Raw genomic sequence first — 115,343 nt, 5'->3', positions numbered from 1 at the left:
ACTGGTTATCCCGCAAGCATAGCTGACGGCGCTATGCTCCAGGTTTCTCCAGCCGCAGCGGCATTGGCTGCAGCCGGAAGGACAACGAGTATATACTTTAGCTATGAGTGCCTGGGATTGTCGCAGGTGAGGAGGATTAATGAAGGTAACCGTACTCGGATGCGGTGCGCTTGGACAGCTATGGCTGACCGCGCTGTGTAAACATGGACATGATGTCCAGGGGTGGTTACGCGTCCCACAACCTTTCTGCAGCGTCAATCTGATCGAGACTGACGGCAGCATTTTTAATGAGTCGTTAACCGCTAACGATCCCGATTTTCTCGCCAGCAGCGATCTGCTGCTGGTCACCCTGAAGGCCTGGCAGGTCTCTACGGCGGTAAAGAACCTCGCCGAACGCCTGCCGGCCTCATCACCGATACTGCTTATCCATAACGGAATGGGTACAGTCGACGAGCTTAAAGGCGTCAGGCAGCCCCTGCTGCTGGCTTCAACCACTCAGGCCGCGCGGCGCGACGGCAACGTGATCGTCCACGTGGCTAACGGCACCACCCATATTGGCCCGGCGAGGGCGTATCCGCAGGACTACAGCACGCTTGCCGATACGCTGCAAAACGTCCTGCCGGACGTGGCCTGGCACAATAATATCCAGCCGGCGCTCTGGAGCAAGCTGGCGGTCAACTGCGTGATTAATCCGCTGACGGCGCTACGCAACTGCAAAAACGGCGATTTACGCGACGCGGCGACGGAAGTGGAGACTATCTGCCGGGAAGTCGCCGCCGTGATGGAACGCGAAGGAATACATACATCGCCGGAAAACCTGCTATTTTATGTCCATCAGATAATTGAAAGTACGGCAGAAAATATCTCTTCGATGCTGCAGGATATCCGCGCTCAGCGTCATACGGAAATCGACTATATCACCGGTTTTCTGCTCAAGCGCGCCCGTGCCCACGGCCTTGCCGTACCGGAAAACGCCCGCATGTTTGAACAGGTAAAGCGTAAGGAGAATGAATATGAGCGCGTCGGCACTGATTTGCCTCGCCCCTGGTAGCGAAGAGACGGAAGCGGTCACCGCTATCGATTTACTAGTACGCGGCGGGGTGCAGGTCACTACCGCCAGCGTCGCCGGCGACGGCAGCCTGACCATTGTCTGCTCGCGCGGCGTTAAGCTGCTGGCCGATGCGCCGCTGGTGGAAGTTGCCGACGGCGATTATGACATTATCGTTCTTCCCGGCGGCATCAAAGGCGCGGAATGCTTCCGCGATAGCCCGCTGCTGGTGGAGACGGTCAGGCAGTTTCATCTCTCCGGGCGGATCGTCGCCGCCATCTGCGCCGCTGCCGCCACGGTGCTGGTCCCGCACAATCTTTTCCCGATCGGCAACATGACCGGCTTTCCGGCGCTGAAGGAGCAGATCCCCGCCGGGCAGTGGCAGGATAAGCGCGTGGTCTGGGACCCGCGGGTTAACCTGCTCACCAGCCAGGGGCCAGGAACGGCGATTGATTTTGCGCTCAAGATGATCGATCTGCTGGTCAGTCGTGAAAAAGCGCATGAGGTCGCTTCACAGCTGGTGATGGCGGCGGGAATATATAACTACTACGAAGCCTGATCCGATACGGGCAGGATCGGTCGCCCGGATAAGGCATGGCTGCCGCTATCCGGGACTTCCCCCGATCGCGCCGGGCGGCGCCTCACGGGGTGACCGTCGCTATCCGCAGGTTACGGGCGATAGACCTTCACGTTCTCAAAGCCCTGCTCGCGCAGATACAGCGCCTGCAGGCGGCTCATTACGCCACGCTCGCACCACAGCAGCCAGGTTTTGCTCTGGTCGAGGTTGCCGAACTGGGTGCTCAGCTTGTAAAACGGTAGCGAAACCACGTCGACGCCTTCCACCTTCAGCGGTCTGTCATCCTGCTCGTCAACCGAGCGAATATCCAGAATCACGTCGTTGGGGCCAAAACCGCTGACGGTTTCAACCTCAACCACTTCCTGCTGAGTTTGCTGGGCGATATCGCGAATATCGACGTTATTGGCTTCCGCCACCACCTTATCCAGGATGCTGAAATCGAAGTTCTGCTCTTCCGCTTCGATCTTCGCCTTCACCGCCTTCACGGTCGGGCTCTTCGAGATCACGCCGCAGTATTCCGGCATGGTGCGGGCAAAGTCTTCGGTGCCGATTTCGCGCGCCAGGTTAATGATGTGCTCTTTATCGTGAGAGATCAGCGGACGCAGGATCAGCGTATCGGAGACGTTATCGATCAGCCGCAGGTTGGTCAGCGTCTGGCTGGATACCTGGCCCAGCGCTTCGCCGGTCACCAGCGCCTGCACGCCGTAGCGTTCAGCCACCTGGGAGGCGGCGCGAACCATCATGCGCTTAAGCACGACGCCCATCTGACCATCGTCAACTTTTTCGAGGATCTCACCGACCACCGGCTCGAAGTTAATCGCCACAAAACGCACGCGGTGGGAGCTGCCAAAGCGGTTCCACAGGTAGTGCGCGACCTGACGGACGCCGATTTCGTGCGCCGCGCCGCCGAGGTTAAAGAAGCAGTAGTGCACGCGGCAGCCGCGACGCATCAGCATGTAGCTGGAAACGCCGGAATCGAAGCCGCCGGAGATCAGCGACAGCACGTCTTCCTGGGTGCCGATGGGGAAACCGCCGATGCCTTCATAGCGCCCTTTCACCAGCAGCAGGCGATCGTTTTCGATCTCCAGATTGACGGTGATATCCGGGTTGGTCAGCTTAACTCGGGCCGTTTCGATATGCTGGTTCAGACCGCCGCCGACGTAGCGTTCCACTTCGATAGAGGTAAACTCATGCTTACCGCGACGCTTTACGCGCACGCAGAAGGTTTTGCCTTCCAGCGTCTCGCGCCACAGCGGCAGCGTTTGCTCGAAAATATCGTGCAGCGAAGTGAAGGGAACGTCTTCGACTTCCAGGATATGGTGAATACCGGGAATTCGGGTCAGCGCATCGCGAATAGCCGGACGCTGATTTTCGTCTTTCGCGCGAACTTCGATATGATCCCAATGACGAACGACGGCGAGCGTCTCATCATAGTTTTTGAGAACGTTACGAATGTTCCCGGTTAAGATTTTAATGAAGCGCAATCGCACAGATTGGCTTTTGATGGTGATTTCCGGGAACAATTTAATGATAAACTTCATGGCGACAATAGTTCGTTGGCAAGCCCGACAGGGCTTTAAGCAAAAGATGTACTGCAGTGCACCGCGGTGCCTGCATCCAGGGCGCGAAGTATACCACTAATGGAAGCTTTTCACCTGGCATTGCGTGTTTTACGCTAAATCATCCGCCGCAGCCGGGACGACAGGTTCGCCGGGAGCGCATCGGGCTTAGGCCAGGGACGCTTGCCGGATAAGGCGCATATTTGCTTAACCACGTGACTTCGTTACCATACTGCTGTCGCGACATAACAAGAGTCTATATTCACTATGCCAAAGAAAAATGAGGCCCCGGCCAGCTTTGAAACCGCCCTGGGCGAGCTGGAGCAGATCGTCAATCGTCTGGAAAGCGGCGCTCTGCCGTTAGAAGAAGCGCTCGGCGAGTTTGAGCGCGGCGTGCAGCTGGCGCGTCAGGGACAGGCCAGGCTGCAGCAGGCCGAGCAGCGCGTACAAATTCTGCTGGCAGAGAGCGAAGATACGCCGCTGACGCCTTTTACGCCGGACGCTGAATAGATGGATTTCCCACAACAGCTACAGGCCTGCGTTGCGCAGGCCAACGACGCGCTGCGCCGTTTTCTTGCGCCGCTGCCGTTTCAGAACACTCCGCTGGTTGAGGCCATGCAGTACGGCGCATTATTAGGCGGCAAACGCCTGCGCCCCTTCCTGGTATACGCCACCGGCGACATGTTTGGCGTCAGCCGCGCGACCCTGGACGCGCCGGCCGCGGCCGTTGAATGCATCCACGCCTATTCGCTGATGCACGACGATCTGCCGGCGATGGACAACGACGATCTGCGTCGCGGCCTGCCTACCTGCCATATTAAATTTGGCGAAGCGAACGCAATTCTTGCCGGAGACGCCCTGCAAACGCTGGCGTTTTCTATACTAAGTGATGCGACGATGCCGGAAGTACCGGATCGCGACCGGCTGGCTATGGTCTCCGAGCTGGCGCAGGCCAGCGGCGTTGCCGGAATGTGCGGCGGCCAGGCGCTGGATCTCGAAGCCGAAGGCCATCAGGTTGACCTCGAAGCGCTCAAGCGCATTCATCGCCATAAGACCGGGGCGCTGATTCGCGCGGCGGTGCGCATGGGCGCCCTGAGCGCCGGCGAACGCGGCCGTGCGGCGCTGCCGGCGCTCGATCGCTATGCGGAAAATATCGGCCTCGCCTTCCAGGTCCAGGATGACATTCTTGACGTGGTAGGGGATACTGCGACCCTTGGCAAACGTCAGGGAGCCGATCAGCAGTTGGGCAAAAGTACCTACCCCGCGCTTCTGGGACTTGAGCAAGCCCGGAACAAAGCGCATGGCCTGATTGAAGACGCCCGTCAGTCGCTAAATGAGCTGGCCGCGCAATCTCTGGATACAACGGCACTGGAAGCGCTCGCGAATTACATAATTCAGCGCGATAAATAAACAATAAATGAGTCTCTGATGAGTTTTGATATTGCCAAATACCCGACCCTGGCGCTGGTAGATTCCACCCAGGAGCTGCGTTTGTTGCCGAAAGATAGCCTGCCGAAGCTGTGCGACGAACTGCGGCGCTACCTGCTGGACAGCGTCAGCCGTTCCAGCGGGCATTTTGCCTCCGGCCTCGGCACGGTCGAACTGACCGTGGCGCTTCACTACGTCTATAACACCCCTTTCGATCGCCTGATTTGGGACGTCGGCCACCAGGCCTACCCGCATAAAATTCTGACCGGCCGTCGTGACAAAATCGGCACGATTCGGCAGAAAGGCGGGCTGCACCCGTTCCCGTGGCGCGGCGAAAGCGAATATGACGTGCTGAGCGTCGGACACTCATCGACCTCCATTTCTGCGGGCATTGGGGTCGCCATTGCCGCAGCGAAAGAAGACAAGCAGCGGCGCGCGGTCTGCGTCATTGGCGACGGGGCGATCACCGCCGGGATGGCGTTTGAGGCCATGAACCACGCGGGCGATATCAAACCCGATCTGCTGGTCGTGCTGAACGACAACGAAATGTCGATTTCTGAGAACGTCGGCGCGCTGAATAATCATCTCGCGCAGCTGCTTTCCGGCAAGCTGTACTCTACCCTGCGCGAAGGCGGCAAGAAGGTCTTCTCAGGCGTACCGCCGATTAAAGAGCTGCTCAAACGCACCGAAGAACATATCAAAGGCATGGTGGTTCCCGGGACCCTGTTTGAAGAGCTGGGCTTTAACTACATCGGCCCGGTGGACGGTCACGATGTGCTCGGGCTGGTCAATACGCTGAAGAACATGCGCGATCTGAAAGGACCGCAGTTCCTGCATATTATGACCAAAAAAGGTCGCGGCTATGAGCCGGCGGAAAAGGACCCGATCACTTTCCACGCGGTGCCTAAGTTTGACCATACCAGCGGAGTGCTGCCCAAAAGCAGCGGCGGCCTGCCCTCTTATTCGAAAATTTTCGGCGACTGGCTGTGCGAAACCGCGGCGAAAGATAGCAAGCTGATGGCCGTGACCCCGGCGATGCGCGAAGGCTCGGGGATGGTCGAGTTCTCGAAAAAATTCCCTGACCAGTATTTCGATGTGGCTATCGCCGAGCAGCACGCGGTGACCTTTGCCGCCGGGCTGGCAATCGGCGACTATAAGCCGGTGGTGGCCATTTACTCCACCTTCCTGCAGCGCGCCTACGATCAGGTGATTCACGACGTCGCTATCCAGAAGCTGCCGGTGCTGTTTGCCATCGACCGGGCCGGCATCGTCGGCGCCGACGGTCAGACGCACCAGGGCGCCTTCGACCTCTCCTTCCTGCGCTGTATTCCGGAGATGGTCATCATGACGCCGAGCGACGAGAACGAATGCCGCCAGATGCTGTATACCGGCTATCACTACGGCGACGGCCCTAGCGCGGTGCGCTATCCGCGCGGAACGGGTACCGGGGCAACGCTGGAGCCGCTGGCTTTGCTGCCGATCGGCAAGGGCGTCGTTAAGCGCGAAGGCGAGAAAATTGCGATCCTTAACTTCGGTACCATGCTGCCGGAAGCCGCTCAGGTGGCGGAAAAGCTCAACGCCACGCTGGTGGACATGCGCTTTGTGAAACCGCTTGATAACGCGCTGATTTTGCAGCTGGCCGCCGGGCACGAGGCGCTGGTCACGCTGGAAGAGAATGCGATCATGGGCGGCGCGGGCAGCGGCGTTAATGAGCTGCTGATGGCGCATCGTCGCGCGGTGCCGGTGCTGAATATCGGTCTGCCGGACTTCTTTATCCCCCAGGGAACCCAGGAAGAAGTTCACGTTGACCTCGGTCTCGATGCCGCAGGTATTGAAGCCAAAATCATCGCCTGGCTGGCCTGATCCCTCCCCCGATAACGCTCCTGCTATGCTTAAAGGAATTCCATTAAGCAAAGAGCAGGAGCGCAGCTATGCAATACATCACCCCAGAAGCGACCGACCTCCGGGTTTCCCGACTTTGCCTCGGCTGCATGACCTTCGGCGAGCCGGATCGGGGCAAACACGCCTGGACGCTACCGGAAGAGAGCAGCCGCCCGCTGATCCAGCGCGCTCTGGAAGGCGGCATCAACTTTTTTGATACCGCCAACAGCTACTCCGAGGGCAGCAGCGAAGAGATCGTAGGCCGCGCCCTGCGCGACTTTGCCCGCCGCGACGAAGTCGTGGTCGCCACCAAGGTTTACCACCAGGTGGGGGACCTGCCGGAAGGTCTCTCCCGCGCGCAAATTCTCCGCTCTATCGACGACAGCCTGCGGCGCCTGGGCATGGAGTATGTTGACCTGCTGCAAATCCACCGCTGGGATTACGCCACGCCCATTGAGGAGACCCTCGAGGCGTTGAACGAGGTGGTGAAGGCGGGTAAAGCGCGCTATATCGGCGCCTCGTCGATGCATGCCCACCAGTTTGCCCAGGCGCTGGAGCTGCAGGAGCGTAACGGCTGGGCGCGCTTCGTCACCATGCAGGATCATTACAACCTGATTTACCGCGAAGAAGAGAACGAGATGCTGCCGCTGTGCAACCGCGCAGGGGTATCGGTTATTCCCTGGAGTCCGCTGGCGCGCGGCCGGCTGACCCGCCCGTGGGGGGAAACCACCGCACGGCTGGTTTCCGACGAGTTTGGCCAGTCGCTGTACAGCGCCACCGATAGCAACGATGAGCTGATCGCGGCGAATCTCGCCGAAGTTGCAGAGGAGCTGGGCGTCGGGCGGGCGCAGGTGGCGCTGGCGTGGCTGCTGAGCAAACCCGGCGTGGCCGCGCCGATTATCGGCGCCTCGCGTCAGGATCAGCTGGATGAGCTGCTGAATGCGGTTGATTTAACCCTGACGCCGGAGCAGGTGGAAAAGCTGGAAGCGCCGTACAGGCCGCATCCGGTTGTCGGATTCAAATAGCCCGCCGGCGGCGTTAACCCAGAGCCCCGGCAAGCAAAGCGCTACCGGGGCTCTGCGTCAGATAAGGCCAATCGGCCAGTGATGGCCTATAACGTACAGCACGCCCGCCGAAATCACGCCGGCGACGATATCATCGACCATGATCCCCATTCCGCCGTGAATATTACGGTCGAACCAGCGAATCGGCCACGGCTTCCACATATCGAAAATGCGGAAAATGACGAATCCGGCGGCAACCCACTGCCAGTCGAGAGTCGGCAGCGCCATCAGGGTTATCCACATTCCGACAAACTCATCCCAGACGATGCTGCCGTGATCGTGGGTGCCCATATCTTTGGCCGTGCGGTGGCAGATATAGACCCCAATACAGATGCTCATCATCACCACCAGCGAATAGAGCTGCCAGGGCAGAAACGTCATCAGGTACCAAAACGGAATCGACGCCAGCGACCCCATAGTCCCGGGGACGATGGGGCTTAACCCGCTGCCGAAGCCGGTCGCCAGCAGATGCCAGGGGTTAAGCAGGTTCAGCCGACTTTTTGCGATATCTTTACTGCGCGCCAAAATGATCGTACCCCTTTAAATCAAGCTTCACCGGCTTGCCCCCCTGCAGAAACTGCAGGCCGTCAGCCTCGGCGCAAACCTGCCCGATGCAGGTAAATCGCGCCCCGAGCTGGCCGATAGCCACGTCGAGCGCGCCGCGATTGAGCTCCGGTACGGTAAAGCACAGCTCATAATCTTCGCCGCCGGCAAGCGCCCAGCGCAGGGCCGTCTCCGGCGCAACCTGACGCCGCATCGCCTCGGATAGCGGCATCGTGTCAAGATCGATGCGCGCCCCGCAGCCGCTGGCTTTAAGGATATGGCCCAGATCGGAGACCAGGCCGTCGGAAAGATCGATAGCCGAGCTCGCCAGATCGCGCAGCGCCTGCCCCTGCAGCACGCGCGGCATCGGGCGCAGATGGCGCGCCAGCAGATAGTCGGCGTCAGCGGCGTCATCTACCGCCAGCCGCTCCTGCAGTATCGCCAGCCCGGCGGCGCTGTCGCCGGGCGTACCGGTAACGTAAATCCAGTCGCCGGGCTTCGCCCCGGAGCGCTTCAGGGCGCGTCCCGGCGGCACAAAACCGTGGATTCCCAGCGTCATCGACAGCGGACCGCGGGTGGTATCACCGCCAATCAGCTGCATATCGTAATAGTTGAGCAGCATAAACAGGCTATCGCTGAAGGACTCCAGCCACGCTTCGTCCACCTCCGGCAGCGTCAGCGCCAGCGTTAGCCACGCCGGTTCCGCGCCCATCGCCGCAAGGTCGCTCAGATTGACGGCCAGCGCTTTATAGGCCAGATCGGCAGGATCGATATCAGGTAAGAAATGGTTGCCCGCCACCAGGGTGTCGGTGCTGATTGCCAGCGTTTTTTTCTCGGGAATATTCAGGAGTGCGCAGTCGTCGCCAATGCCGGTTTCCACATCGAGACGCATGCTTTTTACGCGATCAAAATAACGGGCAATCAGGGAAAATTCGCCGCATGCCATACGTTATGCCTCAGCAAAAGAAAAGAATAAGGCCGGACCTTGCGTGGATGACATCCCGCGAGACCCGGCCTGGAGTTTACTTTTTGTTGGGACGAATTGCCGGGGCTGCCTTGTCCAGCACGCCGTTAACAAACTTATGGCTATCTTCGGCGCCGAAGGTTTTCGCCAGCTCGATAGCTTCGTTGATGGCGACTTTGTACGGCACGTCGTCACGCTTTGACAGCTCGAACAGGGCGATACGCAGTACCGCTTTTTCCACCTGGCCCAGCTCTTCAAGCAGACGGGACAGGTACGGCTTCATCAGGCCGTCGAGGTATGCGCTGTTAGTCGCCACTCCGGACAGCAGTTCGCGAAAATACGGAACGTCGACATCTTTAACGTCCTGTTCCGCCAGGAACTGGTATTCAACATCAGAGATGTCGTTTTTCGATAACTGCCAGGAGTAAAGCGCCTGGACAGCACACTCACGGGCGCGGCGACGAGCAGCAGGTTTCACGGAATTCCCCTTACAAAAAAATTCAGGCCTTGATGGCTCTCAATACGTTAATCATTTCCAGCGCGGTCAGCGCAGCTTCTGCGCCTTTGTTACCGGCTTTGGTGCCAGCGCGTTCGATGGCTTGCTCAATGCTTTCGGTGGTCAGAACACCAAAGGCTACCGGAATTTCGCTTTCCTGAGCGACGTGCGCCAGGCCATTGCTTGCTCCGCCAGCCACATATTCAAAGTGCGCAGTACCCCCACGGATCACCGTACCCAGCGCAATTATCGCGTCATATTTACCGGTTTTTGCCAGTGCGCCAGCCGCCAGCGGCAGCTCATACGCGCCTGGAACCCAAACAACGGTAATATTTTCATCTTTTACCTGACCGATGCGCTTCAGGGCGTCAATCGCACCTTCCAGCAGGCTGTCATTGATAAAGTTGTTGAAACGCGCAATGGTGATGGCGACGCGAGCGTCCGGGGTAGCAACGTTAGCTTCAATAATGTTCATACTCTTCCTTCGGGTTCATTTGGCCCCGCAAGGGGGGCGGATTCTACCATAATATTTTATACACTTCATCCTGCAAACTGCCCTGGCGTTAGCTGCGGCTGACCCGGCCGCTCTTCAGGCTTCGCTTCTCGCTTACCGTCTCGTCGCATTCTGAATAACCAGGCGTATCGGCGCGGCTTCCCCGTCGGGCAGGGAGATTATGCGCTCACTAAGTGCAGGCAAACGTCCGGGCCTACATGACGTATCTCATTGAATTTGAAATAGGGCGCGTCGGCCAGTTTCTCAAGCCCCGGCAGCGCGCAGAGCCCGCGCGCATCGCTTCCTAACAGTTTAGGCGCAATGTAGACGATAAGCTCGTCCACCAGCCCCGCCTGCAGCAGCGCGCCGGCCAGAGCAGGACCGGCCTCCACCCAGATGCTGTTAACCTGCTGCTTGCCCAACTGCATCATCAGCACCACCAGATCGAGATGGCCTTTATGCTCCGGGATCTGCAGAGTACGCACGTTCTCAGGCCACTCGCGAGAGTCCTGACGGGTGCGGGCAAACAGCGTTTCTCCCGCCTGCTGTACGATGCGGTGCTGCGGCGTAACGCGGTTTTGGCTATCGATGACAATGCGCAGCGGCTGGCGCAGATTCTCCTGCGGATAGCGCGCCTGAATATCAGGAGTGAGCTCGTCCCAGCGCACGGTAAGCGCCGGGTCATCCGCGAGGACGGTGGCGCTGCTGGTGAGGATCGCATGGCTTTGCGCGCGCAGGCGCTGTACGTCGCGTCGCGCCTGCGGCGAAGTGATCCACTGACTTTCGCCGCTGGCCATTGCCGTACGGCCGTCGAGCGAGGCGCCCATTTTTAGCTGAATATAGGGGAAGCCGGTGCGCATCCGCTTCAGGAAGCCTTTATTTAACGCTTCGGCCTCGCCCATCATCAGGCCGTGGCTGACGTCGATGCCCTCCTGCTGCAGGCGATACAGACCGCGCCCGGCCACCTGCGGATTGGGGTCCTGCATCGCGGCCACCACCCGCACAACGCCTGCGGCAATCAGCGCATCGCAGCACGGCGGCGTGCGTCCGTGATGGCTGCAGGGCTCCAGCGTGACGTAGGCGGTGGCGCCTTTGGCCCTTTCGCCGGCCATGCGCAGCGCGTGCACTTCGGCATGCGGCTCGCCGGCGCGGTAGTGGAAACCTTCGCCAACAATTTCGCCGTCTTTAACAATGACGCAGCCGACGTTCGGGTTTGGGTGGGTCGTGAAGCGACCGCGCGCGGCGAGCCTGAGCGCGCGTGCCATGTATATTTCGTCATGCATGGCTTAATCCTGTAAGCGGGCGATCTCTTCGCCGAATTCTTTGATGTCTTCAAAACTGCGATAGACGGAAGCAAAGCGGATGTAGGCGACTTTATCGAGCTTCTTCAGCTGTTCCATCACCAGGTTACCGATCATTTTGCTGGGGACTTCGCGTTCACCGGTGCCGCGCAGATGCGTTTTGATGTGGTTGAGCGCCATTTCTACATCGTCGGCGCTGACCGGGCGCTTTTCTAACGCTTTGAGCATCCCGCTGCGCAGCTTATCTTCGTTGAAGGGTTCACGAACGTCATTGCTTTTTACCACTCGCGGCATCACCAGCTCGGCCACTTCGAAGGTGGTAAAGCGTTCATTGCAGACCAGGCACTGCCGACGACGACGCACAGAAGAGCCCTCCCCCACCAGGCGAGAGTCGATCACTTTAGTATCTACGGCGAAACAGAAAGGGCAATGCATAGCGCGTCCTGGCATCAAGTTAAACTGACAGGTAGTTTACCGCGAAGTGACCCGACTACAAAGAAAGAGCTTTTGAGACAAAGGATCTATAGTGCGCTTATGCAAACGATCTACCATTAATCATCCCTCTGTTAACGGAATCCCGACCATGACAAGACGTTATTTGAAGCTGGCGATTGTGGGTAGCCTTTTTACGCTCAGCGCCTGCGCCCAGCAAAGCGAAGTCCGCCAGATGAATCAGAGCGTGAGCGCGTTGAGCAAGGAGATGACCCAGCTCAATCAGCAAACGGTGAAAATTACCCAGCAAAACGCCCTGAATGCGAAGTCCAGCAGCGGCGTTTATCTGCTGCCCGGGGCGAAAACTCCCGCGCGGCTGAACAGCCAGATAGGCACCCTGCGGATGTCGCTGCGTGATATTGCCCCCGACGGCGACGGCACCCGCCTGACGCTGCGTATCCAGGGCGAATCAAACGATCCGCTGCCGGCGTTTAGCGCAACCGTCGCCAACGGGCAGATCAGCGGCACTACCGAGAGCTACCGGGAGATCAACGTTCACGACCAGCTGATTAGCGCACCAGCCAGCATCCTGGCGCCGAGCGACGTCGATATTCCGCTGCGCCTCAGCGGCATCACTCCGGAACAGTTAGGCTTCGTACGCATCCACGATATTCAGCCCGCAGACGCGCAGTAAACTCCCCCGCCGGGTGTTTGTGACACCCGGCTTCCCTCGCGGAAAATCCATTTACAACTTTTCACAACAGTTCAGTAAAAATTGACCTCCGTGATGAATTTCAGTGGCATTCTGTCAAGAAATGCATAGAATCGTGAACGCAATCGATTACGTATGTTTTCGATCTGTGAAACAACACGTATTTTTGTGAGCAATGATTTCTATAATAGACGCCACAGAAATACGAAATATTTAGAAACGCTTCGGCAACTTTCTTCACGCCTTTTGGCTTAATTTAAACAGTGGCATCCATATGAAAAAAACATTACTGGCAGCAAGCGCCGTCGTGGCGCTCTCCGCATCTTTCACTGCCGGCGCGGCAGAAAACGACAAACCGCAGTACCTGTCTGATTGGTGGCACCAGAGTGTAAACGTGGTGGGTAGCTACCACACCCGTTTTGGGCCACAAATCCGCAACGATACCTATCTCGAATACGAAGCGTTTGCCAAGAAAGACTGGTTTGATTTCTACGGTTACATGGATGCACCGGTATTCTTCGGCGGTAACACCACGGCCAAGGGTATCTGGAACCACGGTTCCCCACTGTTTATGGAAATTGAGCCGCGTTTCTCTATCGACAAGCTGACCAATACCGACCTGAGCTTCGGTCCGTTCAAAGAGTGGTATTTCGCCAACAACTACATCTACGATATGGGCCGCAACGCGTCCGGTCGTCAGAGCACCTGGTATATGGGTCTGGGTACCGACATCGATACCGGTCTGCCGATGAGCCTGTCCCTGAACGTCTATGCAAAATATCAGTGGCAGAACTACGGCGCATCCAACGAAAACGAGTGGGATGGCTATCGCTTCAAGGTGAAATACTTTGTTCCGCTGACCGACCTGTGGGGCGGCTCGCTGAGCTACATCGGCTTCACCAACTTTGACTGGGGCTCCGATCTGGGCGATGACAGCTTCTACGACCAGAATGGCAAACACGCGCGCACCAGCAACTCCATCGCTTCCAGCCACATCCTGGCGCTGAACTACGCGCACTGGCACTACTCGGTAGTGGCTCGTTACTTCCATAACGGCGGTCAGTGGGCGAATGACGCGAATCTGAACTTCGGTGACGGCGACTTCAACGTTCGCTCTACCGGCTGGGGTGGTTACTTCGTGGTGGGTTACAACTTCTAATCCTGCCTGATGGTCCCCGGCCTCTGCGCCGGGGATATAGATTGACCCGCATTATGGCTCACGCTCCTCGCACCTCACCTTACGCAGAAAATCACTCAATGAACGGTCGGCCCGCTCGCTGAAAAGGCGCCCGGTGGCAGCCACGTCCAGGCAGCGATCGAGACGAAAGCAGCGGTAATCGTCGCGGAGCTCGCACCAGCTCACCAGCAGCCAGCGTTCGCCCCAGAAAAAGAGCCCCAGCGGCAGCACTTCGCGCTGCGACGCCTTTCCCGCTTCATCGCGGTAGTGCAGCGCCAGCACCCGCTGGCCGGAAACCGCCCGGTGCACCAGATCAAACTGCGCCTTGCTGTGGCCCTGGGCGCCAAAATCCGGCGCAAACAGCCGCGATTGCTCGGCCTTACGCCGACTCTCTTCAGGTAAAATCGCGAGCACCTTTTCCCGAGCCGACTCCAGCGCCTGGGACAGCGATTCGCCTCCCCAGGTTTGCAGCAGCCGAATCGCGGCCACCAGCGCTTCCGACTCCTGGGTCGTCAGCATCAGAGGCGGTAAGCTGTAGCCTGCCAGCAGGCGATATCCGCTTCCGGCCTCGCCCTCCACCGGCACGCCGGAGAGCGACAGGTCGCGGATATCCCGGTAGATGGTGCGCTCCGATACGCCGAGCCGCTCCGCCAGCAGTCCGGCGGTGGTTAATCTTCTTCCCCGCAGGATCTGAACGATTTGGAAAAGGCGGTCGGCGCGTCGGCTCATTTTTAGCTTATCTCATGGTTTAGGGCCTGTCCCGCAGGCGTCAACAGCATTAATGGGACAGATGTTTAGGTTGATGCAGGCCAATCCGGTTACCTTCGCTATCAATAAACAGCGCGATGGTGCCAATATCGTTCGACAGCTCAAGCGGGCCAAAGACGCAGCTCCCGCCAGCGGAATTCACGCGGTCGAGCGTGGCGGCCAGATTGTCAGTATGCAGATAGATAATACATCCCTGATCGGCAGGTTTAACCCCGTCAAACTTTGCCAGCGCGCCGCCGGGAGCCGGCTCCTGATACGGGAAAACGGCCATTTCGGCACAATCCATATTTTCCCGACGCAGCGTCACCTGCAGCACCGGCTCGTAAAACGCCACGGCACGATCCATGTCGGCGACCGGAATTTCAAACCAGTTAATTACGTTGTTCATACATCCTCCTGTCCATTGTTTGGGTTCAGGAGGAGTGTATGGCAGGGCTACTGACAGCGTACTGTCAGTAGCGATCGGCGTCCCTGCCGCCACGCGGTTTGCCGCCGGCGGTTAACCCGCCGTGCAAACCAGGGCCCGCTGCTTATCAAGCAGCCAGGGGCGGAGATAGCCCACGGTGTTCGAAAACGGCAGCACCGCCTCCGGTAGCGCAATCCCCAGCCGTTCCCGAATATAGCGGCGTCGGGTGACGATACGCTGCCAGAGATCCGGATACGCCTGCGCCAGCTCGTGGCGCAGAGACTCGTCCGCCAGCGCCACGGTGTCTTCAATGCTGGCGCCGGCGTAGCCCGCTCGCGAAGGAATAATGTCGATTTGCAGGATCATACCGCTCTGCAAGCAGGCGTCGGAGTTCGGCCCGATGGGCGAACAGAGCCACTCTTCATCGGCCACCAGATGCCCCGGATTAAGATGCCAACGGTACTCCGCCTTCGGCAGGACCCGCTCGATAAGATCGTACATGTCGCCGCCGCGCATGCCGATATGCAGATTCTCCAGCCAGCTGACCACCGCGCAAAAATAGGGTTTCGCCACCACCTGCAGATAATCCGCCACCTCCGGCGCCAGCTCGGCGTCGTCGCGCACCACGTACGCCGCACGGCTGCTCAGCCCCCCTTTAAAGCTGGTGGTTAGCGAGAATTTATCCCCGCGCTGAATGACTTTATCGCCGGGATAAAGATTAGCGTAAGTGAAGCGATCGCCGGTGGCGGCAATCATCACCACGTTGTTGGGCTGGCCTTCCGCCGCCAGCAGCGCGCCGATCTGTTTTTCCGTTTTTCCCGGCTCGATGGCATTCAACGCCGTGAGGATCGCCGTCGACGCCAGGTTAGCGCCATATTCGTAGTGCGCCAGCTCATTGGCGCAGTTGACCGTTCGTGCTCCGCCGTCCGGGGCGATAAATATCCCCGTAGCGTTGCGTAATGTCGTCTGCGGCCCGGCGGCAAGGCGAATCGCATCGACGATAAAGGCCGGGATATCGAACATCTGCGCCGTGTCGTCAGCGCTGCCGGTAAACAGCTTCCAGCCCGCAAGACCGATGCTTTTCCCGGCCCCCACTCCGGCCTCCTGCAGCAGCTGCGGCAGCGTTTTATCGCCGATCATCGGCTGATTCGGCAGCGAGAACCACGGCGCATGGAGCGCCCGATTCGCCAGGCGAGCGCTGGCCGCCAGCTTGAGGTTTTCATTGCCCAGCACCAGCACCGCTTCGCCATCGCCGTGCAGCACCAGCAGCGCCTCTTCAAAACGCGGAATAAACCCGGTGAGATATTCAAAGTTGCCGCCGTGCTCTTTGTCGGCATACACAATCAGCGAATCAAACCCGCACTGGCGCATCTGCGTCAGCACCTTTGCTTTGCGCAGGCGTAAGGTTTCATCGCTGAGCGTCACGCTGGGCACGTCGTGCCAGAGGGTCGGTTGGGGGACTGCGGAGAGGGTTACGACGGCCATTGGCGTTACTCCATGTCATAAAATGCGGATAATGGAGAGTAACCAAAATTGGCGAGGCTGTAATAAAAAAATCCCGGCCTTGCGACCGGGATTGCGTTATCAGAACGGGACTGCCTTACGGCAGAATTGACGGCTGATCCGCCCCTTCCTTCTCGACTTTCTGCTGCAGCATATGCTCGCGCTTCATGCCCAGCTTCAGCGCCAGCGCGGACGCAACGTAGATAGAAGAGGCCGTACCGATGGAGACACCGATCAGCATCGTCAGCGAGAAGCCTTCGAGAACCGGACCACCAAAGAGGTACAGCATCAGGATCACCACCAACGTGGTCCCGGAAGTGATCAACGTACGATGCAGCGTCTGGGTCAACGACACGTTGAAGATCTCGTACGGCGTACCGCGGCGGATCTTACGGAAGTTTTCACGAATACGGTCGGATACCACGATGCTGTCGTTCAGCGAGTAGCCGATAACCGACATCAGCGAGGCGACGATGGTCAGATCAATCTCGATATGGAACAGCGAGAGGATGCCCATCGTAATGACCACATCGTGCGCCAGCGCGATAACCACCCCGGCGGCAAGACGCCACTCGAAACGGAAACCGACGTACACCAGGATACAGATCAGCGCTGCCAGCAGCGCCATTGCGCCGCTTTGTGCAAGGTCAGCCCCGACGCTCGGCCCCACGAACTCGATTCGTTTAACCGTCGCGTCCTGGCTGGTCGATTCGTTAATCACGCTAACGACCTTGCTGCCCAGCTCCTGGCTGACGTTGGTATCATGCACCGGCGGCATACGCACCATGATGTCGCGGCTGCTGCCGAAGTTCTGCAGCTGCGGCTCTTCAAAGCCCGCCTTCTGTAGCGCTTCGCGCATCTGGTCCAGTTCGGCTGGTTTTTCGAGGGTAATTTCAATCACCGTACCGCCGGTGAAATCCAGACCCCAGTTAAACCCGCGCACGCCCATCACCACGATGGCGGCAATCAGCAGAAAACCGGAAATGCCGAAAGCCCAGTAGTCCCAGCGCATAAAGTCATAGACTTTACGGCCGTGGTTCAATTGTTCAACAGTATATTCCTGTGCCACAACGCACTCCTCAGATAGACAGCTTTTTAACGCGCTTGCCGCCGTACAGCAGGTTCACGATGGCACGGGTGCCGACGATAGCGGTAAACATCGAGGTTGCCACACCGATACCGGTGGTAATAGCAAACCCTTTAATTGCACCGGTACCGACCGCGTACAGGATGATAACTTTGATCAACGTCGTAATGTTCGCATCGAAGATCGAGCTGAATGCGCCCCGGTAACCTTCATCAATCGCCTGCTGAACGGAACGCCCGTTGCTCAACTCTTCTTTAATACGTTCGTTGATCAGTACGTTAGCATCGACCGCCACCGCAAGGGTTAACACGATACCCGCAATCCCCGGCATACTCAGCGTCGCCCCAGGCAGCAGGGACATGATACCGACGATCAGCACCAGGTTAGCCACCAGCGCGGAGGTCGCGATCAGACCGAATTTCTTATAGAAGAAAATCATGAACAGGATAGACACCACCAGACCGGCCAGACACGCTTCCAGGCCCTGCTTGATGTTCTGCATACCCAAGGTCGGGCCGATAGTACGTTCTTCAACGATCTGAATCGGCGCGATCAGCGCACCCGCACGCAGCAGCAGAGAGAGCTGACGCGCTTCGTTCGGGTTGCTGATACCGGTAATACGGAAGCTGTTACCCAGGCGAGACTGGATATTGGCGATGTTAATCACCTCTTCCTCTTTCGCCAGAATGGCACGACCGTTGGCATCTTTCTTACCGCTGTCTTTGTACTCCACAAACAGGGTCGCCATCGGTTTACCGATGTTGTCCTTGGTGAAGTTAGACATGATGTTACCACCCGCGCTGTCCAGCGAGATGTTAACCTGCGGCTGGTTGAACTCGTCCATGCTGGAAGTGGAGTCGGTGATATGGTCACCGGTCAGAATCACGCGCTTGTACAGCACAACCGGCCGACCTTCACGCGTATCTTTCACTTCCGAGTCGCCAGGGACGCGGCCGGAAGCGGCTGCGGCGCTGTCAACGTTGCTGTTGACCAGACGGAATTCCAGGGTAGCGGTGGCGCCAAGAATTTCTTTCGCGCGCGCGGTGTCCTGAATACCCGGCAGTTCAACCACGATACGGTCGGCGCCCTGACGCTGTACCAGCGGCTCGGCAACGCCCAGCTGGTTTACACGGTTACGCAGAATGTTGATGTTCTGCTGCACGGCGTATTCGCGGGCTTCTTTCAGGCGCTCATCGGTCATCACCGCCTTCAGGCCGGTGCTGCCCTGAGTAGAGATAACCAGGTCGCGGTGACGCGGGCTAAGATAAGAGATAGCCTGATCGCGCGCGGTACCGTCACGGAAAGCGATGCTCAGACCAAAATTGTCTTCTTTACGCACGGTGGAGTAAGGAATGCCTTTATCACGCAGCTCGCTGCGCAGGCTATCGATATTTTGTTCCTGCAGCTTGCCCAGCGCAGTGTCCATATCCACTTCCATCAGGAAGTGGACGCCGCCGCGCAGGTCAAGACCCAGCTTCATCGGCTCGGCATGGATAGCCGCTAACCAGCGCGGGGTTGCCGGAGCAAGGTTCAGCGCCACGACGTATTTATCACCCAACACGTCCACCAGCACTTCGCGTGCGCGGAGCTGGACATCGGTGGTGTCGAAGCGCGCAAGAATTGCGCCCTCTTCCAGTGCCACAGACTTAGCGGTAATTTTTTCTTCTTGTAACGTTTTCTGGACCTGGATCAGCGTTTGCTCACTGGCGGCGACACCGCGCGCGCCAGTGATTTGAACGGCCGGATCCTCACCATACAGGTTGGGGAGCGCATACATCAGGCCGACGATAATGACGACGACCAGCATGATGTACTTCCACAAAGGATAACGGTTTAACACGGCAGTTCCCTTAGGGAAAAGTGGATTACAGCGCCTTCATGGTGCCTTTCGGCAGAACGGCGGCTACGAAGTCACGTTTGATAACCACTTCAGTGGTGTCGTTCAGTGCGATAGCAATGTATCCGCTTTCGGCAACTTTAGTGACGCGACCAACCAGGCCACCATTCGTCAGCACTTCATCACCTTTGGCGATGGAGCTCATCAGATTTTTATGCTCTTTGGTGCGTTTCTGCTGTGGGCGCAGGATCATGAAGTAAAAAATCAGACCAAACACCACCAGCATCAGGATCAGAGACATCGGGCTGCTCTGCGCTGCGCCACCGGTTGCTGCTGCCGCATCAGAAATGAAAAAGCTCATTGAAATTCCCTCATTATTAAAATTAATCAACGTTCAAAGGAGGAACGGTTCGTCCCTGACGTTGGTAAAAATCGGCCACGAAGCTCTCTAATTTACCCTCTTCAATAGCCTTGCGTAAACCAGCCATTAAGCGCTGATAGTAACGCAGGTTATGAATGGTGTTGAGGCGCGCGCCCAATATTTCGTTGCAACGATCGAGATGATGCAAGTAAGCGCGTGAATAATTGCGACATGTATAGCAATCACACTCGGCATCCAGCGTCGCCGTATCGCTTTTATGTTTCGCATTACGGATTTTTACGACGCCATCGGTGACGAAAAGGTGACCGTTACGCGCGTTACGCGTAGGCATAACGCAGTCGAACATATCGATACCGCGACGTACCCCTTCAACCAGATCTTCCGGCTTGCCAACGCCCATCAGATATCGCGGCTTGTCGGCCGGGATCTGCGGGCAGACGTGCTCGAGGATACGGTGCATGTCTTCCTTCGGCTCGCCGACAGCCAAACCGCCGACAGCGTAGCCATCAAAGCCGATATCTACCAGACCTTTAACGGAGATATCACGTAAATCTTCGTAAACGCTGCCCTGAATGATACCGAAGAGCGCGTTTTTGTTGCCCAGGCCGTCAAAGCGGTCGCGGCTGCGCTGCGCCCAGCGCAGAGACATTTCCATCGAGCGTTTGGCGTAATCCCACTCCGCCGGATACGGCGTACATTCGTCGAAGATCATCACGATATCGGAACCGAGATCGAACTGAATCTCCATCGATTTTTCCGGATCGAGGAAGATAGGATCGCCGTTGATCGGGTTGCGGAAATGCACGCCCTGCTCGGTTATCTTGCGGATATCGCCGAGGCTGAAGACCTGAAAGCCGCCGGAATCGGTGAGAATCGGCCCTTTCCACTGCATAAAGTCGTGCAGGTCGCCGTGCAGCTTCATGATCTCCTGACCAGGACGCAGCCACAGGTGGAACGTGTTGCCCAGAATGATCTGCGCGCCGGTGGCTTCAACTTCTTCCGGCGTCATCCCTTTAACGGTACCGTAGGTCCCGACGGGCATAAATGCAGGCGTTTCAACCACGCCGCGCTCAAACACCAAGCGACCGCGGCGGGCGCGACCGTCGGTGGTATCCAGTTCAAATTTCATTATCACTCCTGCGTCAGAAAAACAGTCTGACGTTAAACAACTCGCTACGGAATGGTTCCATAGCTAAAAATACCTGGAGGCGTTATCGCCGCAGCCAGTTTGCGGTCGGCCAGCGCGCAGCCACCGGAGCGTACACGCAGTACGTGAGGATGGCGAGCACTGCCCGGCGTCAAAATGGCAAGTGAGATAGCCTTTTTACGGACGCTCAAAAATAGCCCGCGGATTGTACGTGATAAACATCGCGTCCCCGTAGCTAAAAAAGCGATATTTTTGTTCTACCGCAGCCTTATAGGCGTTCATGGTGTGCTGATAGCCGGCAAACGCCGAAACCAGCATAATCAGAGTGGATTCAGGCAGATGGAAATTAGTGACCAGCGCATCTACCGCTTTGTACTGATATCCCGGATAGATAAAAATCTTCGTGTCGCCGAAGAAGGGTTCGATCAGATCGTTTTTTGCCGCCTGGGCCGCGCTCTCCAGCGAACGTACCGAGGTCGTTCCCACGGCGATAACGCGGCTGCCGCGCGCTTTGGCGGCCAGCACCGCATCAACCACATCCTGCGGGACTTCGGCGTATTCGGCGTGCATGATGTGATCTTCAATGCTGTCCACGCGCACCGGCTGGAACGTCCCCGCGCCAACGTGCAGCGTCACGAACGCCATTTCAATGCCCTTCTCGCGCAGCTTCTCCAGCAGCGGCTCGTCAAAGTGCAGGCCCGCGGTCGGCGCGGCTACCGCGCCCGGCCTGGCGCTATAAACGGTCTGATACAGCTCGCGGTCGGCGTCTTCATCCGGGCGGTCGATATAGGGCGGTAGCGGCATATGGCCGATACTGTTGAGAATATCCAGCACCGGACGTGGGTCGTTAAACTCCACTTCAAACAGCGCGTCGTGGCGCGCCACCATCGTGGCCTGGATGCTTTCATCATCGCCCAGCAGCAGCTCGGCGCCCGGCTTCGGCGCTTTTGAAGCGCGGATGTGCGCCAGAATACGTTTGTCATCAAGCATGCGCTCGACCAGCACTTCAATCTTGCCGCCGCTGGCTTTACGCCCGAACAGACGCGCCGGGATCACCCGGGTATTGTTAAAGACCAGCAGATCGCCGGGATTGAGCTTATCGAGCAGATCGGTGAAAGTGCCGTGCGTCAGCGCGCCCGTCGGCCCGTCTAACGACAGCAAGCGGCAGCTACTGCGCTCGGGCTGCGGGTAGTGGGCAATCAGGGATTCAGGAAGTTCAAAGGAAAAATCGGTAACGCGCATGACGGTGACTCAGACTAAATAAAGAGGCGGGTAGTCTAGTGCGGGGGCGTTCTCCCTGCAACCTTTACCCCGCAGCACAGTTATAATACTCTAAATAATTCGGGTCGCAGGACAAGGCGCTTGTGCCTTGAACAGCGCTTGCGCTGGCCCCGTAGGGGCGAGGCCGTAGGCCGGGTAACGCGGCAACTGAGAGACAAATTCGTCAGGAACGAATTTGACCTGCCGAAGGCAGGCCTCCGGTGAGGGATATCCCGGTCACTTAGTCAACCAGGTGACCGGGAAGAACGACAAATCTGCCGGGAGCAGATTTGAACGCTGCTTGCAGCGGCCCTGGAAGGGCGAGACCCACGGATGGGCCGAGTAAGGAAGCCAACGCACATGCAACTTGAAGTATAACGAGTATTATGAATTTTCTCGCACACCTGCACTTAGCCCACCTTGCCGACAGCTCGCTGCCGGGCAACCTGCTGGCGGATTTCGTCCGCGGTAATCCGCAGTCGGACTATCCGAGCGAGATCGTGGACGGCATCTTTATGCATCGGCGAATCGACGTCATGACCGATAATCTGGCGGAAGTTAAGGCCGCCCGGGAGTGGTTTCGTCCGCAGACCCGGCGCGTGGCGCCGATTACGCTCGACGTCATGTGGGATCACTTCCTCTCGCACCACTGGGACCGCATCTCACCCGATATGCCGCTCAGCGAGTTCGTCCGCTATGCCCGTGCCCAGGTGGCAACCATTTTGCCGGATTCGCCGCCGCGCTTCGTCAATCTCAATGCATACATGTGGTCCGAGCGCTGGCTCGAGCGCTATGAGGATATGGAGTTTATCCAGCGCGTCCTCAACGGAATGGCCAGCCGTCGCCCGCGCCTCGACGCCCTGCGCGACTCGTGGCAGGACCTTGATACCCACTATGACAAACTGGAGCAGCAGTTCTGGCTTTTTTACCCGCGCATGATGGCGCAGGCTAAAAATCGCGAACTCTAGTGGTTGCGTTTGCTGACAAAAAGACTATTCTGAAGGTCACATCTCGGCATAAATTGATAGGCAAAACCTATCTCATCGATTGTCAGCCTCACGTTGAGTTCGTCAGTCCCTGCCCCTATACTTGCCCGCGTTGCGTTTCAATTAACCTTAGTATTAACAGGAGAATCATATGGTTCTGGTAACTCGTCAGGCTCCGGATTTTACCGCGGCAGCAGTTTTAGGTAACGGCGAAATCGTTGAGAAATTCAACTTCAAACAGCACACCAACGGTAAAGCAACCGTACTGTTCTTCTGGCCGATGGACTTCACCTTCGTTTGCCCGTCTGAGCTGATTGCTTTTGACAAACGTTATGAAGAATTCCAGAAGCGTGGCGTAGAAGTTGTTGGCGTTTCCTTCGACTCCGAATTCGTCCACAACGCATGGCGTAACACCCCGGTAGACCAGGGCGGCATCGGTCCGGTTAAATACGCGATGGTTGCTGACATCAAGCGTGAAATCCAGAAAGCCTACGGTATCGAACATCCGGACGAAGGCGTTGCGCTGCGCGGCTCCTTCCTGATCGACGCTAACGGCGTTGTTCGCCACCAGGTTGTGAACGACCTGCCGCTGGGACGTAACATCGACGAAATGCTGCGTATGGTTGACGCGCTGCAGTTCCACGAAGAGCACGGCGAAGTGTGCCCGGCACAGTGGGAAAAAGGTAAAGAAGGGATGGCCGCTTCTCCGGAAGGCGTGGCTAAATACCTGACCGAGAACGTTTCCAGCCTGTAATCGGCTGCCGTTCATAAAAAGGCTCGCACCCGCGAGCCTTTTTTGTTGCTTCACGCCGCGCCGCCCTTTTTCACCTCGCGCCAGATCCGCCATGCCATCATGAGCAGAACGGCCACGCCGAGGATCAGCGCCCCCCATACCAGCACTATTTTCCAGTAGCCTTGCCGATCGGCAGCCGAAGTTGCGCTCAGTCGCGCCTCTCCGCCCAGGGTGACGCTCTCCTGCGTAATAATGGCCCACGGCAGGTAATTCACCTGCTGAGTTTTACGCAGCGACGCCGGGATCAGCATATCCAGCCCGATATCGGCCCTTGCCGCCGCCCGGTTTCCCCAGGCCAGCAGATAGGGGCCTTTTCCCTGGGTGTTAAACACCAGCTGATAGCTATCGCGCGCGCCGCTCAGGGCTGGCAGCGTCTCAGGCAGCCTGGCGTTAATTGTGGTCATGCGAACCGCTTCAACCATCTGCCCGGCAAGGTGAATATCTTCCGAGCGTTTCCCGTCGAGATGGTAAAGCACGGTTTGCGTCAGCGGCCGCCACGGCTCCTTGTCGCCGCTGCGCCACGCCAGTTCTACCGGCAACACCCCTTCGCCTGGCAGATCGATCCTCAGCGAGCTCAGCGGCTGCGGCTGGCTCCAGCGCCAGACGGCTTGCCGATCCGAGAGCTTGTCCGCACGCGCGTCAAGTACGATGCGTTCAGGCTCCGGCTCAGCGCTCCCGGCGACCGCGCTGACGCTCTCCAGCGCCAGCGCCGGGCTTTGCGAGTCCAGAATCACCAGCAGATAGCGATTACCCTGCGCGGAGAGCGTCAGCCTGGCGCTAATAACGTCCAGCTTCAGCCGATCGTTATCACGCTTCAGGTCCATCAGCGGAGCATTTTCCTGTACCGTGCTCCAGGAGGTTAAATCACGGCTGGCGTAAACGGAGGCTTTCCCCTGCCAGCTCCCCTCAGGAATGTGCCAGTTCAGGCGCAGCTGGGCCAACGAGAAGGCGTCGGTGCTGGTTTCCGGCAAGGTCAGCAAATAGCTCTGCCCGACGGCGTTGATATCGTCGCTTTCCAGCTGGATCTCAACGCCCGCCGTTGAACGTAAGACCCACGATTTTACGCCGCGACGCCCCTCATCCTTTGGCGTAACCGGCGAAACATCCAGAGGGAAAAGTCGAAGCGTCATGGTCTGTGGCATCGCGGGCTGAGCTTTCTGCGCTTCGAGGGCGAACGGTACCGTATCGCCCTGATGATTGAATACCCGCACATCGCGTAAATCTGGCCAGGCCGTACTCTGGTAGACGGCCTGAGGAAGCTTAATGCGATACCAGGGCGATGTGCCCGGAGTTTCCAGCATGATCCCCGTCGCGTAGTCCACAGGCGCTTCCCGCTCGCTCTCGCTGCTCAGTGCCGCTCCTGTCGCACCCAGCAGGACGCTGCATAACACCGCTTTTATCCATTTCATTTTTCTGCTCCAGCTTTCGGCGGTAACGGTGAGAAATAGCCGATGATTAATACCAGAATAGCGACGCCAATAAAGGCGACCGCGCGCGCCAGCCCGCCGCCGCGCGCGCTATCCACCAGCATCAGTTTGACAATGACAATCCCTAACAGCGCCGCCCCGCAGAGCCATTCGCGGCGAGAAAGGCGTCGGGTCGCGTTCAGCATCGCCACCAGCGCTGCCAGCATCCAGAACAGGGCAAAGCAGGTCTGAATCAGTCGTGAATGCCATAGCGACTCCAGGTTCCAGGCCACCTCGCCGTACCAGGCTAGCGCACGTAGCAGCGCGCCGTTCAGCCACCAGAAGCTAAGCGCCGCCAGGGCAATCACCGGCCAGGAGCGGCACCGCGACAGCGTCTCGGGGAAATAGCGCAGCGAAACGCGATAAAAAATCACCAGCCCCAGCAGCGCAAAGGCGGCCCCCTCTTCCAGCGGATTCATCAGCGGCAGATAGGTCTGACGATAGACCACGCCGTCCTGGAAATTGGTCAGCGCCAGCAGATACGCCAGAGTCGCCGCCACCGGGATCGTCGCCAGAGAGCTGTAAAGCGCAGGCCAGACCCGGAACGGCCAGATTTGGCGACGGGTGGCCTCGGCAACGAGGAAGATAAGCAAACCGCCGGCCGCCATCGGCAAACCGCTGGCCCAGGCCGCCATTCCCCAGGGCAGATCCTGCGTAAACCAAAACAGTTCGCACGCCAGCGCCAGCAAAATCATCCAGAACAACGACAGATGAACCAGCATGGATACGCGCGGCGGCAATGAATTTCCGTCACGCCAGAGCAGAGCTACCGCTGCGGGTAGCGCAAGGCACCAGGCCAGATTTGGCCAGCCGGCCGCCGCGATTTGCTGCTGAGATATTTGATAAATCAGCACCACCAGCATCATTGGCCAGAGCAGCCATTTGCTGATATCCAGCTCTCGCCACTGCAGACGCGCGGCGACCATGCGCCAGCCCCACGCCGACGCCGCCAGCAGCGCCAGTACGCCAAAGACAACCAGCGAATCTTTCTTCAGCCCCAGCTGCGATACGGCAACGAGCGCGGCTATCCACAACAGCAGTCCGCCCGCCAGCAGCGCCCAGCTTACCTGCCGTTTAATACCGCGCCACAGCCAGGCCGCGGCCAGCCAGCTGAGGCTGAGCACCGTGAAGATCGGCAGCAAAGAGAGCGCCGTTGTGCCATTGACCAGCGCCCACAGCGCGCTGCACACCGCCAGGACCAGCAGCCCGGTGCCGCTGTAGCTCATCCGCTGCTGCCGCTGCTGCACGCCCAGCCAGAGGATGCCGAGCCCTTCCAGCGACCAGGCCATCGCCGTCCAGCGCGCTGAAAGCGCCAGCGGAATGGCGAGAGTGGTAAACGCCCCCCCCAGCGCCAGGGCGGCCAGCACCAGCGGCCTGCCGAAAGCGGGATAGCGGCGAAGCACAAGCCAGGCGAGCGCCAGATAGGCTCCCCCGTAGCCCAGCGCGCTGAGCGCCGGGCCGTACGCCATATGTTGGGTCATGGCGTACTGCATGCCAAAACCGATTAGCGGCGGCGCAAACAACAGCACGCCGTCAATAATCTGCTGGCCTTTGCCCTGCGCCCGCAGCGACAGCGCCACGCTCAGCACGCCAAAAATGAGGATATTGGCAATCAGGAACAGCTGGCAGCTGAGGTAATACTCCGGGCGATAGCCGTCCATCCCCCAGAATCCCCCGACGCCAAAGGTAAACAGCAGGCCCAGCAGATTCAGCTCGCGCCACTGTTGCCAGATGCTGATGGTGAGAATGCCCACCGACAGCAAAAGGTAGAACGAAAACAGCGCCACGTGGCTGCCGCCGCCGGTTGAGAGCAGCAGCGGCGCCAGATAGCCGCCGAGGCTCGCCAGCATCGCCAGGCTGAGCGCTTTTTGCAGGATAGCCAGCCCAACGCTGGCCGCACAAATCACCACCAGCAGAGCAAACGCCAGGGTCATCGGCAGCATTTGCCACAAGCGGAACGCGCCAAACACGGTGAGATAGAGCGCCCCCGTCGCCCCGCCCTGCAGTATTAACGCATAGACCGGCTGCTTATGCCGTAGCCGCCAGCCCACCGCCAGCAGAACGATCGCAAACAGCGCCGCAGCCACCAGGCGCAGCTCCAGCGGGAAAAGTGAGTGTTCAACGGTATAGCGCAGCAGGAAAGAGAGGCCGAAAAACAGCAGCAGGATCCCGAGTTTCGCCAGCGGGTTACCCTGCATAAACCAGCGTACCAGCGACGAAACCATCCCCCCCAATGCGGAAGGCCGCGCGCTTTTCGGTAACGAGACGCTCTTCTCTGCCGTCTGCGCTTTTGGCGGCGGACGCTGCGGATTGACGGGTTGAGGTACCGTCCCCCTTACCGGCTCCGCTCGAGCATGAGAAACCGCAGGCATCGTGGGACGCGCAACGGCCGGCGCCACCGGCGTTTCTGCGCCACCGCGCAGCTCAAGCTCCGCGACCCGACGACGCAAGGTTTCCAGTTCGGAGCGGACCGCCGAACTGCGATTAAATGCGACAATGGCCAGAACGGGAACCACCACCAGCGCGAAGAACAGAGCAATACAGCCAAGGATCAGCAGCTCATCCATGTTTTCACCTTCACTGATTCAGAAGCGGGTAGATTGACACAAATTATTGCATTTGTGCTGCCCTGTAGCGAAAGTGAGCGACATTTCAGAAAACAGCGAGCCCTTACTCGCGGGTAAGGGCTGCGCTTAAACGTTAAAACGCGAAGCAGGAACAGCCTAGCACGCCCCAGAACGCCTGCTCATCGGCAACCGGAATCGCCGACCTGCGCGCGATATCATGCTGGTGCCCGTGGACGCCGCAGCTGCCGCAGCACTGGTGCATCTGCGCGATGGCCCCGATTTTTGCCGCAGCGGGCGGCGCCGAACGGTAGTGGCCGGGAACCTTAACCACCGGAGACCACTCCGGGAGCACCGGAATGGGCGGCGGCGCCAGCGGCGAGAAGCGCCCGGCGGCATAAACCACTTTGCCATCAACCACCGTCAGTACCGATTCGATGCCTTTAATCTCCTCTTCCGGCACGCTGAAATAGTCCTTCGACAGCACCACCAGATCGGCAAGCTGATCCTGCTCAATACGCCCTTTTTTACCCTGCTCGCTGGAGAACCAGGCGCTGCCCGCCGTCCACAGCTCCAGCGCCACATCGCGCGGCAGGCGGTTGCTCTCGTCGTACATCGCCATACCGCCGACGGTACGCCCGGAAACCAGCCAGTAGAGCGCGGTCCACGGGTTGTAGCTCGCCACGCGGGTGGCGTCGGTGCCGAGACCAACCGGCACCTCCATTTCCAGCATTTTCGCCACCGGCGGCGTGTGTTTCACCGCATCGATACCGTAGCGGTCGACAAAATATTCGCCCTGGAAGGCCATCCGGTGCTGCACCGCAATCCCGCCGCCCAGCGCCTTCACCCGCTCAATATTGCGCTCGGTGATGGTTTCCGCATGGTCAAAGAACCAGTGCAGACCGTTAAACGGGATTTCGCGGTTCACCTTTTCAAAGACGTCCAGCATCCGGCCGATCGATTCGTCATAGGTGGCGTGCAGGCGGAACGGCCAGCGGTGTTCAACCAGGTGGTGGACCACCCGCTCCAGTTCATCCTCCATTCCGGCCGGCAGATCCGGGCGCGGCTGCAGGAAATCCTCAAAATCCGCCGCCGAAAAAACCAGCATCTCGCCGGCGCCGTTGGCGCGGAAAAAGTCGGTCCCCTGCCCCGGCTTCAGCATATCGGTCCAGCGTTCGAAATCATCCAGCTCCTGCTTCGGACGCTGGGTAAACAGGTTATAGGCAATGCGCACGGTCATCTGCCGGTTAGCGTGCAGCTGCTCAATAATTTCATAATCTTCCGGGTAGTTCTGGAAGCCGCCGCCGGCGTCAATCGCGCTGGTCAACCCGAGACGATTCAGTTCGCGCATAAACTGGCGCGTCGAGTTCACCTGCAGCTCCAGCGGCAGCTTCGGCCCCTTCGCCAGCGTCGCGTAGAGGATCATGGCATTAGGTTTCGCTATCAGCATCCCGGTCGGGTTGCCGTTGCCATCCCGAACAATTTCGCCGCCCGCCGGATCCGGCGTCTCTTTGCTATAGCCGACGGCCTTCAGCGCCGCGCGGTTAAGCAGCGCGCGATCGTAGAGATGCAGCACGAATACCGGCGTATCCGGCGCCGCCTGGTTTAGCTCTTCCAGCGTCGGCATGCGCCGCTCGGCAAACTGGAATTCGCTCCAGCCGCCGACCACCCGCACCCACTGCGGCGCAGGCGTGCGATCGGCCTGATCTTTAAGCATCCGCAGCGCGTCCACCAGCGACGGAACGCCTTCCCAGCGCAGCTCAAGGTTGTAGTTCAGCCCCCCGCGGATCAGGTGCAGGTGGGAATCATTCAGGCCGGGGATCGCCGTATGGCCCTGCAGATCGACGATCTGCGTGCCTTCGGCGGCAAAACTCATGATCCGATCGTGGCTACCGGCCGCGAGGATCTTACCGTCGGCGATCGCTACCGCGTCGGCCAGCGGGTTGCTGCGATCGAGGGTGTGGATCCGACCATGAGTCAGGATCAGTGTGGCAGTTTGTGACATAACGCTCTCCTTAAGGAGGCTGACTCAGTTTTTCTTTAACCAGCCAGCAAACAGGCGGGTCACGATGGGCATCCAGAACCAGACCACCAGCGCGACCACGCAGGCATCGTTTATCAAATGCAGCAGCAGGCTTCCCCGCATTGAGGGCAGCAGCATGCCGGTCAGCCAGGGCACCAGGTTGGTGCTGGGGAAGATAACCAGCAAAGTCATCAGGAACTGCTTCCAGCGCAGCGGCTGGCGCACGTTGACCGCCGGAGGGGTAAACCAGAACGCCGGTTCGGTACGGACTTCCGTACGATCGCCTTCATTGAGCAGGGGCGCGATTTCAGCAACCAGCTCGCGGCGCGTTTCTGACTGCGTCCAGGCATAGAGATGCTCAATGGTGTCGAAGCGAATAATCACGCTCCATAGATTCTGCCCGGCGCCCGGGCGGATGACGTTAGCGCCAAGGTGCCCGGGAAACTCCGCCGCCACGGGCATAATTTTTCCGAGCCACTCTTCATAGCGCTTACCGTGTTCAGGATCGAGCATATGACTGATGACCAGCGTTACCGATTTCTGTTGCGCCATTGTGAGTTCCTTGCTGCAGGTGAGTGGCGGGATTTCCCCGCCAGCAGCCATAAATGACAATACACAAAATCATTCATGCTGCATCGAGGCGGGCAAACGAAGCCAACAAAGAGGCAGCTCGAAGGATGATGACAATACACAAAATCATTCATGCTGCATCGAGGCGGGCAAACGAAGCCAACAAAGAGGCAGCTCGAAGGATGATGACAATACACAAAATCATTCAAGCTGCATCGAGGCGGGCAAACGAAGCCAGCAAAGAGGCAGCTTGAAGGATGATGACAATACACAAAATCATTCATGCTGCATCGAGGCGGGCAAACGAAGCCAACAAAGAGGCAGCTTGAAGGACGATGACAATACACAAAATCATTCATCCTGCATCGAGGCGGCAAGGGAAGAAATCCCCAGGAGCATAGGTAACTATGTGACTGGGGTTTCTGAGTGCAGCCAACAAAGAAGCAGCTTGAAGGATGAAGTGTATTTAGGCCTGGCGCTCCGGCGCGCCGTTCACCATGGTGTACGCGTAATCCACCCCCATGCCGTACGCGCCGCTATGTTCGCGAACCAGATCCATCACCGCATCGTAGGTCTCTTTGCGCGACCAGTCGCGCTGGTACTCAAGCAGCACCTGCTGCCAGGTCACCGGCACCGCGCCGGCCTGCACCATCCGGTCAATCGAGCGTTCATGCGCATCGACGGAGGTTCCGCCGGAAGCGTCGGTCACAACGTACACCTCATATCCCTCTTCCAGCGCCATCAGCGCCGGGAAAGTCAGGCAGACTTCGGTCCACAGCGCGGAGATAATCAGTTTCTTACGCCCGGCGGCCTGTACCGCCTTAACAAAACCCGCATCTTCCCATGAGTTCATTGAGGTACGTTCTATCGGTTTAACCTGCGGATGCACGGCCAGCAATTCCGGCCAGATATAGCCGCTAAAGCTTTTTGTTTCCACGGAGGTATAAATCACCGGAACATTAAAAATCTTGCCCGCTTTAGCTAGCGCAACGGTATTATTTTTAAGCGTCTGGCGATCAATATTGGCGACACCAAAAGACATCTGGGGCTGGTGGTCAATAAAGATAAGAGTTGAGTTAGTTGGATCGATCAGTTCCCGAATAGACATAACATACCTTCTTAATCAATGAGTTAAAAAGAGACGATAAACGCTGTTGTGGGTCTGGATCGTGACGGATAAAGCATGGTGAGTATAGTCAGTAATTTCTAACGAGTTATTAAAGAAATTTTTCTGACTTATTTTAAAAATAAAAGGCAATAAATAAAAAACCCGCTATTAGTGAATAGGGTGATAATGATGTTTATCAAAAATTTGCGGGTAAGAGTTCTAAATTATTCACTGGTATTGAGCATCCGGCTTCGGTAAAACAGAGGGATTATTTATGACCGGTAAGCCGCCGATGCGCCTGAATCTTGATGTACTGCTGATCCTCGATGCCCTGGAGACCCACGGCTCTTTCGCCACCGCCGCGGAATCGCTCTATAAAACGCCCGCCGCCCTGAGCTACATGATCCAAAAGCTGGAAAGCGATCTCGGCATCACCCTGCTGGATCGCAGCGGACATCGGGCGAAGTTTACCGATACCGGTACAATGGTGCTGGAAAAGGGCCGGCTGCTGCTCAATGCGGCAAAGGATCTGGAAAAGCAGGCGGTTCAGCTGAATGCCGGCTGGGAGCGGGATCTCGCCATCGCCCTGGATGCCTCCTTCCCTTTCGATCGTTTGCTCCCGCTTATCGACGCGTTTTACGCGCAAAATCCGCAAACCCGCCTCAATTTTACCCACCACACGCTGGCGGGCGCCTGGGAAGAGCTGACCCGCAACGGGGCGGATATCATTCTTGGCGCGATTAACGAACCGCCAACCTCCGCCGAATGGTCGTGGAAAATGCTCGGAACGCTGGATAACGTATTTGTTGTCGCCCCCGGCCACCCGCTGGCGGAAACGGTACAGCCGCTGACCAACAAGCAGCTCAGCCTGCATCGCGCGGTGGTGATTAGCGATAGCGCCCGCTACTGTCACCCGCTCAACAGCAACCTTCTGACCGAGCAGTCACAAATTCGCGTCGATGATTTTGCCAGTAAAGTGGCGCTGCTGCGGGCCGGACTCGGCTGCGGTTTTCTCCCCCGCCACGTCGCCCAGCCGTGGCTGGCGAGCGGCGAGCTGGTGGAGAAAACCGTGATCTCTTTTCGCGAAAAGGATATCGCCTACATGGCCTGGCGCACGGATAACGACGGCCTGGCCCAGCGCTGGTGGCGGGAAGCCATTCTCGAAGAACCGTTTCTACACCAGCTTTATCCCTGACGGCTGAACCACACGCTGGCGGCGATGGCCGGAAGCGTCAGCACGCCGTCGTGCAGCGCGCCGCTGCCCTCTTTGAGCTGCCATTCGCCCACGTCCAGCAGCGGTGAATCCTCAACCACCACCTCACAGGCTTCACCGCGGTTGATAGCTACCAGCACGCGCTGATTTTTATAAACCCGGGCAAACACCACCACGTTTTCTTCGGCATAAATCACCTGACACCCGCCGTAGCGCAGCGCCTGGTTCGCCTTGCGCAGCTTCGCCATGCGTTTATATAGCCCCAGCAGCGTCGCATCCTGCAAAGCCGGGTCCCACGGGAAGGGCTTGCGGCAGAAAGGATCGTTATTTCCATCAACGCCCACTTCGTCACCGTAGTAAATGCACGGCACCCCCGGCCAGCAGAACAGCCAGACCACCGCCAGCGGCAGACGCGCGACGTCCTTACCCAGCAGCGACTTAAAGCGCGCCGTATCGTGGCTATCAAGCTGGTTAAACATCCGCAGCTGCTGCTGGTGCGACAGCCCGGCGCGGTAGTTATCCATCCACGCCACGCAGGTTTGCGCATCTATCTTCTGCGGATCGTAAGAGATATCGGTATTCGCCAGAAAGCCCCACAGCGGGAAGGTAAACCCGCGATAGTTCATCGCCGCATCTTCGGCATCGGCCTGCAGCCACTGGCGCGCGTCGCCAAAATGTTCTCCAAAAACAAAGGATTCCGGCTGCGTCTCCTTCGCCGCCTGGGTTATACCGGCGATATGGCGCAGGTTATTACGCGCCCCGCCGCCTTCCCCCAGCATATGCACCACGTCCAGACGCCAGCCGTCCATGTTCCACGGCTCTTTCAGCCAGTGGCGCACGATGCTGTCTTCACCGGCGTAGATTTCATTGATCAGGCTGGTGGATTGATAATCCAGCTTCGGCAGGCTGGCGTAGCCCAGCCAGCTGTGCGCTTCGCCCTCGGGGGAAAAGGTGAACCAGTCGCGCCACGGTGAATCCGCGCTGTGGCAGGCGCCGCCGCTGCCGCGCTGGTGGCGGTCAAACCAGACGTGTGAATCTCCGGTGTGGTTGAAAACGCCGTCGAGGATCAGGCGCATCCCTTCCCGCTGCGTATTGTGCCGCAGGCGCAGCAGCGCGGCGTCACCGCCGAACTGCGGATCAACGCGACGATAATCTTCAGTGTCGTATTTATGCACGCTCGGCGCGACAAACACCGGATTCAGGTACAGCGCCGTGACACCGAGCTGCTTGAGATACGGCAGCTTCTCGCTGATACCGTCCAGATCGCCGCCGTAGAAGGTTGAGCCGCCCGCCTCGCCGGTTAACGGTTCATCCCACTGTTTCTGAACAATATCCTGTCCGGCAGCGTGGTGATAGTAGGACCGGTCCTGATCGGCTGCGCGCGGTTCGCTGCGCGCAAAGCGGTCAGGAAAGATTTGATAAAAGATCTGATCGGCAACCCACTGCGGGCCGCTGTCCGGCAGATCGACCGCAAACTGCTCCAGCCGCGCCGGCGGGAAGCGGTTAAAGCCCTGCGGGGTAAACCAGCGCTGCCGGTCGGCCCACAGCAGCTTGAAGCTATAGCGCCGACGCGGCTGGCCGCTGGCAAGATTAATCTCTCCGCGCCACGCGACGACGCCCGGCCGCGGCTCCTGGCGCAGACGGTGCATCGGCAGCGAAAGCTCTTCGTTGTCTTCTTCCGCGCGCAGCGTAACGCGCTGCGGCAACTCATCGCCGCTGACCCACAGGGTGATAAAGAGTCGTCCCTGCTGCTCCTTGATAAACGGGGCAACAGGCAGGTGCCATGCCTTCAACATCGTTATTCCTCTCTTTACAGAATGGGCACACCTTGCCACAGCGCGTATGCGTATGACTCATCATCGGCAGAATTATTGGGGGAGGAGAGCGGAGGAGGATATCGCTCAAGCGAAAATATCCCGCCGGCTAGCGCGAACATAGCCGGCGGGAGAGCGGCCCGCTTAGCGCGTCTGCGCCAGCTGACGGTCACGGCGGGTTTTCAGCTTCCAGCCAACCAGCAGCAGCGCTATCCACGCAAAGCCGACGTACAGGGAAATACGCGTATCCGGATGGTAGCCAATCAGCGCAATGATAAAGACGAGGAACGCCAGGCCCACCGCCGTGGTCGCCACGCCGCCCGGCACTTTAAACTTCAGCGTTTTGGCCTCTTCCGGCGGCAGACGACGGCGGAAGGCAATCTGCGACAGCAGGATCATAATCCACACCCACACCGTCGCAAAGGTCGCCAGGGAGGCGATCACCAGGAAGACGTTTTCCGGCATGATGTAGTTCAGGTAGACCGCAAACAGCAGCGCGATGGTCATCACCATCACCGTCACCCACGGCACGCCGCGACGCGACGTTTTGGCGAACATTTTAGGCGCACTGCCCTGCTCCGCCATGCCGTGCAGCATGCGCCCGACGCCGAATACGTCGCTGTTGATGGCCGAAAGCGAGGCGGTCAGCACCACGAAGTTGAGGATGCTGGCGGCAAAAGCGATGCCCATATGCTGGAAGGTTAAGACGAACGGGCTACCGTTAGTCCCGACCTGGTTCCACGGATAAATGGACATAATCACGAACAGCGTGCCCACGTAGAACACCAGAATACGCATCGGGACCGAGTTAATGGCGCGCGGGATGGATTTCTCCGGGTCTTCCGCTTCACCGGCGGTAATACCGATGATTTCAATTCCGCCGTAGGCGAACATCACCATCTGGAGCGACATCACCATCCCCAGCCAGCCGTTGCTGAAGAAGCCGCCGTTGCTCCACAGATTATGGATGCCGGTCGGCTGACCGCCGTTGCCGATCCCCCAGATAATGATGCCGAAACCGGCCAGAATCATGATGATAATGGTGGCGACTTTAAAGAAGGAGAACCAGAACTCCAGCTCGCCAAACACCTTCACGCTCATCAGGTTGACGGCGCAGATAATCAGCACCACGCTAAGCACCCAGATCCAGTGCGGGACCGTCGGGAACCAGACGCCCATATAGATGCCGAAGGCCGTCACGTCGGCGATGGCAACAATCAGGATTTCAAAGCAGTAGGTCCAGCCGGTGATATAGCCCGCCAGCGGGCCGAGGTAGTCCTGCGCATAGCGTGAAAATGAGCTGGCGGCGGGGTTATGCACCGACATCTCGCCCAGCGCGCGCATAATAATGTACGCCGCCACGCCGCCGATAATATAGGCCAGCAGCACGCTCGGGCCGGCCATCTTAATCGCATCCGCCGAACCATAGAACAGACCGGTGCCAATTGCCGAACCCAGCGCCATAAAGCGGATATGCCGGGTACTTAGCCCGCGCTTAAGTTTGTTACTACTTTCCATCGTATTCCATGCCGTTTTTCTCCTTTAGCCTTCGCCGGACGAAGATCAAAAGAGGATTACCTGAAAAACAAAAAACCACGGGACCTGAAGTCCCGTGGTTTAACACTGATTTTAAACGCCGGCTAGTGCGCGCTGGATGTCACCTGACGCCCTACGGCGCGATCCCAGACCACCGCCAGAACCACCATCACGGCGGTCGGCATCAGCCAGGCCAGCCCCTGCTCTGCCAAAGGCAGACGCGCGGTCCACGCTGGCAGCATATCGGCAAACGCCGACGTTTTAATACCGTCAATAATACCAAACATCAGGCTGATAAACATGGCCGGCGCAATAACGCGGGACGAATTATGCCACCAGTTGCGGGTAAAGCTTAATACCACCAGTGCGATACACGGCGGATAGATAGCCGTCAGCACCGGGATCGAAATCTGAATCAGGTGGCTCAGCCCCAGGTTGGAGACCGCCATCGAGAAGATGCCGAGAATAAACACCAGCGAGCGGTAGGAGAGCGGCAGGTACTGGGCGAAAAACTCCGCGCAGGCGCAGGTCAGGCCAACCGCGGTAACCAGGCAGGCAATGAAAATCAGCGCCGCCAGCATAAAGCTCCCCGCGCCTCCAAAGGTGTGCTGGACATACGAGTGCAGAATGGCCGCGCCGTTAGCCGACTGATCGACCAGGGTCGCGCTGTCGGAGCCGAGGCGGAACAACGCCAGATACAGTAACGTCAGGCCGACGCCCGCCATCAGGCCAGCCCACACGGTATAGCGGGTCAGCAGGCGCGCTTCGCTGACGCCGCGAGAGCGCGCGGCGTTAACAATCACGATCCCGAAGACCATCGCGCCGAGGGTATCCATAGTCAGATAGCCGTTGACGAAGCCGTTTGAGAACGGCGCGGTGCGGTAGGCTTCCAGCGCGTTGCTGATCGGGCCGGCGGGCCAAATAATCGCCGCGACGGAGAGAATAATCAGCGCAATGATTTTCAGCGGCGCGAGGAAATTCCCGACGGTATCCAGCAGCTTGCCGGGATATAACGAAACGAGGATCACCAGGGCAAAATAGATGACGCTGTAAATCATCAGCGGCATCGCGCCATCGCCGGTCAGCGGGGCAATACCCACCTCAAAGGAGACCGTCGCGGTACGCGGAGTCGCGAACAGCGGCCCCACCGCCAGATAGCAGACCACGGCCAGCAGGATCCCCGCCACTTTACCAATCGGGGTGCTCAGGCTTTCAACGCCGCCGCCGACTTTCGCCAGCGCCACGACCGTCAGCACCGGTAAACCCACGGCGGTGATCAGAAAGCCTATAGCGGCGGTCCAGACGTGTTCACCAGCCTGTAAACCAACCATTGGGGGGAAGATGATGTTGCCTGCACCGACGAACAGCGCGAAGGTCATAAAGCCCAACGCTATGATGTCGCGAGATTTTAACTGATGGGTCATAAATTCATACTGCCTGTGGATGTGGTGGTGTTAAACGGAAAAATACCGTGCCTTCCCTTAGGGATGATACAGCGGCTATTGCCGGAAACTCAGCGAGATATGCTCCCGAAGCGGCGTGGGAAAGAATTGTTTTTTGAATTACCACGCAAAAACAGTCTGTCTACGACTGCATGGGGCGCAATTTAAACGCTTATAACGTTTTAAAGCAAGGCGGGATCGTAAAAGCAGATGATTATGCTAAGTCCGCATTAATACCTGGCGTTATTAACCATAATGAAGGAAAACATATGGCTAATCATGCGAACAAAAAAGCAGCGGGCGTTCGTTAATTACGCAGCGGAAAATTGACTGCAAACGAAAATGACCAGCCTAAGCTGGTCATTGACAAGTTATGTTGACAGAGCGGCGGTTAGTCGCTTTTTTTGGCAATCAAACGTTCCGGCAGCAGGAAGCTAAACCGCGTTCCCTTGCCGGGCGTGCTCTCAATATCCAGCCGGCTGTCGTGATGATTAACCGCATGTTTTACGATCGCCAGCCCCAGACCGCTGCCTCCGGTTTGCCGCGAGCGCGCTTTATCCACGCGATAGAAGCGCTCGGTGAGCCGCGGAATGTGCTCGGGCGCAATCCCCGGGCCGTTATCCTCAACGCTAAACAGCGCGCCGTGCGGCGCTTTCTGCCAGCTGACGGTAATCTCCGTGCCCTCCGGAGTATGGTTGATCGCGTTATACACCAGATTCGAGATCGCGCTGCGCAGCTGCTCATCATTACCGAGAACCTGCAGCGACTCATCGACCACAAAGTGCAGCGTATGCTTTTTCTGGCTGAGAGTTTGCGCCTCCCGCTCGACAACCCGCAGCATCATCGGTACGTCGATTTTGTCGTTCATCGCCAGAACCGGAGCCGCCTCAATGCGCGATAGCGTCAGCAGCTGTTTAACTAACCCCTCCATACGCTGGGTTTGCTCGCGCATGGTATGCAGGGCTTTTTCCCGCGTCACCCCTTCCAGCACCTGCTCCTGCATCATCTCCAGATACCCCTGCAGCACCGTTAGCGGCGTGCGCAGCTCGTGGCTGACGTTAGCAAAAAAGTTGCGCCGCGCCCCTTCAAGCTGGTGCATCTGCGTCACGTCGCGCGCCACCATCAGCATCTGCTTGTCGCTGTAGGGCATCACGCGAATTTCCAGATGACGGGAGTTATTAAGGATCAGATTGAGCGGTTTACTGAAATCCTTGTTTTTTAGGTAGTTGGCAAATTCAGGGTAGCGCAGGAGGTTAAGGATGTTTTGTCCGCTGTCGTCCGGCCAGCGCAGATTGAGGATCTGCTGTGCAAGGCCGTTACACCAGAAGATCGCCCCCTCCTCCGTGGTCAGCACCACCGCATCGGGCAGCGATTCCGCCCCGCTGCGAAAGCGTTTGATCAGGCTGCCCAGCTCGCGTCGGCGTTTTTTATTACGCATCTGCATCTGGTGGAGGCCGTACAGCAGCGGTTCCCAGCTGCCGCTTCCCGGCGGTGGCGTCATGCTGCGGTCCACCCACAGCCACCATGAGAGGCGTAATAAATTCCAGAAATGCCAGATAAGAAGTCCGGTCACCGCCGCCAGTAAAAACCACGGCAAATGACCAAATACCGCCCCGAGAATCAGGGCCGGGATACAACATAAGAAAAGCTCAAGCGCCAGCCTTTTCCATGACAGCCGTTCCAGCACGGTTCACACTCCTGTCGACATTCAGAAACGGGCGGAGAAACGATATCCCGTGCCGCGAACCGTTTGTACCATCCGGTCATGGCCACTCTGTTCCAGCGCTTTACGCAGACGGCGAATATGCACGTCTACCGTTCGGTCTTCTACATACACGTTGGTCCCCCAGACGTGATTCAGCAGCTGCTCGCGGCTGTATACGCGTTCCGGGTGGGTCATAAAGAAGTGTAATAACTTAAACTCGGTCGGCCCCATATCCAGCGGGTTTTCACCGGTCATCACGCGATGGGAGGAAGGATCGAGACTCAGCCCCTGCATTTCAATCACCTCTTCCACCGCCATCGGTGAGATTCGCCGCATCACGGCTTTGATTCGCGCCACCAGCTCTTTCGGCGAGAAAGGCTTGGTGATGTAATCATCGGCGCCGGTCTCCAGGCCACGAACGCGATCTTCCTCTTCGCCGCGAGCGGTTAGCATGACCACCGGAATATCGCGGGTCATCGCCTCACGCTTGAGCAGTTTGATAAACTGCAGACCCGATCCGCCTGGCAGCATCCAGTCAAGGAGAATCAGATCAGGCCAGGGTTCATTGAGTTGGTTCACCGCGCTGTCATAATCTTCCGCCTCGACGGGCTGAAAGCCGTTTTGCTCCAGAACAAAGCAGACCATTTCGCGGATTGGAGCTTCATCTTCAACGACCAGAATTCTTCTCGCCATTATTTACCCTGTATTTTTTAGCCATCAGTATAGAGTGCGGCGCCATTATGCGTCAGTTTTGTGACAGATTTATGAAAAAAAATGGCCGTATGACGATCGAGGATTTTGAATTGTGACACGCACTTAACTCCCCTTCCGTCGATGGTATAATGGCGGCAACGCTCTTAGGCTACGGAATATTTATGCGCATCATTCACACCTCTGACTGGCATCTCGGGCAAAACTTTTACAGCAAAAGCCGCGCCGCTGAGCATGCGGCCTTTCTCGACTGGCTGCTGGCCAGCGCGCAGGAGCACGAGGTCGATGCCATTATTGTCGCCGGCGATATCTTTGATACCGGCTCGCCGCCGAGCTACGCCCGCGAGCTGTATAACCACTTCGTGGTTCAGCTTCAGCAAACCGGCTGTCGGCTGGTGGTGCTGGCGGGCAACCATGATTCGGTCGCCACGCTGAATGAATCGCGCGACATCCTGGCCTTTTTAAAAACCACGGTCGTGGCTAACGCCGGCCACGCTCCCTTCGTTCTGCCGCTGCGCGACGGCGCGCCGGGCGCAATATTCTGCCCGGTCCCCTTCCTGCGCCCGCGCGAGCTGGTCACCAGCCAGGCCGGGCACTCCAGCGGTGAAAAGCAGCAGCTGCTGCTCACCGCCATCAGCGACTATTATCAGCAGCAGTACCAGCAGGCCTGCGCCCTGCGCGGCGACCGAACGCTGCCGATTATCGCCAGCGGCCACCTGACCACCGTCGGCGCCAGCAAAAGCGATGCGGTGCGCGAGATCTATATCGGCACCCTCGATGCCTTCCCGGCCAGCCATTTCCCTCCTGCAGACTATATCGCGCTGGGTCATATCCACCGGGCGCAGATCGTCGGCGGCTGCGAGCATATACGCTACAGCGGTTCGCCAATCTCCCTGAGCTTTGATGAGACCGGGAAAAATAAAAGCGTCAATCTGGTGACCTTTACCGACGGCCGCCTGACGGACGTTAGCCCGCTGACGGTGCCGATAGTCCAGCCGCTGGCGGTGCTAAAAGGCGATTTTGCCAGCATCAGCGAACAGCTTGACCAGTGGCAGGATAGCGCGGAGCTGCCCGCCACCTGGCTGGATATTGAAATCACCAGCGACGAATACCTGCACGATATTCAGCGCCAGATTCAGACCCGCTGCGAAGAGCTGCCGGTCGAAGTGCTGCTGGTGCGCCGCAGCCGCGCCCAGCGCGAGCGCATCCTGGCCGGAGAGCGGCGGGAAACCCTCAGCGAACTGCGGGTTGAGGACGTTTTTGCCCGTCGCCTGGCGCTGGAGAGTCTCGAAGAGCAGCAGCAGCAGCGCCTCGAACAGCTGTTTAACGAAACGCTGCACAGCCTGAACGGTGAGGAGCACCTGTGAAAATTCTGAGTCTGCGCCTGAAAAACCTTAACTCATTGAAAGGCGAGTGGAAAATCGACTTCACCGCCGAACCGTTCGCCAGCAACGGGCTGTTTGCGATCGTCGGGCCGACGGGCGCCGGGAAAACGACGCTGCTGGACGCTATCTGCCTCGCGCTGTACCACGAAACGCCGCGCCTGAGCAGCGTGTCGCAATCGCAAAACGATCTGATGACCCGCAATACCGCCGAATGCCTGGCAGAAGTTGAATTTGAGGTAAAAGGCACCGCCTACCGCGCCTTCTGGAGCCAGAACCGCGCGCGCAACCAGCCCGACGGCAACCTGCAGGCGCCCCGCGTCGAGCTGGCCCGCTGCGACGATGGGCAAATCCTTGCCGACAAAGTCAAAGACAAGCTGGAGATGACCGCCGCGCTCACCGGCCTCGATTACGGCCGCTTTACCCGCTCGATGCTCCTCTCCCAGGGCCAGTTCGCCGCCTTTCTTAACGCCAAACCCAAAGAGCGCGCGGAGCTGCTGGAAGAGCTCACCGGCACCGAAATTTACGGTCAGATCTCCGCCCAGGTGTTTGAAAAGCACAAGCTCGCCCGCAGCGAGCTGGAAAAACTGCAGGCCCAGGCCTCCGGCGTTGTGCTGTTAAGCGATGAGCAGCAGCAGGCGCTGCAGCAAAGTTTGCAAGTACTTACTGCTGAAGAGCAGCAGCGGCTCGCCGAGCAGGCCCGCGAGCAAAATACGCGGCAATGGCTGCTGCGCCAGCAGGAGTTAAGCCGCGATGAGATACAGACTCAGGCACGGTTACGCGAGGCGCAGCAGGCGCTGGAGCAGGCCCGGCCGCAGCTTGCGGCGCTGGAGCAGGCCCAGCCTGCCGACCAGCTGCGTCCGCTGTGGACCCGACAGCAGGAGCAGGCCGCCGCGCTGGCGCAGACCCGCCGCCAGGTGGAAGAAGTAAATACTCGCTTACACGAACGACTGCGTCTGCGGGCAGGTATTCGTCTCGCGGCGCGACAGCAAACGAGCCAGCTGCAGCAGACGCAGCAATCGTTCGCCGAATGGCTGCAGGCCAACGACCGCTATCGTCAGTGGGGCAATGCCCTGGCAGGCTGGCGGGCGGCGTTCCAGCAGCAGGCGCGCGACGCGCAGCAGCAGGCCGGGCTGGAGCAGCGGCTGGCAGAAACCCGCCGTCGGCTCGGCGAACTGCCGCCGGCGGCGCTGGCGCTGGATGCCGATCGGGTTCGCGACGACCTTGCCCGCCACGCCGCCGCCCGCCCGCAGCGTCAGCAGCTGGCAGCCCTGCACAGCCGTCTGCTGCCCCTGCGCCAGCGCCTCAGCCAGCTGCAGGCGACAGAGCAGGCCGGCCGCGAGGAGCGGGAGAAGCTGGAAACGACGCTGACCCAGCGGCGCCAGGCTTATAAAGATAAAAACCAGCAGTTCAGCGATGTAAAAGCCATTTGCGAGCTGGAAGCGCGGATTGCCGGACTGGAAGAGGAGCGCGCGCGCCTGCAGCCCGGCGCGCCTTGCCCGCTCTGCGGCTCCTGCGAACACCCGGCAGTCGCCGAATATCGGGCGCTGACGCCCGGCGTTAATCAGGCCCGCCGCGAAGCCCTGGAGCGCGAGGTTAAACAGCTGGCGGAAGAAGGCGCCCAGCTGCGCGGCGAGCTGGATGCGCTGTTGAAACAACAACTTAAACAAAAAGAGGAGCGAGAATCGCTGCTCCAGCAGGAGCAAGCGCTTACCTCTCAGTGGCAGGCCGTCACCGGCGAACTGCGCATTGACCTGCAGCCAGAGGATGATATTTCCGGCTGGCTGGAGGCCCAGCAGGAGCTGGAGCAGCAGCTGTATCAGCATCAGCAGCGGCTGGCCTGGCAGACCCAGCAGCAGGAGTGCGAGCTGCAGCTACAGCAGCTGCGACAGGAGCTGGCGCAGCGTCATAGCGCCCTGAACGGCGAGCTCGCGGCGTTTGCCCTCAGCGCACCGGAGGCTGAACAGGCGGCGGTCTGGCTGGCCCAGCGCGAGGAGGAAACCCGCAGCTGGCAGGCCAAACACGACGAATCCGTCACCCTGCAGGAGCGCCTGCAGCAGCTGATCCCCCTGCTGGAGACGCTGCCGGAGACGGAAGAGGCGGTAGCACCCGCGCCGCTTGAGGGCTGGCGCCAGGTGCACGACGACTGCCTGGCGCTGCAGAGCCAGTGGCGCACTCTTGGCCAGCAGGAGAGCCAGCAGCTGCGGCTGCTGACAGAAACGCAGGGCCAGTTCGCCGCCGCCCTCGCCGCCAGCCCGTTTGCCGACCAGCAGGCGTTTCTCGACGCCCTGCTCGATGAGGAGACCCGTCAGCGCCTGGAGCAGTTCAGGCAAACGCTGGAAAATACGCTCCAGCAAAATAGCGCGCTCGCCCTGCGGGCCCGCGAAGCGCTGGCGCAGCATCGGCAGCAGCCGCCGGCGGATGCCGACATCACCCAGCCGGTAGAAGAGATTGAGGCCCGCTTACGGCAGCTGGCCCTGCTGCTGCGGGAAAATAGCGCCCGTCAGGGGGAGATCCGCCAGCAGCTGAAGCAGAATGCCGAGAATCAGCAGCGCCAGCAGGCGCTGCAGCAGGAGATTGCGCTCGCCGCGCGGCAGCTGGAGGACTGGGCGTGGCTCAATTCGCTAATTGGCTCCAAAGAAGGCGATAAATTCCGTAAATTTGCCCAGGGGCTGACGCTGGATAACCTTGTCTGGCTGGCGAACCATCAGCTCAACCGCCTGCACGGCCGCTATCAGCTGCAGCGAAAAGCCAGCGAAGCGCTGGAGCTGGAGGTGGTCGATACCTGGCAGGCGGATGCGGTGCGCGATACCCGCACCCTCTCCGGCGGCGAAAGCTTCCTCGTCAGCCTTGCGCTGGCGCTGGCGCTATCCGATCTGGTGAGTCATAAAACGCGCATTGATTCGCTGTTCCTTGACGAAGGGTTCGGCACGCTCGATAGCGAAACGCTGGATACCGCGCTGGATGCGCTGGATGCCCTCAACGCCAGCGGTAAGGCGATCGGCGTGATTAGCCACGTCGAAGCAATGAAAGAGCGCATCCCTGTGCAGATCAAGGTGAAGAAAATCAACGGGCTGGGATACAGCCGTCTCGATAAGGCCTACGCGGTGGAGTAAAGGTCCGCGCGGCTTCCCGGCAGCGCGGCGCCGCCGGGAGACCGGGACGACGAGCCTCTCCTCAGCCGTCTACAGCGGCCACAGCCAGGCCGCGCCGCGCACGCCGCTGGAATCACCGTGCAGCGCTTTGCGGATCGGCGTTTCGCACTCGCCGCCAAACACCCACGGTTTCACCAGCGCGGGCACCGTCTGGTACAGGCGCTCGACGTTGCTCATTCCGCCGCCGAGCACGATCACGTCCGGGTCGAGGATATTCACCACATGAGCCAACGACTTCGCCAGCCGCATCTCATAGCGGCTCAGCGCCAGTTCCGCCAGCGGGTCCTGCTCGCTAACGCGCTGCACGATCTCACTGCCTTTTAACGGCTGACCGCCCAGTCGCCGATAGTCGGTGGCAAAGCCGGTGCCGGAGATAAAGGTTTCGATACATCCCTGCTTTGCGCAGTAGCACGGAACCTCCGCGCGATAGCGCAGCTCATCCTCGTCCATCCACGGCAGCGGGTTATGTCCCCACTCGCCGGCGGCGCCGTTGCCACCAATGTGCGAACGACCGTTAAACGCTACTCCGGCGCCGCAGCCGGTGCCGATAATGACCGCAAATACGGTCTGAGCGCCCGCCGCGGCGCCGTCCACCGCTTCCGAAACCGCCAGACAGTTGGCATCATTCGCCAGCCGCACTTCGCGATTCAGCCTCTGGCTCAGGTCTTTATCAAACGGCTGGCCGTTGAGCCAGGTGGAATTGGCATTTTTTACCACGCCGGTATACGGCGAAATCGAACCGGGGATCCCCATTCCAACGCTGCCGCGCTCTCCGGTCGCCTGCTCTGCCATATCGACCAGGGTGGCAATATTCTCTATCGTTTGCCGGTAATCATCCCGCGGAGTCGGCAAACGGTGGCGAAATAGCTGCTCTCCCTTATCGCTCAGGGCAATGACTTCCGTTTTCGTGCCGCCTAAATCAATACCAATACGCACTGTAAGCTCCTCTCCCCGATTAACAATGCAAGCATAGCGACAATTCGCTATCATGCCCGCTGGATTTAACGACAAAGCCGTGGAAATTATCATGCTGTGGTTCAAAAATTTAATGGTTTACCGTCTCAGCCGCGACATTTCCCTGCGTGCCGAGGAGATGGAAAAACAGCTGGCCGAGCTGACGTTTACTCCTTGTGGTAGCCAGGATATGGCGAAAACCGGTTGGGTATCGCCGATGGGATCGCACAGCGATGCGCTGACGCACACGACAAACGGCCAGATCGTTATCTGCGCGCGTAAAGAAGAAAAGATCCTGCCGTCGCCGGTGATCAAACAGGCGCTGGAAGCGAAGATCTTCAAGCTGGAAGCCGAACAGGGCCGTAAGCTGAAGAAAACCGAAAAAGATTCGCTGAAAGACGAAGTGCTGCACTCGCTGCTGCCGCGCGCTTTCAGCCGCTTCAGCCAGACCATGATGTGGATCGACACCGTCAACGGCCTGATCATGGTGGACTGCGCCAGCGCCAAAAAAGCGGAAGATACGCTGGCCCTGCTGCGCAAAACCTTAGGATCGCTGCCGGTTGTTCCGCTGGCGCTGGAAAACCCGATCGAGCTGACGCTCACCGAATGGGTGCGCTCCGGCACCGTGGCGCAAGGCTTCCAGCTGCTGGATGAGGCCGAGCTGAAGGCCATGCTGGAAGACGGCGGCGTGATCCGCGCGAAGAAGCAGGATCTGGTCAGCGACGAAATTGCCGTGCACATTGAAGCCGGGAAAGTCGTCACCAAGCTGGCGCTCGACTGGCAGCAGCGTATTCAGTTCCTGATGTGCGACGATGGATCAATCAAGCGCCTGAAGTTCTGTGACGAACTGCGCGATCAGAACGAAGATATCGATCGGGAAGATTTTGCCCAGCGCTTTGATGCCGACTTTATTCTGATGACCGGCGAACTGGCCGCGCTGATTCAGAATCTGGTGGAAGGCCTGGGCGGAGAAGCTCAGCGCTAATCAGCTGAATGACATCCGCAGAATCAATCGATTAAGCGGATCTTCATCCTGCCGCGCTGCGGCAGGATGGCAGAATCTGAATTACAGATAGCGGCACAGATAGGACGTTGGCTCAGCAACCTGCAGATGGAACTCACTGCTGCCCGGAACGTTGAATACTTCACCGGCGGCATACACTTTCCACTCGGTTTCCCCAGGCAGCAGAACGTTCAGCGCACCGCTGACCACCGTCATCTCTTCCGGCTGTGCGGTTCCAAAGGTATATTCACCTTCCGCCATCACGCCCACGCTCGCGCGGCCCGTACTGCTACTGGTGAAACCAATCGATTTCACTTTTCCATCGAAGTATTCATTACTTTGAAGCATAAACAAGCCCTTATGATCTTTTGTTGAAACCTCAATATAGGGGGCGCTCCTCGTTTCTGTCACGTAAAATTAACGCGTAATGCCCATCCTGTGACGCGGGATGGCCGCGCCGACCGCGTTTGCCTACCGGTCAGGGTGCGCCGGAGCGCGGGCAGCCGCAAAACGGCTTAAACCAAAAGTTCTGCCGCCAGCCGCGAAACCAGCACATTGGAGAGCAGAACCGGCACGTCCAGCGCTTTTTGCAGCACGTCCCGATGGTGCTGATGGTAGCCGAGGCAGTCCAGCACCAGCACGTCGGCCCCCTGCTCCAGCAGCGCCCTTCCGGCATCGAGCAAATCGCTATCGCCGCCGCTAACCGGATTCGCCAGCGCGTAGTACGGCGCGCTGTTCAGCGAGAGCCATTTTTGCTGCTGCAATGGCAGAGCGTCCGCGACGGGAACGATGACTCCCACCTGATGACCGTCGACAATCGACGCCACCAGCGGCGGAATAATTCGCTGTGGCTCCAGCAGGATAGCGTTGTGCGCCGTAAAGCCGCTGAGCATGTCGGAGCTCAACAGCAGGATGACGTCATATTCTTGCCGGTCGAGCACCGCGATAAGGTGCTTTAAATCACGTTCAATCTTCCACCGCGAGACCTCGGCCATGCGGTTGTCATTCAGTAAGGTAAGCAGGCGCTCGTCGTCCGGGTCAACGGCATAATCCTCCATAACCTCTTCGCGCGTCATTTTACCTAACAGGCTAATATGCGTGATCTGCTCTTCCCTGATATGTTCGGTTAAAAGCGGCAGGACTTCCGCCACCGGCACCACGCCAACGGTTAAAATGGCCATCGTTGTACTCATATCATCTACCTTTTCACTTCCACACCTTCAGCACAGGCTTACCGCATAATATCCGCCCCCCTGGTGGCTAAAAATCAACCGTCCAGAAGCGTAGCAGCTTAGCGCTCCAGTAGAGTGTAAAGATTCCGGATGAGTCAGGAGCACTCCTGAAAAATCCGCACCTTAGGTATTCATTAGTACGCGTGATGAATTAAAAATGTGACGGACATCCTGTTTTACCCCCTGACTGAGCCAGCAGGTCGCCGCGCAGATCCGCTAATCAGCGGAGAGCGACGTAGTGAGCGGAGTCAAAAAAACCTGCCAGCGGTTTCACTGACAGGCAGCAGCGCAGAAGGAGGGTTACGATTTATCAGGGTCCTCATAGCGCCGTTTGGCGTCCAGCGCTTCGCTCTCGACAGGATGTTCGCTAATCAGTGAATCGGGGGTGGGATAATCGGCGCGCAGCTGGTACCAGGTCTCAGTCTGGCCCTTCTGACCTTTCTCAACGGCAACGACGCGCGCTTCTCGCGGATATGGCGGTCGGTCTGGCATAGCTCTTCCCTCTTTTAGCGTACGAGCTATAAAGTATAGATACCCGCGCTCTGTTTACCGTAGGTAAAGTCCTAACTCGCTCCGTTATCCGCCAGCCTGAAGGATTAATTAGCGACCGTACAGGCGCTCTGCAGCGTCGCCACAATCTGCCCGACCACCTCATCCGGCGCGGCGGTCGCATCAATGATATGGTGCGCGGTAGCCCGGTACAGCGCCTCCCTTTGTGCCAGCACTTCGCCAACTTCATCGCGGATCGGTTTGCCGGTCAGGGTCGGGCGCTGTTCGGTTTTCGGATACGCTTCAAGGCGGTCAATCAGCGCTGATACCGAGGCCTGGAGATAGATCACCACGCCGTTTTCGCGCATAAACTGACGGTTCTCTTCGATCAGCACAATGCCACCACCGGTAGCAATAACCGTTCCCGGCTGGGTGACCGCTTTTAGCGCCTGCGACTCCAGCTCGCGGAAGCGATCCCAGCCCTCCTGCTCGACAATCGTCGCGACCGTACGCTGCTCATGCGCCTGCAGGGCATGATCGGTATCGGTAAACTGGTAATTACGCGCCCGTGCCAGCGCGTGGCCGATCGTCGTTTTACCGCAGCCGCGCGGACCGATGAGATAGATTGGCTGTGTCATTACCGAAGACCCTCTGGTTCCGCATTTTGCGGGAAAATGAATACGAAAAGTAAGCAATGATACCTGCAAAGCGGCGTCACGATAATCGTAAAATAAACGTTACAAATAATCAGATATTCCCTTTCATCATAGAGAGCAAAGGGATTTGGCATGTAAACTTATCATTGCATTAAATGTTGTGCCAGATTTACCGCTACTTAGGGATTATTTTTTAGCCGCTGGCTGGCGTAAACGGTAACACATTTATGCAAAGCTTTACGCTGCAACATATTTACAACATGGTCAGTTCAGACGCACTCTGACCGTAATTTATCAGTGTGACAGAGGAATGTATCATGCAATCTGAAGAACAACGCCTTATTGATGGGCTGTTTTCCCGACTAAAAGAGGCCGGGACGCAGAGCGCATCGCGCGATGCCAGCGCCGAGGAGCGGATTGCGCAGCACATCAAGGAGCAGCCGGCCGCCCCCTACTACATGGCGCAAACGATCCTCATTCAGGAAGCGGCGATTAAGCAGCTCAACGATCGTATCCAGTCGCTGGAAAGCCAGGTGACGCAGCTGCGGGCGGCAAAACCGAGCAGCGGCGGATTTCTCTCCGGCCTGTTCGGCGGCGGCCAGTCGCAGTCGCGTGGTTCCGACCCTATTCCGGGCGCGGAGCAGTACGGTCGGCCGCAGGCCAGCGCGCAGCCGCAGTATGCCCCGCAAATGCAGCCGCAGAACTACGCTCCTCAGGCGGCTCGCGGCGGCGGCTTTATGGCCGGCGCGCTCCAGACCGCCGCAGGCGTAGCGGGAGGCGTGGTGCTCGGCAACATGCTGACCAATATGTTCAGCGGATCGCATCCGCAGGAGATCGTCAATATCATTGAAGAGAAGCCGCAGGCTGACCTCACGCAGGCGGCGGATAGCAGCGCGTCGGACGATCTCTTCCGCCAGGACGACAATCAGTTCCTTGCGGATAACAGCACCTACAGCTCCGACTTCGACGCCGGTTTCGGCGATGACGACATCGGCAGCGATGACGATAGCTGGGTTTAAGCTACCTATCCTTAGTCTCTGAAAGCCACTTCTCCAGCGCGGCGGCAAACTGCTGACGGTCGCGCTGCGATAAGGTATCCGGGCCGCCGGTTTGCACGCCGCTGGCCCGCATCGTCTCCATAAAATCACGCATCGTCAGGCGCTCGCGAATGGTGGCCTCGCTGTAGCGCTCGCCGCGCGGATTGAGCGCCGCGCCGCCTTTGGTCAGCACTTCGGCGGCCAGCGGAATATCGGCGGTAATCACCAGATCGCCCGGCTCACACAGGCGAACGATTTCATTATCGGCCACATCAAAGCCCTGTGGTACGCGTAGGGTACGAATAACGCGCGACGGCGGTACCCGCAGCGCCTGGTTTGCCACCAGCGTCATCGGCGTTTGCGTGCGCTCGGCGGCACGAAACAAAATTTCTTTAATCACGTTTGGACACGCGTCCGCATCAACCCAAATATGCATTCCAGCTCCTGTTGACGGAAAAGGGAGCTATTATTGTCACCTGCTTTTGTCCCCCGGGAAAGCTCCGGAGTGATAAGCTAGATAGCTCACGACAAAATAAGCACAGGAGAAGGGTGATGGAGAAGAAAATTGGCTTTATCGGCTGCGGTAATATGGGTAAGGCCATTCTCGGCGGCCTGATCGCCAGCGGGCAGGTACAGCCGGGACAAATTTGGGTCTACACCCCGTCGCCGGAAAAAGTGGCGGCCCTACGCGACCAGTACGGGATCAATGCGGCGGAGAGCGCCCAGGACGTTGCGCAGGTCGCGGATATCGTGTTCGGCGCGGTGAAGCCGGGGATTATGGTTAAAGTGCTGAGCGACGTCGCCTCCAGCCTGAACAAAGATTCTCTGGTGGTCTCCATCGCTGCGGGCGTCACCCTCGATCAGCTCGCGCGCGCGCTGGGACACGATCGCAAAATCGTCCGCGCCATGCCGAACACGCCGTCTCTGGTCAACGCGGGGATGACCTCGGTCACGCCTAACGCGCTGGTCACCAGCGAAGAAACCGCTGAAATTCTGACTATTTTCCGCTGCTTTGGTCAGGCTGAGATTATCGCGGAGCCGATGATCCATCCGGTGGTCGGCGTCAGCGGCTCCGCGCCGGCCTACGTATTTATGTTTATTGAAGCGATGGCTGATGCCGCCGTCCTCGGCGGAATGCCGCGGGCCCAGGCCTATAAGTTTGCCGCCCAGGCGGTGATGGGCTCGGCTAAAATGGTGCTGGAAAGCGGAGAGCATCCTGGTGCGCTGAAGGATATGGTGTGCTCGCCGGGCGGAACCACTATCGAGGCGGTTAGGGTGCTGGAAGAGAAAGGTTTCCGTTCAGCGGTGATCGAAGCGATGGTGAAATGCATGGAAAAATCAGAGAAGCTCAGCCGCTCCTGAAGCCAGGAATAATCGCGGGTGAGGCCTGGCCTCACCCGTTTCCACTACCCCTGTTTTTTCAGGCAGGCGCTCATAAATTTCTTACGGTCGTCCCCTTTCAGCGACTGCTGGGTCGCCTGGCCGTTACATTCGCCCATTTTTTGCTGCTGAGGCGTTAACCCTTTACTCTCCTGAGCCGGCGCATCTTTCTTCAGACAGCTGCTCATAAACGCTTTGCGCTCATCCCCTTTCAGCGATTTTGCCGACGCATCTTTGTTACAGACCGTCATTTTTTGCTGCTGGGGAGTCGGCGTTTTTTCCGCGGCACTTACCGCTGTGGCAAAGACCAAACCAAACAACAGGGCTACCAGTAATGTTATTTTCATCGCACCATCCTTCTGTGAGTCAATCTCTGTAAGTCTGGTCGCTGACGGGAAAAAAACCAGCCGGCGGCAGAAATTCGCCGCCGGCACGGGCTTAATTCAGACCCAGGGCAGCTTTCATGGTGTAGAACAGATCGGTTTGATCGGTTAAGCCCACTACGTTCGCGGCATGCGGGCCGTAGGCGGCGATACGCAGCTGCGTACCGGTATGCTCCATCGACTCTCCCTCGGAGTTACCGTAGCTCATCACCATCACCGAACCGTCTTTCGTGGTCAGCGCCTGAGTCAGGCCCGGCGCTTTCGAATCAGCGGGGATAATCTGGCTGGAATGCGCGTGATCGGCGGTCACCACCACCAGGGTGTTGCCATCTTTTTTGGCGAACTCCAGCGCTTTTTGCACCGCTTCGTCAAGATCGACGGTTTCGCCAATCTGGCCGCACGGGTTCGCCGCGTGATCCTGTTTGTCGATGGAGGCCCCTTCAACCTGCAGGAAGAAGCCCTTCTCATTGCTGCTCAGCAGGCTGATGGCTTTATCCGTCATCTGCGCCAGCGTCGGCACCGAGGCGTCACGCTTCGCGTTCGGCGTGCAGGTCACCGCCGGCTTGTCGATATTGCCGTGCAGGGAGGCTTTAGGCCCTTCCCAGCGTACCGGCATATTACCGTCAGAAAACAGCCCCAGCAGCGGTTTGCCCTGGTTGGCTTCGCCGACCGCGGCCAGCGAAGTGGCGTCGGTGACAATCTGGTAGCCGCGAGCGACCGCCTGGTCATGCAGCGTTTTGCCCTGCCATTCACCGGCGGTGGCGGTTTCGGCGAACGTTTTAGCCCCGCCGCCTAGCGTTACGTCGGCGCGGGCGTTCAGCAGCTGCTCGGTAATCGAACCCTTGCCGCCTTTTTCCAGCGCGTTGGCCGGACATTTTTCGCTGGTGACGCTGGGGCCGTAGCATTTACGTGAAGTCACGTGCGCCACCAGCGCGGCTGGGGTGGCGTCCTGCAGTTCGGCGGTAGAGACGTTGCCGGTAGCAAAGCCGGCGGCTTTCGCCAGCTCAAGGATGGTCTGGTGATCTTTTTCGTGGATATCGACGCCCAGCGCGCCGTTATAGCTTTTTACGCCGGTGGTCCAGGCCGTCGCGGACGCGGCGGAATCGGTCACATAATCCGGCTTGCCGGTTTTCTTATCCAGAGAATAATGGGTGTACTGGCCGGTCAACGGCAGCGCATCAATACCTTTGAAGAAGCCGCCTGCGCCTTCGGCGTAATTGCGGGCGGCGGTAATTTCTGAATCCCCCATTCCGTCACCAATCAGCAAAATAATATTTTTCGCAGGTTTGTTGATTAATGAGGCCTGCAAAGCGGCAGTTTGGTCGCCGCTTAAACGACGAGCGCCGCCGGGAGTTGTGATATCTCCCTGGGCGGCGCGATTATCCAGAGCCGGGGCGGACGGGGTATCAGCATGAATAACCGGGGAAGCCAGCAGAGGCAGCAGGGCAATAAAGAGGGCGCTTAATTTCACTTTTGTCGTCTCCATGTAAAAATACTTAAAAAACAAAACGTGGGAGACTTTATAAAAGCGATGTGACAGTAAAATGACAGCATCCATACCTTGTCACTGGCGCTAGCTACGAGGATGCCGCAACAGCTTTTTTATATATTGCTGCAACCGCTGGGTATCGCGCTCATCGACCAGCGGGCCCGGGCTGGCCTGCTCTATAGCCTGTTCAATGTCGTGAATTAACGCCTGCTGCGCGTCCTGCGCCATATGCCTTAGCAGCGCCGTCACCACCACTTCCAGCGCCTCAACCTGCACCGTCAGCTCCTTTGTTTCCTCTTCCTTTTGTGCCAGATTTACCAGTAGCTCGGCAATGAGATTCTTCACAACGCTTTATCCTTAGGCGAGGTCAGTTGAGTTGCTATTTATGTCATACATTAGCCGTCGGATACCAGAATTATTTTTTTAAAATGATTACTCACCGCCATCAATATTAAGCGAAACGTTTTGCTCATTACTTATTTGGCATGAGGAATACCGCGAATACCGGCGTAATAATCTTCATAACTAAATTTAATAGATAAGAGTTAAAAAGAATATTGCTATTCCAGCGGGCCCGGCAATAATGCCGAAAGGCGGTAAACCTGGCGGCACCTGGAGCATAGCTATGTAACGGGTCGGGACTCATGGACGAGCCGGGCGCCGCAGGGTCAAGGCATCGGCAATTTTAAGCATGGCGCATATATAACTATAACGTATCGCCATAATATATCTGATAGCCCAAATTCACGCTGTCCGGCGCATCTTTACCGGCAAGTCTGGCGAGCAGTATTTCGCTGGCCGTTTTACCGATGTCATAACGTGGGGTAATGACGCTGGCTATTTTCTGCAAACTCGCGCGGCCAATTTCCAGCCCGTGAAAACCAGCAATAGCCATCTCCTGCGGCACCGCTTTACCCTGCGACTGGCATTCAAGCAATACGCCAACCGCCAGATCGTCATTGGTACAAAAAATCGCGTCGATACCCGGGCACGACTGCTGCATTTTCAGGAACATCTGCCGCCCAAGGGCGACCGAAGAAATAGTACGCGGAGCCATATGATACGCCTTCAGGCCATGAGCCTGCAGCGCCAGTTCGGTACCGCGAAAACGGCTCAGATCGCGGGGATCGTCCATTGAGCCAAAAAAGGCGATTGACCGTTTGCCGCTTTCGAGAAAAGCGTTGGTCATGTCCCATGCGGCCTTTTCGTTATCGAATCCCACCTGAATATCAAGCTGCGGGCCACCGAAGTCCATCAGTTCCGCAACCGGAATACCGCTCGCGCGTACGTATTGGATCATGCGATCGCTATGCTGCTTGCCGGTCAGGATCAGGCCATCGATATTATATGAAAGCAGGTTGAGCACTTCGCGCTCTTCGCGCTGCGGGTCATATTCGTAGTTAGCGATCAGGGTCTGGTACTGATGCGCGGAAGTCACCGACTCAATACCGGCCAGCACGTCGGCGAAAATCTGATTGCGAAAGGAGGGGATCAGCACGCCGATTGTTTTACTGCGCGCGTTGAGCAGGATTTCCGGTGCCCGGTTAGGGATGTAGTTATTCTCTTCCATGACTTTAGAAATAAGCTCGCGGCTGCGCTGCGACACCTGGCCTGGGTCGCGCAAATAGCGGCTCACCGTCATTTTATTAAGCCCCGCCAGGTTGGCGATATCCTGTAATGTCATCCGGCTGTTTTTCATCAGGTTCTCTACGACAAACGACTTATGTGCTCGCAGAGAACCTTACCACAGCAGCTACGGTTTATGTTAACCCGCAACCTTTTTTGCCGTTACCAGTGATGAAGAGGGTTCATTATTGGCACGCACGTTATACATCAGCACCACCGAGGCCAGCAGCGCGATAGCCATAAAGGTGTAAGAAACGCCGGGACCGCCCGTAACGCCATTCAAATAGCCAACCAGCCACGCGCCGAGGAAAGCACCAAGCGCCCCGAAGCTGTTAATCAGCCCCATAGAAACGCCGGAGACGTTACGCGGCAGCAGCTCAGGAATCAGCGCAAAGAAAGGACCGTACGGCGCGTACATGCAGGCGGCGGCAATCACCAGCAGCGCATAAGAGAACCAGAACGCCTGGTTGCCCACCATCCATGAACCGAAGAAGGCAATAGCGGCGATCAGTAACAATGGCCAAATGAACAGCTTACGATTCTGGAACTTGTCCGACAGCCAGGAGACCGTCAGCATTAATATAATGGCAGCCAGATACGGCACGGCCGCCAGCCAGCCTACCGCCACAATATCCATCTGTGCGGCATTTTTCAGAATCGACGGCATCCACATCATAAAACCGTACACGCCGATGCTCCACAGCGCATGCACGGCGCACAGCATTATGACGTTGCGCGACCGCAGCGCTTCGCCATAATTACGTACCGGCTTGATATTACTCTGTTCGCTATCCATCGCCTGCTGCAGAGTCTGTTTTTCCTGCTCATTCAGCCAGGATACCTCTGAGGGTTTATCGCGAACCAGTATCCACCAGCATACCGCCCACAGGACCGCCGGAATGCCTTCGATAATAAACATCTCCCGCCAGCCCCAGGACTGAATCAGGTAGCCGGAAACGATAGACATCCACAGCACGGTCACCGGATTACCGAGGATCAGGAAGGTATTGGCACGTGAACGCTCGGTTTTGGTAAACCAGTTGCTGATATAAATCAGCATCGCTGGCATCACCGCCGCCTCGACCACGCCGAGGGTAAAGCGAATAGCCATCAACATCGGAATATTACTGACAAATCCGGTCGCCGCCGCGCAGACGCCCCATAATATAAGGCTGCAAAAAATCATTTTGCGCACGCTGCGCTTTACGGCATATATCGCGCCGGGAACCTGGAAAAAGAAATAGCCGAGAAAAAAGAGCGCACCAATCAGTGACGCAGTCCCTTTGGTTATACCTAAATCATTTTCAATTCCCGCCGCGGCGGCAAATCCGTAATTCGCGCGGTCAAGATATGCCAGACTATAGGTAATAAAAATGATGGGCATTAAATACCACCAGCGACGCGCTGGTAACTTCGCGAGCATTTGCATAAGCAATCCTCAGATTATGATCGTAATCAACCGGGTTTAATTATTACTTCAGCTTAATTTTATTAACTGCGCCTAAAAACAATAGCGATGCAGCCTGAAATATAGTGAGAATTAGACTGCGGCTAGCATCCCGCCGTCGACAAACAACACATGACCGTTAACGAAGTTTGCTGCCGGAGAGGCCAGATACACCGCAGCGCCAATCAGCTCTTCCGGTTTTCCCCAGCGGGCCGCCGGCGTACGCTGATACAGCCATGCGGAAAACGCCTCGTCGTCCACCAGCGCAGCCGTCATCTCGGTAGCAAAATAGCCGGGTGCAATGCCATTAACCTGAATATTATATTCCGCCAGTTCCACGCACATTCCGCGGGTTAGCATTTTAACCGCCCCTTTCGATGCGGCATAAGGGGTAATGGTTTTTCGACCTAATTCACTTTGCATCGAGCAAATATTTATTATTTTACCCGCACGACGTGTCATCATATATTTAGCAACCTGCTGCGAGACGAGGAATACGCCTTTCTGGTTAACTTCAATAACCCGATCCCACTCCTCTTCGGGGAATTCAGTAAAAGGATATCGACGCTGGATCCCGGCGTTATTAATTAAAATATCTATCGCACCAATTTCCTGCTCAATACGGGTAATCCCACGCTCAATCTCCGCCGCCTTAGTCACATCAAATGCGCATCCCACTGCGCGATAGCCTCGGGCAACCAGCGCCTGCGCGGCCTGGTCCGCACGCTGCTGAGTCCGATCGTTGATAATGATCTCCGCGCCGTACTCTGCAAGGCCGCCGGCCAGCAGATTGCCAATCCCCTGAGCAGAACCGGTGATGAGCGCTCGTTTCCCTGACAAATCGAATAAATTTCTCATAAAACCTCTTTCCAGATAGATGTTACGCGTAACTGTATACGCGTAACAGCTACAAATAGAAGGGGCGAAGAGGTGAAAATGATCATTTTGTGATCGGAGATACATTTATAACCGAGAGATATCGGTAACCGGCATTTACGCTGTGACGTAAATACCGGCAGAAGGGAGGAGTGTGATTAAGCCGTCGTTTGGCGGCTGCGCCGCAGCATAACGGCCAGCTGCCAAAGGTTAATAAGGACGATAATCGCCGTGGCGATAAACACCCAGCGGAAGCCGGCCATTGCCGATACCGAGGCGCCAATCAGCGGCCCGACCACGTTCCCCAGATACATAAACGACTGGTTGTAGCCGAAGATGCGTCCGGTAACGCTATCGCTGCAGTATTTGAGCAGCAGGGTTTGCACCGCGGGCAGCATCGCGCCGTCGGCAAAGCCAAGCATGAAGCGCAGCACGCCCAGCTGCAGCGGCGTGGTCACGAACGACATCGCGAAGAACATCACCACCGCGCAGCACAGCGTCGCCAGCAGGATCCGCGAGGTTCCGATCCGATCGCCAAGCTTGCCCAAACGCGGGGCCGAGATCAGCGCCGAAACGCCCGGCACGGCGGCAATCATTCCGGCGAGGAAGGCAATATTATTACTCTCCGGGGCCATCGATTTGATAAACAGCGCCAGAATCGGGCCGATTGAACCGTTGCACAGCTGGATCACCAGGGTCGTGAAGAACAGGCTAATAACCAGGCCAGGATACGGCAGCGAAGCAAATACCTCTCTGCCGCTTAAGCGATCCGCTTTGTTGACCTGCGGGCGCACGCCCTCTTTAATCAGGAACAGCGTCACCAGGAAGCTCACCGTCAGCAAAATGGCGGTAATGATAAATACCATTCGCAGCCCAACGTGGTCGGCAAGGAAGCCCCCCAGCAGCGGTCCGCCGATTACGCCGCTAATTTGCGCCGTCGACAGGGTACTGAGCGCCCAGCCGCTGCGCTCTCGCGGTACCTGGGAGGCCACCAGCGCCATCGCATTGGGAATATATCCGGAAGTCAGCCCCATCACCGCACGCAGGATAAACAGCTGCCAGACGTTAGTCGCAAAGGCCTGGAGCAGGATGGCAATCGCCATCCCCAGGGAGGCGCGCAGCAGCATCAGCTTGCGCCCTTTGCGATCCGCGAGGCTGCCCCACATCGGCGAAACGATGGCCGATACCAGGAAGGTGACGCTAAAGGTCAGGCCCGACCACATCGACAGCGCCTCGTGAGAGGTGACGCCGAGCTGGGAAACATAGAGCGGCAAAAACGGGAGAATTTGGCTGATTGCCAGGCCGGTGAAAAAGCACCCGAACCAGACGGAGATAAGATTAACCTTCCAGGATTCCATAACTACGCGTATTCATTAGTTTTTTGTGAATTATTATCTAGCTTAGCAATTTCCCTCAGCGGGCGTATTACCAGAGATGCGCTAGCGATCAGTTTAGTATTTTATCGCTCCATATCCCGATTTATAAAATATTATCAGAGCTAATCGCCGGAGCCTCAGCGCGTTGTGCTGAGGCTCCGGCACCGGCGGGCATCGGTTTCCGCCCTCGCCTGCCGATCCGCAGCGGCGGTTGAACAGCTTTTAACCCCCTGCGATCTGCCGCAGAGATTCTGGCAGCCACGCCGTCATTGCGCATGCTATGTTATGTGCTTTGATGTAATCAGGATGGAAGTTGAAATGGCTAAGATGAGGGTTGGGATCGTTTTTGGCGGCAAGTCGGCAGAACATGAAGTGTCGCTGCAGTCGGCGAAGAACATCGTGGAAGCAATTGATAAATCGCGCTTTGACGTCGTTCTGCTGGGGATTGATAAGCAGGGTATCTGGCATATTAACGATGCCGGTAACTATCTGTTGAACCCGCAGGATCCTGCCCGTATTGCGCTGCGTCCCTCTGATGTCACGCTGGCACAGATTCCCGGTCGCGAATCCGGGCAGCTGATTAATGCCGACAGCGGCCAACCGCTGGCCGCCATCGACGTCATTTTCCCGATAGTGCACGGCACTTTGGGAGAAGACGGCTCGCTGCAGGGTATGCTGCGGATGGCTAACCTGCCCTTCGTCGGCTCGGACGTGCTCGGCTCCGCCGCCTGCATGGATAAAGACGTCACCAAACGCCTGCTGCGTGACGCCGGCCTGTCTATCGCGCCGTTTATTACCCTGACCCGCGCCAACCGCCAGCGTTTTAGCTTCGCTGAAGTGCAAAGCACGCTCGGCCTGCCGCTGTTTGTCAAACCGGCCAATCAGGGTTCGTCGGTGGGCGTCAGCAAGGTGAACAACGAAGAACAGTATCAGCAGGCGGTCGCGCTGGCTTTTGAATTTGACCATAAAGTGGTGGTTGAACAAGGGATTAAAGGCCGGGAGATCGAGTGCGCGGTATTGGGTAACGACGCTCCTCAGGCCAGCACCTGCGGCGAAATCGTCCTCAACAGCGAATTCTACGCCTACGACACCAAATACATTGACGACCAGGGAGCGAAAGTCGTCGTTCCGGCGGCCATCGACGGTGAAGTTAACGATAAAATTCGGGATATTGCCGTTCGTGCCTATCAGACGCTCGGCTGTAGCGGCATGGCGCGCGTCGACGTATTTCTGACGGCAGATAATGAAGTTGTTATCAATGAAATCAACACGCTGCCAGGATTTACCAATATCAGCATGTATCCCAAACTGTGGCAAGCCAGCGGGCTGGATTATACCAGCCTGATCACCCGCCTGATTGAGCTGGCGCTGGAGCGTCACGCCGCCGATCGGGCGCTGAAAACTTCGATGAACTGATGAGATTGCCCCGGCGGCGCTGCGCTTGCCGGGGCGACAGGTTTACGGCCCGGTCGGCTGGATAACCCGCAGCGCCCTAAGCTTCCTCTGCCGGACGACGGCGAATAATAAACCCCGCCAGCCAGAAACTAATGACCCAGGTCACCAGCCCGACGGCATAGGATTGCCAGCCCTGAGTTTCAAACCCCAGCAGCCCCACAACGCCATTCAGAATAAAAATTAACCCCAGCGCAATAGCGTAATAGTGCCAGTCACGGCGAATTTTCTCAGTGAGCTTCATGACAACTCCAACGGCAAAAAAATCATCTTCGCACAGGCGCAATCCGCGGTCTGTAGCGACGTTGAGAATTATTTAACAGTGGGAGATGGCTCTCCATTTCACAAATTTTTAGCACGCTCGCAAAGTGGCAAGTTCAGGAGTATTCCTGGCCGAAAATTACCAGCAATCTGATACTGGATAGCGCCCTCCGCTGCCAGAATAATCGCCGTGTAGCCGGTGTAAAAAGCGGCTGAGAAGTGGAGTACGGAGGTTATATGGCAGAGTTTGCCTTTTCAAAAGCGCTCTTTGGCAAAAAAAGAAGGAGCCCGCTGACCAGCAGCAATATCGCCTACGGACTGTTTGTGCTGTTCTGCTTCTGGGCCGGGGCGCAAATGCTGAGCATGCTGGTGCACGCGCCCGGCGTTTTTGAACACTTAATACAGGTCCAGAACACCCACCATCCGCGTATAGAAATAAGCCTGGCGGTAGGGACAGTATTTGGCCTGGTCCCCTTTCTGTCTGGCTGCCTGCTGGTCGCTCTGCTCGGGCTGATCCTGCGCTGGCGCAATAATCGCTAACGACGCGCCATGCAGCTGGCGCGCCTGTCATCAACCCGCTTAGCGAACCAGGCTGTCGTCAGGTTTCGCGTAATTTTAGGGCTTTCGAGCTGAATACCGGGGAGTATTTCTCGCGGCACGGCCTTGCCTGCTTTCCGATCGGCAAGGCGGAAAATCTGCTGATAGAGGTCGGTTTTTTCAAACGCCAGGCTGTCGCCTTTTTTCAGCTGACGGTGAATATCGTCATCGCTCATCGCCAGCTGTCCGGCTACGCGCCGCACCGCCAGTTCCGTGCTTCCCGCCTCATCGCTGTCGTAGCGAATCAAATCCCCGTCCAGCGCCAGCTTCACGCCGCTAACTTTGCTGACCGCATGCTGAAATGCGGCATTGCGGCTGGCGTACCAGCCGGCGTTGAAATCAGCAAAGCGATACAGCGGCACGCTATAGTTCGCCGGATAGTTCAGCAAATGCCGGGTGCCAAACCACAGGCCGCCGCGCAGGCTGAAGACCTCCTTGCGCACGGTGCCCTCCATTTTCCACGGATAGCCATCGGTATGCTGCTGGGCGAAGGCGATGCTTACCTGCATCGGCCCGCCGGTATGCACCGGATTGAGGGAGCCAAACAGGGTCTGGCCCATCGGCACCATGTCGATAAAATCGTCAAATACGGCGCTTAGCTGCTTCTCCGTTTTCACGCTATCCAGGCGTTCGCTGTAGCTTTTACCATCAGGCGAGGGAATTTTTAGCGCGGTATGCACGACGAACAGCGGAATGTGCATTTTCTCCGCCCGGCGGTCTATCTCCTGCCAGGCGATTTTATTCAGCCCCGGCACGACCGGGTCTGACTGATAGTTGGATTCCTGCTGGGCCACCGCCAGCACCGAACAGACGTTTTCTTCCGTCGGCGCCAGCTTCTGGCTTTCGAAGGCTTTAGCGATCGCCTGCGCCCATTGGTCACGGTCCTTCACGCTGGCCGGCATTTTTTGCCGTACCACGGCGGCAACGTCCACGGGCTTTTCGTCTTTTTTTAGCGCCGGCCCCTGATTGCTGGTACAGGCGCTGAGAACCATCCCCGCCAGGAGCGTCAGGGAGAGCGAAACGATACGGGTAGAGGCTGCTGCCGCCATAATCCTTCCTTGAGATAATTAACCGAGCGTTTGCGTCACTTCACTCAGCTCTTTGCCATCGAGTTCACGTTCAAAGCTGCGCAGACGTTTGTAGATGGACATCAGTTCCACCAGCGTAGTCCAGGAGCTGATCAGGTACTGGAACGAACCGCGCACCTGGCCAAATACGTTGGTTATCTGCGTCATCAGGCCCAGCGTAATGGTACCGGCAACGATCGACGGAAACAGCAGGAACAAACCGAAAACGTTATCAACCTGCAGATAGAGAATGCGCGCGATGTTGAAGTACATATAGTGGAAATAAAGGCGGAAATAGTTACGGCGTACGGCGCCAAACAGCTCGCGTACGGTCGGCGGCGTCGCGCGAGCGGCGTCGTCTTCGCCGTACACCAGCTCTTTACGATAGGCCGCCTCAACGCGCTGGTTTTTAAACTCGAGGCCCGGCAGCTTAATCCCCACCACCGCCAGCATACCGGTTCCCATCAGCGACCAGACGATCGCCGCAATCACCAGGCCATACGGCAGGTGGCCGACAATCGGCAGGTCCGGCACGTGCTCGGACAGGGTCACCAGCACCGGCAGGAAGGCAATCAGCGTCATCACCGCGTTGATAAAGCTAACGCCCATATCCTCAAGGGTAGAGGCAAAGCGCATGGTATCTTCCTGCACACGCTGGGCCGCACCTTCGATATGGCGTAAGTGGTGCCAGTGCGCCATGTAGTGTTCGTTCATCGCGGTGCGCCAGCGGAAGACGTAGTGGCTGACGAAAAAGTTGTTCATCACGCCGATAATGACCGCAATGAGCGCGATGCCGAGGAATACGCCGATCTCCTGATAAAACTGGTTGATGCTGACCTTATGCGGCGTGGCCAGCGCGGACTGAATCAGATCGTAGAACGGCGCGTACCAGGCGTTAATCGCCACCCCGACTTCGACCATAAACCAGGTGACGAAGATAATCAGCGCGGTGCCGAGGATCGACCAGTACTGCCAGCGATGCGGACTGTAGATAAACCAAAACAGAGCAAACACGCCGACGCAGAACATATAGTAAACGTAGAACAGCAGATAGTTCAGCGACCAGAAACGCGCGGCGCTGATGGCCACGTTTTGCGGGGCTCCGGTTAAGCGCAGCAGCCAGTCGCCGCCGCCCGCCTGCCAAAAGATCACCGCCAGCAGTGACCAGATAAAGGCAGAGATAAAAAACGGCCCCGGTTTGGGGAAAAAAGATTTAAACATCATGCTCTCCTGCTAACTTCTTATCGTTCTGATTATGCTGTGTACCACGACAATGCTCGCTGCAGATGGGCAGCGGCAAAGAAAGGCAACCGGATGATGAGACCGGATATCAGCAGCTTAGTTCGTCTGCCAATCGCTAAGAATTGTTTCTATGGGTTTCACGCGTACAGGATTGCCGGGGACGGTCAGCGTGCGCCAGACCTCGTTATAGTGGGCAATCAGCGTTTTCGCCTGCGCCGCGGCGCGGTTGGCGGTGGTGTGCGCATCTTCGGCAACGGTAATGGCATAGCCGCGGCTGGCGCCGTTTTTGATGGTGGTATCGACGCAATAATCGGTTGCGCAGCCGCAAATGACGAACTCTTCGATGTTCAGGTCGCTCAATAGCTGTGCAAGGCGGGTTTGATAGAACGCATCGCAGGCGGTTTTGGTGACATGCAGCGATCCCGCCGGCTGCTCCAGTTCCGCCAGCAGGGCGAAACCGTCGCTGCCCTCTTCCAGCCCGCCGTCTTCCGCGTGTTGAATGAAAATAACGCGATCCGCGGCGCGTGTCAGGCGGTTAATGTGCGCGACGCAGCGCGCTCGCTCAACCCGCGGCGTCGCAAAGACGCCATTTTGCATATCGACTACCATTACCACCCGCTGAGTCGCCATCTCTCTCTCATCTCCCGATTAATCAAACGCTAATCATACCCGCCCGCCGGGGAAAGCGGATATGCTGATACGCAAAAAAGTCCTTTTTACGCACCGTTACGTTTTTCCGCACAATATTGACGTTATTCCCGCCTTGCTCTGCCTCGCTTCGTAGTATAAATACGCTCTATATCTCTTTTCATCATATGGATACCCCCGTTGAAACGTAGTCTGCTCATTTTTGCTGCGCTGTGCGCGGCGTCGTGGACATCGGTCCAGGCTGCTCAACCGAGCGTCGATCCGGAATTTGCCTCCGATGTTGTCGACCGTTACGCCAACCATATCTACTACGGCAGCGGCGCTACCGGCATGGCGCTGGTCGTCATCGACGGCAACCAGCGCGTTTTTCGCAGCTTTGGCGAGACGCGCCCGGGCAATAATGAACATCCTCAGCTGGATTCCGTCATCCGCATCGCCTCATTGAGTAAACTGATGACCAGCGAAATGCTGGTGAAAATGCTCGATCAGGGAGTGGTTAAGCTTAACGATCCGCTGAGCAAATACGCTCCGCCGGGCGCTCGGGTGCCGAGCTATCAGGGCACGCCAATCACGCTGGTTAACCTGGCGACGCATACCAGCGCCCTGCCGCGTGAACAGCCCGGCGGCGCGGCGCACCGCGCGGTCTTCGTCTGGCCGACCCGCCAGCAGCGCTGGGAATGGCTGTCGACGACGTCGTTGAAAGCCGCGCCCGGCTCCCAGGCCGCCTACTCCAACCTCGCTTTCGATCTGCTGGCGGACGCCCTTTCGAACGCCGCTGGCAAGCCTTATCCGCAGCTGTTTGAAGAGCAAATTACCCGCCCGCTGGGCATGAAAGACACCACCTTTACGCCATCGCCGGATCAATGCGGCCGCCTGATGGTCGCCGAGAAAGGGGCCAGCCCGTGCAACAACACCCTGGCGGCGATCGGCAGCGGCGGCGTTTACTCCACGCCGGGAGATATGATGCGCTGGATGCAGCAGTTCCTCTCTTCTGATTTTTACACCCGCGGCCAGCAGGCTGACCGCATGCAGACGCTGATCTATCAGCGCAGCCAGCTGACCCGCGTTATCGGTATGGACGTGCCGGGGAAAGCCGATGCGCTGGGCCTTGGCTGGGTTTATATGAAGCCGAAGGACGGCCATCCGGGCATTATTCAGAAGACCGGCGGCGGCGGCGGATTTATTACCTATATGGCGATGAACCCGCAGGCTAACGTGGGCGCCTTTGTGGTGGTCACCCGCTCTTCGCTGACGCGCTTTAGCAATATGAGTAATGGCATCAATGACCTGGTCAGCGAATTGAGCGGGGAAAAGCCGCTGGCTGTTCCCGAATCCTGATTAATATTCTGAAGGCAAATGGTTGATGCTAACCAGTTTGCCTTTATCCATTTCGATATAGCCGCCCTTACGGAGAGCAGCAAGCACTTCGGCCACCACGGAGCGCGAAATACGCGTTTTTTGATGGATATAATTCATAACGCCAATACGAAAACGTAATTGCTCGTCCCAGTCAATCATCGACAGCAGCGTTGCGCGAATTTGCTCATAGGAATTATTACCAATTAGCTGCAGGTCGCGTAGCTCCATAATACGATTATGCCATACCAGCCAGCAGAATGCGTCGCGCCACAAATTATTCTGGTCGATTATTTTAATCGCCTGCGAGGAAGGCAGATGATATCCAGTACACTCCCCCTCAGTCATGATTTTATATTTAACCTCATTTTTCATGACCCCATCGGCCAGCCCGATAATAAAGGGGGCCTGAGCGATACCAACCAGAATATTTTCACCTCTGCGCAGAGAGATCACCCCGGCTAAAATAACTACCGTTTTGTCACAATGTATATCATTCGAAAATACCATCTGCTTTTTACTACAAAATTCGAAGTGAGTGCCGTATTTTGACAAGCATTGATCCAGCTGATCAAATTCATTAAGCGGTTTACTCAGTGATAACATTTATGCATTCCTGACAATAATGCCCGTCAAATCCTTGACGGGCATACTCTTAGATTAAATAACCTTTAATGTTTTATCACTGCAAACAATCTTACCAGGTGTATTTAACGCCGACGTTAGCAGCCCAGTCCTGATCCACATCCCCGCCACCGAGGTAACTAACATCGGAGTAGGCGCTGAAGTTGCGGGTAAAGCTGAACTGAGTACCCAGCCCAACGCGTACCGCAGAACCTTCGGTGCCGTTATCGATAGAGTCACCGTTTACCTTAGCGTTGTTGTCGGCATCGTCATAAACATAGGCCAGCTTGAAGTAAGGCGTCAGGGCCTGATCGCTACCGTAGGTAAAGGTGTAGCCCGCATCAACGCCCAGCTCATAGCGCATGCTGTCGTAAGACTGGCCGCCCACTTTCATGCCGTTGCTCAGGCGGTAGTCGTCCCCGGACTGGAACAGGCCTGATACGCTGCCGTAAGGAGTTACATACCCTGCATTACCCAGCTTCCGGTCGTAACCCAGTTTCAGACCGAAGCCCCAGGCATCGGAGGAAGTACTGCCGTCCACGAACTGGCCGTTGCTCATATTGGCAGACAGCTGGTTGCTGAAGTGAGAGTAGTTCAGAGAACCGTCAACGAAAACGTTGTTTGCAAAGCGAGCGGACGAGTAGATATAGGCGGTCTGGCTGTCCTGATCCACCTGACCGCTGCGATCGCTCAGGTCGCCTTTCACGAAGCCCGCGGCGGCACCGACGATCCACTGAGCATGGTTGCCATCAATTTTGGTATCCAGACCCAGCATGGCGCCGTTCACGTTCTGATCGTAGCTGATGGTGTCATTGTCGCCGCTGAAGCTAGCGCCTAAATAGCTGCCCCATGCGCCGCCGTTATCCGCCAGACCATGCCGGGAGTGGGTCAGACGAGTCGCCACGGTATCCTGCTGCAGATTCCAGATATTGCTGTTAGCGGACGGGATGCTGAGCGCCATGTTCGCGTAATCGGTCAGCGCCCTCTGCTGCATCACAACCAGGTTACCTTCCTGCTTAGCCTGCCAGGTGTAGGCACCCAGATCGGCTTTGTTTGCCGCAGAGAAGGTGGCGGTGCTGCTCTTGTCGTTAACATAGATCAGCTCTTTGCCTTTGTAATCGGCAACGGAGCCCGTACCCGCCGCATTATCAATGCGAACCTTGAAGTTGCCGGTGGCTGCCGCAACGTTGTCGCCCGCGTTATCCACTTCGGACTGGTCGAAAGAGGTGTCGGAGTCACCATTGCCGTTAATGGTCAGATGACCATCGGAGTTCATGGCAATGGTGCCGTAGCCGTAGTTAGGCTTAGCGGTATCGTTAGTACGATCGTTGGTTAAATCGGCATTCAGCACGAAGCGATTGCTGTGAACATTAAACACGCCAGCGTGTACTTTCCCGCCAGCATCCGTCGAGCTGGTCAGATTCAGCGTATCGGCCTGCAGCGCGTACGCCGTGCTGTTGCCCACATCGAGAATACCATCGTGGGTAACGTTGACGATGTTGGCATACAGCGCGGCATCATCCACGCCCCAGCCAGCAGAGACATCGTCGGCAATCGTTACGGTACTGTTGTCGACTGTCAGCGCGTGGGTCGCCACATGGCCATCTTCATCGATCTTCAGGGCAGAACCGCCGGTCAGGGAGATGGTGTCGGAAACCAGGGTGGAATCCGCTACGTTCACGACAGAACCGCCGTTGATGCTCAAAGTATCAATTAGCGACGTTTTGGTGGTATCCCACCGTGAACCGCTGTTCAGCGTCACATTGAACAGACCGCTCTGATAGACTTCATTGCCGACAACGTGACCGTTTTCATTATAGGCCGTGTCGCTGTTGCTGAGACCATAGGTCGACCACGGCCAGAGGCTGTTCGCTGCGACATCAAGCAGCGTTGCGGTTGCTTCGGTGCCTTCGGCAAAGCTGTCGTAAACGCCATCGCCATCAGAATCAACCTGATGTGTGGACATCGCTGCCCCTACCCACTTGCTGCCGTTATTCAGCGTGACATCCATACGGTCGGTGCCGTCCCAGCCGTTAGTGTCTACGGCAGAGTTGGTATCCCGGTAGCTGTCCGCACCGCTCGGGAAGAAATTGTGGTCAAAGTTACTGGAAAATAGGATGTCCCCCATTAAGGTAGAGTTAGTGAGGTTAACCGTCGTCTGCATTGCGTTATCCGCATGCGGATTGGCGATCGCCGAGATCGCGACGTCATCAGCATTAAAACCGGCATGACCACTCGCACTAAAGTCAGTACCGCCGTAATCGCTGGCGTTATTGTTGTTGCCGAACCAGCCAGAGGTACCTTCATCCGACCATGAGCCAGACGTCACGGTAGAATCCGTTACATTGATCGCGTTGTGAAACACTTCGCTGCTGTTGACGCCGGTACTGACGGTATTGTCGTCAATATCTCCCCACTCGTAACCCTGAGTCAGGGTTATGCCGGCAACATGGGAGTTATTTTTGACGACCAGATCAACCTCCTGATCCAGCGTAATGGCCGTCCCCAGATCGTAAACGTCAACAACATGCGTATCTACGGAACCATCGGCGTGCGTGCCGTTATAGGTATAGTGCTCGTAGTTATCATCAATGGTTGAGTTATCAACGGTCAGCGCCAGGCGGTCATAAACATAGCCGGTAGCGTCACGACCCGCACAGTCGGTGGTCATGCACTCAGAGGTGATCATCCCGTGGATGGTGCTGTTTTTAATGGTAAGGCTATTGCTGTTCGCGTTGGTAGCAAGACCATCATCCAGATAGTAAGTAGAGATCACGCCATTCACGACAGATTTATTGATTACCGGATAAATGTCACCGTTATAAACACTATCCGCCGCATAGTTATTCCAGCCTACATAACCATTATAGTAAACGCCGTCAGCATAGCTGGCGTCATTATAATGTTTAAATGTCGTGTAGTTGGTTCCAGATATATCATTAAAAGCACTTGCCTGAGAGGTGATTGCCAAAGTGCAGGCTAATGCTAATTGTGAAACTACAAATTTCTTTTTCCAAGGGTGCATTTGTCATCCCTCCTCAGGGACGTAATATAGTTGATCCATCAATTATCAATACAGAGAAGAACATTATTATGCTTCGCGGAACGATTATGCGGCGTCACCAGTTAAAGGTTCAATTATTCTTTAGCCAAAGTCCGAAACCGGACAATATCTTCATCAGGGTTCTTTCTGGTGAGAGATAATTAAAATCACTATTTTCAGAGGATTAGAAATGCAAAATAAAACATATAACAAACAAATATATTAACCCACAAACAGAACATCAGTGAATAAACAGCTCAGCGTCTTAATTCCTCATAAAATCAACAAGCCGCCTCGACATTTAAAATAATCAACAAAACAAAAACATCACCTGCGAATATAAACATTCGTCATGCGTATTAAATTTCGGTGCTCATTATTATTGTCAGCGCCTTCCGGCGAGGGGGATTTTAAGCCACTTTCGTAAAACGTCGGCCCTCAGGTTCAGGTATACTGCGGTCTTTCATTTCACAAAATCAGGCAAACCATGACAGATTTAATCACTCGCCCGCGCCGCTTGCGTCAGTCCGCTTCGCTACGAGCCATGTTTGAAGAGACAACACTGAGTTTGAATGACCTGGTGTTGCCGATCTTTGTTGAAGAAGAAATCGACGATTACAAAGCCATCGAAGCCATGCCCGGCGTGATGCGCATCCCGGAGAAGCACCTGGCGCGTGAAATCGAGCGTATCGCCAACGCCGGCATCCGCTCGGTTATGACCTTCGGTATTTCCCATCACACCGATGCCAACGGCAGCGATGCCTGGAACGAAAACGGCCTGGTCGCGCGGATGTCGCGTATCTGTAAGGAGGCGGTACCGGAGATGATCGTGATGTCCGATACCTGCTTCTGCGAATACACCTCCCACGGCCACTGCGGCGTACTCTGCGAGCACGGCGTAGACAACGATGCGACCCTGGTGAACCTCGGTAAGCAGGCGGTTGTTGCGGCAGCGGCCGGCGCTGATTTTATTGCGCCATCCGCTGCGATGGACGGTCAGGTGCAGGCTATTCGCCAGGCGCTGGACGCCGCTGGATTTACCCGTACGGCCATTATGTCTTACTCCACTAAGTTTGCCTCATCGTTCTACGGCCCGTTCCGTGAAGCGGCGGGTACCGCGCTGAAGGGCGATCGTAAAACCTACCAGATGAGCCCGATGAACCGCCGGGAAGCGATTCGTGAGTCCCTGCTGGATGAAGCCCAGGGCGCTGATTGCCTGATGGTGAAACCGGCCGGCGCCTATCTTGATATCCTGCGCGATATCCGCGAGCGCAGCAATCTGCCGCTCGGCGCCTACCAGGTCAGCGGCGAGTACGCGATGATCAAATTTGCCGCCCAGGCGGGCGCCATCGATGAAGAAAAAGTGGTTCTGGAAAGTCTTGGCGCCATTAAGCGCGCCGGCGCGGATCTGATCTTCAGCTATTTCGCCCTTGACCTGGCCGAAAAGAAAATCCTGCGTTAACCCCGCTACCCGTTCCACGCCGCAGGCCGCAGGCCGGGAATTTTCCTGACCTGCGTCGCGCTTTCGGGTCTGCCAATACCGAATCTTCACCCAACTGCAATATAAGCGACACTTCCGCCTTCTACTGTCTCGGCAGGACGGAGGAGGAAGCGCTATGTTTAGTCTCGATCATGTACTCGACGACCTGTGGCCTCAGGCCAGGCCCGCCGCCTGGCAAAAGAAGCTGCTAAAAAAACTGCTCCATGAGGAAGAGTTTCAACAATTTGCCGCCCGCCATCGCCACCTGAAGGGGCTCGATACGGTCGAACAGGTGCTGGAACACCTTAATATTCGCTGCGCTATTCCGACGCACGATTTGGAACAAATTCCTGAACACGGCCCGCTGGTGATCGTTGCCAATCATCCTACCGGTACCCTGGACGGCCTTGCGCTACTTTATGCCGTCTCCCGCGTTCGTCGCGATGTTAAAGTCGTGACCAACCGCCTGTTGACCCACCTTGAGCCGCTCAGCTCACTGTTCATTCCGGTCGATAATATCAACGGCCGCACTGCTAAAGCCGCGCTGCAGCAAATGGATCGGCAGCTACAAAACGGCGGCGTGCTGATCTTTTTCCCGGCAGGTGAGGTCTCGCGCCCGACGCGCCGGGGGATCCGCGATAAGAAATGGCACCCCGGCTTTATCAAGCTGGCGACCAAATATCGCGCCCCGCTGCTGCCGGTGTGGATCCGCGCGCACAACAGCGCCCTGTTCTACGCCAGCACCCTGCTCTCAGAAAACCTGCCGCTGCTGCTGCTCATGCAGCAAATGTTTCGTCGCCGCAACAGCAGCCTGCCGATCGGCATTGGCCAGCAGATCGCCTGGTCCAGCTGGTATAGCCCGCAGATGTCTCCTCGGGAGCTGGCGGATCGATGCTATCGCCACGTCGAACTGATGGGCAAAGGTCAGGCGGGCATATTCAAAACGGAAAGCGCCATCGCCCGCCCTGAAGATCGGGCGCTGATAAAACGCGAGCTACACCGCGCGGAGTGTCTGGGGCACACCGCCGACGGCAAAACCATCTACCTGTGGCAGCGCAACGGTCAGGACGACGCCCCGCTGCTGCGCGAGCTCGGCCGCCTGCGGGAGATCGCTTTCCGCGCGGTGGGCGAAGGTAGCGGCAAACGTCGCGACGTCGACGGCTACGACGATGATTATCTGCACCTGATTCTGTGGGATGAAGAGGATCTGGAAATCGTCGGCGCCTATCGCTTTATGCCTACCGCAATGCAGCTGGAAAAGCGCGGGCTGGAGGGCATTTACAGCTATAGCCTGTTCCATTACGACCAGCGGATGGAGGATATTCTCCGCCACGGTATTGAGCTGGGGCGCAGCTTTATCCAGCCGCGCTACTGGGGACGACGCGGGCTGGATTATCTGTGGTCGGGGATCGGCGCGTACCTCGCACGCTACCCGCACTACCGCTATCTGTTCGGCCCGGTGTCGATTTCCGGCGGCCTGCCGCCAGCGGCCCGCGATCTGCTGGTGGCCTTCTATCGTCTGTGGTTCCCGGCGACCCACCCGCTGGCGGAGTCGCGCCGTCCCTATCCCGCTTCGCTGCCCGACGTGCTGGCGCAGTTTAGCGGCGAGGATTATGCCGAAGATCTCACCCGCCTGAAGTCGCTGCTCGGTAATCTCGGCTGCGCCATTCCGCCGCTGTATAAGCAATATTCCGAGGTGTGTGAACCGGGCGGCGTGCAGTTTATCGACTTCGGCAGCGACCCTGATTTTAACAACTGCGTGGACGGGCTGGTGCTGGTGGATTTGACGTTTTTAAAAGCCAACCGCTATCAGCGCTATATCGGCGCGCATCTGTAATCAGCCCGGCCTGCGGCGCGCTGCCGCAGGTTTTAACCGGCGCGATAGTACGGCTTATCGCCGAGGATCGTCGCCCGATGCATAATGCGCCGCTGCGGCAGATAATCGGCGTTGGCGTAATGCTGGGTGACGCGGTTATCCCAAATCGCCACATCGTTCGGCTGCCAGCGCCAGCGCACCTGAAACTCCGGTTTCGTTATATGGCTAAACAGGAAGTTCAGCAGCGCCTCGCTCTCTTTCTCCGTCACGTCAACGATGCGCGTGGTAAACCCTTCGTTAACGAACAGCGCCTGCCTGCCGGTCACCGGATGAGTGCGCACCACCGGATGCAGCAGCGGCGGGTTCTTCGCCACCGCCTCCAGCCAGCGCCGGTGCTCCTCTTCGCTGTTGCGGTATTTATACTCCGGGAACGATTTACGGAAATCATGCTCCGCCCGCAGACCACTCAATAGTTGACGAAAAGGTGCGGAAAGCGCTTCGTACGACGCGACGCCGCTGGCCCACAGGGTGTCGCCGCCGGTGGACGGCAGCTCTTTTGCCGCCAGAATCGCGCCGGCAGGCGGCGTCTCGATGAAAGTGACATCGGTATGCCAGTTGTCGTTATCCGGCGGATTATCATCATGGGTGTCGAGCACGATAATTTCGTCGACGCCGGGCGCGTGGGGATAGACCGGATGAATATGCAGATCGCCAAAGCGTAGCGCAAAATCACGCTGCTGCTGCGGGGTAATATTCTGCTCGCGCAGGAACACCACCTGATGGCGCAGCACCGCATGATACAGCTGCTCAAACTGGTTATCGCTCAGAGGACGCGCGAGGTCCACGCCGGCTATCTGCGCGCCAATATAGGGCCCCAGCGGGGTAATGCTCAGACGTTCACTCATTGTACTTCTCCATGCCAGGGCGTCAGGCGGCGCTGCAGCGCGCGCAGCCCCAGTTCCAACAGAAACGCAATAATCGCAATCACCGCAATCCCGGCCAGCACCACGTCGGTTGCCAGAAATTCGCCGGCGGATTGCACCATAAAGCCTAACCCGCGGGTGGCGGCAATCAGCTCCGCGGCCACCAGCGTTGACCAACCCACGCCAAGACCAATGCGCAGGCCGGTGAGGATCTCCGGTAAAGCGCCGGGTAAAATAACCAGCCACAGCACCTGCGCGCGGCTGGCGCCTAATGACTGCGCGGCGCGAATGCGCACCTGCTGGGCGCTTTTCACCCCCGCCAGCGCCGACATCGCCACCGGGGCGAAGATCGCCAGATAGATCAATAAGATCTTCGACGTCTCGCCGATGCCGAACCAGATAACCATCAGCGGGAGATAGGCCAGCGGCGGCACCGGGCGGTACAGCTCAATTAAAGGATCGAGAATGCCGCGCACCGTCGGGCTGAGCCCCATCGCGATCCCCACCGGAACGCCGAGCAGCACCGCCGCCAGCAGCGCTATCACGATCCGCGTCAGGCTCGCCGCCAGATGCTGCCAGAGGGTGGCATCCATAAAGCCCTGCGGGCCGGCAATGGTTATCAGCTTGTGCAACACCTGGCCCGGCGGCGGCAGAAACAGCGGGCTAATCAGCTGTAACGCCGCAACGGCCCACCAGATAGCCAGCAGCACCGCCAGCGTCGCCACGCTCAGCGTCAGCTGACGGGAAACAGGCCAGCGCCACTTCAGCGGCCGCCGACGCGGTTTATCATTGATGACCACGCTCATGAGAAGGCCTCCCGTTGTTCAAATACCCGGCTCAGCACGTATTCACGCTGCTCGATAAACCGCGGATCGGATTTAATGCTGCGGCAGGACTCACCGGCAACGAAGCGGCGGCCAAAGTCGAGCGGCAGTCGCTCCAGCACCTGCCCCGGGCCGGGCGACAGCAGCACCAGCTCGGTGGCCATAAACACGGCCTCTTCAATATCATGGGTGATAAGCAGTACCTGCTTGCCGGTCTCGTGCCACAGGCCGAGCAGCAGGGTTTGCATCTGTTCACGGGTAAAGGCGTCCAGCGCGCCGAACGGCTCATCAAGGAGCAGCAGCTGCGGGTTGGCCGCCAGCGCTCTGGCAATCCCCACCCGCTGGCGCTGGCCGCCGGAAAGCTGCCAGATAAAGCGTTTTTCCGCCCCTTCGAGACCCACCTTCTTCAGCATCTGCGCCGCCGTTTCCCGGCGGAGCGCTTTGTCCACGCCCGCCAGCTGCAGCCCCAGCGCCACGTTATCCTGCACGTTACGCCACGGCAGCAATCCTTCATGCTGAAAGACCACGCCGCGTTCGGCGCCCGGTCCCGTTACGCGCTGCCCTTCAAGGACGATGCTGCCGTGCTGATAAGGCACGAATCCGGCAATCAGGTTCAGCAGCGTGGTTTTACCGCAGCCCGACGGTCCAAGGACCACCAGCAGTTCACCGCTGTCCAGCGTCAGGTTGATATCCGCCAGCGCCGGTTTGCCGCCGTAGTCGGCAAAGAGATGCGAGATTTGCAGCATCGTGACCTCCTTATTTCACAAAACGGTCGGTAACGTACTGGCTGTAATCGGCGCCGGCATCGGGTACTTTGCCCTGCTCTTTGAGGAACTTAGCCGTATCGATAATCGCTTTGTTCACCGGTCCGTTCAGCTCCTGCGCCTGCTGCGCCGCGGTCAGGTAGGTATTGCCCTTCACCAGCCCCGGGACGTCCGCATCCGGCACGCCGCTTAAGCGCGACAGCTTGCTGATATTTTCCGGCTGCTTCAGCCATGCATCCGGGTTAGCGATGTAGGGCTGCTGGGCGTCGATAGCGCTCTTCGCAAAGGCTTTCACAATCTCAGGATGCTTCTCGGCAAAGTCTTTACGCACCACCCACACGTCCAGCGTCGGCGCACCCCACTCGCCGACCTGAGACGAATCGGTCAGCACCTTGCCCTCTTTTTCCAGCGCGTTGACCGCAGGGGCCCAGACGTAGGCGCCGTCGATATCCCCGCGCTGCCAGGCAGCAATAATCGCCGGCGGCTGCAGGTTGATAATCTGTACCTGGCCCGGCTTAATGCCCCAGTGCTTCAGAGCCGACAGCAGGCTGTAGTGGGTGGTGGAGATAAACGGCACCGCGATGCGCTTACCAATCAAATCTTCGGGTTTAGTAATGCTCTTTTTCACCACCAGCGCTTCGGAGTTACCGAGCTTTGAGGCCAGCAGGAAGACTTCAATCGGCACCTGCTGACTGGCGGCTACCGCCAGCGGGCTGGAGCCGAGATTGCCAATCTGGACATCGCCGGAAGCCAGCGCGCGTACGATGCTCGCCCCGCTGTCGAACTTGCGCCAGTCAACGGTCGCACCGCTCTCTTTGGCAAAGGTATTGTCAGCCTGAGCGACTTTCGCCGGCTCGGCAGAGGTTTGATACGCCACGGTGACGTTGACCGCCTGCGCCTGAAAAGCGGCGAAAGCCAGGGCGGCGAAAAGTGTAATGCGCGATGCGTGTGCCATAGTGTCTGCTCCCCTTCGTTGTTATGGGTGCAGTATTTCCGGCCTGATGCGTTTGATGAAGTAATTAAAAATTCTGGCTAATAGCCAATCGTCATTAGAAAAAAACTGGCAAACGATAGTTAAAAATGGGGATTGAGTAGCAGAAGCGCTGGCCCGGTAAGCATAGCGCGAGCGGGGAGATCCCCGGCCGGCGACGCGCTGCGCCGCGGCCGGGAGACCGGTCAGCGTTTGGCCGCCAGCGCGGCAATATCTTTCGGCGTGGTGCGGCAGCAGCCGCCAATCAGTTTTGCCCCCGCCGCCAGCCACTGCGGCAGATACTCGCTCAGGGCGACGCAGGACTCGCCGTGATGGTGCCAGGTTTTACTCACCGCGTCGTAATGCTCCCCGGAGTTGGGATAGACCACCAGCGGCAGCGCGGTCAAACCGTGCAGGTACCGTAACGCGGCGGTGGTGTTCTCCAGGGCAATACAGTTAATGCCCAGCGCCACCACCTGCGGATAGTGCGCAAGCGCCGCCACCACTTCGCTCAGCGGCGTGCCGTCGCTGAGATGCTCAGCGTCGCGCAGGGTAAACGAGAACCAGGCGCGAGCGCGCGGGTACGCCGTCAGCAGCGCCGCCAGCGCCTTAATTTCGGCAAATGACGGCAGGGTTTCGCAGGCCAGCAGATCGGCTCCGGCATCGAGAAGCGCTTCAACGCGCGGGCGATGGAAGGCCTGAAAATCCTCCGCGCTGCGCTGATAATCGCCGCGATATTCCGAACCATCGGCGAGATACGCGCCGTACGGCCCCACCGAACCGGCGACCAGCAGCGTGCCGGCCTGCGGGTTTTCCGCAAGGTACGCCTCCCGCGCTTTACGCGCCAGCTCAACGCTTTTCCCAATCAGCGCTTTCGACTGCGCCTCGTCCAGCCCGCAGGCGGCGAAGCCCGCCGGGGTTGCCTGATAGCTGGCGGTGATCGCGACCTGCGCTCCGGCGCGGAAATAGTCCAGGTGCACGTCGCGAATCAGCTGCGGATTTTCCAGCAGTACCCGCGCTGACCACAGGCTATCGGCCAGGTTACAGCCGCGCGCTTCCAGCTCCGTCGCCATCGCGCCGTCGAGCAGCACAAAGGGCTCGCGGGCAAGGATAGAGGTTAACGGGTTAATCTGCGACATGCTGTTGCTCCCTGTTAAGTTGTCGTGCGTGAGTCAGATACCAGACACCATAGCACAGTGCCACGAAGGGAATTCCGCACCACAGCGCAATTCGCTGACTGGGGTCAAACGCCAGGCCCACGCAGGCCACCAGGCATAAAATGAACCCCAGCACCGGCACCAGCGGATACCAAGGGGCGCGATAGTGCAGCTCGCTCAGGGCTTTCCCCTGCTGGAGATGGCGACGACGGAACATAAAGTGCGAGGCGCAGATGCTTAGCCACACCGCTACCACCGCAAAGCCGGAGATCGCCGACAGCGCGACAAATACCGTATCTGGCGCAATAACGCTGGAAAACAGCGCCAGCACGCCGCCGAGCATGCTCACCGACAGCGCGGTCAGCGGCACGCCGTTCCTGGTCACTTTGGCAAAGCACGCCGGCAGGGTCCGTTCGTTCGCCAACGACCACAGCATCCGCCCGGAGGCGTAGAGGCCGGAGTTGGCCGCCGACAGAATCGCCGTCAGGATCACGAAGTTAAAGATATCCGCCGCGTAGGGAATGCCAACCTTTTCAAAGACCAGCACAAACGGGCTTTTCTCCACCCCCGCCTGCTGCATCGGGATCAGCGCCGCCAGCACAAACACGGTGCCGATAAAAAAGATAATCAGCCGGGCGATGGTGGTTCGAATGGCGATCGGGATGACCTTATGCGGGTTTTGCGTTTCACCCGCCGCGATGCCGATCAGCTCGGTACCGGAGAAGGCGAAGTTCACCGCCACCATAGTCATCAGGATCGGCAGGCCGCCGTGCGGGAACCAGCCTTCAGAGGTCAGGTTACGCAGCCCCGGGGCCGGCGAGCCGTCCTGCATCGGGATAATGCCGAATATCGCCGCCCCGCCGAGAATAATAAAGGCGATGATGGTGATGACTTTGACCAGCGAGAACCAGAACTCGCCTTCGGCAAAGAAGCGGGTAGAGATGACGTTGAGGATAAAAATCACCGCGCAGAACACCACGCACCATACCCACACCGGCACCTGCGGAAACCAGTACTGCATACAGAAACCGGCGGCGGTAAAGCTCGAACCGAGCGCCACCGTCCACGTCAGCCAGTAGAGCCAGGCTACCGTGTACCCCGTTGCCGGGCCGAGATAGCGGGCGGCGTAGACGTGAAACGCGCCGGTCTCCGGCATCGCCACCGACAGCTCGCCGAGGCACTGCATCACCAGCCAGACCACCAGCGCGCCAATCAGATAGGCCAGCAGCGTTCCCGCCGCCCCGGTGGTAGAGATGATATAGCCGGTATTAAAGAACAGGCCGGTGCCAATCACGCCGCCCAGCGAGAGCATGATCAGGTGGCGGGTTTTCATGGTGCGCTTCAGCGGCTCACCCTGCTGCGGTGTACTTTGCATATTACCTTCTAAACGTATGGACATCTAAACATCCAAAGAGGTGCAGTTATACCGCGCCGAAGATGAAATTGCAAAACTAGCGCCGGTTTTCACGCCGTTTTACGGGCGTTTGCCCGAAAAACGAGCGCTGAATCTGGGCATTTAAACGACAAAAGGCAAAACGTGATCGGCATAAACACAAAAATAAAACAATGTTGCTATTTTTACAAAACACAACACCTAAAAAGGATAATCAGATGACGACCCGCACCTTTCCTCTGTTGGCTGCCGCCGCTATCGCCGGCGCTATCCCCTTTCAGGCGGCTCTCGCCGCCAGCAAGGTGACGTTCGCGGATAAAGTCTGCGACATCACCCGCTACGGCGCAGAAGGCCAGCGGCTGCAGATTGCGCTGAATACCGACGCCATTCAAAAAGCGATTGACGACTGCGCCGCCGCAGGGGGCGGTACGGTGCTGGTCCCGAGAGGAAACTATCTGACCAACCCGCTGTTTCTGAAGAGCAATATTCGGCTCAAGCTGGAGAAAGACGCGACGCTGATCGCCGCAAGCGAAATCGCAGCCTGGCGCGGAGATGAAAAAACGAAATATGCCGCAGCGGAAAACGGCTGGCTGCCGTTTATCAGCATCGCCGATGCGCAAAACGTCGCTATCGTTGGTGAAGGGACCATTGACGGCCAGGGGGCGGTATGGTGGGAGCGCTGGCGAGAAAACATTCGCGCCAGCGGCAAGAAAGGCGGCACCGACCGGCCGCGGCTGATCTACATCACCCGCTCGAACAACGTGCTGATCGACGGCGTGACCCTCACCCACTCTCCCAGCTTCCACATCGTCACCCGCTACGCGCATGATATCGACATTAACGGCACGCGAATTTTATCCCCGTGGCATGCGCCGAATACCGACGCCATCGATCCTATCGACAGCCAGAACATCCGCATCACCAACAACTATATCGACTGCAATGACGATCATATCGCCATCAAAGCGGAGAAAGCCGATCCGCGCTTCCCCGAAGGGGTGGTCGAGAATATTTACATCGCCAACAATACGCTGAAGCAGGGGCGCGGTATCTCTATCGGCAGTGAAAGCGCCGGCGGCGTCAATAACGTGCTGGTGGAAAACAACACCTTCGAAGGCTCGATGTACGGCATTCGCATTAAGAGCCCGCGCGGCAAAGGCGGCGAGGTGAAAAATATCGTTTACCGCAACACCAAAATGCATAACGTCGAGGTGCCGCTGGTCTTCTCCGCTTACTACCAGGCCGCGCCTATCGTGCAGGCCGAGGTCGACAAACAGCTACAGGCCGGAGGGTTTACCCTCGGCGAGCAGATCTATCCGCCGGACAGCGACCCGCAACAGCCGTTCGACAAATATCGGACCCCGCACTTCAGCAATATCACCGTGGAGAATTTAACCTCCACCGGCGATAGCAAAGCGGCGGCCTATATTATCGGCACCCCGGAAGCGCCGCTCAGCGGGTTCCACTTTAGCAACGTCAACATTGACGCCACCCGCGGCCTGCGAATTCGCCACGCCGAGCTGGAGACGAAAGGGCTCAGCCTGAAGGTGAAAGAAGGCCCGGTGATTAAAAAAGACGCAGGCGCCGTCGTTCTCGATTAGCGCCGCATTTCCGGGCAGCTGCACCACGGCGCATATCTTCGCGCAGGCAGTCTGCCCTTTTTTGGATCGTCCCGCGGCTAACCCCCCACATTTATCAGGGCTCTGACCTGGCACTCTCTTTGCAACCCTCCACATATCTGAAATACCAGGTTCACCAGGCGTCATTGTTGCAGGCAGTTTGGGCATGGACAGCGCGCAAAAACCGGAGCGTACACGTAGTACGTAAGGATTTATTCACTGCGCTCACCCTGCGGGCCGCCCTAAAGGGCGTTCAAAATACTCGCGTATTTTGTTGAGCACTGCCCAGGCCTAAACTGGCAAATAAAATAGCGTGGTGAGCCGGGTAACTTTATCTGGCGAGGTAGCAAAAATGACAGAGCAAACCACAACGCTAAAAAGAACGCTCGGCAGTTTCCGCCTGTGGGGGATCGCCGTCGGGCTGGTTATTTCCGGGGAGTATTTTGGCTGGAGCTACGGCTGGTCTCAGGCCGGGACGCTGGGATTTCTGATCGTGGCGCTGGCGGTTGCCGCCATGTACTGCGCCTTTATTTTTAGTTTCACCGAGCTGACGACCGCGATCCCACACGCCGGCGGCCCGTTCGCCTACGCCTATCGCGCTTTTGGCCCCACCGGCGGCTTTATTGCCGGCTTCGCGACGCTGATTGAGTTCGTCTTCGCCCCGCCGGCGATTGCTATGGCGATTGGCGCCTACCTCAACGTACAGTTTCCGGCGCTGGACCCGAAATGGGTGGCCTGCGGCGCCTACGTTATCTTTATGACGCTGAACATTCTCGGCGTCGGTATTGCCGCCACCTTTGAGCTGATTGTCACCCTGCTGGCGATTTTCGAACTGCTGGTGTTTATGGGCGTGGTCGCTCCGGGCTTCTCATGGAGCCACTTTACCGCTAACGGCTGGGCCGGGGCTGAGAGCTTCAGCGGGCTGGCGCTGCCGGGAATGTTCGCGGCCATTCCTTTTGCTATCTGGTTCTTTCTGGCTATTGAAGGCGCGTCGATGGCCGCCGAAGAAGCTAAAGATCCGCAGCGTACCATCCCCCGCGCGCTGGGCGGCGGGATCCTGACCCTTACCGTGCTGGCGATCGGCGTTATGGTGTTTGCCGGCGGCGTCGGCGACTGGCGGGCGCTCGCCAACATCAACGACCCGCTGCCGCAGGCGATGAAAATCGTGGTTGGCAGCAGCAGCGGCTGGCTGCATATGCTGGTATGGCTGGGGCTGTTCGGCCTGGTGGCCTCGTTCCACGGCATTATCATGGGCTATTCCCGGCAGATCTATTCGCTGGCCCGGGCCGGCTATCTGCCTGCCGGCCTGGCGGCGCTCAACCGCCGCACCCGCACGCCGCATCTGGCGATCCTCGCCGGGGGCGTGGTGGGGATTGCCGCTATTTTCTCCGACTCGCTGATCACCATCAGCGGAATGCCGCTAACCGCCTGCATCGTCACGATGTCGGTATTTGGCGCTATTGTTATGTATATCACCTCGATGGCGGCGCTGTTCAAACTGCGCCGCAGCGAGCCGAAACTGATTCGCCCGTTCCGCGCGCCGCTCTATCCGTGGGCGCCGGCCTTCGCTCTGGCGATGGCGGTGCTCTGCCTGGTGGCCATGGTCTGGTACAACACGCTGCTGGCGCTGATTTTTGCGGCCATGATGCTCGGCGGCTACCTGTGGTTTCGTAAAACCGCGGCGGCCCGCGAGCGCGCGCCGGCGGACCCGCAGCTTCGTATAGTCTCCTGAGGAGGCGGCATGTATAAAACAACGCTATCAGGCCAGGTCTGGCGCTTTGATAGTCTGAAGACGTTAATGGCGAAGGCCTCTCCGGCACGATCCGGCGATGCCCTCGCCGGCATTATCGCCGATAGCGCCGAAGAGCGGATGGCGGCGAAAATGGCGCTGGCGGAGGTGCCGCTAAAGGAGATCCTCGATAACCCCCCGATCCCCTATGAGCAGGACGAAGTCACCCGGCTGATTATCGACACGCACGATAGCCGCCGCTTTACGGCGATTAGCCACCTGACGGTGGGCGACTTTCGCGACTGGCTGCTTGACGACGCCACCGATACCGCCACCCTGCAGCAGGTGGCGCGGGCGATAACCCCGGAGATGGCGGCCGCGGTCAGCAAGCTGATGCGTAACCAGGACCTGATCCTCGCCGCCAGCAAATGCCAGGTAACCACCCGCTTTCGCAACACAATTGGCCTGCCGGGGCATCTTAGCGTGCGTCTGCAGCCCAACCATCCGACCGACGATCTGAAAGGCATTGCCGCCAGCATGCTCGACGGCCTGCTGTACGGTGCGGGCGATGCGGTCATTGGCATCAACCCGGCCAGCGACAGCCTGCCGGTGCTGGCGCAGCTCAACCATATGCTCGACGATATTATTCAGCGCTTTGCGATCCCCACCCAGTCCTGCATTCTGACCCACGTCACCAACACCCTGCAGCTGATTGAGCGCGGCGCGCCGGTGGACCTGGTGTTCCAGTCGGTGGCGGGTACCGAAGCGGCCAACGGCGGCTTCGGTATCAATCTGGCGCTGCTGCAGGAAGCCAGGGAGGCCGCGCTGAGCCTCAACCGCGGCACCCTCGGCAGCAACGTCATGTATTTTGAAACCGGCCAGGGGAGCTGTCTTTCGGCTAACGCCCACCACGGCGTCGATCAGCAAACCTGCGAAGCCCGCGCCTACGCCGTCGCCCGCCATTTCGATCCGCTGCTGGTCAATACCGTGGTGGGCTTTATCGGCCCGGAATATCTCTATGACGGGAAGCAGATTATTCGCGCCGGTCTCGAAGATCATTTCTGCGGCAAGATCATGGGGCTGCCGATCGGCTGCGACGTTTGCTATACCAACCACGCCGAGGCGGATCAGGATGATATGGATACCCTGCTGACCCTGCTGTGCGCCGCCGGGCTGACCTTTTTAATCGGCGTTCCCGGCGCGGACGATATCATGCTCAACTACCAAAGCACCTCGTTCCACGATGCCCTGTACGCCCGCCGCCTGCTGGGCCTCAGGCACGCGCCGGAGTTCGCCGCCTGGCTGACGAAAATGCAGATAACCAACCCGGACGGCGCGCTGCGCCTGACCGACGCCCGCCATCCTCTGCTTTCCGTGATGGCGTAAGGAGAACCGGTATGAATCGCCCCGACGCCTGGAACCCGCTACGTGAATTTACCGATGCGCGCATTGCGCTGGGCCGCAGCGGCGCCAGCCTGCCAACCCGCGAGGTGCTGAATTTTGGCCTCGCTCACGCCCGGGCGCGCGACGCCATCCACCAGCCCTTTGACAGCGAAGGGCTGGTATCCCCGCTGGCGCAGCTGGGCCTCTCGTCGCTGACGGTGCATAGCGCCGCCGCCGATCGTCATATCTATCTTAACCGCCCCGATCTGGGGCGACGGCTGAATGATGAGAGTCGCGCGGATCTCGCCGCCAGCGGCGCACGCCCCGCCGACCTGCTGCTGGTGATTGGCGACGGACTCTCCTCTTACGCGGTGCAGCGCCAGGCCCTGCCGCTGATCCGCTCCCTGCAGCCCTATCTGCAAACGCTGGGGCTTAGCCTCGCGCCGGTGGTGCTGGCTCATCAGTCTCGGGTAGCGCTGGGGGATGATATTGGCGAAACGCTGCAGGCTCGCGCGGTGGCGATACTGATTGGCGAACGGCCGGGGCTCTCTTCCCCGGACAGCCTGGGAGTTTATCTGACCTGGCAACCGCATCGTCAGCGGCTGGAGTCAGAGCGCAACTGTATTTCGAATATTCGCCCGGAAGGGCTGAGCTATGATGCCGCCGCCTTTAAGCTGGCGTGGCTGCTGGAGCAGGCTTTTCTGCGCCGGCTGACCGGCGTACGTCTGAAGGATGAAAGCGATAATCCGGCCCTGCATGGCAGGGTGAAACCCCGGGTCATTGGGGCAGACTAAAGCTGCTCGGGGCTGCGGCAGATGACTCCGATCGCCGCAACCTCAAGCAGCCTTGTGCTACACAAAGCACACCTCGTTCCAGTAGGCTTCGCGCATCCAGCGCCGCTCAGTATGTTTTATCATGGCGAAACCACCGTGTTTCGACATTCCCCATATCAATGCCATACAGGCTGGCGACCGGTAATATTGCCTCCATCATTCGCTGGGTATCCTGCTGTCCGGCTTCAGCGTGAGATAGCGAAGCCAGCCAGCGCGTCACTCGTTGCCATAATGCGACTTTCATTTTTTCCTCCGTCGGAAAGCATTTTTCCTGCGTCTATTTCAACCACAGCTTGCGACGGTCGGGAAATATCAATTCCGTCTTTTCAATCCCGGAAGATGCATATTACGCGTCTTCTCCAGACTCGCTGCGCAGGCGCTGCCCCCGCCCAATACCCATGAGCTTGCTAAGTTCTTTTTCGCTATAGATAAGAACTTTTTCTTCTTTGCCGTCAGCGGCCAATTTGTGGGAGCGTAATAACCACAAAACATATACAGGGACTCAGGGGATATAATAATGCGCAAGACAAAAACAAAAATTGCACTGGCGCTGGGCATTCTGGTGCTTGCCGCGCAGGCTCAGGCCGACCAGCTGGCAGATATCAAAGCCGCCGGCGTGGTGAAAGTCGCCACCTTCGACGCCAACCCGCCGTTTGGCTCGGTTGACCCCAAAACGCACCAGATCGTCGGCTATGACGTTGATTTCGCCCAGGCGCTGGCTAAATCGCTCGGCGTGAAGCTGGAGCTGGTCGCCACCAACCCGGCCAACCGTATTCCGCTGCTGCAATCCGGTAAGGCCGATCTGATTGTTGCCGATATCACCATCACTCCGGAACGAGCGCAGGTTATTGATTTCTCAACGCCGTATTTTGTCACCGGCCAGCAGTTCCTCGTGCCGGCTAAATCGGCGGATAAGCTCGACGATTACAGCAAAGCGCGCATCGGGGCGGTAAAAGGCACGACCGGCGAACAGGCGCTGCACCAGCGCTTCCCGCAGTCGCGCGTGCTCTCCTATGACGATATTCCGCTCGCGCTGACCGCGCTGCGTAACGGCAACGTGCAGGCGATTACCCAGGACAGCACCATTCTCGCCGGCCTGCTGGCGGAAGCGCCGGATAAGGCCAACTTTAAAATCATCCCCGATCTGCTGAGCAAAGAAGAGATCGGCGTCGGCGTGAAGAAAGGCGAACCGGCGCTGCTGAAAGCGGTGAACGACGAGCTGGTGAACCTGGAGAAATCCGGCCAGGCTGCGAAAATTTACGACGTCTGGTTCGGCCCGGCGACCAAAACCCCACAGCCGCGCGCGTTTACCATAGAAGCTAAATAATATGTTATCGGGTTTATTTTCACGCTCCGCGGCCTCGTCCGCGGATTTTTCACATCTGCAGAACGCCAGTATCGAACTGCGCAAAGCGGCAAAAAGCTACGGCGACCATCGGGTGCTTAACGGCGTCGATCTGCAGATAAATCCCGGGGAAGTGGTGGCGATCCTGGGTCCTTCCGGTTCGGGGAAATCAACGCTGATCCGCCTGATCAACCAGCTCGAAACCCTGAGCGACGGCGAGATCCTGATCGACGGCAGGCCAACGCGTCGGCTCACCGCCGGCGCGTTACGCCAGCTGCGCAGCCGCGTCGGGTTCGTGTTTCAGCAGTTTAATCTCTACGCCCACCTGACGGCGCAGGAAAATATCACCCTGGCGCTGGAGCGCGTGCACGGCTGGACGAAAAGCGCGGCCCGCCAGCGGGCGCTGGAGCTGCTGCAGCAGGTGGGTCTGGAGGATAAGGCCCGCCAGATGCCGGCCCAGCTCTCCGGCGGCCAGCAGCAGCGCGTGGCCATCGCCCGCGCCCTCGCCTCTTCACCACAAATTATTCTGTTTGACGAGCCGACCTCGGCGCTCGATCCGGAGATGATCGGCGAAGTGCTGCAGGTGATGAAAACGCTGGCGCACAGCGGCATCACCATGGTGGTGGTCACCCACGAGATGCAGTTTGCCCGCGAGATTGCCGACCGGGTGGTGTTTATCGACGGCGGCGATATCCTCGAAGTTGCGCCGCCGGCGGAATTTTTCGCCCGGCCGCAGCACGCCCGCACCCGCCGTTTTCTGCAAAAGGTGCTTAATCCGCTGCACCAGGAGGGCCTCGAGTGACGCCGATTCTCGACTGGCACGGCGTACTCAGCGGGCAGCCGCTGCAGTGGATAGTCTCCGGTTTTCTCACCACCCTGTGGGTCAGCGTTGCCGGGATGGCGCTGGCGACCGTGCTGGCTATTCTGCTGCTGGCGCTTCGCCTCGGCGGCGGCAGGCCGGGGCGCTGGCTGGTGGCCTGCTGGGTTTCGCTGTTTCGCAACACCCCGCTGCTGGTGCAGCTGCTGTTCTGGTACTTTGCCGCCTGGAACCTGCTGCCCCTCGGCGCCCGTGATTTTATCAACGCCGACCATTCCTGGTCGATTCTGCCGGGTAACGTCTGGTGGCTGACGCCGGAGTTTATCTGCTCGATGTGGGGGCTGGGGGTATTTACCTCGGCGTTCCTGATCGAAGAGATCGCCTCCGGGCTGCGCGCGGTCGGTAGCGGCCAGCGGGAAGCGGCCGTCTCGCAGGGATTTACCCCGTGGGGAGAGCTGCGCCATATTCTGCTGCCGCAGGGGCTGGCTAACGCCTGGCAGCCGATTGTCGGCCAGTATCTGAACCTGATGAAGCTCTCCTCGCTGGCGAGCGGCATTGGCTTTGCCGAACTGACCTATCAGGTGCGGCAAATTGAGAGCTATAACGCCCATGCGCTGGAAGCCTTCGCCGTCGGTACGGCGCTGTATCTGGCGCTAGGCGTGGCGCTGGGGCTGCTGCTGACGCGCCTCGGCCCGGGTAAGAACCCGCACAGGAGAGCCCAGCATGAACGCTAATCTGGCGGTTATCGCCGATAATCTCGACTACCTGCTGTGGGGACGCCTGGCGGAAGGTATTCCCGGCGGCGTGGCCCTGACGCTGATGATGGCCGTTGGCGCAGCGGCGCTGGCGCTACCCGGCGGCGTTCTACTGGCCGCCGTCGCCTGGCGCTATGGCGGAACCGTCCGTCGGCTGCTGTTTTTGTGGGCCGAAATCATTCGCGGTATTCCGCTGATTTTCGTTATTTTTTGGCTATGGTATCTGCTGCCTATGCTGACCGGCAGCGATCTGCCGGGCGCCGTTACGGTGACGCTGGCGCTGGCGTGGTTTACCGCCGCCTCGGTGATGCACTCGGTGCTGGCCGGCCTGCAATCGCTTCCCAACGGCCAGTATGAGGCGGCGCGGACGCAGGGCTTTTCCGCCGGACAGGCGCTGCGCCTGATTCTGCTGCCGCAGGCGCTGCGCAACGTTCAGCCTTCGCTGGTGGGGATTTTTATCGGCCTGCTGAAGGATACGTCGCTGGCGTTTATCGTCAACGTCCCGGAGCTCACCACCGTCGCCGGCCAGGTGAACAACCGCGTCCAGATCTACCCGCTGGCCATTTTTGTCTTCACCGGCGCGGTCTACTATCTGCTGTGCTGCGGCCTGAGCCTGCTGGCAAGCCGCCGTTTTCGCTGGCGGAAGCGGCTGAAGTCGGCATAAAAATCGCGGCCGCTCCCGGCCCGTTGCTTCCCTGCCCTTCGTCATCGGAGGGCACTATTTTCGCCAATTCTGCGGCGATAAATCGCCACCGTTCACTATTTGTTCGCCTTACCGTCATATAACGATCATATAAAACGCCATTAATAGTGCCCAGTTTAATGACGAACCTGGACGCTGTTATGAATAGTTCTCTCGCCGCGGTAACCGATACCGATTATCCACAATTTAGTCAGCCAGATACCGACCGGCAGCGGAAAGTCTTAAGCGTACGCGGCCTGAGCAAGTCCTACAGCGCGCAGCAAACCGTGCTGGACGGCATCAGCTTCGATCTCCACGCCGGCGAGCTGGTGGGCGTCATCGGCCGCTCCGGCGCGGGCAAATCAACCCTGCTGCACGTGCTTAACGGCACCCACAACGCCACCAGCGGCGAGATCCTCAGCTATCCGGAAGTCGGCACGCCGCACGATGTCGCCAAACTTAAGGGCCGGGCGCTGAACGCCTGGCGTAGCGAATGCGGGATGATTTTCCAGGACTTCTGCCTGGTGCCGCGCCTTGATGTGCTGACTAACGTGCTGCTCGGCCGCCTGAGCCAGACCTCGACGCTGAAGTCGCTGTTCAAAGTCTTCCCCGATGCCGACCGGGCGCGCGCCATCTCCCTGCTCGAATGGATGAACATGCTGCCGCATGCGCTGCAGCGGGCGGAAAATCTCTCCGGCGGGCAGATGCAGCGCGTGGCTATCTGTCGCGCGCTGATGCAGAACCCCGGTATTTTGCTGGCCGATGAGCCGGTCGCCTCTCTCGACCCGAAAAATACGCAGCGCATCATGAACGTGCTGCGCGAAATTAGCGAGCAGGGCATCAGCGTGATGGTCAACCTGCACTCGGTCGAGCTGGTTAAAGAATACTGCACGCGGGTTATCGGCGTGGCGCGGGGCAACATTATTTTTGACGACCATCCCTCTCAGCTGAATCAGGATATTCTGCATCGGCTGTACGGGGATGAAATTAGCCAATTGCATTAATTTCCACTCACACGGGCAAAATAATGAAACAATATATCACTGGCGCAGTTCGTTTATCCGCAGCGATCGCGGGCATTATGATGGCATGGCAGGCAAGCGCTGCCGGGCAGCCGAAAGAGTTAAATCTGGGGATCCTCGGCGGCCAGAACGCCACCCAGCAAATTGGTGATAACCAGTGTGTGAAAGACTTTCTCGATAAAGAGCTGAACGTTGATACGAAATTACGTAACTCTTCCGATTACTCCGGCGTCATTCAGGGCCTGCTGGGCGGTAAGGTTGACGTGGTATTAAGCATGTCGCCCTCCTCTTACGCCTCGGTTTATATTAATAACCCGAAAGCGGTCGATATTGTCGGCATCGCCGTGGATGATAAAGATCAGTCCCGCGGCTACCACTCGGTGGTTATCGTTAAAGCCGACAGCCCGTATAAATCTTTAGACGATCTGAAAGGCAAAGCCTTTGGCTTCGCCGACCCGGATTCAACCTCCGGCTTCCTGATTCCGAACCAAACCTTTAAGCAGAAATTTGGCGGCACCACGGATAATAAATATAACAACTTCTTCTCCAGCGTGACCTTCTCCGGCGGCCACGAGCAGGACATTCTGGGCGTGCTGAACGGCCAGTTTGCCGGCGCGGTGACCTGGACCTCTATGGTTGGCGACTACAACAGCGGCTACAGCGTGGGCGCGTTCAACCGCCTGATTCGTATGGATCATCCGGATCTGATGAAGCAGATCCGCATCATCTGGCAATCGCCGCTGATCCCCAACGGCCCGATCCTGGTGAGCAACGCGCTGCCGGCTGATTTTAAAGCCAAGGTCATCACCGCGATCAAAAAGCTGGATACCGATAACCACGCCTGCTTTATCAAAGCGATGGGCGGCACCCAGCATATCGGCCCGGGTAGCGTTGCCGATTTCCAGCAGATTATCGATATGAAGCGCGAGCTGGTTAGCGCCCGTTAATCCCGCCTCCACGCCGCCTCCCGGCTTATCAAGCGCGAGGCGGCGGTATGCTGAAGACCCGTTGACGTATGAATATTTCGAATACCGAATTTGAACGCTATTACCAGCAGGTACGCGCGCGGCAGAAGCGCGACACCTTTAGCTTCGCTGCTCTTACTGGTTCTTTACTTCGCCGCGGGCAGCGCGGCTGAATTTAATCTCTTCACCATCTGGCACTCCCTGCCAAACTTTCTCGATTACATGTTTGAGACGCTGCCGACGCTTCACGTCAGCGATCTGTTCGCCGATTCGCATACCAAAGGGTCGTTCGCCTACTGGGGCTACCGCCTGCCGATCCAGCTGCCGCTGATTTGGGAAACCCTGCAGCTGGCGCTGGCCTCTACCCTGGTCGCCGTAGTCATCGCCACCCTGCTGGCCTTTCTCGCCGCCAACAACGCCTGGTCACCGCCGCCGCTGCGTTTCGCCATCCGCGTTTTAGTCGCCTTTTTGCGTACCATGCCGGAGCTGGCGTGGGCGGTCATTTTCGTGATGGCCTTCGGCATTGGCGCGATCCCCGGCTTTCTGGCGCTGATGCTGCACACCATCGGCAGCCTGACCAAGCTGTTTTATGAAGCGGTGGAAAGCGCTCAGGACAAGCCGGTTCGCGGGCTGATGGCCTGCGGCGCCTCGCCGCTGCAGCGGGTTCGCTTCGCCCTGTGGCCGCAGGTAAAACCGATTTTTCTCTCCTACGGCTTTATGCGCCTGGAGATCAACTTCCGCTCCTCAACCATTCTTGGGCTGGTTGGCGCCGGGGGGATCGGCCAGGAGCTGATGACCAACATTAAGCTCGATCGTTACGATCAGGTCAGCATCACGCTGCTGCTGATCATCATCGTGGTCTCGCTGCTGGATATGCTGTCCGGCCGCCTGCGACAGTGGGTTCTCGAGGGTAAAAAATGAGTCAGTGGCAAAACCAACCGGATATCGCTTCCAGCCGCCGCCAGCATAAGGCGCTGTATCAGGCCCAGGGACGCTATTTGCGCTACGTCGGCCTGCTGGCGCTGCTGAGCGTGCTCTATTACGTCTGGTTCTTTATGCAGTTTGGTATCAGCGGGGAGCAGCTCACCACCGGGCTGCAGCAAATCAGCCGCTATCTGCTGCGCATGTTCGTGTGGCACGACTTTTTTAACTGGCCGTTCCGCTACTATTTCACGCAGATCGGGATTACCCTGGCGATCGTCTTCGTCGGGACGATCACCGCCACGGTCATCGCCCTGCTGCTCTCTTTCCTCGCGGCACGCAATATTATGCGCGGCTTGATTCCGGGGATTATCGCCCTGCTGATGCGTCGGCTGTTTGACGTCCTGCGCGGGATCGATATGGCTATCTGGGGGCTGATTTTCGTGCGCGCCGTCGGCCTCGGGCCGCTGGCCGGGGTGCTGGCGATTATTATGCAGGATACCGGCCTGCTCGGCCGCCTGTATGCCGAAGGCCATGAGGCGGTAGACCGCTCACCGGGTCGCGGGCTAACCGCCGTCGGCGCCAACGGCCTGCAGAAACACCGCTTCGGCATTTTCACCCAATCCTTCCCGACGTTTCTGGCCCTGAGCCTCTATCAAATCGAGTCCAACACCCGCTCCGCAGCGGTGCTGGGCTTCGTTGGCGCCGGCGGGATCGGCCTGATTTACGCGGAAAATATGCGCCTGTGGAACTGGGACGTGGTGATGTTTATCACCCTCCTGCTGGTGGTAGTGGTGATGGCGATGGATATGCTCTCCGCCTGGCTCCGTCGGCGCTATATCGGCGGCAGCGTAGTGCCGCTGTTTAAATCCTGATAGCGCCAGCCTCCCCGAGGCGGCGCGCTGCGCCCGCCCGGGGAGATTAAAGCTGCCAGTGAAGCACCGGCCACCGGTGCTCCTCATTCGCTGCCGTCAGCTGCGGGCAAGGGTTGACCAGCCGCACGCGGTCGGCGTGCAGGCACAGCGGCAGATCGTTAATTGAATCGGTATAAAACGTCACCTCTCCGGCGAACTGCGGATAGGCCTGCCGCCACTCAGCCAGCCGAATCACCTTCCCGTGCTGATAGCTCGGCGTGCCGGCAATCACGCCGGTATAGCCGCCATCGGCCATCTCTACGTCAATGCCTAACGCCTGCTCGATGCCCAGCTCATCGGACACCGCCTGCACCAGCAGGCTGACCGACGCCGAGATCACCAGCATCTGTTCGCCGCGCGCCCGTAGCGTGCGGATAACCTCCCACGCCTGCGGGTAGACGCGGGGCAGGATCTCCTCGCGCACGCAGCGGGCGACCAGGCCGTCAACTTCCGCCTGCGGGACGCCGATCAGCGGGGCCTGGATCAGCGCCACGTAATCGGCGATATTCATCTCGCCGCGATCGTAATCCGCCATCAGCATCGCTTCTCGCGCCAGATAGTCCGGGTCGCCGGTCCATCCTTCCCTCACCAGAAAACGGCTCCATACCGTACTGCTGTCACCCTTAATCAAGGTGTTATCCAGATCGAAGATCGTGAGAGTTTTGGACATCGTTAATTTTCCATAATCAGTAAACAGGCCCGCCAGAGCATGCTTTCGAAAGATGACAGCAGAATGATCCACCCAGCCTGTCCGCCGTCACGCCACCGCCTCAAGGTAGCAAACGCCCTATCCGCCCATCAACCCTGGCCGGCATAAAACCAGCCCGCAGCGGCTCTACGACGCCAGCGCGCCGTTCAGCCAGGCCAGCAGATTTTCAACCGACAGTTGCGCAGGCGCCCGCTCCGTCGGCTGCCCCCGCTCGATCAGCAGCAGCGTCGGCAGACCGCGAACCCCGAGGGTCGTCGCCAGATCCTGGTGCCGATCGGCATCGAGATAGCGCCGGTCCAGCGCCGCGATCCGTTGCGCAACCTTTTCCTGCGCCAGCAGCTGCCAGAGTTTACGGCAATGCACGCAGCGCTCAGCGCCGACAAACAGCAGTATTGGCCGCTCGCTTTCCAGGTCCTCCGCCGCGGTCAGGGGAGTGAAGGCGCTTTCCGCCACGCGGAACAGCTTCGGACTGCGGCGCAGGGTATCGTTGTCGGTCGCCACACACAGCGCATCGGCGCTTTTGCTGTACGGCTGCACCCCCGCTACCCGCACCACGCTCTGCGCCGGGCCCGCGGCCGCCGCGCCGGGCTGGCGTAACGTCCGCACGTCCACCGCCGCGATCGGCGTCTCCTGCGGCTGCGCCAGCTGCGGTATCCAGGCGTAGGGGATGCGGTAGGCGCGGTAGACCATATTGTTATTCAGCGTCTTGCCCCAGAACGGTGAAATATATTCCCAGACGATCTCATGGTCGCGGGTCACTTCAAAAACGCGCCCGTTCGAGCCTTCGTTAATCAAGGTATTGCCGTTTTCCAGACGCTGCATATTGCTGATATACGGGCTGTAGAAGCGGTACGAGTCGGTTGGCTGCGGAAGATCCGCTTCATAAGGCGAGTAGCGCCACTCGATATCAAGGGTCAGCGGGTTGATCTCAAGGATCCGCGAGTAATCGCGCCAGGCGTTTTTCACCCCATCCGCCGACGCCGGGTTTGGCGCGCCGTATCCGGCCCAGCCGCCGTTATCGAAGATGAGAATATTGCCCGCGCCCGGCAGCCCGTGGGGGATCATATGCGCGTGATGCTGGCCGATAATCCAGCCGATGTGCTTGAGCTCCGGCTTACTGTAATCCGGGCCAAGCTGCCAGACGATGCAACCGCTCTGCTTATCAATGATGGCGATAATGTTGGATTCGCGAGCGTCCCAGATAATATTGTCGGGATGGAAGCGCCGATCCCCGGCGTCATACCATTTATTCGGCCCCAGCGCCGACATCGAGTTGATATGCATCCAGTCGCCCATTCCACCGCCGCTGGCGCGCATATTGGGGTTGTTGTACAGCGCGGTGCGCGCCGCATCGTCGAAGCCAAGCTCGTGGAAATGGTCGCTGCAGCGCCACTCCCAGACCACGTTGCCCTGCCAGTCGACTTCAATAATCGTGTCATCCAGCAGCAGCTTGTCGGAGATGTCGGCATTAACCAGATTGGTGTGAGCGAGGATCAGCGTATTTCCCCCCTCCACCTGCGGCTCCAGGCCCGGCGCGTAGTAGCCTACCGGGTTGCCGGCGCGCTGGTAATCATGATGCGCGCGGGCCATCCAGCGCGTTTCGTTGCCGGGATCGCAGACCCGTTCGTAGCGATCGAACCTCCAGGTCACGTTGCCCTCCCAGTCTACCTGGATCAGGTCGAGCATATCCTGCATGCCGTAGCGCGGATCGCGCTCGCCGCTGTGGCCGAGTATCGCGCCGCCGGGCAGGATTTTATTGGGAAATCCGTGCAGTTCAGGCCATTCGCGTACCACCTGACCGTTCATATCCACCAGCACCGCGCCGCGCTCGGTGGCCTGGAAAAGGGTGTAGCCGCTCCAGGCGCGCGTGGGATCGTAAACGGTGGCGCCGGTCGGGTAAATGGAAGGATGTCCCATGGTGTTGCTCCTTAAATAACGGTATCAGGCAGAGAAGTAATCAGATTGCGGATCTGGCGGCAGGCGGCGGTAAAAGAGGCCTCTTCGCGCCGGCGCGGATGGGGGAGCTCAAGGCTCACCACTTCGCGTATCCGTCCCGGGCGCGGCGACAGCACCACCACCCGGTCGGCCAGCGCGACCGCCTCTTCCACATCGTGCGTCACCAGCAGCGTGGTGGTTCCCGCGCTTTGGTGGATCTGCAGCAGCTCCTGCTGCAGGGTATGGCGCGTCAGGGCATCCAGCGCGCCGAAAGGTTCATCCAGCATCAGAATTTGCGGGCGGCCGACGAGGCCGCGGGCGATCGCCACCCGCTGCGCCATACCGCCGGAGAGCTGGGCGGGCAGCGCGCTGGCAAACTCGGTGAGCTGGACGCGCTCCAGCATTTCCAGCGCCCGCTGGCGTTTCGCCGTCCGGCTCAGCGGCTCATCCGCCAGGCCGAGCATCACGTTGTCGATAACGTTAAGCCACGGAAACAGGCGCGGCTCCTGAAACACGATGCCGCGCTCTTTGCCGACGCCGGTCACCGGCTCGCCGTGGATGCGAATCTCGCCCTGGGTCGCGGATTCCAGGCCGACCAGCATTCGCAGCAGCGTTGATTTACCGCAGCCGCTGCTGCCTACCAGCGCCACCAGCTCGCCGGCGGCGATATCCAGGCTGAAGTTCTGTAGCGCCGTCACCTGCTGCCAGGATTTACGGACGCGGTCAAAAGAGACCAGGGGTGAAGTGGTCATAGCGACTCCTGTTGGCGCCAGCGGGTGGCGCGAATTTCCAGTAAACGTCCGGCTTTATCCAGCGCAGCGCCGGTGATGCCGATCAGCACCATGCCGCAGAGAATGGTCGGCATATCCAGCAGCTGCTGGGCATTGATCATCAGGCTGCCGATACCCACGCCGGAGGACATGAAATACTCCGCGCCGATATTGCCAAGCCAGGCGTAAATCAGCGCCAGGCGCAGGCCGGCAAAAATACCCGCAGCGGCGCCGGGGAGGATCAGCCTGCGCAGGCGCGTCAGGCCGCTCAGGCGCAGCACCCTGGCAACCTCATCCAGCTGCGGGCTGCGCTGAAGAACGGCCTGCAGGGTGCTGAAGAACATCGGGAAAAAGGAGGCCAGGGCGATGAACACGATTTTGCCGCCGTTATCGTTGCCGACCCACGCGGTCAGCAGCGGTAGCCAGGCAAACAGGGCGATATGGCGCAGGACGTTAAGCGTCGGGGTAAAGATCGCTCCGGCGCGCGGGCGCAGCGCCAGCAGCAGTCCGCAGAGCAGCCCGCCGGCGATACCCAGCGCGCCGCCGGCAAACGCCCGTCCCAGGCTTGCGAGCATCGCCGCAGCCAGCTCGCCGCTTGCCGCTCCCTGAATAAAGCGCTCGGCCACCGCCAGCGGCGACGAGAAAAGTACGCTATCGATCCAGCTCCAGCTGCTGGCCAGCTGCCACATTGCCAGCAGCACCAACGGCAGCTGTAACGCCCGCCAGCTGGCCTGCGGTTTCCAGGCCAGGCGCCCGGTGGCCGGCTGCGGCCAGAACACCAGCCGGGAGCAGGCCCGGTTGGCCGCCCACTCCATCGCCATGCCGCTGAGGCCCACCGCCGCGATGGTGACGAAGACGATATCCAGCTGAAACAGCTGGCGCCCCCAGACCATCAGGTAGCCAATCCCTTCGGAAGAGGCCAGCAGCTCAACGACGATCAGCGATACCCAGGCCTGCGAAAGGGCCAGCCGCAGACCGGTAAACCAGCCCGGCAGGCTCGCCGGGATCACCAGCCAGCGCAGCCGCTGCCAGCGGGAGAAGTTCATGACCCTTGCCGCTTCGCTCAGCGTCAGCGGTACGCCGCTGACCGCCTGCTGGGTATTGATGGTCATCGGCACCACGGTGGTTTTGACGATAACCGCCAGCTTGAGGCCGTTATCAATGCCGAATATCACCATAAACAGCGGGATCCAGCCCAGCGTCGGAATTTGCGCCAGGGCGTAAAACAGCGGTTCGATCCGCTGGGCGGCAGACGGAACCAGGCCGAACAGCGCCCCGAGCAGCGTTCCGGCCACGGCTCCCAGCAGCAGGCCCAGCGCCAGATGCTGGAGGCTGAATCCCCACTGCGCCAGCAGATCGCCGCTCAGCAGCGACAGCGCGGTATCGCCAACGACCGACGGCGCGGGCAGGATTTGCTCCGCCATCCAGCTTTCGCGGGCGGCGACGTACCACAGCAGCAGCAGCAGCGCGGGCAGCAGCCACGGCCAACCGTTTAGCCTGAACTGCGGCCTGCCCGGTGCGCCAGTTTTTAAGATCATCTGCGACATATCGGTCCACTTTTGCTGAAGTTATAGCGCTATAAAAACGTTCCTTGCGCCCTGCCGCCATTGCGTTAGACGAATAATCCCGATGCAGCGAATGCATTTCAGCCTGTCGGGCACGCGGCCCCTGGCTTAGCTTTTTTTCAGCTTTGCTCTGCGCATAAAAGCATTTAACACCCGGCACTTCGGCTCTTTAGGGTGAGAAAAAAACTCAGAGGAGCAATAACTTATGATGAAAGCATTTTTTAGCCGCACCCTGCTGGCGCTGGTCGCCGCCGTTGGCCTGCTGGCCGGCGCTCAGGGCGAGGAGCTGCGCACGATCCGCATCGGCGTGCCGGATCAAAGCGCGGGCAGTAAGCCGTTTATCGAAGGGCCCGTCGGCATGGCGTTTATCCGCCATCAGCTGGAAGAGGTGTTTAAGCCGCAGGGCGTGGAGGTGCAGTGGCAGTTTTTCAAAGGCGCGGGCCCGGCGGTGAATGAGGCGCTGGCCAACCGGCAGCTTGATTTTGTCTACCTCGGCGATCTGGCGGCGATTATCGGCAAAGCCAACGGGCTCCCGACGCGCCTGCTGCTGGGCAGCCGCGGCTCCGAATCTTACCTCGCGGCAACCACCGCCTCGGGAATTAAAAAGCTCGCGGACCTGAAGGGGAAACGGGTGGCCGTCTATCGCGGTACGGCGGATCAGCTGGCCTTCGATCGCGCCTTACAAACCGTCGGTCTTAACGAACGCAGCATGCAGGTGATTAATCTCGACTGGAACGCCGGCAAAGCCGCGCTGGCGGCCGGTCGCGTCGATGCGGTCTGGGGCGGCGTCTCGCTGCTGGCGCTGCGCGGAGATAAGATAGACGTGGTGGTGAAAAGCGGCGATTCCGGCCGTCAGAACACCACTCAAGCCGGCTTCCTCGGGACGCAAACCTTTATTGCGGCCTGGCCGCAGGCCACCCAGCAGATTATCGACGTGCTGGTGAAGAACGCCGCTGAAATCAGCGACCCGGCCAACCGGGACGCCTGGTCGGCAGAGATGGCGCAGCAGAGCCAGATCCCGCAGGCGCTGTTCCTGGAGGAGCTGCAGCCGCAGGATCTTAACTTCACCACCTCGCCGCGCATCGACCCGTTCCTCACCGACAGCTTCAGCAGCAGCGTCGGGCAGGCCCAATCCGGCCGCCTGATCCGCAGCGCTTTTGACGTCGGTCAGTGGGTGGACGGTCGGTTTGTCGAACAGGCGCTAAAAACGCAGGGCCTGGAAAACCGCTGGCCGCAGTACGATGGCAAAGGCCAGCCGGCAAACGGCGGTTAGCCTCTCTCCTGCCGGGCCAGGAGCTGAAGCTGATGCTGGCGGTCGGCGAGCAGGATAACCTCTATCAGCTTTGCCACCAGCGGCGGCTGCGCGGCGTGAACCGGGGAGATAATCGCAAACCGGGTCTGCATCAGCCGCCACTCGTCCGGCAGGTCGCTTAGCTCCAGCTTGACCAGCCGGTGGCTGTGCTGGCAAAGCGCAAAGCCGTCTTCGCTGGCGAAGCTTATCGCATCGGTATGCGCCAGGGTGGAGAGCAGCGCGTAGATATGGTCGCACTGAATCGCCGGGGCAAAGTCCTGCTGCTGGCTGAGGGTCGCCAGCACTTTGCGCACTCCGGGCGGCAAGTACGGCGCGGCAAAAGGATAGCGCAGCATCTCCTGGATAGAGACCGGCCCCCGCTTTGCCAGCGGATGGTCGGCGTGGCAGACGAAGAAGCAGCGCTGCGGGCTGAGCGGCTGGACCCGCAGCTGCGGATCCAGTTCGGCCTGCCAGCTGTCGGCCACCACAAAAGGATAGTGCTGGGTGGTGAGCGCATGATGCAGGGCAAACCAGTTATCAATTTGAAAGCGCACCCGCGCCTGCGGCAGCAGACGGTGAAACTCACCCACGGCGGCCGGGATCAGCCGCGCGGAGGGCGCCGGGCCGCAGCCAAACGCGACCTCGCCGTTTTGCGCATCATCCGCCTCCCGCAGCTGGCTGCTGAGCTCGACGTTCAGCTCCTGAAACCGCCGGGCGTACGGCAGCAGCTTTTGCCCGTGCAGCGTAAGCGTCGGCAGCCTGCTCTGGCGGTCGAATAACGGATGGCCGACGCTCTGTTCGAGCGCCTGAATGCTGCGGCTGAAGGCCGATTGCGACAGGCACACCGCCTCCGCCGCACGATTAAAGGTGCCGTACTCAACCAACGCCACAAAGTTGCGCAGTTGGCGAAAATCCAGATGCATAGACCCGCCCCGTTCTCTCTTTTATGCCACAAAAGTACTGGAGGGCGGGCCGGCGGCGCAATGCCGGGATGATGAGGATCTTTCACCTTGTCGTTAGCCGCAATCCTCGCACCCGCAAAGTTTCCGTGAAATATTGTTTAATAGTGAAATTATTTATTAATAAATGAGATTGAAATGTTAACGCTAATATTACCTGCGCCGCCGGCATGACGAATTATGCGTGCGCCTAACGTAAGGTTTCGTAAATATCATCTCATCCCATTCTGGCAATATGGTGAATACGCTATAAATAATTCCGTTCTATAGCTCACTATGAAAATAATGATATGACGCCAAAGCTTGTGCACGCCTTATTATTTGTTCCTTTTTTGATTTTGGCAGGATGTTCATCCCCGGCTAAGCACCCGAAAACCGCGGCCCAGCATGAATATGCGCCTATCGACGGCGGTTCAGATGACCTGATCCCGGTGCTCGCCGCGCTGCACGATCAGATGCATACCTGGCACGGAACGCCCTATGAATGGGGCGGCACCGATCAAAGCGGAGTCGACTGTTCCGGCTTCGTCTGGCGCACGCTGAAGGATCGCTTCAACCTGCCGATGGACAGGGTCACGACCAAAGAGCTGCTGCGGATGGGCGAGCGGGTCAAGCCTCAGCAGCTGCGCCCCGGAGACCTGGTGTTCTTTCGCATTAACGGCGGCATGCACGTCGGCTTCTATGACACCAACCATGATTTTCTCCACGCCTCGGCCAGCCAGGGCGTAATGCGCTCCTCGCTGGACAATCCGTACTGGAAATCGGCTTTCTATCAGGCGCGTCGTCTGCCGAAAGAGTATAACGCCCAGATAACGATGAACGACGATCGCCGGCACCTGGCTAAAAACCGCTAATTCACCATAAGAAAAAGCCGCTGCGTAAACCGCAACGGCTTTTTTACTGTATACGTCAGGATAATCAGAACTGGTAGGTCATGCCCACGGCAACGATGTCGTCGTCGCTAAGACCCAGTTTATTATCGCTCTTCAGCTGGTTGATTTTATAATCAACGAAGGCGTTCATGTTTTTGTTGAAGTAGTAGGTCAGGCCGACGTCGATATAGTTGACCAGGTCTTCGCTACCCACGCCTTCGATATCCTTACCTTTTGACAGCACGTAGCCCAGGGACGGACGCAGGCCGAAGTCGAACTGGTACTGTGCCACCGCTTCAAAGTTCTGCGCTTTAGTCGCAAAACCGCCGCTGATCGGGGTCATTTTGCGGGTTTCAGAATACATGGTCGCCAGGTAGATATTGTTGGCGTCATATTTCAGGCCGGTAGCCCAGGCTTCCGCTTTTTTACCCACGCCGCGAGCCAGCTGGTTCTGGGCGTCAGTACGGTCAGAGCTGGTGTAGGCTGCGCTGATGGCGAAATCGCTGCCGCCGAAGTCATAGCTTAAAGATGTACCGAAGCCGTCGCCGTTCTGTTTCTTGGCTTCGCGGCCTTCGTTTTTACCCTGATACTGGAGGGTCAAATCCAGACCATCAACCACGCCGAAGAAGTCGGTATTGCGGTAGGTTGCCAGGCCGCTGGAGCGTTTGGTCATGAAGTTATCGGTCTGAGCGGAAGAGTCGCCGCCGAATTCCGGGAACATATCGGTCCAGGCTTCAACATCGTACAGCGCGCCGAGGTTACGGCCGTAGTCGAAGGAGCCGAAGTCCTTCAGTTTTACGCCAGCGAACGCCAGACGAGTCTTCTGGGAAGAGTCGCTTTCGGTTTTGTTGCCGGAGAATTCGGATTCCCAGCGACCGTATCCGGTCAGCTGATCGTTAATCTGGGTTTCGCCTTTGATGCCGAAACGAACGTAGGTCTGGTCGCCGTCCTTGCTGTCATCATCGCTTAAATAGTGCATCGCTCTGACTTTACCGTACACGTCCAGCTTATTGCCGTTTTTGTTGAAAACTTCGGCTGCCTGGGTAGCCGAAGAAGCAATAAGACCCATCATCATTAATGCCAGTGAGCTCTTTTTCATTATTCAGTCCTGGTGATTTATTTATACGCGCTAATCAATTCCGGGCGAAGGCCCCGTGAAAACAGGAGGTTTTTTAACGCTCCAGTATTAAAAATTTATGACAATGTGGAACTTTTTATAAAAAAGGGTATTTAAATGTTTCCATCATAAAATTGTCATCATCCCTCTCCAGAATGCCCGATCCCGTGCAATAAAACGGCGCGCTAAAAACGCCGTTGTTGGCAAGCGGCCTGACTCCTGTTACAACATCACCTCGATATCGATATTCCTTTTGAACGGCAGAGAATCATGAGTGATAGCCAGACGCTGGTGGTAAAACTGGGCACCAGTGTTTTAACGGGCGGATCCCGCCGCCTGAACCGCGCCCATATCGTCGAATTAGTGCGCCAGTGCGCGCAGCTGCACGCCATGGGCCACCGCATTGTTATTGTGACCTCCGGGGCCATCGCCGCCGGTCGTGAGCACCTCGGCTACCCGGAACTTCCCGCGACTATTGCGTCGAAACAGCTGCTGGCGGCGGTAGGACAGAGTCGTCTGATCCAGCTGTGGGAACAGCTGTTTTCCATTTACGGTATCCATGTTGGCCAGATGCTGCTGACCCGCGCGGATATGGAAGACCGGGAGCGTTTCCTTAACGCCCGCGATACCCTGCGCGCCCTGCTGGATAACAACATCGTGCCGGTCATTAATGAAAATGACGCCGTGGCAACCGCCGAGATTAAAGTCGGCGATAACGACAATCTTTCGGCGCTGGCCGCTATTCTTGCCGGCGCCGATAAGCTGCTGCTGCTGACCGATCAGCAGGGCCTGTTCACCGCTGACCCGCGTAATAATCCGCAGGCCGAGCTCATTACGGACGTGCACGGTATTGATGACGCCCTGCGCGCGATTGCCGGTGACAGCGTTTCCGGCCTCGGTACCGGCGGGATGGGCACCAAGCTGCAGGCAGCCGACGTCGCCTGCCGTGCGGGTATCGACACCATCATTGCCGCAGGCAGCAGGCCTGGCGTAATTGGCGATGTGATGCAGGGCCTCTCGGTCGGTACGCGTTTTCACGCGCAGGAATCCCCGCTGGAGAACCGCAAGCGCTGGATTTTCGGCGCCCCGCCGGCGGGAGAACTCACCGTCGATGCCGGTGCGGTGCAGGCGATTCTGGAACGAGGAAGCTCGCTGCTGCCGAAAGGCATCAAAGTCGTTACCGGCAACTTCTCGCGCGGCGAAGTTATCCGCATCCGCAATAGCGACGGCCGCGATATTGCTCACGGCGTTAGCCGTTACAACAGCGATGCGCTGCGCCTGATTGCCGGCCAGCACTCGCAGCAGATTGATGCGATCCTCGGCTATGAGTATGGCCCGGTCGCCGTCCATCGTGACGATATGATAATCCGTTAAGGAGCTGAAAATGCTGGAACAAATGGGCATAGCTGCCAAAGCGGCCTCTTACAAACTCGCGCTGCTTTCCAGCCGCGAAAAGAACCAGGTGCTGGAGAAGATTGCCGATTATCTGCAGGCCGGGACCGAGACTATTCTGCGGGCTAACGCCGAGGATCTGGCAGAAGCTCGCACCAACGGCCTGAGCGAAGCCATGCTCGATCGCCTGGCGCTCACTCCGGCGCGCCTCAACGGGATAGCCAACGACGTTCGTCAGGTGTGCAGCCTGGCCGATCCGGTGGGACAGGTCATTGACGGCGGGCTGCTCGACAGCGGCCTGCGTATTGAACGCCGTCGCGTCCCGCTGGGCGTTATCGGCGTGATCTACGAAGCGCGACCAAACGTCACCGTAGACGTCGCCTCCCTGTGCCTGAAAACCGGCAACGCGGCCATCCTGCGCGGCGGGAAAGAAACCTGGCGCACCAACGCCGCGACGGTGAAGGTGATCCAGCAGGCGCTGGAAGAGTGCGGGCTGCCGGCCGCTGCGGTACAGGCGATTGAGAGTCCCGATCGGGCGCTGGTCGGCGAGATGCTGAAGATGGATAAGTATATCGATATGCTGATCCCTCGCGGCGGCGCGGGCCTGCATAAGCTGTGTCGGGAGCAGTCAACTATCCCGGTCATCACCGGCGGTATTGGCGTGTGCCATATCTTTGTTGATGAGTCCGCCGAGATTGAACCGGCGCTGAAGATCCTCGTCAACGCCAAGACCCAGCGTCCGAGCACCTGCAACACCGTCGAGACTCTGTTGGTGCATGAGAACATCGCCGGGCGCTTCCTGCCTGCGCTGAGCAAGCAGATGGCGGAAAGCGGCGTGACGCTGCACGCTGACGCGCGGTCGCTGCCGGTGTTGCAGAACGGCCCGGCGAGCGTAGAGCCGGTGAAGGCCGAGCAGTACGATGACGAGTTTCTGTCGCTGGATCTGAATGTCAAAGTCGTTGCCGACCTCGACGACGCCATTGCGCACATCCGCCAGCACGGTACCCAGCACTCTGATGCCATCCTCACCCGCACCCTGAGCCACGCGAATCGTTTTATCAACGAGGTGGACTCTTCTGCGGTGTACGTGAATGCCTCCACCCGCTTCACCGACGGCGGCCAGTTTGGTCTCGGCGCGGAGGTGGCGGTCAGCACCCAGAAGCTGCACGCGCGCGGCCCGATGGGCCTTGAAGCGTTGACGACCTATAAGTGGATTGGTTTCGGCGACGATACTATTCGTGCTTAAAGCCAGACGGGTGATGCAAAAGTAGCCGGTTGATTCATAAGGCCATTGACGCATCACCCACTTAGTTTTAACCTTTTACCCCGTGGTTCACCCCGGTGAACGCGTCCTCTTCAGGGCCGATATAGCTCAGTTGGTAGAGCAGCGCATTCGTAATGCGAAGGTCGTAGGTTCGACTCCTATTATCGGCACCATCAAAATCAATAAGTTACAGAAAGAACTATCCTGAAAAACCTCTTTGGGGTTACACCAGGGTTACTTTTTTCCCCGCGGCCAACGCACTTAAGCTCACTGTTCTTATCGCTGAACCAGGGCATCAAAACTGCCATACACTGTTCAGGATAGAAGCCCCCCGCGATGAGATGTTTAAAAACACTTTAGCTTCGATATGAAGTGTCTTTTGGCATGCATACGCTTTTTATATCTTCAGCCTTAAAAAAATATTTTCATATTGATATCAATACATTAATAACAGGCTGCTTCTTAAAAAAGCCGTTAAATATGTTAAGAATTGTTAAGGTTAAAATCGGGTTTTTACCGCAGGAACGCCCTCTCTCGTCTTTCTCACAGGAGAGTTTGGATTTCGAAGGGTTGTTATGAAAATTATTGTCCGATCAGGCTGAGGCTCAATCTGGCGCAAATAAAATGCGCCAATGAGATCCTTAACGCCTCCGGTCATGCCCTCAGTGCAGTACAGAATCACTCTAGCCTGCTCTATCGCGCCTCTGAAGAGGCGGGGACCCTTGACTATTGCCGACGAAATAACATCACGTTCTTTACGTATATCGTCACCCTGGTAGAACGCCATTCCCGCTTTGTTATGCTGGCCAAAATCAGGGACAACAAAGACCATAACGGTTATATCTGCGCTCATCAGACAAGCCCGGGAATTACCTGTTGAGCTTTATAAAAACATTAACATGGGATCGGGGGGCTGAAATGACCAGCCACACCCGATTTACTGTAGCGACAGACATTCAGGTTTATTTCTGTGATCCTCAATCTCCCCGGCAACGTGGCTCAAATGAAAATACGAACAGATTGCTCAGACAATATTTCCAACAGGAACTGACTTATCGGTTCACAGCCAGCAAAGGCTTAACAGTGTTGCCGGACAGCTCAACGAAAGGCCGAGAAAAACGCCAGACTATGAATCACCCGTAGAACGGTTCAATAAGTGTGTTGCATCCATTGGTTGTACTCGCAGCACAAAGCGGACATTCCGGATGCTAATAAATAGCTAATACAAATAGTTCCCAGCCATCTGGCAGGCTTGTTTTCACAGTGGTTGAAACAGTGTTAACTGTAATCCTGCTGGCGCTTCCAGACGATTATTCAAAGAATTAAAGGGCGTCACCCTTGGTTTTGAGAGCATACGCGCGCCTCCCTCCACCAAAGTTGCGGTTGCTGTGGCAATGTCTACCACCTCAAACGCTACCCGTACCCAGCCGGAAACTCGCTCACCGACTTCAATATTATCGATGTAAGCAGCTGTCGCTGGTTCTACCAACTCTAACGTAGCTTTGCCCGCCTCAAGTATTGCCACCCTACCTTCATCAGGTGGGACAGCACTAATTTGCGTCAATCCAAGTCTATCGCGATAGAAGGAAAGCGCATTATCAAAATCTTCTGTAGTGATTACTAAACGAAGCTGTTTTACCGCTGTTTTAGACATGGTCATCTCCTGATTAACTCAATGAATAATTTTCATCTTCTATGCTGCATGTAAGAAGATATCTTGATGTTATATAGTTAATCAAAATCATAATTCTCAGCTAAAGATGTAAAAAACTCATCATGAAAAAAAGACTTCCGCCTTTACGTTCACTACAAGTATTTGATGCAGTAGCAAGACTAAAAAGCTTCAAACTGGCCGCTGAAGAAATTGGCGTTTCGCCAACGGCCATCAGCCACCAAATCCGACTGCTGGAAAGTCTGCTGGAGGTTAGTGTATTTGAACGAACACCACGCAAGGTAGAACTCACCGCTAGCGGGAAGATTCTGCAACGGGCCTCCATTCAGGCCTTCCGGTTGCTAGAAAATGCGGTGGAAGAAATTGTTGAGGTACAACGTCCAAGAGTTCTGACGCTAACAGCCACCACCGCGATGATCACTCATTGGTTGGTACCGAGACTACCGGCGCTGATGCGCGAGTTCCCCACAATAGAACTACGACTACATGCCGATGACTGCATTGTGGATTTGCGCAGCAGGAAGATTGACATGGCCCTGCGCTACGGTACTGAACCGGATGAGCAGTTGGCACCACGCCTGCTATACCGGGATCGTTTCGTGCTGGTCGCCAGCCCACAGCTCACCTTGAAGACGCCAGAGGATATGCTACAAGTCACGCTGCTTCATACCGATGGTCGCCGGATACCACAACCTGTGCCAGACTGGCAGCGCTGGCGCAATGAATTTGGCCCAGCGGCGCTGGATATTAACGCCGGGCCACGGTTCACCGACGAGGCTCATGTAATTCAGGCTGCGATTGCAGGACAGGGGGTGGCTATTGTCAGTGAGTTGATGGCACAACATGCTCTGAGAGACGGGTTGCTTGTTGCCCCTTTCAACACAGCCTTATCCGGTGCAGCACATTATTTCGTCAGCAATCCCGAAGGTAACCACCACCAAACCATAAAGCAACTTGCCGAATGGTTATCGGCAGAAATGGCTCCCCAAAAACCGTGATGCGGTTGAGATTCCTAACCATTAAGTGTGACCGGATTCTTCTGATGGGAGCTCACGCGAACCCGCTTTAATTGCCCTAAATTATGCCCTCATTAGCGCTGCCCTGCCCCATAAACACTTTTTTTGCTCCATCAGCAAACAGTCGACGCCCTACTCTGGTGCGCAAAAAACGTACAACAGCACGTCGTTAACGACCTTAAAAAATAACGCCGCCACTTTTTTCACGCCGTTTTGAATCAGACTAATCATTCCTGGGATCAACGTTCCCTCCCTATGCCACCAGGGTGTATTTCCGCGGGTTTAATTTTGATTCATTCCAATCAATGAAAATCATCTTTGGCACATACGTTGCAATTGTGATTGTGTCAAACCGAAAGGGAATAACATATGGAACAGGCTGAAGTTATCTCCAGACTAAAAGCAATGTACGAACAGCTCCCCCGTCAGGAACGACAGGCGGCCAGCTTTGTGTTAGACCACGCCCAGGAAGTGGCGGTGATGTCGATGCGTGAACAGTCACGTCTTGCCGGCGTTCCGCCTTCCACGATGACCCGTTTGGCAAAACGCCTCGGACTCGGCGGCTACGATGCGTTGCGTGAAGTGTTTATCGCCACCGTACGTGCCAAAAGCAGCATCTATGAATCACGAGTGCCGGGGATGGTTGCGATGAATAAGCAGGGAGAAGCCTCTCTGCTGCGCGACCTGGCCGCGACCACGCAGGCCCATATCGAAACACTTTGCCGTCAGGAGAACCTTGAGTCGATGATCCGCGCCAGCAGGCTGCTGGCAGAAGCGCGGACCATTTACTGTCTGGGACTTCGCTCATCGTTTCCTGTCGTCTTCCATTTTCAACATGTCAGCGCCTGGTTCGCCAATAATGTGCGCCTGATTGATGGCGCAGGCGAAAGCGGCATGATGACGCTGATGGGGGAGATTAATGCCAAAGATGTGCTGCTGGTGGTCAGTCTGGCCCCCTATTCCCGACGGGCCGTCACGCTGGCCCGCTATTTAGCCCAACGGAAAATCCGTGTTGTCGCAATTACCGATAATGCCAGTTCTCCTGTCGCAAGATTGGCCGCGGAATCAATATTGGTACAAAAGAAAACGGCGTCGTTTTTCGACACCATTACGCCAGCCTTATTAGTTAGTGAATTACTGGTGGCATTATTTGCCGCCAACGCCCGGACCGATATTCACTCGGCAGTGAAAAGAACCGAAGAACAATTATGGGCCACCGGAGAGTGGTGGAGTCTTAACTAGTTATTCACGACAGACCAGAGGATAAAATGAGATATAAATCCGAAATGACCACCGCACCGAAACATGGTCATAAGAGCCTGCTTTATTCCGAAGTAGTCAGTGATTTAAATACGTTGGATCGCGTAGATATCGCCGTATTAGGGATTCCTTATGGCTCGCCTTATTCCATTGATGAGGTCACCAACGATCAAACCAATGGACCAACGGCAGTGCGCCAGGCGACCGATCGCGCGGTGCGCAGCATTGAGCGTTACGATTTCGATATTGGCGGCCCGCTGATGGATAATCAGGATATTCGCATGATCGATTGCGGCGATATCGCAGGCGATGCGCGTGCCCTTGGTCAACATTACGAAGCGGCCGAAGCGGTGGTACGTAAAATTCTGCAACTGGGAGGCATGCCGCTGGTGATTGGTGGCGACCACGGCATTCCGATTCCGGTGCTGCGCGCGCTGGATGAACTGAATGAAACCATCACCCTGATTCATGTCGATGCTCATCTGGACTGGCGTCAGGATGTCAACGGCGTGACCGATGGTTACTCCAGCCCCATTCGCCGGGCCTCGGAAATGAAGCACATCGGCGAAATCTGGCAAATTGGCCTGCGCGCAAACGGTTCGGCCCGCCAGGAAGAGGTGGACGCAGCGCTGGAATATGGTGCGAAATTGATTCCTGCCCATCAGCTGCATGATGAGGGTATTGACAGCCTGTTAGCACGTATTCCTGATGGCGGTCATTATTATATTACCTGTGACGCCGATGGTATTGACCCAACGATTATGCCTGCGGTCAACGGCCCGGCATTAGGCGGAGTAACCTATCACCAAATGCGTAAATTAATTCACGGTCTGGTGGCAAAAGGCAAAGTCGTGGGCATGGATCTGGTTGAAATCACGCCGAAGAAAGATATTAACCAAATTACCGCCATTACCGCCTGTCGGTTCTTTGTCAATTTAATTGGCACTGCGGTGCGCGCGGGTTATTTCAATAAAAATAGTTAATCCGCCTCATGACCGCGCATTTACGTAACAATAACCTGAACGGGAAATAATGAGATGAAAAAACAGTTTGCATTTGCAGCAATGCTGGGACTCGCTTGCACATTCTCCAGCCTCTCCGCCAGCGCCACCGATTTGCTGGATACCATTATGCAGCAAAAGGTGGTGCGTATTGCGGTCCCTCAGGATTACGCCCCCTATGGCTTTGTGGGGAGTGATATGCAGCCGCAGGGCATTGATATCGACACCGCCAAACTGATCGCCGATAAACTGGGCGTGAAGCTGCAGCTGGTGCCGGTCACAGGCCCAAATCGCGTCCCCTATCTGCAAAGCGGTAAAGCGGATATGACCATCTCCTCGCTGGGTAAAACCGCGGAGCGCGCCAAAGTGATCGACTACAGCATCGCCTATGCGCCTTTCTTTGATGCGGTGTTTGGCAAGGCCGGGGTGAAAGCCAGCAACGCCGACGAGCTGGCGGGCAAAACGGTCTCGGTAACCCGCGGCTCGATGCAGGATGAAGAGTTAACGACCCTGGCACCGAAAGCTAACGTCAAACGCTTTGAAGATAACAACAGCACTATCGCCTCGTTCATGTCCGGCCAAACGCAATTAGTGGCAATCGGTACCACCGTCGCCGGCGCGCTGAAGCAGAAAAACCCCGACCTGGATATCCAGTTAAAAGTGATTCTGGCTAACGCCCCGTGCTACGTCGGCCTGCCGAAAGGTAACCCCGCGCTGGTTGCCAAAGTGAATGAAATTCTGCGCGCCGCGAAAGCCGACGGCACCATCAATCAGATTTCGCAGAAGTGGCTGGGTGCGCCAGCAGGCGATCTGCCTGAATCCTAAGCATTATGGCTCCCTGCGGGCGGGGAGTCTTTTCTCTGGTGGGGAATAACATGAACCATTATGCAACCCATATTTTGGCCCGGCAGGCGGCGGCCATAACGCTGTCGTCGATCCCAGGCGACGTGCGGCGGGTCGCCTGTCGCGCGCTGATCGACACGCTGGGCGTGGCGTTGGCTGGCAGCACGATGCCGATAGTGCAGCGTCTGAAACGGACGGTAATGAGCGAGGGTAAGGCCAGCACGCTGGGCGGCACGCTGGGCGGCACGCTGCGCGTCAGCCCGCTGGACGCCGCGCGGATCAACGGCTGCGCCGCGCACGCGCTGGATTTCGATGATAACTGCTACGCCGGATTCGTCCATGGCTCCGCGGTCATCATCCCGGCCGCACTGGCAGTTGCTCAGCAGTATGACCGCGACGGCGCCAGTCTGCTGACGGCCATTGTCTCGGGCAGCGAATGCCAATACCGGCTCGGCGAAGCGCTGGGCCAGCAGCTGTATCAACGCGGATGGTGGACAACCGGGGTTCTGGGCGTGGTCGGCGCCGCCGTTGCCGCCGCCCACCTGCTACGCCTGGATACGCCTCAGGTTGCGCACGCCATTGCGTTAGCTCTCGCCGCCGCTGGCGGCAGTAAAAGCGCCTTTGGCAGCGATGCGAAAGCCGTGATGGCCGGACTGGCCGCCGAACGAGGCATTCAGGCGGCGCTGATGGCGCAAGCGGGAATCACTGGTCCGCTCAATACGCTGGAGCATCATTACGGATTGCCGATGCTGATGAACAATGCCCAATGGCAGCCGGAGCGGTTAACCGCTCCCGGCTGGCGCTTGCTGCAGCCGGGGCTGGACGTTAAACGCATCCCGGTATGCCTGTCTGCTCACGCGGCCGTCGATGCGGTTGTCACCCTGATGCAACGGCATACGCTTGCGGTGGATGGAATCAAGCAGATCCAGTGCGATGTGCCGCAGATCGTGCTCGCCAACCTGATTTACGCCGATCCGCTGACTCCGCAACAGGCGCAATTCAGCCTGCCCTATGCCATCGCCGCCACGCTATTTTATGGCGAGTTAACCCTGAATCAGTTGACGCAGGCGTCGCTGGAACCGGCGGAGCTCCATGCGCTGATGGCGAAAGTCACGATCGCAAGCAGCCCGCAGTGGCAACACCCGCAGAGTTTGCAAACCGCCCCGGAAGGTGCCTGCGTCACCCTGAATCTGAAATCGGGGCGGCAGCTCAGCTGTCGTGTCGATCGCGCGTTGGGCAATGCCGCCCATCCTTTGAGCGATGAAGCGCTGGATGACAAATTCCTGTCATGCGCCCGGCGTGCTCTACCCGCAGCCACGAGTCGTCACCTTCTGGCCCAACTGCGCCAGGTTATCGCCCTGCCCTCCGTGGCGCGGCTGTCACAACTACTGGAGAAACCAGACCATGAGCTTTGATTTTTCGCCGGTATTGAGCCAGTGGCCGATGTTGCTTAACGGCATCGCTATCACCCTCATGATGACGCTGGTGGCCACGTTACTGGGCATTGCCCTGGGGATTGCCTGCGGCTGGGGCCGCGCCAACGGCCCACGCCCGCTGCGGTGGCTCATTGCCAGCTATGTCGAGCTGGTTCGCAATACGCCCTATATCATCCAGCTGTTTTTTATCTTTTTCGGCCTGCCGGCGGTGGGCGTACAGATGTCGGCGCTGACGGCCAGCGTGCTGTCGCTGATCCTCAACCTTGGCGCGTACGCCAGTGAGATCGCCCGCGCCGGTATTGAGAACACGCCGCGCAGCCAAATCGAAGCGGCGCAGAGCCTTGCGTTGAACCGCTGGCACATTTTTACCCGCGTGGTGCTGCCTCCGGCTCTTGGCAGAGTCTGGCCCGCGTTGGTCAGTCAGGTCATTATCATCATGCTGGGTTCGGCGGTATGCAGCCAGATCTCAACCGAGGAGCTGTCGTTCAGCGCCAACCTGATTGCCAGCCGCACCTTCCGTAATTTCGAAGCCTACATTATCGCCGCCGCTGCCTATCTGGTATTAGCCATCGCCGTGCGCCAGATCCTGAACTGGATAGGCCCGCGCTTTATTTACCGTCGACCTTGAGGAACCATGATGAGCGACTTTTCCTTATGGGATATCTATCGCAACCTGCTGCTGGCGCTGCGCTGGACGGTTGGATTGTCCGCTATCGCTTTTATTGGCGGGGGCGTCGTCGGTGGGTTACTGCTGGTACTGCGCCTCTCTGGTTCACGTATCGCCGGCTATTTCGTCCGCGGCTATGTGCAGCTTTTTCAGGGAACGCCGCTGCTGCTGCAACTCTTTCTGGTCTATTTCGGCCTGGCGATCGCCGGTATTAATACTTCACCGTTATTTACCGCCAGTTTCTGCCTGACGCTATACGCCAGCGCCTATTTAAGCGAAATCTGGCGCGGCAGCGTGGAAGCCATTCCGCGCCAGCAGTGGGAGGCGGCGCAAAGCCTGGCGCTCAACTTTCGCGAGCAGTTGCGCTACATCATTCTGCCCCAGGCCCTGCGTGTGGCCATCGCCCCTACCGTCGGCTTTTTAGTGCAGGCCATTAAAAACACGGCGCTGGCGTCGGTGATTGGTTTTGTCGAACTGACGCGCGCCGGGCAGATCATCTCGAACGCCACGTTTTCACCCTTCCTGATTTACGGCAGCGTGGCCCTGTTCTACTTCTTTCTGTGCTTTCCGCTCTCCATATGGAGCCGGCATCTTGAACAACGTTTGTCACGGAGAACCAACTGATGACCCAGACAGCCGATTTTTCCCTGGTGGATATACGCGCGCTGCGTAAGCGTTTTGGCGAAAACGAGGTGCTGAAAGGCATTGATTTGCAGATAAAACGCCAGGAAGTGGTGTGCATTATCGGCAAAAGCGGCTCGGGGAAAAGCACCTTATTACGCTGCATTAATGGCCTGGATGCCTATCAGGCGGGAGAGCTGCGGGTGGACGGGCAGCCGGTGCAGCAGGACAACGGCGCCGCTCTGCGCGAACTGCGGCAAAACGTCGGCATGATTTTTCAGAGCTTTAATCTTTTTCCTCACCTTACCGTGGGTAAGAACGTGATGCTGGCCCCGACGCTGGTGAAAAAGATGGCCAAAGGTGAAGCCGAGCGCACGGCCAGACGGTTACTGGAACGCGTCGGCCTGGCCGATAAATTTGATGCCTGGCCGGATAGCCTCTCCGGCGGTCAACAGCAGCGCGTCGCGATTGCCCGCTCGCTGGCGATGAATCCGGAAATCTTGCTGTGCGATGAAATAACCTCCGCGCTGGATCCGGAGCTGGTCGGCGAAGTGCTGCAGGTGATTGAGTCGCTGGCGCAGGAAGGTATGACCATCATCATGGTCACGCACGAAATGAATTTCGCGCGCAAAGTCAGCGACCGGGTAGTGTTTATGCATCAAGGGCGCGTCCACGAAGTGGGTAGCCCGGACACACTGTTTACTCAGCCGCAAACGGCAGAACTTCGTCAATTCCTGGCCTGAGGGCCGCTAATACACCCTGGAGCAAAAAATGGTACACACGCGTATTCGTCCGTTTAATACCAAAGAGACCTATCCGGAACAAAATCTGGATAACGATCTGTGTCAGGCCGTTGTCGCCGGAAATATGGTCTTTCTACGCGGGCAAATTGGGCAAAACTTAGACACCCGTGAATCAGTGGGCATCGGTGATATTGCGGCGCAAACCGAGCAGGCAATGTACAACATCAACATGCTGCTGGAAGAGAGCGGCAGCAACCTGCAAGAGATCTGCAAAATTACCGTTTATCTGACCGATGTTCGCCACCGTGAAACGGTATACAACATCATGGGCCGCTGGTTGAAAGGCGTGTTCCCGGTCTCTACCGGACTGATGATTTCACATTTGGCTCGTCCGGAATGGCAAGTTGAGATCGACGTGATTGCCGTGAAAGCGGGTTGATAAAACCTCCACGACGTACCCACGCTGGCGCAAGCGTGGGCGTTAGAAGGGACATCGTCGATAACATTTGGCCTGAAACCAAATGACGACGAGGGCAGACGGATGATCGGCCAGTTAACACTCCGGTTTTCCAGAAAATTAATTGAGCTGCTGAAAAACCGCGCCGGCAGCGAAAAAATCTCGGTCAATGCTCTGACGTAGCGTCTGGTCGAGCACAGCCTGCAGAGCAGCCTGCCTCAGGATGAGTTTCTGCAGCTGTCCACTGACCCGGACCAGTCGTTGCGACAAATCTACCGGAGAATCAACGGAGACGGGGTGTTTAGCCCTCAGGCGATGACGCCAGACGAGCTGCAGTGGCTGTTTCACCAGGTCCGTGAGGCGTGCGTCAGCCCGGTAGATCTCGTCACCCCGCGGGGGATCGAAACAGCCCTGCAAATCAGCCGTCAGCTGGCTGCAGCAGCCGTCGAAAACCAGCTGTCATTTCGCGAACTGCGCGTGCAGGCCGGGACTAACTGGACGGAAGCCGCAGTAGAGTGTCCGGCGAGCCTGCGCCCGGATATAGATGCGATTGGTGCCGTTTATCGGATGTCTATGTATGGTACTACCGGGGATAAAGCTCAAACAGGCTCAGTAACGAAAATAACCACTGAGAAACAATGTCTTTAGTCCGCTATGTTATTCGCAGGTAGGTAGGTCGGCCAGGCATTATGATTACCCCCAACAGCCTATGGGGTTGGGGTATATTTTCGGCATATCTGTCCGGTATCCCCATCCTCTTACTCGAGGCAAGCTGATGTCCATAGCGATCCATAAACACAAATTTTCAACAAATACTCCGCGTTGCAATGTCTGCTGCACGAACTTGCCCGTACGCAAGCCCCTAAGAGGCTGCTCTGAGCGAACAATTGTAAAGTTGCTGGCATAACCCACCCTCGGATTACAGGCGTAAGCGGGAGTTAAATCAAGTTCTCACTTTGTGTCCTTTTAGCGGATTCACAATGATAATCCTTACTCATTAACTGTATATACACAGTTATATTCCCCTTATACTCGCCCTTAAAGGCTGTCAATAAATGGGACCCACTCGTATTTAGTTGCGGAGAGAGTATTTTTTTGCAGTACAGAAGGTGCCCCGCAAGCGTAAAACAGGACGCAGAAGCCAGTCCGCCGAAGCCCGGTGCAGCCTGCTGCTGTGTGATAGGTTCTGTCCCCCATCCTGCTAAGGCCATACCTACTGATAATGCGTGAGGAGCTGCTGTACGTGGTAGGAGTAAGCACGTCGAGGGTTTCCCGAGGAAGCGTGTTGTCCGAAAAGATCAAAAAAAGCGCCGGTGGCCGAGACCAACCGGCGCAAAGAGGCATTAGTTTTTGACGGTATCTTCCAGGAAGAAGCGCCCCAGCGGATTTTGGTAAAAACCGTCGATATTCTTGCGGCTGACGTTGCGATACGGGCTGTAATACAGATCAACCCAGTTTACGTCGGCTTTGGCCATTTTTTGCAGGTCGATATACATCTGCTCGCGCTTTTCACTGTCCATTTCGACGCGCGCCGCGGCCACGAGCGCTTTAACCTGCTCGTTATGATAGCGGGTCATATAGTTCATATTGGCATCATGACCAAGCACAAAGGTGGTTTTCTGGTCAGGGTCAAGAATATCGTTCGTCCAGTACATCACCGAAATATCGTAATCCCCGGCTACCAGCATATCCCAGCTCTGGCTCGGATCGACTTTTTGTAAATTCACCGTCACCCCGACTTTCGCCAGCTGCTGCTGGAGCAAAATTGCGATTTGCTCATCCACTTCATCCCCGGCGTTAACCACATAGTTCAGCTTCAGATCGGCCGCCCCCGCCGCTTTCAGCATCTCTTTGGCCTTTTGCGGATCGTATGGCCTGCGAAGATTGTCCGCGTAGTGGTAAAGCGCCCCGGCGGGAATGTAGGAGTTCGCCACCTGACCATACCCAAAGGTCACAGTCTTCACGATAGCGTCTTTATCAATCGCAAAGTCCAGCGCCTGACGCACTTCCACCTTGCCCAGCGCGCCGTGAGAATGATTGATCAGCAGATGGTCTTCCCGAGTGGAAGGATCCAGTTCAACCTTCAGATTGGCATCTTTTTGTAACGATGCAATGCGCGAGAAAGGCACGGTCAGCGCGGCGTCAAGCTCACCGGCCTGCACTTTCAGCATTCGGGTATTATCATCCGGAATGGTTAACCACTCCACGCCATCCAGGCTGACGTTCTTCGCCTGCCAGAAGTTCGGGTTCTTAACCAACACGATTTTTTCGCCACGCAGCCACTCTTTAACGCTGAACGCGCCGGAACCTACCGGTTTTTCGGCAAAGGCCTCTTCACCTTCCGCCTTCATAGCCTGCTGTGAAACCACCGAGGCGTTCGGCAGTGCCAGCTGCGATAAGAATGGCGCTGAGGGCGATTTCAGCGTGACCACCAGGGTGCGCGGGTCCGTGGCCTCAGCTTTAGCGATAATGCTGTAGGAATCGCGCCACAGCGAACCTTGATCATCGCGGATACGCAACAGGCTAAACGCCGCATCGTTGGCGGTCAGCGGTGTGCCGTCAGAGAATTTGGTATCGCGAATTTTAAAGGTGTAGACCTTGCCGTCCGGGGAAATCGTCCAGCTCTCTGCCACGCCAGGCTCCAGCTTAGTCCCGGTTTTATCCACCCGT

At 57.9% G+C, this 115,343-nt stretch carries 105 protein-coding genes, 1 tRNA gene and 2 pseudogenes (1 of these 108 only partly in view); 49 read left to right on the top strand and 59 right to left on the bottom strand.

Annotated elements, in window-relative coordinates; genetic code table 11:
• The first annotated feature begins 139 nt into the window (after window positions 1-139).
• Both panE and yajL read left to right on the top strand, forming a co-directional pair.
• Window positions 140-1,051, top strand: a complete 912-nt coding sequence (gene panE / locus NWP14_RS08505) for a 2-dehydropantoate 2-reductase (RefSeq protein WP_375215172.1) — start codon at window positions 140-142, stop codon at window positions 1,049-1,051.
• Entirely contained in the window at window positions 1,014-1,607 is a 594-nt protein-coding gene (yajL, locus tag NWP14_RS08500; protein ID WP_095094369.1) for a protein deglycase YajL, read from the top strand. Before panE ends, yajL begins: the two co-directional genes overlap by 38 nt.
• A 110-nt stretch (window positions 1,608-1,717) precedes the next feature.
• On the opposite strand, the gene thiI is transcribed toward yajL, so the two are convergent.
• Complete coding sequence (thiI, locus tag NWP14_RS08495) at window positions 1,718-3,166, bottom strand: tRNA uracil 4-sulfurtransferase ThiI (protein WP_346432010.1); 1,449 nt, start codon at window positions 3,164-3,166, stop codon at window positions 1,718-1,720.
• 285 nt (window positions 3,167-3,451) lie between these two features.
• Between thiI and xseB the strand changes: the two genes are divergently transcribed.
• The 4 genes from xseB to NWP14_RS08475 all read left to right on the top strand — a co-directional run bounded on the left by xseB (window position 3,452) and on the right by NWP14_RS08475 (window position 7,518).
• Window positions 3,452-3,694 carry an exodeoxyribonuclease VII small subunit gene (gene xseB, locus NWP14_RS08490; RefSeq protein WP_346432011.1) on the top strand — a complete coding sequence of 81 codons (243 nt, stop codon included), beginning with the start codon at window positions 3,452-3,454 and terminating at the stop codon, window positions 3,692-3,694.
• On the top strand, window positions 3,695-4,594 hold the full coding sequence (gene ispA / locus NWP14_RS08485; RefSeq protein WP_095094363.1) for a (2E,6E)-farnesyl diphosphate synthase: 900 nt from the start codon (window positions 3,695-3,697) through the stop codon (window positions 4,592-4,594).
• An 18-nt stretch (window positions 4,595-4,612) separates the two neighbouring features.
• Entirely contained in the window at window positions 4,613-6,475 is a 1,863-nt protein-coding gene (gene dxs / locus NWP14_RS08480; RefSeq protein WP_375215171.1) for a 1-deoxy-D-xylulose-5-phosphate synthase, read from the top strand.
• A 68-nt stretch (window positions 6,476-6,543) separates the two neighbouring features.
• On the top strand, window positions 6,544-7,518 hold the full coding sequence (locus NWP14_RS08475; RefSeq protein ID WP_375215170.1) for an aldo/keto reductase: 975 nt from the start codon (window positions 6,544-6,546) through the stop codon (window positions 7,516-7,518).
• A 57-nt stretch (window positions 7,519-7,575) separates the two neighbouring features.
• Here the strand turns inward: NWP14_RS08475 and pgpA are convergent, their stop codons facing one another.
• The 6 genes from pgpA to nrdR form a co-directional block, all read right to left on the bottom strand.
• Complete coding sequence (gene pgpA / locus NWP14_RS08470; protein WP_189339831.1) at window positions 7,576-8,088, bottom strand: phosphatidylglycerophosphatase A; 513 nt, start codon at window positions 8,086-8,088, stop codon at window positions 7,576-7,578.
• The gene (gene thiL / locus NWP14_RS08465) at window positions 8,069-9,046 is read right to left on the bottom strand and encodes a thiamine-phosphate kinase (protein ID WP_375215169.1); all 978 of its coding nucleotides are present in this window, start codon (window positions 9,044-9,046) and stop codon (window positions 8,069-8,071) included. The genes pgpA and thiL overlap by 20 nt, the downstream gene beginning before the upstream one ends.
• A 76-nt stretch (window positions 9,047-9,122) precedes the next feature.
• Window positions 9,123-9,542 (bottom strand): transcription antitermination factor NusB, encoded by a 420-nt coding sequence (nusB, locus tag NWP14_RS08460; RefSeq protein ID WP_041144291.1) that lies wholly within the window; start codon window positions 9,540-9,542, stop codon window positions 9,123-9,125.
• A 22-nt stretch (window positions 9,543-9,564) separates the two neighbouring features.
• On the bottom strand, window positions 9,565-10,035 hold the full coding sequence (gene ribE, locus NWP14_RS08455) for a 6,7-dimethyl-8-ribityllumazine synthase (protein ID WP_095094353.1): 471 nt from the start codon (window positions 10,033-10,035) through the stop codon (window positions 9,565-9,567).
• Between the two features lie 197 nt (window positions 10,036-10,232).
• Complete coding sequence (gene ribD, locus NWP14_RS08450; RefSeq protein WP_375215168.1) at window positions 10,233-11,336, bottom strand: bifunctional diaminohydroxyphosphoribosylaminopyrimidine deaminase/5-amino-6-(5-phosphoribosylamino)uracil reductase RibD; 1,104 nt, start codon at window positions 11,334-11,336, stop codon at window positions 10,233-10,235.
• A 3-nt stretch (window positions 11,337-11,339) separates the two neighbouring features.
• The gene (gene nrdR / locus NWP14_RS08445) at window positions 11,340-11,789 is read right to left on the bottom strand and encodes a transcriptional regulator NrdR (RefSeq protein WP_004858609.1); all 450 of its coding nucleotides are present in this window, start codon (window positions 11,787-11,789) and stop codon (window positions 11,340-11,342) included.
• A gap of 148 nt (window positions 11,790-11,937) precedes the next feature.
• Here nrdR and NWP14_RS08440 point away from each other — a divergent pair, with 148 nt between their 5' ends.
• On the top strand, window positions 11,938-12,480 hold the full coding sequence (locus NWP14_RS08440; protein WP_346432013.1) for a DUF3251 domain-containing protein: 543 nt from the start codon (window positions 11,938-11,940) through the stop codon (window positions 12,478-12,480).
• 292 nt (window positions 12,481-12,772) lie between these two features.
• The gene (locus NWP14_RS08435) at window positions 12,773-13,657 is read left to right on the top strand and encodes a nucleoside-specific channel-forming protein Tsx (RefSeq protein ID WP_095094347.1); all 885 of its coding nucleotides are present in this window, start codon (window positions 12,773-12,775) and stop codon (window positions 13,655-13,657) included.
• A 51-nt stretch (window positions 13,658-13,708) separates the two neighbouring features.
• Here NWP14_RS08435 and NWP14_RS08430 read toward each other — a convergent pair whose 3' ends face one another.
• From NWP14_RS08430 to queA, 8 genes are all read right to left on the bottom strand, one after another.
• Complete coding sequence (locus NWP14_RS08430) at window positions 13,709-14,404, bottom strand: YafY family protein (protein WP_095094345.1); 696 nt, start codon at window positions 14,402-14,404, stop codon at window positions 13,709-13,711.
• Window positions 14,405-14,453: 49 nt separating this feature from the next.
• Window positions 14,454-14,831 (bottom strand): VOC family protein, encoded by a 378-nt coding sequence (locus tag NWP14_RS08425; protein WP_331834136.1) that lies wholly within the window; start codon window positions 14,829-14,831, stop codon window positions 14,454-14,456.
• Window positions 14,832-14,942: 111 nt separating this feature from the next.
• Window positions 14,943-16,334, bottom strand: a complete 1,392-nt coding sequence (locus NWP14_RS08420; protein ID WP_375215167.1) for a M24 family metallopeptidase — start codon at window positions 16,332-16,334, stop codon at window positions 14,943-14,945.
• Window positions 16,335-16,449: 115 nt separating this feature from the next.
• Window positions 16,450-17,421, bottom strand: a complete 972-nt coding sequence (secF, locus tag NWP14_RS08415) for a protein translocase subunit SecF (RefSeq protein WP_095094339.1) — start codon at window positions 17,419-17,421, stop codon at window positions 16,450-16,452.
• A 10-nt stretch (window positions 17,422-17,431) separates the two neighbouring features.
• Window positions 17,432-19,279, bottom strand: coding sequence for a protein translocase subunit SecD (secD, locus tag NWP14_RS08410; RefSeq protein WP_095094337.1), 1,848 nt, complete (start codon window positions 19,277-19,279; stop codon window positions 17,432-17,434).
• Window positions 19,280-19,304: 25 nt separating this feature from the next.
• The gene (yajC, locus tag NWP14_RS08405) at window positions 19,305-19,637 is read right to left on the bottom strand and encodes a preprotein translocase subunit YajC (protein WP_095094335.1); all 333 of its coding nucleotides are present in this window, start codon (window positions 19,635-19,637) and stop codon (window positions 19,305-19,307) included.
• Window positions 19,638-19,659: 22 nt separating this feature from the next.
• Window positions 19,660-20,787 carry a tRNA guanosine(34) transglycosylase Tgt gene (gene tgt, locus NWP14_RS08400; RefSeq protein ID WP_095094333.1) on the bottom strand — a complete coding sequence of 376 codons (1,128 nt, stop codon included), beginning with the start codon at window positions 20,785-20,787 and terminating at the stop codon, window positions 19,660-19,662.
• Window positions 20,788-20,982: 195 nt separating this feature from the next.
• Window positions 20,983-22,047, bottom strand: a complete 1,065-nt coding sequence (queA, locus tag NWP14_RS08395) for a tRNA preQ1(34) S-adenosylmethionine ribosyltransferase-isomerase QueA (RefSeq protein ID WP_095094329.1) — start codon at window positions 22,045-22,047, stop codon at window positions 20,983-20,985.
• A gap of 404 nt (window positions 22,048-22,451) precedes the next feature.
• On the opposite strand from queA, the gene acpH reads away from it, so the two are divergent.
• Both acpH and NWP14_RS08385 read left to right on the top strand, forming a co-directional pair.
• Window positions 22,452-23,033 (top strand): ACP phosphodiesterase, encoded by a 582-nt coding sequence (gene acpH, locus NWP14_RS08390; protein ID WP_095094327.1) that lies wholly within the window; start codon window positions 22,452-22,454, stop codon window positions 23,031-23,033.
• Between the two features lie 169 nt (window positions 23,034-23,202).
• On the top strand, window positions 23,203-23,805 hold the full coding sequence (locus NWP14_RS08385; RefSeq protein ID WP_004858569.1) for a peroxiredoxin: 603 nt from the start codon (window positions 23,203-23,205) through the stop codon (window positions 23,803-23,805).
• Window positions 23,806-23,855: 50 nt separating this feature from the next.
• Here the strand turns inward: NWP14_RS08385 and NWP14_RS08380 are convergent, their stop codons facing one another.
• From NWP14_RS08380 to NWP14_RS08360, 5 genes are all read right to left on the bottom strand, one after another.
• A complete protein-coding gene (locus tag NWP14_RS08380; RefSeq protein WP_375215166.1) occupies window positions 23,856-25,253 on the bottom strand; it encodes a DUF3999 domain-containing protein in 1,398 nt (465 codons plus the stop codon).
• Window positions 25,250-27,877, bottom strand: a complete 2,628-nt coding sequence (locus tag NWP14_RS08375) for a DUF2339 domain-containing protein (RefSeq protein ID WP_375215165.1) — start codon at window positions 27,875-27,877, stop codon at window positions 25,250-25,252. Before NWP14_RS08375 ends, NWP14_RS08380 begins: the two co-directional genes overlap by 4 nt.
• A 133-nt stretch (window positions 27,878-28,010) precedes the next feature.
• Window positions 28,011-29,879 carry an amidohydrolase gene (locus NWP14_RS08370; RefSeq protein WP_375215164.1) on the bottom strand — a complete coding sequence of 623 codons (1,869 nt, stop codon included), beginning with the start codon at window positions 29,877-29,879 and terminating at the stop codon, window positions 28,011-28,013.
• A gap of 24 nt (window positions 29,880-29,903) precedes the next feature.
• A complete protein-coding gene (locus NWP14_RS08365) occupies window positions 29,904-30,449 on the bottom strand; it encodes an antibiotic biosynthesis monooxygenase (RefSeq protein ID WP_331834130.1) in 546 nt (181 codons plus the stop codon).
• A gap of 484 nt (window positions 30,450-30,933) precedes the next feature.
• Entirely contained in the window at window positions 30,934-31,575 is a 642-nt protein-coding gene (locus NWP14_RS08360) for a hydrolase (RefSeq protein WP_375215163.1), read from the bottom strand.
• Between the two features lie 292 nt (window positions 31,576-31,867).
• Here NWP14_RS08360 and NWP14_RS08355 point away from each other — a divergent pair, with 292 nt between their 5' ends.
• Window positions 31,868-32,770: a LysR substrate-binding domain-containing protein gene (locus tag NWP14_RS08355; protein WP_095097906.1), complete on the top strand. Its 903-nt coding sequence runs from the start codon at window positions 31,868-31,870 to the stop codon at window positions 32,768-32,770.
• On the opposite strand, the gene malZ is transcribed toward NWP14_RS08355, so the two are convergent.
• The 5 genes from malZ to phoB form a co-directional block, all read right to left on the bottom strand.
• On the bottom strand, window positions 32,761-34,584 hold the full coding sequence (gene malZ, locus NWP14_RS08350) for a maltodextrin glucosidase (RefSeq protein ID WP_375215162.1): 1,824 nt from the start codon (window positions 34,582-34,584) through the stop codon (window positions 32,761-32,763). The two genes, NWP14_RS08355 and malZ, sit on opposite strands and share 10 nt — an antisense overlap.
• A 162-nt stretch (window positions 34,585-34,746) precedes the next feature.
• Window positions 34,747-36,120 (bottom strand): proline-specific permease ProY, encoded by a 1,374-nt coding sequence (gene proY, locus NWP14_RS08345; RefSeq protein ID WP_375215161.1) that lies wholly within the window; start codon window positions 36,118-36,120, stop codon window positions 34,747-34,749.
• Between the two features lie 122 nt (window positions 36,121-36,242).
• Window positions 36,243-37,562, bottom strand: a complete 1,320-nt coding sequence (gene brnQ, locus NWP14_RS08340; protein ID WP_095094306.1) for a branched-chain amino acid transporter carrier protein BrnQ — start codon at window positions 37,560-37,562, stop codon at window positions 36,243-36,245.
• 409 nt (window positions 37,563-37,971) lie between these two features.
• Window positions 37,972-39,267, bottom strand: a complete 1,296-nt coding sequence (gene phoR, locus NWP14_RS08335; protein ID WP_095094304.1) for a phosphate regulon sensor histidine kinase PhoR — start codon at window positions 39,265-39,267, stop codon at window positions 37,972-37,974.
• Between the two features lie 21 nt (window positions 39,268-39,288).
• Window positions 39,289-39,978, bottom strand: coding sequence for a phosphate response regulator transcription factor PhoB (phoB, locus tag NWP14_RS08330; RefSeq protein ID WP_095094302.1), 690 nt, complete (start codon window positions 39,976-39,978; stop codon window positions 39,289-39,291).
• A 182-nt stretch (window positions 39,979-40,160) separates the two neighbouring features.
• Between phoB and sbcD the strand changes: the two genes are divergently transcribed.
• Together sbcD and sbcC are read left to right on the top strand one after the other, a co-directional pair.
• Window positions 40,161-41,363, top strand: coding sequence for an exonuclease subunit SbcD (gene sbcD, locus NWP14_RS08325; protein ID WP_375215160.1), 1,203 nt, complete (start codon window positions 40,161-40,163; stop codon window positions 41,361-41,363).
• Entirely contained in the window at window positions 41,360-44,494 is a 3,135-nt protein-coding gene (sbcC, locus tag NWP14_RS08320) for an exonuclease subunit SbcC (RefSeq protein ID WP_375215159.1), read from the top strand. Before sbcD ends, sbcC begins: the two co-directional genes overlap by 4 nt.
• Window positions 44,495-44,563: 69 nt before the next feature.
• On the opposite strand, the gene mak is transcribed toward sbcC, so the two are convergent.
• Window positions 44,564-45,469: a fructokinase gene (gene mak / locus NWP14_RS08315; protein WP_189339807.1), complete on the bottom strand. Its 906-nt coding sequence runs from the start codon at window positions 45,467-45,469 to the stop codon at window positions 44,564-44,566.
• A gap of 91 nt (window positions 45,470-45,560) precedes the next feature.
• Here mak and rdgC point away from each other — a divergent pair, with 91 nt between their 5' ends.
• A complete protein-coding gene (rdgC, locus tag NWP14_RS08310; RefSeq protein WP_095097903.1) occupies window positions 45,561-46,472 on the top strand; it encodes a recombination-associated protein RdgC in 912 nt (303 codons plus the stop codon).
• A gap of 81 nt (window positions 46,473-46,553) precedes the next feature.
• On the opposite strand, the gene ppnP is transcribed toward rdgC, so the two are convergent.
• The 4 genes from ppnP to aroL all read right to left on the bottom strand — a co-directional run bounded on the left by ppnP (window position 46,554) and on the right by aroL (window position 48,849).
• Window positions 46,554-46,838 carry a pyrimidine/purine nucleoside phosphorylase gene (gene ppnP / locus NWP14_RS08305; RefSeq protein ID WP_095094295.1) on the bottom strand — a complete coding sequence of 95 codons (285 nt, stop codon included), beginning with the start codon at window positions 46,836-46,838 and terminating at the stop codon, window positions 46,554-46,556.
• Between the two features lie 167 nt (window positions 46,839-47,005).
• The gene (locus NWP14_RS08300; RefSeq protein WP_095094293.1) at window positions 47,006-47,683 is read right to left on the bottom strand and encodes an AroM family protein; all 678 of its coding nucleotides are present in this window, start codon (window positions 47,681-47,683) and stop codon (window positions 47,006-47,008) included.
• A 339-nt stretch (window positions 47,684-48,022) separates the two neighbouring features.
• Complete coding sequence (locus tag NWP14_RS08295) at window positions 48,023-48,214, bottom strand: YaiA family protein (RefSeq protein WP_095094292.1); 192 nt, start codon at window positions 48,212-48,214, stop codon at window positions 48,023-48,025.
• A 104-nt stretch (window positions 48,215-48,318) separates the two neighbouring features.
• On the bottom strand, window positions 48,319-48,849 hold the full coding sequence (gene aroL / locus NWP14_RS08290; RefSeq protein ID WP_095094290.1) for a shikimate kinase AroL: 531 nt from the start codon (window positions 48,847-48,849) through the stop codon (window positions 48,319-48,321).
• Between the two features lie 335 nt (window positions 48,850-49,184).
• Here aroL and NWP14_RS08285 point away from each other — a divergent pair, with 335 nt between their 5' ends.
• A complete protein-coding gene (locus NWP14_RS08285) occupies window positions 49,185-49,886 on the top strand; it encodes a DUF2076 domain-containing protein (protein WP_375215158.1) in 702 nt (233 codons plus the stop codon).
• A 1-nt stretch (window position 49,887) separates the two neighbouring features.
• Here the strand turns inward: NWP14_RS08285 and NWP14_RS08280 are convergent, their stop codons facing one another.
• Entirely contained in the window at window positions 49,888-50,340 is a 453-nt protein-coding gene (locus tag NWP14_RS08280; RefSeq protein WP_346432021.1) for a YaiI/YqxD family protein, read from the bottom strand.
• Window positions 50,341-50,456: 116 nt separating this feature from the next.
• On the opposite strand from NWP14_RS08280, the gene proC reads away from it, so the two are divergent.
• The gene (gene proC, locus NWP14_RS08275) at window positions 50,457-51,266 is read left to right on the top strand and encodes a pyrroline-5-carboxylate reductase (protein ID WP_095094283.1); all 810 of its coding nucleotides are present in this window, start codon (window positions 50,457-50,459) and stop codon (window positions 51,264-51,266) included.
• A gap of 44 nt (window positions 51,267-51,310) precedes the next feature.
• Here the strand turns inward: proC and psiF are convergent, their stop codons facing one another.
• The 7 genes from psiF to NWP14_RS08240 form a co-directional block, all read right to left on the bottom strand.
• Complete coding sequence (gene psiF, locus NWP14_RS08270) at window positions 51,311-51,631, bottom strand: phosphate starvation-inducible protein PsiF (RefSeq protein ID WP_095094281.1); 321 nt, start codon at window positions 51,629-51,631, stop codon at window positions 51,311-51,313.
• Between the two features lie 91 nt (window positions 51,632-51,722).
• Window positions 51,723-53,153, bottom strand: coding sequence for an alkaline phosphatase (gene phoA / locus NWP14_RS08265; RefSeq protein WP_346432022.1), 1,431 nt, complete (start codon window positions 53,151-53,153; stop codon window positions 51,723-51,725).
• A gap of 87 nt (window positions 53,154-53,240) precedes the next feature.
• Entirely contained in the window at window positions 53,241-53,501 is a 261-nt protein-coding gene (gene iraP / locus NWP14_RS08260) for an anti-adapter protein IraP (protein ID WP_095094280.1), read from the bottom strand.
• Between the two features lie 361 nt (window positions 53,502-53,862).
• The gene (locus NWP14_RS08255) at window positions 53,863-54,855 is read right to left on the bottom strand and encodes a substrate-binding domain-containing protein (RefSeq protein WP_331834121.1); all 993 of its coding nucleotides are present in this window, start codon (window positions 54,853-54,855) and stop codon (window positions 53,863-53,865) included.
• A gap of 66 nt (window positions 54,856-54,921) precedes the next feature.
• Entirely contained in the window at window positions 54,922-56,211 is a 1,290-nt protein-coding gene (locus NWP14_RS08250; protein WP_095094277.1) for an MFS transporter, read from the bottom strand.
• A 111-nt stretch (window positions 56,212-56,322) separates the two neighbouring features.
• Window positions 56,323-57,087 carry a gluconate 5-dehydrogenase gene (gene idnO, locus NWP14_RS08245; protein ID WP_095094275.1) on the bottom strand — a complete coding sequence of 255 codons (765 nt, stop codon included), beginning with the start codon at window positions 57,085-57,087 and terminating at the stop codon, window positions 56,323-56,325.
• Window positions 57,088-57,263: 176 nt separating this feature from the next.
• Window positions 57,264-58,463, bottom strand: a complete 1,200-nt coding sequence (locus NWP14_RS08240) for a multidrug efflux MFS transporter (protein WP_095094273.1) — start codon at window positions 58,461-58,463, stop codon at window positions 57,264-57,266.
• A 336-nt stretch (window positions 58,464-58,799) separates the two neighbouring features.
• On the opposite strand from NWP14_RS08240, the gene ddlA reads away from it, so the two are divergent.
• Window positions 58,800-59,897: a D-alanine--D-alanine ligase gene (gene ddlA, locus NWP14_RS08235; RefSeq protein WP_095094271.1), complete on the top strand. Its 1,098-nt coding sequence runs from the start codon at window positions 58,800-58,802 to the stop codon at window positions 59,895-59,897.
• Window positions 59,898-59,973: 76 nt separating this feature from the next.
• Here the strand turns inward: ddlA and NWP14_RS08230 are convergent, their stop codons facing one another.
• The gene (locus tag NWP14_RS08230; RefSeq protein ID WP_095097897.1) at window positions 59,974-60,177 is read right to left on the bottom strand and encodes a DUF2754 family protein; all 204 of its coding nucleotides are present in this window, start codon (window positions 60,175-60,177) and stop codon (window positions 59,974-59,976) included.
• A 254-nt stretch (window positions 60,178-60,431) separates the two neighbouring features.
• Between NWP14_RS08230 and NWP14_RS08225 the strand changes: the two genes are divergently transcribed.
• A complete protein-coding gene (locus NWP14_RS08225; protein WP_095094269.1) occupies window positions 60,432-60,734 on the top strand; it encodes a DUF2755 family protein in 303 nt (100 codons plus the stop codon).
• Here the strand turns inward: NWP14_RS08225 and NWP14_RS08220 are convergent.
• The 3 genes from NWP14_RS08220 to NWP14_RS08210 all read right to left on the bottom strand — a co-directional run bounded on the left by NWP14_RS08220 (window position 60,731) and on the right by NWP14_RS08210 (window position 63,730).
• Window positions 60,731-61,840 (bottom strand): DUF1615 domain-containing protein, encoded by a 1,110-nt coding sequence (locus NWP14_RS08220; RefSeq protein WP_095094267.1) that lies wholly within the window; start codon window positions 61,838-61,840, stop codon window positions 60,731-60,733. The two genes, NWP14_RS08225 and NWP14_RS08220, sit on opposite strands and share 4 nt — an antisense overlap.
• Before the next feature lie 18 nt (window positions 61,841-61,858).
• Window positions 61,859-63,079 (bottom strand): peptide antibiotic transporter SbmA, encoded by a 1,221-nt coding sequence (gene sbmA, locus NWP14_RS08215; protein WP_375215157.1) that lies wholly within the window; start codon window positions 63,077-63,079, stop codon window positions 61,859-61,861.
• Window positions 63,080-63,196: 117 nt separating this feature from the next.
• Window positions 63,197-63,730: an isochorismatase family protein gene (locus tag NWP14_RS08210; RefSeq protein ID WP_346432026.1), complete on the bottom strand. Its 534-nt coding sequence runs from the start codon at window positions 63,728-63,730 to the stop codon at window positions 63,197-63,199.
• 198 nt (window positions 63,731-63,928) lie between these two features.
• Here NWP14_RS08210 and ampH point away from each other — a divergent pair, with 198 nt between their 5' ends.
• On the top strand, window positions 63,929-65,086 hold the full coding sequence (gene ampH, locus NWP14_RS08205) for a D-alanyl-D-alanine-carboxypeptidase/endopeptidase AmpH (RefSeq protein ID WP_375215156.1): 1,158 nt from the start codon (window positions 63,929-63,931) through the stop codon (window positions 65,084-65,086).
• Here ampH and iprA read toward each other — a convergent pair whose 3' ends face one another.
• Together iprA and ehaB are read right to left on the bottom strand one after the other, a co-directional pair.
• On the bottom strand, window positions 65,087-65,710 hold the full coding sequence (gene iprA, locus NWP14_RS08200) for a hydrogen peroxide resistance inhibitor IprA (RefSeq protein WP_095094259.1): 624 nt from the start codon (window positions 65,708-65,710) through the stop codon (window positions 65,087-65,089).
• Between the two features lie 91 nt (window positions 65,711-65,801).
• The gene (ehaB, locus tag NWP14_RS08195) at window positions 65,802-68,753 is read right to left on the bottom strand and encodes an autotransporter adhesin EhaB (RefSeq protein WP_375215155.1); all 2,952 of its coding nucleotides are present in this window, start codon (window positions 68,751-68,753) and stop codon (window positions 65,802-65,804) included.
• Between the two features lie 505 nt (window positions 68,754-69,258).
• On the opposite strand from ehaB, the gene hemB reads away from it, so the two are divergent.
• Together hemB and NWP14_RS08185 are read left to right on the top strand one after the other, a co-directional pair.
• Window positions 69,259-70,233, top strand: a complete 975-nt coding sequence (hemB, locus tag NWP14_RS08190; protein WP_095094255.1) for a porphobilinogen synthase — start codon at window positions 69,259-69,261, stop codon at window positions 70,231-70,233.
• A 154-nt stretch (window positions 70,234-70,387) separates the two neighbouring features.
• Window positions 70,388-72,088: a lysophospholipid acyltransferase family protein gene (locus tag NWP14_RS08185; protein WP_095094253.1), complete on the top strand. Its 1,701-nt coding sequence runs from the start codon at window positions 70,388-70,390 to the stop codon at window positions 72,086-72,088.
• A 32-nt stretch (window positions 72,089-72,120) separates the two neighbouring features.
• Here the strand turns inward: NWP14_RS08185 and tauD are convergent, their stop codons facing one another.
• The 6 genes from tauD to mmuP all read right to left on the bottom strand — a co-directional run bounded on the left by tauD (window position 72,121) and on the right by mmuP (window position 78,080).
• Window positions 72,121-72,972, bottom strand: coding sequence for a taurine dioxygenase (gene tauD / locus NWP14_RS08180; protein WP_095094251.1), 852 nt, complete (start codon window positions 72,970-72,972; stop codon window positions 72,121-72,123).
• Entirely contained in the window at window positions 72,969-73,796 is an 828-nt protein-coding gene (gene tauC / locus NWP14_RS08175) for a taurine ABC transporter permease TauC (protein ID WP_331834117.1), read from the bottom strand. Before tauC ends, tauD begins: the two co-directional genes overlap by 4 nt.
• A complete protein-coding gene (gene tauB, locus NWP14_RS08170) occupies window positions 73,793-74,560 on the bottom strand; it encodes a taurine ABC transporter ATP-binding subunit (RefSeq protein WP_095094247.1) in 768 nt (255 codons plus the stop codon). Before tauB ends, tauC begins: the two co-directional genes overlap by 4 nt.
• A 10-nt stretch (window positions 74,561-74,570) precedes the next feature.
• On the bottom strand, window positions 74,571-75,533 hold the full coding sequence (gene tauA, locus NWP14_RS08165) for a taurine ABC transporter substrate-binding protein (RefSeq protein WP_041144238.1): 963 nt from the start codon (window positions 75,531-75,533) through the stop codon (window positions 74,571-74,573).
• Between the two features lie 221 nt (window positions 75,534-75,754).
• Window positions 75,755-76,687: a homocysteine S-methyltransferase gene (mmuM, locus tag NWP14_RS08160; RefSeq protein ID WP_375215154.1), complete on the bottom strand. Its 933-nt coding sequence runs from the start codon at window positions 76,685-76,687 to the stop codon at window positions 75,755-75,757.
• Window positions 76,674-78,080: an S-methylmethionine permease gene (gene mmuP, locus NWP14_RS08155; protein ID WP_095094243.1), complete on the bottom strand. Its 1,407-nt coding sequence runs from the start codon at window positions 78,078-78,080 to the stop codon at window positions 76,674-76,676. Before mmuP ends, mmuM begins: the two co-directional genes overlap by 14 nt.
• A gap of 236 nt (window positions 78,081-78,316) precedes the next feature.
• On the opposite strand from mmuP, the gene NWP14_RS08150 reads away from it, so the two are divergent.
• The 4 genes from NWP14_RS08150 (at window position 78,317) to eutC (ending at window position 83,623) form a co-directional block, all read left to right on the top strand.
• Complete coding sequence (locus NWP14_RS08150) at window positions 78,317-79,699, top strand: glycoside hydrolase family 28 protein (RefSeq protein ID WP_375215153.1); 1,383 nt, start codon at window positions 78,317-78,319, stop codon at window positions 79,697-79,699.
• 370 nt (window positions 79,700-80,069) lie between these two features.
• On the top strand, window positions 80,070-81,449 hold the full coding sequence (gene eat / locus NWP14_RS08145) for an ethanolamine permease (RefSeq protein ID WP_375215152.1): 1,380 nt from the start codon (window positions 80,070-80,072) through the stop codon (window positions 81,447-81,449).
• Between the two features lie 9 nt (window positions 81,450-81,458).
• On the top strand, window positions 81,459-82,832 hold the full coding sequence (locus tag NWP14_RS08140; RefSeq protein ID WP_095094237.1) for an ethanolamine ammonia-lyase subunit EutB: 1,374 nt from the start codon (window positions 81,459-81,461) through the stop codon (window positions 82,830-82,832).
• Window positions 82,833-82,843: 11 nt separating this feature from the next.
• Window positions 82,844-83,623, top strand: coding sequence for an ethanolamine ammonia-lyase subunit EutC (gene eutC, locus NWP14_RS08135; protein WP_375215151.1), 780 nt, complete (start codon window positions 82,844-82,846; stop codon window positions 83,621-83,623).
• Window positions 83,624-83,729: 106 nt separating this feature from the next.
• On the opposite strand, the gene NWP14_RS08130 is transcribed toward eutC, so the two are convergent.
• Window positions 83,730-83,906 carry a hypothetical protein gene (locus NWP14_RS08130; protein WP_375215150.1) on the bottom strand — a complete coding sequence of 59 codons (177 nt, stop codon included), beginning with the start codon at window positions 83,904-83,906 and terminating at the stop codon, window positions 83,730-83,732.
• A 273-nt stretch (window positions 83,907-84,179) separates the two neighbouring features.
• Here NWP14_RS08130 and NWP14_RS08125 point away from each other — a divergent pair, with 273 nt between their 5' ends.
• The 8 genes and pseudogenes from NWP14_RS08125 to phnE (NWP14_RS08090) all read left to right on the top strand — a co-directional run bounded on the left by NWP14_RS08125 (window position 84,180) and on the right by phnE (NWP14_RS08090) (window position 91,044).
• Complete coding sequence (locus NWP14_RS08125; RefSeq protein WP_157349052.1) at window positions 84,180-84,989, top strand: ABC transporter substrate-binding protein; 810 nt, start codon at window positions 84,180-84,182, stop codon at window positions 84,987-84,989.
• A gap of 1 nt (window position 84,990) precedes the next feature.
• Window positions 84,991-85,809, top strand: a complete 819-nt coding sequence (locus NWP14_RS08120) for an amino acid ABC transporter ATP-binding protein (protein WP_095094227.1) — start codon at window positions 84,991-84,993, stop codon at window positions 85,807-85,809.
• On the top strand, window positions 85,806-86,558 hold the full coding sequence (locus NWP14_RS08115) for an amino acid ABC transporter permease (RefSeq protein WP_095094225.1): 753 nt from the start codon (window positions 85,806-85,808) through the stop codon (window positions 86,556-86,558). Before NWP14_RS08120 ends, NWP14_RS08115 begins: the two co-directional genes overlap by 4 nt.
• The gene (locus NWP14_RS08110) at window positions 86,548-87,243 is read left to right on the top strand and encodes an amino acid ABC transporter permease (protein WP_095094224.1); all 696 of its coding nucleotides are present in this window, start codon (window positions 86,548-86,550) and stop codon (window positions 87,241-87,243) included. The genes NWP14_RS08115 and NWP14_RS08110 overlap by 11 nt, the downstream gene beginning before the upstream one ends.
• Before the next feature lie 179 nt (window positions 87,244-87,422).
• Entirely contained in the window at window positions 87,423-88,265 is an 843-nt protein-coding gene (phnC, locus tag NWP14_RS08105; protein ID WP_375215149.1) for a phosphonate ABC transporter ATP-binding protein, read from the top strand.
• A gap of 23 nt (window positions 88,266-88,288) precedes the next feature.
• Entirely contained in the window at window positions 88,289-89,230 is a 942-nt protein-coding gene (gene phnD, locus NWP14_RS08100) for a phosphonate ABC transporter substrate-binding protein (protein ID WP_095094222.1), read from the top strand.
• 68 nt (window positions 89,231-89,298) lie between these two features.
• Window positions 89,299-90,169: pseudogene (gene phnE, locus NWP14_RS08095) on the top strand (phosphonate ABC transporter, permease protein PhnE).
• The gene (gene phnE, locus NWP14_RS08090; RefSeq protein WP_375215148.1) at window positions 90,166-91,044 is read left to right on the top strand and encodes a phosphonate ABC transporter, permease protein PhnE; all 879 of its coding nucleotides are present in this window, start codon (window positions 90,166-90,168) and stop codon (window positions 91,042-91,044) included. Before phnE (NWP14_RS08095) ends, phnE (NWP14_RS08090) begins: the two are co-directional and overlap by 4 nt.
• A 46-nt stretch (window positions 91,045-91,090) precedes the next feature.
• Here phnE (NWP14_RS08090) and NWP14_RS08085 read toward each other — a convergent pair whose 3' ends face one another.
• The 4 genes from NWP14_RS08085 to NWP14_RS08070 form a co-directional block, all read right to left on the bottom strand.
• Window positions 91,091-91,753, bottom strand: a complete 663-nt coding sequence (locus NWP14_RS08085) for an HAD family hydrolase (RefSeq protein WP_375215147.1) — start codon at window positions 91,751-91,753, stop codon at window positions 91,091-91,093.
• 165 nt (window positions 91,754-91,918) lie between these two features.
• Window positions 91,919-93,709, bottom strand: coding sequence for an aryl-sulfate sulfotransferase (locus NWP14_RS08080; protein ID WP_375215146.1), 1,791 nt, complete (start codon window positions 93,707-93,709; stop codon window positions 91,919-91,921).
• 11 nt (window positions 93,710-93,720) lie between these two features.
• On the bottom strand, window positions 93,721-94,479 hold the full coding sequence (locus tag NWP14_RS08075) for an ABC transporter ATP-binding protein (RefSeq protein ID WP_331834109.1): 759 nt from the start codon (window positions 94,477-94,479) through the stop codon (window positions 93,721-93,723).
• Complete coding sequence (locus NWP14_RS08070; RefSeq protein WP_375215145.1) at window positions 94,476-96,044, bottom strand: ABC transporter permease; 1,569 nt, start codon at window positions 96,042-96,044, stop codon at window positions 94,476-94,478. The genes NWP14_RS08075 and NWP14_RS08070 overlap by 4 nt, the downstream gene beginning before the upstream one ends.
• Before the next feature lie 223 nt (window positions 96,045-96,267).
• Here NWP14_RS08070 and NWP14_RS08065 point away from each other — a divergent pair, with 223 nt between their 5' ends.
• The gene (locus NWP14_RS08065; protein ID WP_331834108.1) at window positions 96,268-97,335 is read left to right on the top strand and encodes an ABC transporter substrate-binding protein; all 1,068 of its coding nucleotides are present in this window, start codon (window positions 96,268-96,270) and stop codon (window positions 97,333-97,335) included.
• On the opposite strand, the gene NWP14_RS08060 is transcribed toward NWP14_RS08065, so the two are convergent.
• Window positions 97,332-98,276: a LysR family transcriptional regulator gene (locus NWP14_RS08060; protein WP_375215144.1), complete on the bottom strand. Its 945-nt coding sequence runs from the start codon at window positions 98,274-98,276 to the stop codon at window positions 97,332-97,334. The two genes, NWP14_RS08065 and NWP14_RS08060, sit on opposite strands and share 4 nt — an antisense overlap.
• Before the next feature lie 326 nt (window positions 98,277-98,602).
• Between NWP14_RS08060 and NWP14_RS08055 the strand changes: the two genes are divergently transcribed.
• Entirely contained in the window at window positions 98,603-99,166 is a 564-nt protein-coding gene (locus NWP14_RS08055) for a C40 family peptidase (protein WP_375215143.1), read from the top strand.
• Between the two features lie 64 nt (window positions 99,167-99,230).
• Here the strand turns inward: NWP14_RS08055 and phoE are convergent, their stop codons facing one another.
• Entirely contained in the window at window positions 99,231-100,283 is a 1,053-nt protein-coding gene (gene phoE / locus NWP14_RS08050) for a phosphoporin PhoE (RefSeq protein ID WP_095094208.1), read from the bottom strand.
• A 288-nt stretch (window positions 100,284-100,571) separates the two neighbouring features.
• Between phoE and proB the strand changes: the two genes are divergently transcribed.
• The 4 genes and pseudogenes from proB to NWP14_RS08030 all read left to right on the top strand — a co-directional run.
• Window positions 100,572-101,675 carry a glutamate 5-kinase gene (proB, locus tag NWP14_RS08045; protein WP_159235870.1) on the top strand — a complete coding sequence of 368 codons (1,104 nt, stop codon included), beginning with the start codon at window positions 100,572-100,574 and terminating at the stop codon, window positions 101,673-101,675.
• A 10-nt stretch (window positions 101,676-101,685) separates the two neighbouring features.
• On the top strand, window positions 101,686-102,939 hold the full coding sequence (gene proA, locus NWP14_RS08040) for a glutamate-5-semialdehyde dehydrogenase (RefSeq protein ID WP_375215142.1): 1,254 nt from the start codon (window positions 101,686-101,688) through the stop codon (window positions 102,937-102,939).
• 115 nt (window positions 102,940-103,054) lie between these two features.
• Window positions 103,055-103,130: transfer RNA gene (locus NWP14_RS08035), tRNA-Thr, on the top strand.
• Window positions 103,131-103,714: 584 nt separating this feature from the next.
• A pseudogene (locus NWP14_RS08030) lies at window positions 103,715-104,180 on the top strand (IS30 family transposase); the annotation flags it as partial.
• A 35-nt stretch (window positions 104,181-104,215) separates the two neighbouring features.
• On the opposite strand, the gene NWP14_RS08025 reads toward NWP14_RS08030, so the two are convergent.
• On the bottom strand, window positions 104,216-104,611 hold the full coding sequence (locus tag NWP14_RS08025; RefSeq protein WP_095105531.1) for a VOC family protein: 396 nt from the start codon (window positions 104,609-104,611) through the stop codon (window positions 104,216-104,218).
• Between the two features lie 122 nt (window positions 104,612-104,733).
• Here NWP14_RS08025 and NWP14_RS08020 point away from each other — a divergent pair, with 122 nt between their 5' ends.
• The 10 genes from NWP14_RS08020 (at window position 104,734) to NWP14_RS07975 (ending at window position 113,321) form a co-directional block, all read left to right on the top strand.
• Window positions 104,734-105,627: a LysR substrate-binding domain-containing protein gene (locus tag NWP14_RS08020; RefSeq protein ID WP_095105529.1), complete on the top strand. Its 894-nt coding sequence runs from the start codon at window positions 104,734-104,736 to the stop codon at window positions 105,625-105,627.
• 387 nt (window positions 105,628-106,014) lie between these two features.
• Window positions 106,015-106,887 (top strand): MurR/RpiR family transcriptional regulator, encoded by an 873-nt coding sequence (locus tag NWP14_RS08015; RefSeq protein WP_331834105.1) that lies wholly within the window; start codon window positions 106,015-106,017, stop codon window positions 106,885-106,887.
• Window positions 106,888-106,913: 26 nt separating this feature from the next.
• Entirely contained in the window at window positions 106,914-107,888 is a 975-nt protein-coding gene (locus NWP14_RS08010; RefSeq protein ID WP_045854814.1) for an agmatinase, read from the top strand.
• Window positions 107,889-107,942: 54 nt separating this feature from the next.
• Window positions 107,943-108,731, top strand: a complete 789-nt coding sequence (locus NWP14_RS08005) for a transporter substrate-binding domain-containing protein (protein WP_375215141.1) — start codon at window positions 107,943-107,945, stop codon at window positions 108,729-108,731.
• 50 nt (window positions 108,732-108,781) lie between these two features.
• Window positions 108,782-110,164: an MmgE/PrpD family protein gene (locus NWP14_RS08000; RefSeq protein ID WP_375215140.1), complete on the top strand. Its 1,383-nt coding sequence runs from the start codon at window positions 108,782-108,784 to the stop codon at window positions 110,162-110,164.
• Window positions 110,154-110,813 (top strand): amino acid ABC transporter permease, encoded by a 660-nt coding sequence (locus tag NWP14_RS07995; RefSeq protein ID WP_375215139.1) that lies wholly within the window; start codon window positions 110,154-110,156, stop codon window positions 110,811-110,813. Before NWP14_RS08000 ends, NWP14_RS07995 begins: the two co-directional genes overlap by 11 nt.
• A 9-nt stretch (window positions 110,814-110,822) precedes the next feature.
• Window positions 110,823-111,476, top strand: coding sequence for an amino acid ABC transporter permease (locus NWP14_RS07990; protein ID WP_346432040.1), 654 nt, complete (start codon window positions 110,823-110,825; stop codon window positions 111,474-111,476).
• Window positions 111,476-112,216 carry an amino acid ABC transporter ATP-binding protein gene (locus tag NWP14_RS07985; RefSeq protein WP_331834102.1) on the top strand — a complete coding sequence of 247 codons (741 nt, stop codon included), beginning with the start codon at window positions 111,476-111,478 and terminating at the stop codon, window positions 112,214-112,216. The genes NWP14_RS07990 and NWP14_RS07985 overlap by 1 nt, the downstream gene beginning before the upstream one ends.
• 28 nt (window positions 112,217-112,244) lie before the next feature.
• On the top strand, window positions 112,245-112,655 hold the full coding sequence (locus NWP14_RS07980; RefSeq protein WP_045854808.1) for a RidA family protein: 411 nt from the start codon (window positions 112,245-112,247) through the stop codon (window positions 112,653-112,655).
• Between the two features lie 315 nt (window positions 112,656-112,970).
• A complete protein-coding gene (locus NWP14_RS07975) occupies window positions 112,971-113,321 on the top strand; it encodes a hypothetical protein (RefSeq protein WP_143350210.1) in 351 nt (116 codons plus the stop codon).
• Window positions 113,322-114,016: 695 nt separating this feature from the next.
• On the opposite strand, the gene NWP14_RS07970 is transcribed toward NWP14_RS07975, so the two are convergent.
• Window positions 114,017-115,343, bottom strand: partial view of an ABC transporter substrate-binding protein gene (locus tag NWP14_RS07970; RefSeq protein ID WP_331834101.1) — the 3' portion only. The gene runs 188 nt beyond the window's last position; the window shows 1,327 of its 1,515 coding nt (coding positions 189-1,515); its start codon lies beyond the right edge, outside the window; the stop codon is at window positions 114,017-114,019.

This window comes from Klebsiella sp. C349492, from assembly GCF_042055345.1.
Taxonomy (GTDB): domain Bacteria; phylum Pseudomonadota; class Gammaproteobacteria; order Enterobacterales; family Enterobacteriaceae; genus Klebsiella; species Klebsiella scottii.
This window is presented reverse-complemented; position numbering and strand designations above follow the sequence as displayed.

Coding starts and splice junctions, on each gene's coding strand:
- panE (WP_375215172.1), top strand. CDS start 140: ATGAAGGTAACCGTACTCGGATGCGGTGCGCTTGGACAGCTATGGCTG.
- yajL (WP_095094369.1), top strand. CDS start 1,014: ATGAGCGCGTCGGCACTGATTTGCCTCGCCCCTGGTAGCGAAGAGACG.
- thiI (WP_346432010.1), bottom strand. CDS start 3,166: ATGAAGTTTATCATTAAATTGTTCCCGGAAATCACCATCAAAAGCCAA.
- xseB (WP_346432011.1), top strand. CDS start 3,452: ATGCCAAAGAAAAATGAGGCCCCGGCCAGCTTTGAAACCGCCCTGGGC.
- ispA (WP_095094363.1), top strand. CDS start 3,695: ATGGATTTCCCACAACAGCTACAGGCCTGCGTTGCGCAGGCCAACGAC.
- dxs (WP_375215171.1), top strand. CDS start 4,613: ATGAGTTTTGATATTGCCAAATACCCGACCCTGGCGCTGGTAGATTCC.
- NWP14_RS08475 (WP_375215170.1), top strand. CDS start 6,544: ATGCAATACATCACCCCAGAAGCGACCGACCTCCGGGTTTCCCGACTT.
- thiL (WP_375215169.1), bottom strand. CDS start 9,046: ATGGCATGCGGCGAATTTTCCCTGATTGCCCGTTATTTTGATCGCGTA.
- ribE (WP_095094353.1), bottom strand. CDS start 10,035: ATGAACATTATTGAAGCTAACGTTGCTACCCCGGACGCTCGCGTCGCC.
- ribD (WP_375215168.1), bottom strand. CDS start 11,336: ATGCATGACGAAATATACATGGCACGCGCGCTCAGGCTCGCCGCGCGC.
- nrdR (WP_004858609.1), bottom strand. CDS start 11,789: ATGCATTGCCCTTTCTGTTTCGCCGTAGATACTAAAGTGATCGACTCT.
- NWP14_RS08440 (WP_346432013.1), top strand. CDS start 11,938: ATGACAAGACGTTATTTGAAGCTGGCGATTGTGGGTAGCCTTTTTACG.
- NWP14_RS08435 (WP_095094347.1), top strand. CDS start 12,773: ATGAAAAAAACATTACTGGCAGCAAGCGCCGTCGTGGCGCTCTCCGCA.
- NWP14_RS08430 (WP_095094345.1), bottom strand. CDS start 14,404: ATGAGCCGACGCGCCGACCGCCTTTTCCAAATCGTTCAGATCCTGCGG.
- NWP14_RS08425 (WP_331834136.1), bottom strand. CDS start 14,831: ATGAACAACGTAATTAACTGGTTTGAAATTCCGGTCGCCGACATGGAT.
- NWP14_RS08420 (WP_375215167.1), bottom strand. CDS start 16,334: ATGGCCGTCGTAACCCTCTCCGCAGTCCCCCAACCGACCCTCTGGCAC.
- yajC (WP_095094335.1), bottom strand. CDS start 19,637: ATGAGCTTTTTCATTTCTGATGCGGCAGCAGCAACCGGTGGCGCAGCG.
- tgt (WP_095094333.1), bottom strand. CDS start 20,787: ATGAAATTTGAACTGGATACCACCGACGGTCGCGCCCGCCGCGGTCGC.
- queA (WP_095094329.1), bottom strand. CDS start 22,047: ATGCGCGTTACCGATTTTTCCTTTGAACTTCCTGAATCCCTGATTGCC.
- acpH (WP_095094327.1), top strand. CDS start 22,452: ATGAATTTTCTCGCACACCTGCACTTAGCCCACCTTGCCGACAGCTCG.
- NWP14_RS08385 (WP_004858569.1), top strand. CDS start 23,203: ATGGTTCTGGTAACTCGTCAGGCTCCGGATTTTACCGCGGCAGCAGTT.
- NWP14_RS08380 (WP_375215166.1), bottom strand. CDS start 25,253: ATGAAATGGATAAAAGCGGTGTTATGCAGCGTCCTGCTGGGTGCGACA.
- NWP14_RS08375 (WP_375215165.1), bottom strand. CDS start 27,877: ATGGATGAGCTGCTGATCCTTGGCTGTATTGCTCTGTTCTTCGCGCTG.
- NWP14_RS08370 (WP_375215164.1), bottom strand. CDS start 29,879: ATGTCACAAACTGCCACACTGATCCTGACTCATGGTCGGATCCACACC.
- NWP14_RS08365 (WP_331834130.1), bottom strand. CDS start 30,449: ATGGCGCAACAGAAATCGGTAACGCTGGTCATCAGTCATATGCTCGAT.
- NWP14_RS08360 (WP_375215163.1), bottom strand. CDS start 31,575: ATGTCTATTCGGGAACTGATCGATCCAACTAACTCAACTCTTATCTTT.
- NWP14_RS08355 (WP_095097906.1), top strand. CDS start 31,868: ATGCGCCTGAATCTTGATGTACTGCTGATCCTCGATGCCCTGGAGACC.
- malZ (WP_375215162.1), bottom strand. CDS start 34,584: ATGTTGAAGGCATGGCACCTGCCTGTTGCCCCGTTTATCAAGGAGCAG.
- proY (WP_375215161.1), bottom strand. CDS start 36,120: ATGGAAAGTAGTAACAAACTTAAGCGCGGGCTAAGTACCCGGCATATC.
- brnQ (WP_095094306.1), bottom strand. CDS start 37,562: ATGACCCATCAGTTAAAATCTCGCGACATCATAGCGTTGGGCTTTATG.
- phoB (WP_095094302.1), bottom strand. CDS start 39,978: ATGGCGAGAAGAATTCTGGTCGTTGAAGATGAAGCTCCAATCCGCGAA.
- sbcD (WP_375215160.1), top strand. CDS start 40,161: ATGCGCATCATTCACACCTCTGACTGGCATCTCGGGCAAAACTTTTAC.
- rdgC (WP_095097903.1), top strand. CDS start 45,561: ATGCTGTGGTTCAAAAATTTAATGGTTTACCGTCTCAGCCGCGACATT.
- ppnP (WP_095094295.1), bottom strand. CDS start 46,838: ATGCTTCAAAGTAATGAATACTTCGATGGAAAAGTGAAATCGATTGGT.
- NWP14_RS08300 (WP_095094293.1), bottom strand. CDS start 47,683: ATGAGTACAACGATGGCCATTTTAACCGTTGGCGTGGTGCCGGTGGCG.
- NWP14_RS08295 (WP_095094292.1), bottom strand. CDS start 48,214: ATGCCAGACCGACCGCCATATCCGCGAGAAGCGCGCGTCGTTGCCGTT.
- aroL (WP_095094290.1), bottom strand. CDS start 48,849: ATGACACAGCCAATCTATCTCATCGGTCCGCGCGGCTGCGGTAAAACG.
- NWP14_RS08285 (WP_375215158.1), top strand. CDS start 49,185: ATGCAATCTGAAGAACAACGCCTTATTGATGGGCTGTTTTCCCGACTA.
- NWP14_RS08280 (WP_346432021.1), bottom strand. CDS start 50,340: ATGCATATTTGGGTTGATGCGGACGCGTGTCCAAACGTGATTAAAGAA.
- proC (WP_095094283.1), top strand. CDS start 50,457: ATGGAGAAGAAAATTGGCTTTATCGGCTGCGGTAATATGGGTAAGGCC.
- psiF (WP_095094281.1), bottom strand. CDS start 51,631: ATGAAAATAACATTACTGGTAGCCCTGTTGTTTGGTTTGGTCTTTGCC.
- phoA (WP_346432022.1), bottom strand. CDS start 53,153: ATGGAGACGACAAAAGTGAAATTAAGCGCCCTCTTTATTGCCCTGCTG.
- NWP14_RS08255 (WP_331834121.1), bottom strand. CDS start 54,855: ATGAAAAACAGCCGGATGACATTACAGGATATCGCCAACCTGGCGGGG.
- NWP14_RS08250 (WP_095094277.1), bottom strand. CDS start 56,211: ATGCAAATGCTCGCGAAGTTACCAGCGCGTCGCTGGTGGTATTTAATG.
- idnO (WP_095094275.1), bottom strand. CDS start 57,087: ATGAGAAATTTATTCGATTTGTCAGGGAAACGAGCGCTCATCACCGGT.
- NWP14_RS08240 (WP_095094273.1), bottom strand. CDS start 58,463: ATGGAATCCTGGAAGGTTAATCTTATCTCCGTCTGGTTCGGGTGCTTT.
- ddlA (WP_095094271.1), top strand. CDS start 58,800: ATGGCTAAGATGAGGGTTGGGATCGTTTTTGGCGGCAAGTCGGCAGAA.
- NWP14_RS08230 (WP_095097897.1), bottom strand. CDS start 60,177: ATGAAGCTCACTGAGAAAATTCGCCGTGACTGGCACTATTACGCTATT.
- NWP14_RS08225 (WP_095094269.1), top strand. CDS start 60,432: ATGGCAGAGTTTGCCTTTTCAAAAGCGCTCTTTGGCAAAAAAAGAAGG.
- NWP14_RS08220 (WP_095094267.1), bottom strand. CDS start 61,840: ATGGCGGCAGCAGCCTCTACCCGTATCGTTTCGCTCTCCCTGACGCTC.
- sbmA (WP_375215157.1), bottom strand. CDS start 63,079: ATGTTTAAATCTTTTTTCCCCAAACCGGGGCCGTTTTTTATCTCTGCC.
- NWP14_RS08210 (WP_346432026.1), bottom strand. CDS start 63,730: ATGGCGACTCAGCGGGTGGTAATGGTAGTCGATATGCAAAATGGCGTC.
- iprA (WP_095094259.1), bottom strand. CDS start 65,710: ATGTTATCACTGAGTAAACCGCTTAATGAATTTGATCAGCTGGATCAA.
- ehaB (WP_375215155.1), bottom strand. CDS start 68,753: ATGCACCCTTGGAAAAAGAAATTTGTAGTTTCACAATTAGCATTAGCC.
- hemB (WP_095094255.1), top strand. CDS start 69,259: ATGACAGATTTAATCACTCGCCCGCGCCGCTTGCGTCAGTCCGCTTCG.
- NWP14_RS08185 (WP_095094253.1), top strand. CDS start 70,388: ATGTTTAGTCTCGATCATGTACTCGACGACCTGTGGCCTCAGGCCAGG.
- tauD (WP_095094251.1), bottom strand. CDS start 72,972: ATGAGTGAACGTCTGAGCATTACCCCGCTGGGGCCCTATATTGGCGCG.
- tauC (WP_331834117.1), bottom strand. CDS start 73,796: ATGAGCGTGGTCATCAATGATAAACCGCGTCGGCGGCCGCTGAAGTGG.
- tauB (WP_095094247.1), bottom strand. CDS start 74,560: ATGCTGCAAATCTCGCATCTCTTTGCCGACTACGGCGGCAAACCGGCG.
- tauA (WP_041144238.1), bottom strand. CDS start 75,533: ATGGCACACGCATCGCGCATTACACTTTTCGCCGCCCTGGCTTTCGCC.
- mmuM (WP_375215154.1), bottom strand. CDS start 76,687: ATGTCGCAGATTAACCCGTTAACCTCTATCCTTGCCCGCGAGCCCTTT.
- mmuP (WP_095094243.1), bottom strand. CDS start 78,080: ATGCAAAGTACACCGCAGCAGGGTGAGCCGCTGAAGCGCACCATGAAA.
- NWP14_RS08150 (WP_375215153.1), top strand. CDS start 78,317: ATGACGACCCGCACCTTTCCTCTGTTGGCTGCCGCCGCTATCGCCGGC.
- eat (WP_375215152.1), top strand. CDS start 80,070: ATGACAGAGCAAACCACAACGCTAAAAAGAACGCTCGGCAGTTTCCGC.
- NWP14_RS08140 (WP_095094237.1), top strand. CDS start 81,459: ATGTATAAAACAACGCTATCAGGCCAGGTCTGGCGCTTTGATAGTCTG.
- eutC (WP_375215151.1), top strand. CDS start 82,844: ATGAATCGCCCCGACGCCTGGAACCCGCTACGTGAATTTACCGATGCG.
- NWP14_RS08130 (WP_375215150.1), bottom strand. CDS start 83,906: ATGAAAGTCGCATTATGGCAACGAGTGACGCGCTGGCTGGCTTCGCTA.
- NWP14_RS08125 (WP_157349052.1), top strand. CDS start 84,180: ATGCGCAAGACAAAAACAAAAATTGCACTGGCGCTGGGCATTCTGGTG.
- NWP14_RS08120 (WP_095094227.1), top strand. CDS start 84,991: ATGTTATCGGGTTTATTTTCACGCTCCGCGGCCTCGTCCGCGGATTTT.
- NWP14_RS08110 (WP_095094224.1), top strand. CDS start 86,548: ATGAACGCTAATCTGGCGGTTATCGCCGATAATCTCGACTACCTGCTG.
- phnC (WP_375215149.1), top strand. CDS start 87,423: ATGAATAGTTCTCTCGCCGCGGTAACCGATACCGATTATCCACAATTT.
- phnD (WP_095094222.1), top strand. CDS start 88,289: ATGAAACAATATATCACTGGCGCAGTTCGTTTATCCGCAGCGATCGCG.
- phnE (WP_375215148.1), top strand. CDS start 90,166: ATGAGTCAGTGGCAAAACCAACCGGATATCGCTTCCAGCCGCCGCCAG.
- NWP14_RS08085 (WP_375215147.1), bottom strand. CDS start 91,753: ATGTCCAAAACTCTCACGATCTTCGATCTGGATAACACCTTGATTAAG.
- NWP14_RS08080 (WP_375215146.1), bottom strand. CDS start 93,709: ATGGGACATCCTTCCATTTACCCGACCGGCGCCACCGTTTACGATCCC.
- NWP14_RS08075 (WP_331834109.1), bottom strand. CDS start 94,479: ATGACCACTTCACCCCTGGTCTCTTTTGACCGCGTCCGTAAATCCTGG.
- NWP14_RS08070 (WP_375215145.1), bottom strand. CDS start 96,044: ATGTCGCAGATGATCTTAAAAACTGGCGCACCGGGCAGGCCGCAGTTC.
- NWP14_RS08065 (WP_331834108.1), top strand. CDS start 96,268: ATGATGAAAGCATTTTTTAGCCGCACCCTGCTGGCGCTGGTCGCCGCC.
- NWP14_RS08060 (WP_375215144.1), bottom strand. CDS start 98,276: ATGCATCTGGATTTTCGCCAACTGCGCAACTTTGTGGCGTTGGTTGAG.
- NWP14_RS08055 (WP_375215143.1), top strand. CDS start 98,603: ATGACGCCAAAGCTTGTGCACGCCTTATTATTTGTTCCTTTTTTGATT.
- phoE (WP_095094208.1), bottom strand. CDS start 100,283: ATGAAAAAGAGCTCACTGGCATTAATGATGATGGGTCTTATTGCTTCT.
- proB (WP_159235870.1), top strand. CDS start 100,572: ATGAGTGATAGCCAGACGCTGGTGGTAAAACTGGGCACCAGTGTTTTA.
- proA (WP_375215142.1), top strand. CDS start 101,686: ATGCTGGAACAAATGGGCATAGCTGCCAAAGCGGCCTCTTACAAACTC.
- NWP14_RS08025 (WP_095105531.1), bottom strand. CDS start 104,611: ATGTCTAAAACAGCGGTAAAACAGCTTCGTTTAGTAATCACTACAGAA.
- NWP14_RS08020 (WP_095105529.1), top strand. CDS start 104,734: ATGAAAAAAAGACTTCCGCCTTTACGTTCACTACAAGTATTTGATGCA.
- NWP14_RS08015 (WP_331834105.1), top strand. CDS start 106,015: ATGGAACAGGCTGAAGTTATCTCCAGACTAAAAGCAATGTACGAACAG.
- NWP14_RS08010 (WP_045854814.1), top strand. CDS start 106,914: ATGAGATATAAATCCGAAATGACCACCGCACCGAAACATGGTCATAAG.
- NWP14_RS08005 (WP_375215141.1), top strand. CDS start 107,943: ATGAAAAAACAGTTTGCATTTGCAGCAATGCTGGGACTCGCTTGCACA.
- NWP14_RS08000 (WP_375215140.1), top strand. CDS start 108,782: ATGAACCATTATGCAACCCATATTTTGGCCCGGCAGGCGGCGGCCATA.
- NWP14_RS07995 (WP_375215139.1), top strand. CDS start 110,154: ATGAGCTTTGATTTTTCGCCGGTATTGAGCCAGTGGCCGATGTTGCTT.
- NWP14_RS07990 (WP_346432040.1), top strand. CDS start 110,823: ATGAGCGACTTTTCCTTATGGGATATCTATCGCAACCTGCTGCTGGCG.
- NWP14_RS07985 (WP_331834102.1), top strand. CDS start 111,476: ATGACCCAGACAGCCGATTTTTCCCTGGTGGATATACGCGCGCTGCGT.
- NWP14_RS07980 (WP_045854808.1), top strand. CDS start 112,245: ATGGTACACACGCGTATTCGTCCGTTTAATACCAAAGAGACCTATCCG.